Consider the following 82523-nt stretch of genomic DNA (forward strand, 5'->3'; position numbering starts at 1 on the left):
ATCCCGCTTTGCGGAGCTGATGGACGATCCGGGCATCCCGGACCTGGGTGGGAGAGTACTGCCGCGTGCGCTGCGTGGTCGCGCGATCCGGGACGACGAGTCCCTCCGCGTCCCAATGCCGCAGTGTCGACGGGCGCACGCCCAGCGCGGCGGCGAGTTCGGCGACGCTCATCGCATCCGAAGGGCGCACGTCGGCGATCGGCTCGGCGGAGATCACCTCCGCCGCCCGCTTGGCGAGTGCCAGGTCGGTGCGTTCCCGGTCCAGCCGGGCATGTGCCGCGTCGAGCAGAGCCAGTACCTGAGGTACCGGTCCCTCGTGGACGGCGCGAACGATGCGCTTGGCCTCGACGGGGCCGACGCCCGCCGCCAGCGCTCGATAGGCGAGTGCGGAACGCACATGCACCTCGCCGTACCTGCGGTAGCCGGTCGCGGTGCGTATCGCCGTCGGCAGCACACCGTCGCGTTCGAGGTTGCGGATCTGCTGCACGGAGTACCCGACCCGCAGCGCCACATCGGCCGTGCGCATCGTGGAGTTGCGACTTGTCACGCCATTTGCCATGCGTCTCCTGCTCGAAGTCTCCACAAGCACCTTAATGAAACGCTGGAACACATGACCATCGACGAGATCATCGGCTTCGTCTCCGCCCTGGACGGAGTCCTCACCCTCAGCCCCGGCCCTGGCGACGGCTCACCGGAGATCAGCTGGGGCGATACCTTCTTCTACTACTCACCGGACGGGGTGATACCGAAGACGACCCAGCCCTTCGCGACGATCGTGACGAAGAACTATCCCGGCGACGAAAGTTCGGACTTGGACCGCCCAGATGCGTTCCGCGTCAACATCGCCGCCGGGAAAGAAGCCTTCACCCACTGGACCGGCCACACTCCCCGCGAACGATCCACCCCCGACAATCCGAGCGCAACCGATACGGTGATCCCCCACCCGGTCTACGCATCCGCCGCCTGGCTGGCAGTCATCAACCCCGGCCCCCGAACCACCGCCCCCACCCGCACCCTCCTCCGCACCGCCTACGACCTCGCCCGCTCCCGCCACGAACGCCGCCCAGCTCGGTCCTAGCGGACCGCGAGTGGCACATGGTTGCGGTAAAGCGCGAGAGAACTCTCCACCATGTGCCACTCGCGGCGATCGCTACGGGCGTTCAGCTATCCGGTCGCTCGACCGGAACAGGACAACATAACCGATCTTGTCCTATGCGAGAAGTGCTGCGGCACAGAAATCCATCGGTCAGGATCCTACGCGCGGAATCCGGGCCGTTCGCTGTTGACATGGAGCGCGCTCCAGCACCTAGCGTCGGGGCCGACGGATTCGAGTGCAGGAGGTAGCAGGATGGACGACATTTCGACCCGGCAGCTCGGTGGGCTGACCGTTTCCGCGCAGGGCCTGGGGTGCATGGGTATGAGTCACGGCTACGGCGCCGCGGACGACGAGCAGTCGATCGCGACGCTGCACCATGCCCTCGACTTGGGGGTCACCTTGTTGGACACCGCCGACTTCTACGGCGCGGGGCACAACGAGGAGCTGATCGGACGGGCCGTCGCAGGGCGGCGAGACGAGGTGGTGCTCGCCACGAAATTCGGCTTCGCCAACCGATTGGGCGAGCCCACTCACATCCGTGGCGACGCGGCCTACGTGCGACAGGCATGCGAGGCATCGCTGCGCAGGCTGGGCGTCGACCACATCGACCTCTACTACCTGCACCGGGTGGACCCGCAGGTGCCGATCGAGGAGACCGTCGGCGCGATGGCCGAACTGGTACAGGCCGGGAAGGTCCGGCACCTCGGGCTGTCGGAGGCGGGCGCGGACACCATTCGCCGCGCGCACGCGGTGCACCCGATCGCCGCGTTGCAGAGCGAGTGGTCATTGTGGACGCGTGATCTGGAGGCGGAGATCCTCCCGGTCTGCCGTGAACTCGGCATCGGCCTGGTCCCCTTCTCGCCGCTCGGGCGCGGATTCCTGACCGGACGGTACAACTCGGTGGAAGGCCTGGCGGACAACGACGTGCGGCGCAGCCAGCCTCGCTTCGCCGACGGCAATCTCGAACGGAACCTGGCGATCGTCGCCGAGCTGAACGAGCTGGCCGCGGCGAAAGGTGTCACCGCGGGCCAGCTCGCCTTGGCCTGGGTGCAGCACCGGGGCGAGGACGTGGTGCCGATTCCCGGCACCCGACGGCAGCGATACCTGGAGGAGAACCTCGCAGCGCTGACCATCGAACTGTCCGTCGACGACCTCGCCGCCATCGAGGCCGCCGCCCCGACGGAGCAAGTGGCGGGCGACCGCTACGACGCGACGAACCTCACCTTCGTGAACGGCTGAGGCCCGAACCCAGCGCGCCCGGACTCGCCCACCGAGTGATGGCAGGCCCCCGCCACGACGTGGCGAGACCCGCTTCCGTCAACGGCTGAGGCCCGAACCCAGCGCGCCCGGAATCGCCCACCGAGTGATGGCAGGCCCCCGCTACGACGTGGCGAGACCCGCTTCCGTCAACGGCTGGATCCGGGGGCGACTGGGCCGCCATCGTTCGCCGACGGAGTGAGGGCCGAGCACGCGATACGGATTGGCGCGAATCCCTTTTCGTCATCGGCTGAGCCCTAGGGTGACCAGCCGTCCCGCCAAATGATCGCGGCACCTCCGACCTGGCTACCCTCGCTCTCGTATGGCGGAGACCGCCGCCCCCCAGCGCCGCTGACCGGGCTCGCCCGTCGAGTGGTGTCGCCACATGCGTCGTGTCGCCACCTGTTCAGGAAAGCCGAAAGCCGTCATCGACGTCCCGAGCCTCTGGACTCGAGCCCGACGCCTCACAGCCCCGGGGACGATGCCTGGGCCCAGAAGCGCTTCGGGATGCGCCCGGCCAAGCGCGCGGTGTATCCGGCGCGCACCGCGTCCGCCATCGCCGCGGCCATCAACTCGGGGCGCTTCGCCCTGGTGACGGCGGTGGCCAGCAACACCGCGGAGCAGCCGAGTTCCATGGCGAGGGCGGCGTCGCTCGCGGTGCCGATGCCCGCGTCCAGGATGACCGGCACCTTCGCGTCGGCGACGATCATCTCGATGTTGTGCGGGTTGCCGATGCCGAGGCCGGTGCCGATGGGCGCGCCCAGCGGCATCACCGCCACGCAACCCGTCTCCTCCAGACGGCGAGCCAGGACCGGGTCGTCGTTGGTGTAGGGCAACACGACGAAGCCGTCGTCGACGAGTTGTTCCGCGGCGGTGAGCAGTTCGACGGGGTCCGGCAGCAGGGTGCGCTCGTCGGCGACCACCTCGAGTTTCACCCAGTTGGTGTCAAGCGCCTCACGCGCCAGCTGCGCGGTGAGCACCGCCTCGGCCGCGGTGCGACAGCCCGCCGTGTTCGGCAGCGGCGCGATGTCCAGACGTTTCAGCAAGTCGAGCACACCAGTGCCGCCCGCGGCGTCGATGCGCCGCATGGCCACGGTGGTCAACTCGGTGCCGGAGGCGATCAGCGCTTCCTCCAGCACGGCGAGGTTCTCCGCGCCGCCGGTGCCCATGATCAGGCGGGAACCGAACTCCCGGTCCGCGATCCGCAGCGGGGCGTCGGCCCGCGCGGATGCCGTCGCAGCCTCAGCCACCTTGAACCGCCGTCAGCACCTCGATCTGCCAGCCGCGCCCGACCGGTTCGTCCCAGCGCGACTTGGGGAACACGGCTCCGTCCACCGCGAGCGCGACACCCCGGCACGGCAGTCCGAGGCGCTCCAGCAACTCGCGCACGGTGAGCGGCTCGGCGAACTCGTGCTCGTCGCCGTTCACCGTGACACCGATGGGGACGGATGACAGCGTCATCGAATTCCTCCTACAGTCGTCGAAAAGCGTTGCGGGTCGGCTACTTCCGCTTCGGGCAGCATTGCCCCGCCGAGCAGGCTCGCCACCGCGTCCACCGTGAGCGGCAGGGTCAGCATGCCGTTGCGGCCGTGCCCGGTGGCCGCGACGATGCGGTCGGTGAGCCGGCCGATCAGCGGCAGGTTGTCCGGGCTGCCCGGCCGGGAACCGGCGCTCGCTTCGGCGAGTTCGTATTCGCCGATGCCGGGGAACACCGCCTCCGCGTCGGCGATCAGGTCGCGGACGCCAGCGACGGTGACCGCGGTGTCGAAACCCGCCTCGTACTGCGTGGCGCCGACGACGATTCCGTCGGCGCGCGGGACCAGATAGACCGCGCGCCCGTGCACTCTGGCTCGGATCACCCGGCGCGGCGCGGGCGCGACGCCGGGCCGTTGCCGCAGGCGCAGGATCTCGCCCTTGACCGGGCGAACCGGCAGCTCCGGCCACAATGCCGCCGACGCGGCTCCCGCGGCGAGCACGACTTGGTCGTGCGGAAGTTCCGTCAGCGAGTCTACGGACTCGGCGCGAACCACGACGCCGGCCGCCTCGGCGGCTTGCCGCAGCGCGGCGACCAGCTTGCGGTTGTCGATCGCGGGTTCTGCGGGTGCGAGCAGCGCGGCGCGCACCGTCCTGGCCAGGCCGGGTTCCCGCTCACGCACTCCGGCGCGGTCCAGCAGGCGCAGCTCGTGCCCGCGTCCGCCGACCCAATCGGCCACCGTGCGCAGGTCGGCCGCGTCGGCCGCGTCCAGCGCGACGGTCATGGTCTCGTCCGCCACGAAAACCGAGACGCCGGTCGCGTCCGCCAGCCGGGCGGCGAATTCCGGCCAGCGGGCCAGCGACGCGGCGCCGAATTCGAGCACCCGATCCTCGCCGGGCCAGCCTTCCGACAGCGGTGCGAGCATGCCCCCGGCCACCCAGGAGGCCCCGGTGGCGACAGCCGGATCGAACAGGGTGGCCGACCAACCGGCCTCGGCGGCCCGCCAGGCCACGGCGAGCCCGACGGCGCCGCCACCGACGACGGCCAGAGTCCGCATCCGATCCACCTGCCTCCTGTTTCGCATCCCACGGTAGCGCGGCTACGGTCGAAGGCGTGCAACCCTCCCACCCCAATCGACCCGCCTCGCCGCGGGAGCGTCTGACGAACGCGCGGCTGTACCTGTGCACCGACGCTCGCCGGGAGAAGGGCGATCTGGCCAAGTTCGCCGAGGCCGCGTTCGCAGGCGGAGTCGACATCATCCAGCTCAGGGACAAAGGATCACCGGGCGAGGCCGAGTTCGGCCCGCTGGAGGCCAGGGCCGAGCTCGGCGCGCTGGCCGAACTGAAGGCCGCCGCGCGCAGGCACGGCGGGCTGGTCGCGGTGAACGATCGCGCCGACATCGCCCTCGCCGCCACCGCCGACGTGCTGCACCTCGGCCAAGGCGACCTGCCGCCCTGGTACGCGCGCCGAATCCTCGGGCCCGACGTGGTGATCGGACGATCCACGCACAATCGCGCGCAGGCCGGGCTCGCCGCGATCGATGAGCACATCGATTACTTCTGCACCGGCCCCATCTGGGCGACCCCGACCAAACCCGGCAGGCAGGCGGCGGGCCCCGAACTGGTTCGCTCCACCGCGGACGCCCATCCCACCCGGCCCTGGTTCGCGATCGGCGGGATCAACGCCGAGAACCTGGCGCAGGTCCTGGAAGCCGGGGCGAAGCGGGTCGTCGTGGTGCGCGCGATCACCGAGGCACGCGATCCGGAAGCCGCGGCGCGTGAGCTGAAAACGGCGCTACTGGCGAACGCGTGAGCGCCGCGGTCAGGAAAGCACCTGTCCGCGGGTGAACGAAAGCGCGGTCTCCACCGCCGTGTTCCCGTTCGACGCGGGCTCCGCGGCCTGCACGCCCGGCTCGTCGACGATCCTGGCGTAGTCGCCCGGACCGGCCGGATCCGAATGCAACCAAACGAAACCGAGGTCGGCGAGGTCGAGCGTGCGCGGCAGGGCGGCGGCGACGGCTCGATCGTCGCCGAGTTCGGCGAGCAGCACCCGCGCCGGTGCGGCGCGCAGAGTGGGCCAGGACGCGGCGAAACCGGGATGCAGCGGGCGGGCGTCGACGTCGTCCTCGGGAACCCAGGCCAATTCGGTGCTCTCGCGGTTGCCGGTGGTCGGCAGCGTCATCACCGCGTCGGCGACGACCGTGGTGTAGGTCCAGCCGCTCAGGGCCGACGCTGTCACCCGCTCGCCGCGCACCCGGACGTCGGCCGGATCGATGCCCGCCTCTTCCCACGCCTCGCGGACCGCCGCGTGCACGGGCGTCTCGTGACTGTCCCGCGCGCCGCCGGGCAACGCCCAGGTCCCGCCTTGATGACTCCACGGCGCGCGGTGTTGCAGCAGCACCGCCGAACCGCCATCGGCCAGCGGAGCGCGCAGCAGCAGTCCGGCGGCGCCGAAGCGCCCCCAGTGCCGCAATCCGTCCGGGCCACGCGACCAACCGTCACCGTCACCACGCATGTCGTACCCATCCTCGTCCAGCCGCGGGCAGCGCCTCACCGCCGTCTCCTCCCAATCGGGGGTGTTTCACACGCCGCGGCGCCCGTACGACCACAATAAACTCCGCACCAACACGCACGGATCGATCGGATATCCGGTCCAGCCGTCGAGAAATCCGCGTACGCGGCCCAAACTGGGGAGGTGGACATGGCTAGCTCCGAGCCGACGACGGCCGAACTCCGGCCGTCGTCCGCGCCCGAGCCCGCCGGTCGGGACGATCCGGGCGGCCTGAGCGTCGCGGTGGTGCGCGAACGTCTCGACCTGACCAATCTGCGTTCGTTCGCCAATTCCTCACCGGGACGGCTGATCGCGCTCGGGCTGCTGCTCATCGGGTTGTGCCTGGCCGCGGGCTCGATGACCGCCGCGACGGTCGGTGACCGACAGCAGGGCCTGGATGTGTTGCTGCGCGACACCGAACCGGACGCGCATTCCGCGCTCCGGCTCTACACTTCGCTGTCGATCGCCGACGCAGCGGCGAGCACCGCCTTCATCTCCGGCGGGCTGGAGCCGCAGGCGGTGCGGGATCGCTACACGCAGGCACTGGGCGAAGCGTCGGCGGAATTGGTCACCCAATCCGACGCGGCGGCCGATCCGGATGCGCGGCTGCGCACCGGCATAGTCACCGGCCTGCCGGTGTACTCCGGTCTGGTGGAAACCGCACGGACGAACAATCGCAGCGGATATCCGGTCGGCGCCGCGTATTTGAGCGAGGCCTCCAACCAGATGCAGACGACGCTGCTACCGATGGCCGAGGAACTGCATAATCATCGCTCGGCGGCGGTGACCGCCGCGCAGCGCAACCACGTGCGCCCGCCGTGGTCCGCGATCGGCCTGCTGCTGCTCACCCTCGGCGTGCTGGTCTGGGTCCAGCGCGATCTGGCGCGACGCTGGCGGCGGGTGCTCAACCCGGGACTGGTGCTCGCGTCGGCGGCCATGCTGATCCTGCTCGCGTGGACGGTGATCGCGGGCTCGGTGTCGGCGGCGGCGATGATCAGCGCTCGCGACGACGGCGCGGTGCCCTCCTCCCGGTTGACCGAGAGCCGCATCCTGGTGCAGCAGGCCCGGGCCGCGGAGACCTTGAAATTGGTGCGCCGCGACGCGACCGGCGACTACGACCGCACCTACGACGCGGACATCGAACGGCTGGCCGATCTGATCGGCAAGTATCCCGGCTCCGCGCCCGCGGCGAACGAGATGCGCAACGCCGTGCCTGCCCTGGCGCGCTGGCGAGTGGCGCACCAGCGCATGAACGACGCGCTGGCGAAGGGCGATTTCAACAGCGCGGCCGTGGTGGCGACCGGACCCGGCTCGGCGGACGTCACCGTGCAGGTGGAGGCGCTGGACCGTTCGCTGGAGCAAGGCATCGCCGCCACCAGGGACACGCTGCGCGACAGGATCTCCCATGCGGCCCGCACCCTGGACTTCCTGGGCGCGGGCGCGATGGTGCTCGGCATACTGGCGGCAGGCTATGTCGGACTGGGCATCTGGCCCCGGCTTCGGGAGTACCGATGAGATCCGCGCGCGGCATTCTGGTGGCCACCCTCGTCGTAGTGACGCTGGCGAGCGGCTGTGCGAGCGATTCCGGCGCGCCGGTGTCGGGCAAGACGCCGAAGTACACCGATCCCCCGTTGCCTGCCAAGGCCGTTCCGGTGCTCACCGATTCGCCGGTCCCGCCGTCGCCGGGCACGTCGCGGTGTGGAGACCCGACCGCGAGCCTGCGTCCGACCGGAGCGGGCTCGGCCGCGCGCGGCGCGGCGATCGACGCGATCCGGGCGCGCGGCAGGCTGCTCGTCGGATTGGACACCGGCAGCAATCTGTTCAGCTACCGTGACCCGATCTCCGGCGCCATCGTCGGTTTCGACGCCGACATCGCCAGGGAAGTGGCCCGCGATCTGCTCGGCAGCCCGGATCTGATCGAGTTCCGCAGCCTCGGCTCCGCCGAGCGGGAGACGGCGTTGCAGAACCGCACCGTCGACCTGGTCGCCAAGACCATGACGATCAACTGCGAGCGCCGCGAGAAGGTCACGTTCTCCACCGTCTATCTGCGCGCCAACCAGCGGGTGCTCGCGGTGAAGAACTCCGGGATCCGCAGCCTGGCCGATCTGGCGGGCCGACGGGTGTGCATCGTCTCGGGCACCACGTCGCTGGAGCACATGCGCCGCGACCAGCCCGCCGCGACCATCCTCACCGTGCCGAGCTGGGCCGACTGTCTGGTCGTGCTGCAACAGCGCCAGGTCGACGCGGTGAGCACCGACGACGCCGTGCTCGCCGGCCTGGCCGCACAGGACCCGTACACCGAGCTGGTCGGCGGCAGCATCAGCGAGGAGCCGTACGGCATCGGCATCACCAAGGGCAACGACGACCTGGTCCGCTTCGTCAACGGCACACTGGAACGCATCCGCAACGACGGCACCTGGGTCGGGCTTTACCAGAAATATCTCACCGTTCTCGGCCCCGTACCCGCTCCACCCGCCCCTACGTATCAGGACTGACGGGTCGATGAGCACACGGCAGGTCCCCGAGCCCGACCCGGACGAGAACGCCGCGGTAGGGCCCGGCCCGGCCGCTGTGTTCGAGGCTGGATCCAGCGCGGCCGGGCGGCAGCAGAACGCGGCGGCGGCGAAACCGTCGCGTGGAGACCACGCGGACCCGCGACAACTGGGGGCACACGCCACGGGAACGGGGCGGCGCGCGGGTGTGGGCGAGCCGGAAACGGTTGCGGCCGAAGAAATCGAGCACACCACGTATACGCCGATCGGTCGTGCGGCGACCTCGTTCGGCCCAGTCGCGTTGAACCGCGTCGAGGACATTGATCCCCCCGATGAGGCGCAGACCCCACGGAACCCTGCCGTGCGCGACGCCGAGGAATCGGCCTCGTCCACCGACGACACACCGGACCGCACCGGTGCGGAGCGACATGGGCCGCCCACGCGGGACAACCCACCGGACACGGAACGCGAACCATCGCCCGCGGATGCGGAACAGTCGGCGGAAGAGGCGGATTCGGACGCGACCCGATTGCAGGTGAACCGCCAGGAAACGGCATCGAGCGCGGCCGCGTGGCTACGCGACCCCGCCGAAAGACAGGAGACACCGGAACCGGGCGGAACCCAGGGCACGGCGGCGTACGCGGCGACATCGGATCAGACGCGACGCACGGATTCCGAACCCGCGTCGGCTCCGCAGCGCACCTCCGGACGCAGCGTGCGCACCGCACGCACCCGGCCTGCGGTGCGGCGGCTGGGCGCCGGGCTGGTGCCGATCCCGACGGTGACGCCCGCGGATCCCCGCGACGCCGTGCTCACCAACGCGGTCGTCTCCGAAGGCAGGCGATTCTGCTGGCGCTGCGGCAAACCGGTCGGCCGGGCGACGGCGACCCGGCCCGCGACCACGGCGGGCACCTGCGCGACCTGCGAGGCGCCCTTCGACTTCCGCCCCACGCTGTACCCGGGCGACATGGTGGCGGGACAGTACGAGATCCAGGGCTGCATCGCGCACGGCGGACTCGGCTGGATCTATCTGGCGATCGATCGCAATGTCAGCGACCGCTGGGTCGTGCTGAAGGGCCTGCTGCACGCCGGTGACGCCGAAGCGCAGGCGGTCGCCATGGCCGAACGCCAATTCCTCGCCGAGGTGGCGCACCCCAGCATCGTCAAGATCTACAACTTCGTCGAGCACACCGGCGCGGACGGCACACCCGTCGGCTACATCGTCATGGAGTACGTCGGCGGCCGGTCGCTGCGCGACATCCTCGACTCCTACGAACGCCCGAAGCGCATGCCGGTCACCGAGGCGATCGCCTACCTCCTCGAGATCCTGCCCGCGTTGGACTACCTGCACTCGACCGGCCTGACCTACAACGACCTCAAGCCCGACAACGTGATGGTCACCGACGACCAGGTCAAACTGATCGATCTCGGGGCCGTCGCCACCATCGAAGCGTACGGAAACCTTTACGGCACCAGAGGGTTCCAGGCACCGGAGATCGCGCGCACGGGCCCGACCGTCGCCTCCGACGTCTACACCGTGGGGCGCACGCTGGCCGTGCTCACCTTGAACATGCCTTCGGAGCACGGACGGTACCTCGACGGCCTGCCCGACCCCGCCGACCAGCCGGTGCTGGCTCGCTACCAGTGTTTCCATCGTCTGCTGCTGTGCGCCACCGACCCGGACCCGCAACGCCGCTTTCCCTCCGCCCGTGCGATGTCCGCCCAGATGTCGGGCGTGCTGCGGGAGATCCTCGCGCTGGAGACCGAGACCGAACACCCGCAGTTGTCCACCGTCTTCACGCCGCCGCGGTCCAGTTTCGGCACCGAGGAATTGATCAGTCAAACCGACGCCTACACCGACGGCCGCCCCCGCAGCAGCCTGCTCGACGCCCCCGATGTGGTGGCGGCGTTGCCGATTCCGTTGCTGGATCCGGCCGACCCGGCCGCGCCCCTGCTCTCGGCAGCCGTGCATCCCGAGCCCGCCCACGCGCTGGAGGCGCTGCGGCACGCACGTGAGCGAGCCGAAGCCGATCCCGGCAACGCCCCGGAGACGCTCGAGCTGGAACTCACCCTCGCCGAGGCGCGCGTGCGGCTCGATCTGCGCGAATCCGCCACGGTGCTGGACTTGCTGGCGCGGCTGCCCGAACGGGAGTGGCGGGTGAGCTGGTTTCGGGGCATGGCCGAATTGCTCGACCGGGAGTACGAGCGCGCCTTCACCGACTTCGACGAGGTCTTCCGTGTGCTCCCCGGCGAACTCGCCCCTCAGCTGGCGCTCGCCGCAACGGCCGAACTAATACTCCAGCATTGGGATTCGCCGGACCCCGAACAGTGGCGCAGCTATGCCGAGCAGGCTTACGAGACCGTCTGGCGCACCGACCGCACCGTGGTGAGCGCCGCCTTCGGGCTGGCCAGGCAGCTGGCGGCGGACGAGCGGGTGGCCGAGGCCGTGCAGGCGCTGGACGCCGTGCCCGCCGCGTCACGGCATTTCACCACCGCGCGGATGACGGCGGTGCTGCTGATGCTCACCGCCGCGCCGATAGCCGATCTCGACGAGGCCACCCTGCACATCTCGGCGTCTCGGATGCTGAGCCTGCCCGCTGGCGAGAGTCGCGCGGTGCAGATGCGGGTGCTGGTGCTCGGCGCGGCCCTCGCGTGGCTCCAGGCGGGCAACACGCCGAAGCGTCCCGATGCCACACTGTTCGGCGCGCCGTTCACCGAACGCGAACTCCGCGCGGGCGCCGAGACGGGCCTGCGCTCGCTGGCTCGCGGAGCGCCCAACCGCAGGCATCGCTACGCGCTCGTCGACCTGGCCAACCTCATTCGCGCGAAGACCTGGATCTAGCCGTCGACCACGTGCCGCGCGGCGCGGGCGATGGCCAGTTCCTCGTTGGTCGGCACCACGAGCACCGCGACCGGTGCGCCGGGCGGGGAGATACGCCGCGCGGCACGGTTTTCCGCGGTGTTGGCCGCGGGATCCACCTCGATGCCGAACGCGCCGAGACCGGCCAGGGCGTCGGCCCGCACCTGTGGGCTGTTCTCGCCGACTCCTCCGGTGAAGGTGATCGCGTCGACGCCGCCCAGGTCGATCAGGTACGCGCCGAGGTAGCGCCGCAGCCGATGGATGTACACGTCGTAGGCCAGCCGCGCGGCCTCGTCCCCGCCGTCGATGAGACGGCGCAGTTCGCGGAAGTCGTTCACGCCGGACAGGCCCTTGATCCCGGAATCCCGGTTGAGCAGCGTGTCGATCGCATCGATGTCCAGGTGCGCCGACCGCGCCAGATGCGCCACGATGCCGGGATCGAGATCACCGGACCTGGTGCCCATCACCAGGCCTTCCAGCGGCGTGAGGCCCATGCTGGTATCGATCGGACGACCGCCGCGGATGGCCGACGCCGACGCGCCGTTGCCGAGGTGGAAGACGATCTGGTTCAGCTCGGCGGGGTCACGCCCGAGGAAGTCGGCCGCGCAGCCGGACACGTATTCGTGCGAGGTGCCGTGGAAGCCGTACTTCCGAATGCCATGCGCGGCCGCCACTTTGGCGTCGATGGCGTAGGTCTTCGCGGCGGCGGGCAAGCCGTGGAAGAACGCCGTGTCGAACACCGCGACCTGCGGCACGCCCGGCAACAGCGCCCGCGCGCTCTCGATCCCGGCGACGTTGGCCGGATTGTGCAGCGGCGCCAGCGCGGCTAGTTCGCTGATCGCGGCCACCACGTCGTCGTCGATCAGGGTGGGCCGGTAGAACACCTCGCCGCCGTGCACCACCCGGTGCCCGACCGCCCGCACGCCTTCGCGTACCAAGTCGTGGCCCGTCGCGGCGAACGTGTCGAAGATCAGTCGCAGCCCGGCGGCGTGGTCGGCGATCCGCTCGCGGCGCTCGGTGGTCGAGCCGTCGGCGCGATGCTCGATCCCACCTTCGTCCTCGCCGATCCGCTCGACCACGCCCGAGGCCGCGACCACGCCCGAATCCGGGTCCACCAGCTGGTATTTGATGGACGAGGAGCCGGAATTGATCACCAGCACCATGCCCTCGGCCGTCTTGCTCATCACGCCTCCCGTGTCCCGCGGTCGCGTCGCACTCGCTCGGCAACCACGATCACCACGCGCTTGTTCCGCGACGCGCCCGCGCCGCGACGGCGAACGCACCCATCAGCTGTCCTGCGCCTGGATGGCGGTGATCGCCACGGTGTTGACGATGTCGGCCACCAGCGCGCCGCGCGACAGGTCGTTGACCGGCTTGCGCAGACCTTGCAGCACCGGGCCGATCGCGATCGCGCCCGCGCTGCGCTGCACCGCCTTGTAGGTGTTGTTGCCGGTATTGAGGTCGGGAAACACGAACACCGTGGCGCGCCCTGCGACTTCCGAATCGGGCAGCTTGGCGTCGGCGACGGTCGGTTCGATCGCGGCGTCGTATTGGATCGGCCCCTCCACCGGCAACTTCGGTGCGCGCTCGCGCGCCAGCTTCGTCGCGACGCGCACCTTGTCCACGTCCGCCCCGCTACCGGATTCGCCGGTGGAGTACGACAGCATCGCGACCCGGGGCTCGATGCCGAAGCGGTCGGCGGTCGCCGCGGACGAGATCGCGATATCGGCCAGCTGCTCCGCGGTCGGATCCGGCACGACCGCGCAATCGCCGTACGCGAGCACCCGGTCGGCCAGGCACATCAGGAACACGCTGGAGACGGTGGAGACGCCTTCCACCGTTTTGATGATCTCCAGCGACGGGCGGATGGTGTGCGCCGTGGTGTGCGCCGCGCCGGAGACCATGCCGTCGGCGATCCCCTTGTACACCATCATGGTGCCGAAATACGAGATGTCGGCGACGGTTTCGCGGGCGCGCTCCAGCGTGATGCCCTTGTGTTTGCGCAGTTCGGCGTATTCGGCGGCGAACTCGTCCAGGTAGCCGGAGTTGCGTGGGTCGAGCACCTGCGCGGCGGAGATGTCCACCCCGAGTTCGGCGGCGCGGGCGCGCACCGCCGTCTCGTCGCCGAGGATGACCAGATCGGCGATCTTGCGCTGCAACACCCGTCCGGCCGCGCGCAGGATACGGTCGTCGTCGCCCTCCGGCAGCACGATGCGTTTGCGATCGGCTCGCGCGCGCTCGATGAGCTGGTATTCGAACATCTGCGGCGTGACCACCGGACTGTGCGGAACGTCGATGCGCCGCAACAGCTCCGCGGCGTCCACGTGTTCCTCCATCAGAGCCAGAGCGGTGTTCACCTTGCGTGGGTTGCCCGCGGACATGCGGCCGCGGCTGCGGTACGCGGCGCCCGCCGTGTCGTAGGTGCCGAGCTCGGTGGTGAGGATCGGCAACTTGGGTTTCAGGCCGGTCATGAGCCGCGCCACCGCGGGATGCGGCAGCAGGCCGCCGTTCATGATGATGCCCGACAGCGACGGAAAGCCCTCGGCCTCGTGCGCGTTCACGACGCTCAGCAGTACGTCGGACCGATCGCCCGGCGCGATCACCACCACGCCCTCGGTCAGCCGTTCCAGGATGTGCTCGGCGGTCATGCCGCCGACCATGACCTTCAGCGCCTCGCGGTGCAGCAATTCCGGATCACCGCTGTACATCTCGCCGTCGATGGCGGCGCACAGCTCGGCCATGGTGGGGGCGATCAGCAAGGGGACCTCGGGCAGTGTCCAGGACGGGACGTCGAACCCGCCGAGCGCCGCGCTAACCTCGTCCAGCCGCTGCGGGTCGCAGCGATTGGCGATGATGGCGACCAGCTGCGCGTGCTCGTGCGCCAGCTCCGACGCGCACAGTTCGGCCAGCTGCTTCACCTCGTCCGGAGTGCGCCCGGCGCCGCGGACGACCAGTAACACGGGTGCGCCCAGATTGACCGCGATCCTGGCGTTGAAGCGCAACTCGCTTGGGCTGGCCACGTCGGTGTAGTCGCTGCCGACCACCACCACCACATCGCACGCTTTGGCGACCTCGTGGAAGCGCAGCACGATCTCGCTGATCGCCGCGTCCGGATCGGCGTGCACCTGCTCGTAGGTGGTGCCGATCGCCTGCGCGTAGTCGATGTCCGCCGTGCTGTGCTCGAGCAGCAGTTCGAGGATGTAGTCGGGTTCGGTGGTCGAGCGTGTGATCGGCCGGAACACCCCGACCCGCGCGGTCGTCGCGCACAGCGTCTGCAGTACCCCGAGGGCCACCGTCGACTTACCGGTGTCGCCTTCGGGAGAGGCGATGTACACGGCGGATGGAGCGTTGTCGGCCATGTCCCAGAGCTTAGTGAACCAGCGGCAACCGGAACCCGCCGCGCGACGATCGTCACCCACCGGCCAACAGAGCGCAACCGCGGAGTGGACCCGATGGTCACCGCGACGACCGATGCCGGGGCGGCCGCCTCTTCGGCCGCGACTCAGGTCTCGGCCTCGGCCGGACGACGACGCACGTCGGTCGGCACGCAGCCGCACGAGGGTTTGCACCTTGAACGGCGAGTTCGGCGCAGAGGTGGAGCCTGCAGGCGGTCGACGGCAACAGGTGGGAGCGTGTCCCACAGTGACGTCATCGGCCTGCTCGGCGAGGTTCGATACCTGCTGGCGCGAAGCCGCCGAAGCCGATATCCCGGGCCGCTATAGTCCGGGCATGGCTGAGCAATTTCCGGACCGGCAGTGGGGTTCGCGGACCAACCTATTCGCTCGCGCGGCAAGCAGATTCGCGGCCACCAAGCCCGGCTCCCGACTCGTCCGGGCCCTCACGCCGCTGGACCGGGCGGTCCTGGAGCGCACCCACGCCAAGTACACCGTGCTCGGCCCGATCGGCGCGCCGGTCATCCTGCTGACGACGATCGGACGCAAGTCCGGCCAACCGCGCACCCAGCCGTTGCTGTACGTGCACGACGGCGACACGCTCTACGTGATCGGCAGCAACTTCGGCCAGGCGCACCACCCGGCCTGGACCACGAACCTCCTGGCCCACCCCACCGCGACGGTGGCGATCGCGGGCGAACGCATCCGGGTAACCGCCACCCCCGTCGAGACTCCCGACAAAGACGCGATCTTCCAACGCTTCGTCGACATCACCGGCGCCTACGCCGCCTACCGCTCCCGCACCACCCGCGACCTGCGCATCTTCGCCCTCCGCCGGGCGTGACTTCGCGAGTGGCACACCACTGCGGCATCGGCCCGAGAAGACCTCTCCGTGGTGTGCCACTCGTGAACGGTCAGGCCAGAGCGCGGAGGCGGGGGGCCAGGTCGCGCTGGAAGAGGTCGAGGAAGCGGCGCTGGTCGTGGCCGGGGGCGTGGAAGACCAGGTGGTTGAGGCCCGCGTCGATGTAGGGCTTGATCTGGGCGACAGCCTCGTCGGGGTCGCTGGCGACGATCCAGCGCTTGGCGATCTGCTCGATGGGCAGCGCGTCGGCGGCGGCCTCCATCTCGATCGGGTCGGTGATGCTGTGCTTCTGCTCCGGGGTGAGCGACAGCGGAGCCCAGAACCGGGTGTTCTCCCTGGCCAGTTCCGGATCGGTGTCGTAGGAGAGCTTGATCTCGATCATCCGATCGATGTCGTCGACGCTGCGGCCGGTTTTCGCCGCGCCCTCCGCGACGGCGGGCATCAACTTCTCGGTGTAGAGGTCCATCCCCTTGCCCGAGGTGCAGATGAAGCCATCGCCCGCGCGTCCGGCGTACCGCGCGACCAGCGGGCCGCCCGCGGCGACGTAGATCGGGACACCGCCCTTGGGCACGTCGTAGATGGAGGCGCCGACGGTCTTGTAGTACTCGCCGTCGAAGTCGACGCGGTCGCCGGTCCACAGGGCGCGCATCAGGTCGACCGCCTCGCGCAGGCGCGCGAAACGCTCCTTGAACTCCGGCCATTCGCCGGTGTAGCCGGTGGCGATCTCGTTGAGCGCCTCACCGGTGCCGACACCGAGCATCACGCGATCGGGGTACAGGCAACTCATGGTGGCGAATGCCTGCGCGATCACCGCGGGGTTGTAGCGGAACGTCGGGGTGAGCACCGACGTGCCGAGTTGGATGCGCTGGGTGCGCTCACCGACCGCGGCCAGCCAGGCCAGCGAGAAGGGCGCGTGTCCGCCCTTGTGCCGCCAGGGCTGGAAATGGTCGCTCACGGTGGCGCTGTCCAAGCCGTGTTGCTCGGCCAGCACCGCGATCTCGACGAGTTCACGGGGACCGAACTGCTCCGCCGATGCCTTGTATCCGAGCTTGAGTCCGCTCATCTGCACGCTCCTCGCGTTTCGTTTCGCCGCCATCGCGATCCGTCATCGACAGTAGTCAACGCTGCCGCCCTCCGCGCCGACGGCCCGACGCGGATGATCTTCACAGCGGAGAACACCGCGGCGGGGGCGAAATGTTTCTGCGGTGGCCGGCGCGGGGCGATAGCGGATAATGGCCGCGTGAGCGCAGACGACGAGCCGATCCTGTCCTACTTGACCGATATGGACGGCGTGCTGGTGCACGAGGACCATCTGATTCCGGGCGCCGACAAGTTCCTCGCCGAACTGCGCGCCAACGAGACACCGTTCCTGGTGTTGACGAACAATTCGATCCGCACGCCGCGCGATCTGCAGGCGCGACTGCGGCACACCGGGCTCGACATCCCGGAAGAAGCGATCTGGACCTCCGCGCTGGCCACCGCCACCTTCCTGAACGAACAGCGCCCCAACGGCACCGCTTACGTGGTGGGCGAATCCGGCCTCACCACCGCACTGCACGAGATCGGCTACGTGCTGACCGACAGCGACCCGGACTACGTCGTCCTCGGCGAGACCCGCACGTACTCTTTCGAGGCCATCACCACCGCGATCCGGCTGGTCGAGCGAGGCGCCCGTTTCATCGCGACCAACCCCGACCCGACCGGCCCGTCCCGCGATGGCTCGCTGCCCGCGACCGGCTCGGTGGCCGCGCTGATCACGCGCGCCACCGGACGCGACCCGTACTACGTCGGCAAGCCGAACCCGCTGATGATGCGCTCCGCGCTGCGCCGCATCGGCGCACATTCGCAGTCGACGGTGATGATCGGCGACCGGATGGACACCGACGTGATCTCCGGCCTGGAAGCGGGCATGCGCACGATCCTGGTCACCTCGGGCATCTCCACCCGCGCGTCCTTCGAGGCCTACCCCTACCGCCCCACGATGGTGGTGGACTCCGTCGCCGACCTGATCGGGAAGACCGAGTCCCCGTTCGCCGACTGAGCGACACGTCCGGACCTGCGACGAACCACGCCGCCGCTGCCGCCTCTGGGTCTCGTAAGCCCGCCCGGGACCAGGCACTCGTCGATCCGACAACAGCCGCTGCCCAGAGGCTCGGCGCGCGAAGGACTTTCCGCGACCCGCACTTCCGCCTACGACGACGTACGCTGCGGTCGAACGCGATCGTCGTTGGTTGGCGCGGCTAGGCGCCGTCCGTGGTGATCGCGTCGATCGCGGCGGACAGCGTGGTGAGCACCTCGACGGTGCGCGCGAGCTGCTCGCGGCCGAGTTCGTTTACGAGCCGTTCGGCCAGCACTTTGTGTTGCGGGTTGATGCGGTGCACCGCGGCCCGGCCCGCGTCGGTGACCGCGACGAGTTTCGCGCGCCGGTGGGCGGGATTGGGCTGGTATTCGGCGAGCCCTTTATCCACGAGCAGATCCGCGATGCGCTGGACGCTCTGGCGGGTGATGCCCATCTCGCGGGCGATGCCCGCGACGGGTAGCGGCGCACGCAGCACCGCACCGAGCACTTGCCACCAAGCGGCGGTCAGGCCCGCCGGTCGCGCCAGTTCCTCGGCCACGCCGAGGAACTGACCGTTCAAACGGAACGACGTGATCGCCGCCGCGGCGAACAATTCCTGTTCTGGGGTCATGCGTCGCCTCCCGATGCCGGCGATCCGGCCGGATCACCGACGATTCTCGCTCACGCGTGCTGCGCGTCGTATTCCGCCAGCACCGCCCATCCGGCCGGATCGGAGTGCGCGTACAACGCGTACCAGCCATCCAGCACATGCGGCTCGTACACGCCGAGCCTGCCGAGCACCTCACGCGCGAACTCGAACGGCGCGCTCGCCCCGGCGGTGATGACGTCACCGTCGGTGACGGCCGGTTCGTCGACGTAGTGGTGCGCACCCGAATACCCGCTGTAGCGAAGGTATTCGGCGACGTTGCTGGTGTGCTCGCGAGTGTCGAGCAGACCCGCCTTGGCCAAGCCGAATGTCGCACCGCACATCGCGGCGACCGGAACACCGGCGTCCACGAACTCGCGTGCCTTGTGCGCGAACGGATCCAAGTGCGGCCCCTCCCAGGTGTCCGCGCCCGGCAGGATCAACATCGCGCTGTCCGCGGGGGTCAGCTCGGCGAGCACGACATCCGGCACGATGCGCATGCCGCCCATCGTCGTGATCGGCTCCACGGTCAGGCCGACCGTCTTCACCTGCCAGGTTCCCGGTTCCCGGTGCCAGCTCGGCTTGTTGATGTGCGCGGTCGCCGCGCCCACCTCCCAGTCGGCGAGTGTGTCGTAAACGGCCATGTGCACGGTCTTCATCATGACAGTATGCTGTCATATTTGACAGCATACTGTCAATGTGAACGATCGTCTGCACTGCCCGCGAACCGGCAACTACGCTGAACGCATGCGAATTTCGGTGGCGGCGGACGAGCGGGTCGGAGTGGCCGCGGAACTGGTCGACGAACTGGGCAAGCGCGGCCACCAACTCGTGTTGCACGGCGCGCTGTCCGACGAGGAACGCGACGACTGGGCCTGGGCCAGCGAAGCGGCCGCCCGCGATGTCGCCTCCGGCCACGCCGACCAAGCCGTCGTCTGCTGCTGGACCGGCACGGGCGCCTCGATCGCGGCCAACAAGGTCGCAGGTGTCCGCGCCGCACTCTGCGCGGACGCCTCGACCGCGGCGGGCGCCCGCACCTGGAACGACGCCAACGTCCTTGCCCTGAGCCTGCGTTCGACCTCCAGCGCCGAGCTACGGGAGATCCTCGACTCCTGGTTCACCACCGAACCGAGCTCGTCCCCGGACGACCGGGCCAACATCGCCCATCTCACCGACATCGAGCGCACCGCCGATGCCTGACGAAGCCTTCTCCGCGTAACGTGCGGCGTCGACAGCACGAAAGCGGACGCCCTCCCGCCCGCGATGGCGACGAAACCCGGCGATACGGTCGAGGCATGTCCGTGCAGAGCGCCGGTGGCACGTTCGGGAACTACTCGCTCGAACGCTTGCTGGGTCGTGGCGGCATGGGTGAGGTGTGGTTGGCACACGACCCTGAGGGCCGCGCCGTGGCGCTCAAGGTGCTGTCCGCGGCGTATACCGCGGATTCGCTCTATCGGCAGCGCTTCGAGCGGGAGGCGCGGCTGGGCGCTCGGGCGCGCGACCCGCACATCGTGCCCATCCACGCGTTCGGCGAGGTCGACGGCCATCTGTTCTTGGAGATGGCCTACATCGATGGCGTCGACTTGGGCACCCGGCTGCGATCGGGCGCGCTGCCGCCGGATCGGGCCGTCGACGTCATCGCCCAGGCCGCCGAGGCGCTGGACGCCGCGCACGCGGCCGGACTCGTGCACCGCGATGTGAAGCCGGGCAACATCCTTCTGCACACCAGCGGTTTCGTATATCTGATCGATTTCGGTATCGCCCGCGCCGCCGACGGCACCGCGCTCACCGCCACCGGGCTGGTGGTCGGCACGCTGGGGTACATGGCGCCGGAGCGATTCACCGGCACGGTCGATGCCAGGTCGGATGTCTATTCGCTGGCCTGCGTGCTCTACGAGACCCTCACCGGACAACCGCCCTACGGCGCGGGCGATCCGGCACAACAGATGCGGGCGCATCTGATGGCCGAGCCGCCGCGCGCCTCGCGGGCGGCCCACGGCGTCCCGGCCGCACTCGACGACGTCATCGCCCGGGGAATGGCCAAAGAGCCGGACGCACGCTATGGCAGCGCGGGGGAATTCGCCGCGGCGGCGTCGGCCGCTCTCGCCCGGTCCACGGTCGCTCGACCGGCCCCGCCTCTCCCGGCACCGGCTGCCCGCCCGCGAACTCGCGTCATGACCGCCGCCACTGCGGCGCAGCCGACGCCCGAGGTACGTTCACCCGCTCCGACCGGGCAGCTCCATCGTCGGCGAAAGCGCCGATGGATACCCGTCGCCGCAGGGGCGGCGCTCGTCGCCGCGGCGGCGTTGTGGCTGCTGGTAGGCGGCATCGGGTCCGCGCCCGTCGCGGGTCCGACGACCCGCGAAGCCGCTACGCCGACCGATACTCCGCTGCCCCCGACCGGCGGACAACCCGCGAATCCGGGTACTGCCGTGCGCGACGGAAACTTCGCTTTCACCGTGACCGATGTGGGCTCCGGCGGCGGTTCCCGAACCATCGTCACGCTGACGGTCACCAACGTGTCCGACCGCGACCAAGTCCTCGACATCACCGGTCAACGGCTGGTCACCACCGCGGGCCGCTCCGTCGCACCCGACGCGGCGGCCACCGCCGGACTCAACCCGCCCGGCGACGACTTCGCACGCATCGCGCCCGGCCGCGCCGGCACGATCCGGCTGGCCTTCGACCTGCCGGGCAAGAACAAGAACGGCAAGAAGAACGACAAGAAAGACGACGTTCCGAGCCACTTGATCCTGCACGGTGCACCGTCTTCACCCGGCGTCACCATGCCGATGTGACCGATCCCTGCTCAGGCGAGGGCTTGGTCGAGATCCTGGAGCAGGTCTTCCACGTCCTCCAGGCCCACCGAGATGCGGACGACGCCGTCGGACAAACCGATGGTGGCCCGGCCTTCGGGACCCATGGCGCGGTGTGTCGTGGTCGCGGGGTGGGTGATCAGCGACTTGGCGTCACCGAGGTTGTTGGAGATGTCGACGATGCGCAACCGGTTCAGGACTTCGAACGCGCGCTTCTTCGCCTCGTTCTCGGGCGCGTTCAGCTCGAAGGTGACCACGGTGCCGCCGCCGCTCATCTGGCCCGTGGCCAGCGCGTACTGCGGATGCGAATCCAGGAACGGGTATCGCACCCAGCTGACGGCCGGGTTGCTCTCCAGGAAGCGGGCGATCCGCAGCGCGGACTCCGTCGAATGGCGCACCCGCAGCGGCATCGTCTCCAAGCCTTTGAGCAGCGTCCACGCGTTGAACGGGCTCAGCGCGGGGCCGGTGTGGCGCATCAGCGTCTTCACCGGACCGTCGATGTAGTCCGTGGCGCCGAGGATGGCGCCGCCCAGCACGCGGCCTTGCCCATCGATGTGCTTGGTGCCGGAGTAGACCACCACGTCGGCGCCGAGTTCGAAGCCGCGTTGCAGCAGCGGAGTGGCGAACACGTTGTCCAGCACGACCTTCGCGCCTGCCGCGTGCGCCAGCTCGCTCACCCGCTGCACGTCGACCAACGTCTGCATCGGATTGGCGGGCGTCTCGAAGAAGACCGCCTGAGTGGGCACGGACAGCGCCTGTTCCCACTGGTCGAGATCCTCGCCGTCGACGAAGACGGTCTCAACGCCCCAGCGCGGCAGTATCTCGTTGCACACCACGAAGCACGAGCCGAACAGGCTGCGCGCGGCGACGAGCCGGTCGCCGGCGCCCAGCAGCGCGCCCAGCGCGGTGAACACCGCGGCCATGCCGCTCGCGGTCGCGAAGCACGCCTCGGCGCCGTCGAGCAGGCGCATCCGCTCCTCGAACATGGCCACCGTCGGGTTGCCGTAGCGGGAGTAGACGAAATGTTCGACCTCGCCGGTGAACGCGGCCTCGGCGGCCTCCGCGCTCTCGTAGACGAAGCCGGAGGTGAGGTAGAGCGCCTCGGCGGTCTCCTCGAAACCGGAGCGCCGCAGCCCGCCGCGCACGCCGAGCGTCGCGGGGCCGACGCTCTCGGGCAGCGGCTTGTCGAACGCGCCGCCGGTGATCACGACTGCCGCCAGGGCAGTCCGAGGGCACGCCAGCCGGAGCCGCCGCGATGCCCGAATTCGTCGAGCGGGCCTTCGAAGCCCTCCAGCACGTTGTAGGAGGTGCGGTAGCCCGCCGAGGTGGCGGCGATCGCCGCGCCCACCGAACGCTGACCGGAGCGACAGAGGAAGACGACAGGAGCCTCGGGATCATGGCCGTCGAGCGCTTGCTTCAGCTGCTCGACGAACGTCTCGTTGCGCGCCCCCGTGGAATCGACCCACTCGATCAGCACGGTCGGCCGTTCGATCGGGCTCGTGTCGGGGACTCCGACGAATCTCCATTCCGCTTCCGTCCGCACGTCCACCAGGACGGCTTCCGGATTGTCCCGCAGCAACTCCCAAGCCTGCTGAGGGGTGATGTCACCGGCATAACTCATGTGCACCTCCTGCGAATCCGCACTTGCCGCGCCCGGGACCAGGGCGCCGCCAGGTCGTCACCCGGAGCACCCCACCGCGGAGGAGGGTTGCCGACCAGCAATGCCGGGGCTTGACACTGGTTCTCATGACCTTCGACTGAGATTGCACCGACCCGGGTCACCGTGTCAAACGGTGACGCACCCTGCGCGAACGCTCAGGTGCATACCAGCCACTTGTCGCCGGATCTGGCGAGAATCCAGGTCGTCATCTTCTCCTGCCCGTCCACCTTCGTGGTGACGGTCGCCTTGCCCCGGTCGCCGTCCACCATGGGCGGGTCGATTTTCGTGATCTCGACGGGCTTTCCGGCGCCGTCCTGGCCCGCCAGCGGTGAGTGGGCGGCGTCGAAGCCCTGGCACGCGGTGCCGGGCGGCGGCACGGCGTCGCTGCGGTTGGCACCGTCGACGAAGTTTCGGACGGCCGCCGTGATGCGGTCGGCGTCTGTGACATTTTTCTCAGCGGGCGACAGCACACCGCCGAGCACGATCGCGATCAGCACGATCGCCGCGACCACCGCGGCGGCGACGAACGGGACCACCGAGCGTTTATCGGTCTGATCGACCCGGATGATCTCGTCCTCGCCCGCGGTCGGCTGCTGTTCGGTCATGGCTCGATGATCCCTGGTCGGCGCCGGTATCGAGCGCTCGACCCCGGGCAATACACCGGCGCGGCGCCGACCAGGGGCGAGCGGCGGCGATAGACCGCGCGCGAGCGGGTAAGCGGCAATCGTGGCTGTCGATGGCATCCGTCGAGTTCACGCACCGACGCGGGGCGGCGTCGGCCATCCCGATAGAATCGCGGGACGGCGGCCTGCTGTCATAGCGAATCGGCAGCTCTACGCCGCGGCGAACGGAGCACCGTGCAGCCACGAGCCGGCGACGCCGGCGTCCGCACCGGACGGGTGCGACCGAGCCGGTGCGTCAACTTAGCCTAAGCTAAGCCCGACGTCATTAATTGTTTCGACCATAAAGGTGCGCGTAAAGAGATGACCGAACAGAGTGCAGTAGAGGATGGCGGTGTCCGCGAGCCCTCCGTGGTGACGCAGGCTTCCTCCTCCGGGCCTGACGCGCACACCGCGAAGACCCGCCCGCTCCGCATCGCGATCGTGGGCGCCGGACCGGCCGGGATCTACGCCGCCGACGCCTTGATGAAGTCCGATGCCGAGGTGTCGATCGACCTCTACGAGCGCATGCCCGCGCCGTTCGGCCTGATCCGCTACGGCGTCGCGCCCGATCACCCCCGCATCAAGGGCATCATCACGGCCCTGCACAAGGTCCTCGACAAGCCGCAGGTGCGCCTGCTCGGCAACATCGACTACGGCACCGACATCACCCTCGACGACCTGCGGGCCTTCTACGACGCGGTGATCTTCTCCACCGGCGCCAACGCCGACCGCGCCCTGCCGATCCCCGGCATCGACCTCGACGGCTCCTACGGCGCCGCCGACTTCGTCTCCTGGTACGACGGCCACCCCGACGTCCCCCGCACCTGGCCGCTGGAGGCGGAGAAGGTCGCCGTCCTCGGCGTCGGCAACGTCGCCCTCGACGTCGCCCGCGTGCTGGCCAAGACCGGCGACGAACTGCTGCCGACCGAGATTCCGCCGAACGTCTACAAGGGCCTGGTGGCCAACAAGGCCGTCGAGGTGCACGTCTTCGGCCGCCGCGGTCCCGCGCAGGCCAAGTTCACCCCGCTGGAACTGCGCGAGCTCGACCATTCGCCCACGATCGAGGTCATCGTCGACCCCGAGGACATCGACTACGACGAAGGCTCCGAAGCCGCGCGCCGTCACTCCAAGCAGGTCGACATGGTCGCCAACACGCTCGAGCAGTGGGCCATCCGCGACGCGGGCGACCGGCCGCACAAGCTGTTCCTGCACTTCTTCGAATCCCCCGCCGAGATTCTCGGCGAGAACGGCAAGGTCGTCGGCCTGCGCACCGAGCGCACCGAGCTCGACGGCACCGGCAACGTCAAGGGCACCGGCGTGTTCAAGGACTGGGACGTGCAGGCGGTGTACCGCGCCGTCGGCTACCTGTCGCAGAACCTGACCAACCTGCCGTTCGACGACCAGGCCGGCACCGTGCCGAACGAAGCGGGCCGCGTGCTCGTCGACGAGAACGCCGACGGCGCCGCGCGCTACCTGCCCGCGACCTACGTCACCGGCTGGATCAAGCGCGGCCCGGTCGGCCTGATCGGCCACACCAAGGGCGACGCCAACGAGACCATCGCCTGCCTGCTGGACGACGCTCCCGGCTTCACCCCGGCCGAGCGGCCCGACCCCGAGGCCGTCATCGAGTTCCTCGAAGGCAAGGGCATCCCGTTCACCACCTGGGCCGGTTGGTACCGCCTCGACGCGCACGAACGCTCCCTCGGTGAGCCGGAGGGCCGCGAGCGCGTCAAGGTCGTCGAACGCGAGGACATGCTGCGCGCCAGCGAACCCCACAAGGTCTGATCACCCCGCAGTGACCCCCTCCGCCGCCATCGCGACACCCCTGCTGTGGCAGCGGAAAATCCGACCCTGAGGCATTCTGTACAAGTGTTCGATGCCCACCTGCACATTTTCGACCCGCGGTTTCCGCTGGCCGAGAACGAGGGCTACCTGCCCGACCCGTTCACCATTGCCGATTACCGGAAGCGCATGGCGCGCTACGACGTCAGCGGCGGCGCCGTGGTCAGCGGGTCGTTCCAGGGCACGGACCAGACCTACCTGAAGGCCGCCCTCGCCGAACTCGGCGAGGGCTGGGTCGGCGTCACCCGGCTCGATCTCGACGCCTCCGACGAGGAAATCCTCGAACTGGACCGGATCGGTGTGCGCGCACTGCGTTTCAACCTCAAGCGCGCGGCCACCGACATCGCCGGAATGACGTTGCAGGCGCTGCGCGCGTACGAGCTGGCCGGCTGGCATGTCGAGGTCTACATCGACGGCACGATGCTGGCCTCGTTGCAACCGGTCATCTCCAAGCTGCCCGCGCTGTCGGTCGACCATCTGGGCATGTCCGCCGAAGGGCTGCCCTTCCTGCTGGACCTGGTCGACCGCGGAGCCAAGGTCAAGGCGACCGGTTTCGGCCGGGTCGCGATGAACGTCGCCGACACGCTGCGCCGCGTGCACGCGGTGAATCCGGAAGCCCTCATGTTCGGCACCGATCTGCCCGGTACCCGAGCCGGACGTCCGTTCCGGGACTCGGACGTGGATCTGCTCTGCGACGTGGTGGGCACCGACATGCACGCGGTGCTGGAGGACAACGCGCGCGCGTTCTATCGGCTCCCGGCCCGCGAGCGCGTCGTCCGCGAGGAGCCGGCCCCCACGCTGCCGCTGTACCGGCCCGAACCGCCGACTCTCCGGCTGCGCCGCGACGAACTCCCGGGAAGCCGCGCGGGCGACACGATCCCGTTCCCCGCCATCGATAGGTAGCGCTCAGACGGCGAACACACCGGCGAGCCACACACCGGTGGCAAGCAACGCGCCGAAGAGTTCGATCAGGATGGACAGTCCGACGCCCTTCAACGCGTGCACGGTCGCCTGCCACGCCTGCCGGTTGACGTGCAGCCGCTGGAGTTCCCAAAGATAAACGCCGAGAACGAAGCCCACGAACAGGCCGATCACCGGAATCACGAAGAAGCCGATGACGCCGAGTATCGCGCCGAGCAGGACCGCGCGGTTGGACACTCCCGCGTCCTTCATCCTGCGCCCCGGCCAGGTGTATTTGACGACGCCGGAGAGCACCAGCAGCACCGTGCTGATCGCGAAAACCGTCCAGGCCGTGGCGCCCCCGGTGAGAAAGGCCCAGACGGCGATGGCCGCGAAGATCAGGATGACGCCCGGCAGGATCGGCACGACGATGCCGACCAGACCGACCAGAATCGCGAGACCGGCGAGAAGGTTGTACCACCCCTGATCAGACAGCGCTTGCACACGTGCAGCCTAGGACCGGGCGACCGAACGGGCGACTCGTCGTCGAACCCGTCGTCCATCCGTCGTCCGGGTATGCCCCCGGCTCCGGCCCCGGCGTTATTGTCATACTGTCAATACAACCCTCCCGCCGCGTTCGGGAGGACGCGCCGGACCGCCGGTGCGCTGGATCAACGACGAACCGAGGTAGGGCGTGAGCACTCCATCCACCGCCAAGCAGGGCCCGCTCGCGGGCATCAAGGTCATCGAGCTGGCCGGGATCGGTCCCGGTCCGCACGCCGCGCTGCTGCTCGCCGATCTGGGCGCCGACGTGGTGCGGGTGCAGCGTGCGGGCCAGCTGCCGGGCGGGTTCGACCGTCCGCAGCTGCGCGGCCGGACGATCGTCGAGGCCAACCTCAAGGACCCCGCCGACATCGAGAAGGTTCTCGGCCTCGTCGAGAAGGCGGACGTGCTGATCGAAGGCTTCCGCCCCGGCGTCACCGAGCGGCTCGGCATCGGCCCGGACGACGCGCTCGCCCGCAACCCGCGCCTGGTCTACGGACGGATGACCGGCTGGGGCCAGGAAGGCCCGCTGGCCGATCGCGCCGGACACGACATCAACTACATCTCCATCACCGGCGTGCTGCACGCCATCGGCCGCAAGGGCGAACGCCCGGTCCCGCCGCTGAACATGGTTGGCGATTTCGGCGGCGGCTCGATGTTCCTGGTGTTCGGCATCCTCGCCGCGCTGGTCGAGCGGCAGCAGTCCGGCAAGGGCCAGGTGATCGACGCGGCCATGGTCGATGGCGCCCTTGCCCTTTCGCACATGATCTGGGGCATGCGCGGCGCGGGCGCCTGGTCCGATGAGCGTGGCGTGAACCTGCTCGACACCGGAATGTCGTTCTACGACACCTACGAAACCTCCGACGGCAAGTACATGGCGGTCGGTGCGATCGAACCGCAGTTCTACGCCCAGTTGCTCGCCGGACTGGAGATCGAGGCGGACGGCCTGCCCTTCCAGCTCGACCCCGCCGGTCAGGAAACGCTGAAAAAGCTTTTCGCCGAGCGTTTCCGGACCAAGACCCGGGACGAATGGGCCGAGATCTTCGTCGGCACAGACGCGTGCGTCTCTCCCGTGCTGACATTCGACGAGGCGACGCGAAACGAGCACATCGCGGCCCGCGGCTCGCTGCTGGAGCTCGACGACATCACCCAGCACGCCCCCGCGCCGCGATTCTCCCGCACTCCGAACGGGATTCCGACCCCGCCGCCCACCACCGCCACCCCGATCGAGACGGTCTGGGCCGACTGAGCGCCGAGCGGGGTGGCATGGCGCCACTCCGCTTCGCGGCTGATAATTGAAACTTTTAACATACCAACCGGTTCGACAGTTCGGCACCGGGCCTGCCATACTGTCCGCGAGCAGGTGGCTTTCGAGAATCGCGAACCTCGTCCGGTCCGCTCCTTGACCGCTGCTCGAGCTGGAGGCCTCCGCGCCGTGCGAGCTTCTGCACACCGCCCGAGCACGACGAGGGCCAGCCCCGAGGGGTGGCCGGCCGATCGTGCTCGGCGGTGCTCGGAGGGGACATACCGCCTGCGGAGGCTCTCCCCAGCGACGAAATCGCCTCAGTAGCAGGTCAACGGCGTCAACGGGTCGGCGGCGCGTGGCGTGAGCGCCATATAGGCGGACGCGATGGCCTTGACCGCCAAACGCAATTCGGGTTCCTGGTGGGTGAACGGCAGCCGCAGGAACCGTTCGAACGCGCCTTGCACGCCGAATCGTGGCCCGGCGGCGAGTAATACGCCATGGTTGGGAGCCGTGGCCGCCAGCGCCGTGGAAACCGAGGTCGGCAGCTGTGCCCACACCGACATGCCGCCCGCGCCGACGGTGACGCGCCAGTCCGGCAGTTCCTCGGCGAGCGCGTCGAGCAGCGCGGCACGCTGCGAACGCAACTGGTCCCGGCGACGGTCGAGGATCACCTCCGCGTGCTCGAGCAGGTGCACGGTGGCCAACTGGTCCATGACGGGGGTGCCGAGGTCGACCGTGGAGCGGATGCCGAGCAGCTTGGTGATCAGCGCCTGGTTGGTCCGGATCCAGCCGACGCGCAGACCGCCCCAGAACGATTTCGAGGCCGACCCGATGGTCACGATCTCGGATCCTCTGGCGAAAGCGGCGACCGGCGGCGGCGGGTTGTCCGCACCGAGCCCGAGATCCGCCATGGACTCATCGATCACGATGGTCATCCTGGTGTCCCTGGCGATGGCGGTCAGTTCGGCGCGGCCGTCGGCGTCGAGCAGCAGGCCGGTCGGGTTGTTGTAGTCCGGCACCAGATAGGCCAGGCTGGCCGCGGTCTGCCGCGCGGCACTGCGGACGCCGTCGAGATCCCAGCCGCCCGCCGGGTCCTCCGGGCGCAGCGGCACCGGCACCGGCCTGGCGCCGACGTCGCGGATCGCCTCGATGGCGTTCGGGTAGGTCGGGTGGTCGATGAGCACGCGGGCCGCGGGCGCGGTGAGCACGTTCAGCAGCAGGCGCAGGCCGTGCTGAGCGCCGAGGGTGACCAGGATCTGATCGGGCTCGGTCGGCAGCCCGCGCGCGGTGTAGCGGCGGGCGATCGCCTCACGGAGTGCCAGCACACCGACCGGGTCCATGCCGTGCGTGCCGAGGTAGGCGGGAATGCCCTCCAGAGCAGCCGAATACGCGTCCTGCATCTCCAGCGGGGCGGCCATGGCGGCATAGGTCATGTCGACGGTGGGCAGTTCGGGCGAGCCCATCATGGCCAGGATGCTCCGCGCCGGCTTGACGCCGTCGTGCTGCACGTCGCGGGGCAGGGCCACCGTGCTGCGCGAGCCCTGGCGGCTGATCAGGTAGCCGTGCTCGCGCAACAGCGCGTAGGTGGAGGTGATGGTGGTGCGACTGACCCCGAGGGTGCCGGCGAGATCCCGTTCGCTGGGCAAGGCGACACCTAGCGGCGCGCGCCCGTCGTGGATCAGCAGCCGGATTCCTTCGGCGAGCGCCAAGTAGGCCGGGCGGGTGGAGCGCCGCCCGGCCGAATCCGGATCGCCGTCGTGCGCGTGCCGCCAATGGCCCAGATCGCGAGCCAGGCTGCCCGCGCCGATCACTCTTGTCGCCATACGGTCCAGTATCGGCCGATTGGATATTTATTGGCAAGGCCAGTGGCGCGCACCCTGACGGACATGATGCTCGCCACCCTGCTCCTGATCGCCTTGCTCGGCTGCCTGATCTACCGATTCGCGCCGGAACGCGACACGCGCGCCTTTCGCCTCGAACGCTTCCACCCCGCGACACCGATGTCGGACCAGCCCCTCTCGTACTACGACCACCAGCGCCGATACTCCGATCTCGCGGCGATCTACGGCCGTGGCGACGTGCCGGACCCGGAACTGCCCAGTGGCGCGAACCAGCCGGGAGCGGGTCGAGGTCACGGCTCTTCGAAGGCCAGTTCCGGAAAACTGGCCTTCTCATTGCGAACTTGTCGGTCCCGCGGTGCAGACTTGGCTCATGAGTGACGCCACTCGCCTCGCCACCGATCGTCCGGCGACCGAGGCCGCCGAGCCCGTGGCCTCCGGCCCTCCCGCACCGGACCACCCGATCGTGGCGACGCTGTTCGACACCGCGATCGGCTGCTGCGCGATCGCCTGGAGCGAGCGCGGCGTGATCCGATTCCAACTCCCCGAGGCGAGCCCGGCGGCCACCCGCGCGCGCATCACGCGCGGTCGCGCGGGGCACCCGGGCGAGCAGATCCACGAACAGGCGCCCACCGAGGTCGTGGCCGAGGCCATCGCGGGCATCCGCGCCCACCTCGCGGGCGAACTGGACGACCTGCGCTGGATCGCCGTGGATACCAGCGGAATTCCGGAGTTCCACCGCGCCGTCTACGCCGTCACGCGCGCCATCGACCCGGGCCACACCCTCAGCTACGGCCAGGTCGCCGACCGCGTAGGCGCGCCCGGCGCCGCCCAGGCGGTCGGACAAGCATTGGGCCGCAACCCGATTCCCCTGATCATCCCTTGCCACCGCGTACTGGCCGCCGACCACGCTTTGCACGGCTTCTCCGCCCCCGGCGGCATCGACACCAAACAGCGCCTGCTGACCATCGAGCGCACACCTGGATTCGGCGAGCCCACCTTGTTCTGAACGACCATCACCGACCAGCGCGTCCTGCTCTCGGAGTCATGGATACGGCACGCTCGACGAATTCGTGTAGTTCGCCTCGTCCCTACGAGCGAGACATCGGCAGCACCCGCCGATCGGGAACGGAGGCCACGGCACTCGCCTGATGCGCGGCGGCCGCTGCGGCCCGAGGACTGGTCCGGAGTCGGCGGTCCTGCTCCGGAAGGGAGCCCGCGCCATCGCCGCGGTACTTCCCGACGCCGTTTTCCGCGAGATTCTCCGGCTCAGCCATAATCCGAACATCGGGTTGCTCGCCCCGTCGCCGGTTCTTTCCGCACCGGCGCCGATCAGCCCGCCGGGTACTACGCGCGGCTCAGCGCAAGGGATGCGCGCGGAAGAATTCGCACGCGTCCCCGGTGATGTAGCCGTCCTCGCAGCCGAAGTACGTCTGGATGCAGGCGTTCGTCGAGCAGCCGAGTTCGATCAATTTCTGCCTGATCCGGGCGTTGCGCTCCTGCGTCGTCTCGGTCTTCGTCGCCACTGTCGCCGAGGGACGCGCGGAACTGGTGACCGGTTGCGGCTGTCCGTCCGAGCACCCGGCGGCCAAGACCAGACCCGCCGCCGTGGCAGCGATCACCGCGGCCGCTCGCAGCGTCATTTTCCGCTCCCGGACTCTCCGCGCATCAGCGCGCCCAGGGACTCGCGATCGGTGACGTCCATCTTGATGCAGGCCCGGTAGAGATGGCCTTCGACGGTGCGCACCGAGACGGTGAGCCGGTCGGCGATCTGCCGGTTGGACAGGCCCGCGGCGACGAGGTTGGCGATCTCCCGTTCCCGCGCGGTCAAGGGCAAGGGTTGTGCGGCCTGCCGCAGCGCGGGGGTGCTCGCTCCGCCGCAGGCGGCGGCGAGCCGGTTGGCGGTGGCGGCGGACTCCAGCAACTTGCGCCTATCCCCGGCTCGCTCGTGGGCCGAGGCGGCCTGCGCCGCGGCGTCGGCGGCCGACAACAGCGCGCCGATGCGCTCGAATTCGGCGGCGACCGAGTCCAGCCCGGGTCCGTCATGGTCGGCGAGCGCCACCGCGTGCCGAGCCTGCGCCTGTACCAGCCGTCCTTCCACTCGCTCGGCCAGTTCCGCCAGTCGTCCGGAGACGGAATGGTCGCCGAAGCGGGCCGCGGTGTGCAGCGCCATGGCCTCGATGGCGTGCTGATGCGAGCGTGCGGCCGCGTCGGCGGCGCCCACCGCGATGCGGATGGCAGGCGTGACTGTTCCTTCGGCGGCTGCCAGCCAAGCGCGCGCCACTTCCAGCTGCGGTTCGTACACGGCACTGTGCCTGCCGCCCCGTGCGGTGGCGTGCGCGATCGACTCGGAGGCGTCGCCGGCCCGCCCGAGCGCCGAATACGCCTCCGCCAGACGGATTCGCGCGGGGAACATCCACGCGGCCGCGCCCTCCGCGGCCAATGCGGCCAGCGCCTGTTCCAGATTCTCGATGCCGTCCAGGAACCGGCCCTGCGCCACATCGACGGTCCCTTGCAGGATCTTCGACATGCCCCAGGCCAGATACTGGCCCGGCGAGGAGTAGCCGACGAATGCCCCGGCGCAGCGCCGCGCGGCCTCCAGATCGCCGGCGAAGGTCAGGGCGAGCACCTCGGCGTGCGTGGACATGAAGCGGTTGAGCCCGTCGATGTGCGCTTCCACCTCGTGCCCACGGGCCGCGTACTGCCTGGCCGCTTCCCCCTTGCCCATCAACGCCGACGCCAGGCCGCCGCCGAACGACGCCCACCACACCGCCCACGGCGGTGCGCCGTCGGCGGACATCACCGTCTCCGCCTCGGCGATCGCGTCGTCGACCCGGTTCTCGTTGACCAGACTCGCCGACGCCAGGCCGGTGAAGATGGCCGCGATCTTCGGATGCCGCACCTTCGCGCGCACCAGCTTCAGCACCTCGTCGGCGCGATCGGCATCGCCCATGGCCCACAACAGGTTCGCCACCCTGGTGCTGCCCCAGCGCGCCAGCTGCACCTCGTCGAGTTGGTCGGGGTCGAAGCTGGCGAGGGTGCGCTCGGCCTCGATCCGGTGCCCCTGCCACAGCAGGGCGCGCGCCAGCAGGTCGGCGGCCTCCACGCCGCCGCGCCGCTCCACCGCTGCGCGGGCGAAGCGCTCGCCCAGCGGCAGATTCGCCAATCCGATCGCGTCGGCCGCCGCCGCCTCGAACAATTCCAGATCCGCGGATTTATCACTGTCCAGCGCCAATTCGGCCAGGCGGATGCGGTCGGCGGCGGAGTTTATCCGGCGGTCCTTGAGCGACGAATACAACCTGCCGCGCAAACGCCGCGCCGAGGCGATGCCGAGCCTGCGGCGGATCACCTCACCGAACAGCGGGTGGTTGTAGCGCACGATCAGATCTTGGGAATTTTCCACCACCCGGATCACACCGCGCGTTTCGGCGGCTTCCACCGCGTCCTCGCCCGCCAATTCGGCGAGGACGTCGAGATCGATCGGTTCGCAGAAAGTCAGCAGTTCCAGCACCCGCAGCACCGGCTCGGGCAACTGCTCGACGCGGTCCTCCAGCAGCGCGGCCAGCTCCGAGGTCACCGCCGCGCGCCCACGCAGTTGCCACACGCCGTTGACCTGACGCAGCGTGCCCGCCTCCAGCGCACCCTCCACCAAATGCCGCAGGAACAACGCGTTTCCGGCGGAGGACTCCCACATCAGATTGGCGGTGAACCCCTCGAGTTGCCCACCGAGCATCGATTCCACCAGTTCGACGCTCTGGCGCTGGGTGAACGGGCGCAGGTCGATGCGCGTCAGATGGCCGTCTTTCCACAACGAGGTGACCGCGTCCGGCACCGGGACTCCGCTGCGCACGGTGACGACGATGTGGGCGGCTTTGTCGATGGCCAGTTGCAGCAGCAGCGTGGCGGAGAGCTGATCCAGCAGATGCGCGTCGTCGACCCCGATCACCGTGTCCCCGTCGGCGAGCAACGCCTCGCGCGCCGCCGACATGAACGTGACCGGATCGTGCGCCGTATAGACGCCGACCATATGCGCGAACACTCCCAGCGGAATGCTGCGCGCCGACTCGGTGCCCGCCACCCAGCGGACATTGCCGCCGATCGCGGAGGTGGCATGCCGGGCCAGGGTGGTCTTGCCCACCCCCGCGTCACCGGTCAGTACCACGCCGACGTGCCCCGGACCGGTCAGCGCCGCACGGATCGCCTCGAATTCGCTCTCGCGCTCGATCATCGGCCAGTTCCGAGCCATGCTCTAACTGTAGTTCTTCACCGATCATGATCGAAGCCGAGCGAGCACGATAGATGTGGCGAATTTCTGGTGATCTTGCCGAATTTCCGCTGGCCCACGCGGAATTCGAACAGGTTCTAGTCGAGTACGTCGTGCCGGACGATGGTCTGATCCCGGCCGGGACCCACGCCGATGCAAGAAATCCTGGCGCCGGACAGCTCCTCCAAACGCAACACGTACGCCTGGGCGTTGGCAGGCAGCTCCTCGAAGGTGCGCGCGCCGGAAATGTCCTCCCACCAACCGGGCATTTGCTCGAAAATCGGCTTCGCGTGATGGAATTCGGTCTGCGTGGTCGGCATCTGCTCGACTCGCTCGCCGTCGATCTCATAGGCGACGCAGATCGGCACCGTCTCGAGACTGGATAGAACGTCCAGTTTGGTGAGGAAGTAGTCGGTGATGCCGTTGACCCGGGTGGCGTAGCGCGCGATCACCGCGTCGAACCAGCCGCAGCGGCGGGCGCGCCCGGTGGTGACACCGACCTCGCCGCCGGTCTTGGCCAGGTAGGCGCCGAACTCGTCGAACAGCTCGGTCGGGAACGGTCCGGAACCGACCCGGGTGGTGTAGGACTTCAGGATGCCGAGCACCGTGTTGATCTTGTTCGGTCCGATGCCCGCGCCGACCGCCGCGCCGCCCGAGGTCGGGTTCGACGACGTGACGTACGGGTAGGTGCCGTGGTCGACGTCGAGCAGGGTGCCCTGCGAACCCTCCAGCAGCACCGTCTCACCACGCTCGAGCGCGAGGTTCAGCTTCAGCCTGGTGTCGGCGATCCGGTGCTTGAAGCTGTCCGCCTGGGTCAGCACCTCGTCCACCACCTGCTGCGGATCCAGCGCGCGGCGGTTGTAGATCTTGACAAGCACCTGGTTCTTGAACTCGAGCGCCGCCTCGACCTTCTGGGTGAGGATCTTCTCGTCAAGCACGTCCGCGACGCGCACGCCGACGCGCGCCACCTTGTCCTGGTAGCACGGCCCGATCCCGCGGCCGGTGGTGCCGATCTTCTTGTTGCCGAGGAAACGTTCGGTGACCTTATCGATGGCCACGTGGTACGGCATGATCAAGTGCGCGTCGGCCGAGAGCAGCAGCCCGGAGGTGTCGACGCCCCGCTGCTCCAGCCCCGCCAGCTCGTCCAGCAGCACGCCGGGATCCACGACGACACCGTTGCCGATGACATTCGTCACGCCCGGGGTCAGGATGCCGGAGGGGATCAGGTGCAGGGCGAAGTTGTCGCCGTTGGGCAGCACCACGGTGTGACCCGCGTTGTTGCCGCCCTGGTACCGGACCACCCAGTTCACCCGACCACCGAGCAGATCGGTTGCTTTGCCCTTCCCCTCGTCGCCCCACTGGGCGCCGATCAGGACGATTGCCGGCATGGTCGTGTCTCCTACGGTTCGACAGGCAACACTGGTGTGTTGCAGCTACCTGCCGTACTGAGGCGGTGGCCGGAAGCACAGTCTAGCCGACCCGTCCCCGGCGGCATCGCAGCGCATCTCGTCGTAGGCTCGACAACCGTGTGGTCGCGGCCGGGCAGGGCTAAGGTTGCACGGCACGCCGAGCGGCAGCGCGGCGGGCACGGGCGAGCCGCGGCTCGGGTTCGCCCGCCAATGGCGAGGGGCCCGACGGTGTCGGCTCGAACCGAGGAGGGTGTACGGCAGCTTGAGTACCCATGTTCTCCGCTGCGACGGCGCCCCCGTACCCATCGCGCTCGCGGCGCTGCCGACCACCCAGACGGCCGCCATCCCCGATCCCGCCGTGATCGACGAGTTGCTTCCCGTGCTGGCCGCCGACAGCCTGCCGCGCCTGATCGTGCTGGGTGAGGACGCCGCGCTGGCCGCGGTGCTCACCCATCTGATGCGCACCGAGCGCCTGCACGTGGAGATCGGTTACGTGCCGGTCGAGAAGACCTACGCCGCACGCGCCTACCAGACCGGCACCGGCAACGCCGCCGCCAAGCGCGCCATCGGAGGCAGCGCCGTCGAGACGCCACTGGTTCGCGACGACACCGGCAAGGTGCTCGCGGGCCGGGCGGTGATCACCGGCATCGGCGGCGAGCGGCTCGAGGGTGAGGCTTATGTCGACGACACCCTGCTGTTCTCCGGTGACGTGACGGCCATGCTCGTCTCGCCGTGCCTCGAACCGCCCGGGGTGCGGGCGGCCGTGCGGCGAAGGTTCCGCAAACGGCGCTGGGTCGAGGGGCGAGCGGCGCAGCTCGGCACGCCAGGCGCCATCGTGACCAGGGACGGCGTCCGCACCGATCGCCCGGTGCCGCGCTCGAGTTTCTACCGCCATCACGAACCCTGGCTGCTGGTGCGATGAGTTTCCCGACCAACCGCAGAGCGCGTGCGGTCCGGCCGAGCCCGGTGTTCCTGCTCGTGGTGGTCGTGACCGCGGTCGGCGGCGCGCTGGCCTGGGACGCCCCGCTGGACTCCACCAGAGCCAAGGCCGGTGTGTTCGTCCTCGTGGTCTTCGGCTGGGTGGTCTCGCTGTGCCTGCACGAGTTCGCGCACGCGTACTCGGCGTGGCGCGCGGGTGATCGCGAAGTGGAGTTGCGCGGCTATCTGACGCTCAACCCACTGAAGTACAGCCATCCGCTGCTGTCGATCGTGTTGCCGATGGTGTTCATCGCGCTCGGCGGGATCGGCTTGCCCGGCGGCGCGGTCTACGTGCACACGCACAATGTCGCGCCGCGCACGCAGCGGATCATCAGCGGCGCGGGGCCCGCCGTGAACGCGTTGTGCGCGGTGTTGCTGCTGGCGGCCGTCCGGATCTGGGGCAGCTCGGCCACTCATCCCGCGTTCTGGTTCGGCGTCAGTTTCCTTGCCTTCCTGCAGATCACGGCGACTCTGCTGAATCTGATCCCGCTGCCGGGACTGGACGGCTACGGCATCGTCGAGCCGTCGCTGAGCTACCAGACCCGGCGCTCGCTCGACCAGTTCAAGCCGTTCGGCATGTTGATCCTGTTCGCGCTGCTGTTCACGCCCGCGATCAATCAGGTGTTCTTCGACGCGGTGTACGCGCTGTTCGAACTGTCCGGTGTTCCGTCGAATTGGTCGCGCTACGGCGGCTACCTGACTCGGTTCTGGACCTGATCTCCGGCGACTCGCCGTACACGTGGGCGCGGGACCGCCCGGTCGGGTTGCCGGGCGGCCCCGCTTCTTCGCCGCTTCCGATCCGCCCCCCTTCCGGCTGCCACACCCCTTGGCCGGAAGGTCCTTTCGTCCACGTGCGAAGTGGTCGACCGCGATACCCCGCGACTCGCGGTCACATCGCAAAACTACGGCGGGATGACGCGCGGAACCCGAGTAGCGGACTACCCGAAGATCGAACTTCCGGCGCGCCGCACCGGAATCGGACCACGGTGGCAGGCAAGAATGTCCGAATACCGCTGAGTAGTAGGGCTTCAGACCTCGGGCCGCACGTAGGGGTTCTTGACCGTCGGCGGCAGCAGGGCAATCGCCGAGATACGTTGCACGCCGCACACCTGCATCAGGTCTACCAGCGTCGAACGTACCTGCGCGAAGACGACGTGCGCCGAAAGGCCCGCGCCGGTTACCAGTTCCGGGCGCGCGCCCTTCGCGACCGAGCGCAGTACGCGGGCCGCCTCGGCGCGGTCGGGTTGGTCGCCGGGGTCGGCCAGCATCATCCGGCGCACCACGTCGACGGCCTGGCCCAGGCGCTCCACCTCGTCGATCAAACCGGGGTGGAGGATTTCGTCGTCGCGCACCAGAGTCAGCGAGCGCCGCAACAGGACTCGGGTGTTGCGGATGGCGTTGTCCAGCGGATCCGCCGTGGCTCTGATGCGTTCGAGCCGGGGACGGGAGTTCCAGTACAACGGCGAGATCCGGCTGATCTCGCGGCCGCCTTCCAGGGTGGCGCGCAAGGAGTCGATCTGCGGCTGAGTGGCGCGCATCGCGGTGAGCGCGCGGTGCACCTTCTCCGGATCCTGTTCGAGCAGTCCGTCGGCGCATTCGGTGATCGATCTGCCCATCACGGCGAGGATGTCCCCGGCGAGCGTCCGCGCCCTGCGCACGGGATGCAGGGGGATCGCGGCGACCACCACCACGCCGACCAGTCCGCCGACCAAGGCGTCGATCATGCGGGAGAGACCGCCGCCCGCCGAGGGCGGCAGCAACGTGGCGACCAGCACGGCGGAGCCCGCCGCCTGCACGGTGATGACCGGACCGCCGTCCAGGAACACCGCCGCGGCCATGGCGACCGCGACCACCAGCGCGATCTGCCATATGCCGGTGCCCGCGTGGGAGATGAACAGATCGCCGATGCCGATGCCGACCGCAACCCCGACCACCAGTTCCACCGAGCGACGCAGCCGCGCGCCGAAGGAGATGCCCATCGACACCACGGCGGCCGTCGGCGCGAAGAACGGCAGCGCGTGGCCGATGACGTGATGCGCGAGGAACCAGGCCAGCGCGGCGCCGACCGAACACTGGATGATCGGCAGCGCCGACCGGCGCAGCCGCGCCCACGAGGTGCGTAGCCTCGCCATGCCGCTCGCGCGGGCCACGCCGAAGCGGGACATCGGGTCGAACGCACCCGTCACCCGGCCGCTACCTACCATCGAATCGCTACGCGGTGCTCCGATCACTACGACTCAGTCGAGGCCCAGCTCCGCGGCCGCCTGAGGGTCGCAGTCTTCCAGCAGATCGAGGCAGCGAGCGTACTCGTCGGTCTCGCCGATCACCTTGGCGGCGCGGGCCAGCGCGCCGACGCTGCGCAGGAAGCCGCGATTGGGTTCGTGGCTCCACGGCACGGGACCGAAGCCCTTCCAGCCGTTGCGGCGCAGTAGATCGAGGCCGCGGTGGTAGCCGGTGCGGGCGAACGCGTACGCGGCCACGATGTCGTGGTTGACCGCCTCGTCCTGGGCTTCGCCACGAGACAGCGCCGCCTCGGCGAGGTGCGCCCAGGCGATCGAGGCGGCCGGGTGCTCGGCCGCCACCCGCACCGGATCGGCGCCGTCGAGGAGCGCGTCCTCGGCGTCGGAGAGTTCTGGTAGCAATACCGGTTGCGGTCCGAGCAGGTCACCGAACGAGGTCATGCGGTTCATTGTGCACCGCACGACGGTTTGCTCGACAGGCGACCGCCTCGCCTCCTCGCGTCACGGCGTAGGCCGAACACGGAGGTCAGGTGACGGGCCGGCATTCGTTCGGCTCGACGTGGGCTGATGCCGGACCTCGCCGGGCCGCGCCCATTAGGCTGGCCGTCGAGTTCAAACAGTTCCGCTTAGCGAGGGGTGTGCGTGTCCGACCCGAACGACGAGAAGAGCACGGCGCGAGACAGCGCCGGACCGGCCGACGCTGCCGGGGCCGACGCACGCCCCGAGGCCGCCACCGAACGTATCCCCGCCTCGGGCAAAAGCGGTTCCGCTTCGTCGGCTGCCCCCACCGAGCGCATCGCCAAGGCGCAGCGACCGGGTGCGACGCCGTCCGGCGGCGCCGCAGCAGCCGCCTCGGATGCTTCCGCGGCGAGATCGAAGGCCGGCGCGGGCACCGGTAGTCCAGCCCCTGGCGGCCAACCGAAACAGGCTCCCGGTGGCGGTCCGGTCCCCGGGAAGGACGCGAACACAGCCAAGGCGGGCACGAAACCGGCCAACGGTCCAGCGAGCGGTACGAACTCACCGGCTTCCAATGCGAGCGGCTCCGCACCCGCGGGTCCCGCGCCACAGGTTTCGACGCAGTCCGGAGCGTCCGGCGGTCCGAAGACCCCTGGCAACCAGGCGAATGCCACCAACCGGCCCGCAGCCGCGAGCCCCCGAGCGGCCGGGACCCCGGCTGGGTCCAACGCGACCAGTGGGACCAGCGCCGAAAGCACATCTGCCGCCGGTCCCTCGAGCGCGGCGAAGGCCGCTGGGGCGGCGTCAGCAGGCGGTACCGGTAAGCCGAACCCTCCTGCTTCTTCCGCGCCGTCCCCGGCGGGGCAACCAGCCGCGAAACCACCTGCGGGGCAAGTCGCAGCCAGCCGGAACACACCGCCGCCCTCCGGCCCGACCGCATCGAACGCACCCGGCACCAAAGGCACAGCGCCTTCTGGACCGGCGAACACCCCGGCAGGGAAACCCGGCGGCGCACCAGCACCCAATGGCCCGGCCGCATCGAACCCGCCCGGCACCAAAGGCACAGCCCCTTCCGGACCGGCGAACACCCCGGCAGGGAAACCCGGCGGCGCACCAGCACCCAATGGCCCGGCCGCATCGAACGCACCCGGCACCAAAGGCACAGCCCCTTCCGGACCAGCGAACACCCCAGGGAAAATCGGCAGCACACCAACGCCCTCCGCCCCGGCCGCATCGAACACGCCCGGCACCAAAGGCACTGCTCCATCTGGACCGGCGAACACCCCAGGGAAAATCGGCAGCACACCAACGCCCTCCGCCCCGGCCGCATCGAACACGCCCGGCACCAGAGACACAGCTCGTCCCAGACCGGCGAACAGCCCGGCAGGGAAGGTGGGCGGCGCACCGGCACCCTCCGGGCCAGGCACATCCAGCTCACGCCCAGCATCGGGCACCGATGCGGAAACGGCCGCGCCCGAGCGCGAGTCCGCGCCGGAGACCGGCGGTAGCGCCTCGAAGCCTGGTTCCGCTCCGGACCAGTCGCGCACCGTGGTGATCAAACGGGATCAGCTTCCGTCCGGTGCGGCCCCCGCGAGTGGGTCCGCTTCGAAAGACGCACCGGCGCAGCCGGATCGACCAGCGACGGACAAGGCACCCGCCTCCGGCGCGAAGGCAGGACCGGCGGCCGCCTCGAAGAACGCGGCGACGGCCGAGACGACCCCGGGTACGCCGCCCGACACCGCCGGTGCCTCTACTCCGCCCGGTGGCAAGCCTGAGGCCGAGACCACCGCGATCCCGGGGGGCGGCGAATCCGCGACCGTCGTGATACGCAAGCCGTCGGCCGGACCGGCTCCCGCGCCGGAGCGGACCGGCGAATCCACCCCAGCCGAGGCGCAGAACCCGCCCGGTTCGGATGACGTGACGATGGCGATGCCGGTGGTCGGCCTGGACGACGCGAAGACCGTCGCGTTGCCCATCCAGCGCCCCGGCGACGGCGGCAGGCCGGGCACCGATCGCGTGGTCACTCCACCGGCGGGTCCGGTACCGGTCACCAAGCCGCCGAGCACGCCGCGTCCGGCTCCCGGTCCCAAACAGCCCGGCCCGCACGGCCCTGCCGCGCCGCCGCAGCACGGACCCGGCGTCGAGGACACCCGCCCGTCGCCGCAGCGTCCCGGCGGCAGACCGCGACAGGTGGCGACCGCGCCGTCCCCCGCGGACGTCCAGCAGACCGTGCCCGCGCAGTCGATGGGGGGTCCGCGTGCGCCGCAGACCCGGCCCGTCGCGCCGCCGCAACGGATCCCCCCTGCTTCGCAGGCCGCCGGTGCGACCGCCACCGGTCCCACTCGGCCCGATCGACGGCTGATCGTGCTCGGCGCGGCGGCCGTGGCGGTGATCGCGCTCATCGCGGTGATCGTGTCGCTTGTCACGATGTCCGGCGACGACTCCCCCGAGGCTCAGGTGCGCAGCGCCATCACCAGCTACACCGACGCGCTGAAGAGCGGCGATCTGGACGCGCTGCGCTCCACCACCTGCGGTCCGCTGCACGACTTCTATCAGGGCATTCCGAGCGACCAGTTCGCCGGCGTGCACAAATTGTCGATGGAACGCAAGAACATCCCGGTGGTGGACAGCATCGACGCCATCCGCATCACCGACGCCACCGCCATCGCCCAGGCCACGGTGTACACCGAGGCCGACCCGGCGAAGCGGTCCGCACGCACCTTCGACCTGCAGCGCACGGACGACGGATGGAAGGTCTGCGATCCGCCCTCCAGCAGCCAGTAACCACCTGGCGGCGTGATAGCCGCCACGCATCGATGCCGGTCACGCACGTCACACTCACCTGGTCAATGGTCCGGTCCGGCAGTAGCATGGCCGGGATCATGAGCAGGGAGCAGACGATGGCGCGGCCGGATATCGATGTCGTCCCGGTGACGCCGATCGGACAGCGATTCCGGGTGCGTGACCACTACGAGGTCGGCCGGGAGAAGGTCCGGGAATTCGCCCGCGCGGTACAGAACCACCACGCGGCGCACCAGCACGAAGCCGACGCACGCGCGCTCGGGTATCCCGGGCTCATCGCGCCGCCGACCTTCGCCTCGGTGATCGGGATGACCGGGACCAGGGCGCTGCTCGACACGGTGCTCACCGAGTACGACCTCTCCCAGTTCCTGCAGACCGATCAGGTCTTCGAGATCTACCGCCCGATCCTGGCCGGCGACCGGATGCGTAGCGAGATCGTCATCGAATCGATCCGCCAGTTCGGCGACAACGACTTCATCTTGGTGCGCTTCACCCTGAGCAACCAGCACGGCGAGGTCGCCATCGTCGGGTCGACCACGATCGTCGCGCGCCGCGGAGCCGAGGTCGACGACACGCTCGACGACATCGTCGAGAACGTCATGATGCACGGGCGCCCGGTCGAATCCCGGAGTACCGACCCCGCGCACAACGATGTGCTGGTTTCGCTCGGCGTCAGCCCGTTGGTGGAGCCGGTCGAGCACGAGTCCACGCCCGTGCACACGCTGCCCGCCTTCGATGAGCTCGCTCCTGGCGATCAGCTGCCCGACCGTGCGTTCCAGCTGACCCGCGGCGACCTGGCGAACTACGCGGGCGTGTCCGGCGACGCCAATCCGATCCACTTCAGCGACCACGCCGCACAGCTGGCCGGGCTGCCGACGGTGGTCGCGCACGGCATGCTGACCATGGGCTTGGCGGGCGACTATCTCACCTCGTGGCTGGGCGATCCCACCGCGATCCAGAAGTTCAGCGTGCGCTTCTCCGGCTTCGTTCCGGTCGCCGCCGACGCGGCGGGCACGGTGGAGTTCACCGGCCGGATCAAGTCGCTGGACGCCGCCGCGCGCACCGCGACCATCCTGCTCGGCGGCTCGTCCGAGGGTCGCAAGCTGTTCGGTCGCGCGCTGGCCGAGGTCCGGCTCCGCTGACCCGAGCGGCTCACTCGCCGACGACCGAGTGCATCAGGTACACGTTGTAGTCACTCCAGGTCGACATGGTGAAGTACAGATCCGTACCCGAAGACCACGGGTGGATGAAGCCTCCGTACAGCTCCGGATAGCTCAGCGCCGACACCGTCGGCGTGCTCTCCGACCACACGCCCTGCGGTGTGTCCGCCTCGCGTACGACCAGCGCCGCCTTCGTCGTGTCCAGATAGCTCATCTGCCAGACCTCGCGGGCGGCGTCGTAGCGGACCGACAGTTCACCGACAGGACCGTCCACGATCGGCGTGGCCGAGCCGAAGCCACCGACGGGGGTCCAGGCGCCATCCCGCCAATACTGGTAGGCGGTGGTGTTGAGCAGCTGGTCCTCGGGCACCCGAGCCAGGCCCACCGCGCCCAGGCGGGTGTTGGGCGTGCCGAACATGTAGACGTAACCCCCGTGCGGCACCATCGCGCTCACCTGGAAATTCGCCAGCCCGAAGATGTTGTCCCAGCGCGCGTGCGGGTCCTTCGTCCAGGTCTGGCCGTGATCGTCGGAGTAGGCGATGCCGCCGTAGTTGGTGAAGAACGTGCCGGGCAGGCTGTTCCAGGTCCGAATGGACATATAGCTCAGATACTGTCGCTCGCCCAGCGCGAAACCCGAGGTGGGAATGGTGGTGACCTCGACATTGTCGAGTTTGCGGCTGGAGAGCACCTCGGCCGCGTGGCAGCGGTCGTCGGTCACCATGCGGTCGAAGGTCACCCCGTCGGCGAGATCCCGGTCGGTGCTGAAGGCGAGGACGTTGCTGCGCCAATCCAGCCCCATGCCGCCCGGCGGATGGAAGCCGCGCCCGACGGTGTCGCCGAACGCGGTCGCGATCTCGCCCGGTGCGCTCTCCCACATGATGCCGAGGTCGGTGCCGTCCACCTGCCAGCGTTTGTCGGTGCGGTTCACCGAGTTCGCGCCGGTCAGCTTCGCCACCTCGCGAGCTGGGCCGAGCCGCGGCGCGGGGCGAGCCGGTGACTGCGCCGCAGGCTCGATCGGCGGCCGCACCGGCGCGGGTGGTGGGGGCACCTGACCGGGGTCCGGGCCGGGGCCGGGGATCGCGAAGTGGAACGGTTTGGGATTGAGCAGGATTTCGGGGATCCCGAGCTGTCCGGCGAGACTCGGTGGCGCGCCGGGCAGATCGGTGAGATCCGGGCAGGGATTCGCGCAGGGATCCGGCGGGAGCTCCATCCGCGTTCGCTTCGGCGCGGATTCCGGCAGCTGTGGCGGGAGCACGGTGATCACCGGATAGGGAATCGGCACCTCCAGCGTTTTCGGCACCAAAGGCTCGTGGGTCGCCACCGGGTCGGTCGCGCACGGACCCACTCCCGCGAGAGGGCCCGCCGCTTCGGGCGCGGCGGCCGCAGGCCCGTCGGCGTAGACGAGCATTCCCGCGCCGACCACGATCGCACCGACCGCGGCGAGCATTCGCATCGCCATAGCAACCCCTCGAAATCCTTTGCGGACACGAATCTTGCGAGGACGAACCAGCGGAACGACCCTACCCCGTTCGCCTTTCGAAGGCTGTCAGAACGACACGCCTAATAAATAGGACGAAATTGCTTCATTTGCAAGGTGAAACGCCCTGGATTTGCTAGCGTCCATTTCGCGACGACTCCAGTCGGGGAGAGTGGCCGCCCGGAGCGGACTCCGCGCCTAGTTCGAACCCTTTGCCGCCGAGCATGTTCCATCATGCCCGGCCCCGACCAAGAACGGATCACATGAAGAACACACTCCTGCGCGCCGTGCTCGGCATCGGCTCCGCCGGTTTGCTCGCCACCGCCGTTGTCACCCTCGGGTCGCCCGTCGCGGCGGCAGATCCACTCACCGAACTGCTCTGCGGCTCCGGATCCGCCCAGTTCTGCCAACCGCACGCGGCACCGCCGCAAACTCCGCCGCAGCCGAGCAATCCACCGGCCCCGAACAATCCGCCGCCGCCGAACAACCTGCCACCGCAAGCGCCCCTGGGTCCCTACTACAAGAACTGCACGGAGGTCCGCAACGCCGGTAAGGCCCCACTGCGGCGCGGACAGCCGGGCTACGCCCCCCACCTGGACCGGGACAACGACGGAATCGCTTGCGAGTGAGGCGCGCCGGACGCTTCGGGAGCAGGATGGAGACGTGACCAAGTCAGTTCTCCGCGTCGCACCCGCGATCGGGGCGGCGCTGCTGGCGGCCGGAGCGTGCGCGCTCGTGCCGTCGGCGGCGTCCGCCGTCCCGCCCCCGGCCGCCGCGATCGCCGGACCGCACGACGACCATCCGATCCCGCACAACCGGACCGGGCCGAAGGGGGACAGCGAGCGACCCGAAGAACCCGCCGAGCGGTCGCCGAAGATCTACACCGACTGCGACCAGGTGCGCGCCGAGGGCGCCGGGCCGCTGTACCGCGGGCAGCCCGGCTTCAACGCCCAGCTGGACCGGGACGGCGACGGGATCGCCTGCGACTAGTGCAGCGCCTGGAAGGTCAGGATCGTCGCGCCGATCCGGATCAGGTCGCCGTCGGCGAGCAGCACGCCGCTGTCGATCGCGTCGTCGTTGACGTAGACGCCGTTGGCCGAATGCAGATCCTTGATGAGCAGACCGGAGCGACTCGGCATGATGTGCGCGTGGTAGCGGCTGGCCCGAGGGTCCTCCAGCACCAAGTCGTTGTCGGTCATCCGCCCGATACGCAGGCCGCCCTGCGCGATCGCCACCACGCGACCGTCCGGCATCCGCAGCTGACCGCTGCGCACCGCACGCGGCACCTCGGTGACCGTCTCGGTCATCGCCGCGGCCAGGCGCTCGACCTGCCGGAGTTCGACCGTGCTCAGCGGCTCCTGCCGCAGCACGCGCTGCTCCAGGTCGATCAGCGCCGGCCCCGGGTCGATGCCGAGCTCGTCGGCGAGCACGCCGCGCACCTTCCGGCACGCCTCCAGCGCGTCCGCCTGCCGTCCGGACAGATACAGCGCGGTGATCAACTGGCCCCACAGCGGTTCGCGCAACGGGTGCTCGTTGGTCATCGCCACCAGCTCGCCGATCACCGAGGACGCTCGCCCGCAAGCGATCTCGGCGTCGATCCGGGCCGCCGCGGCCAGTAACCGCTCTTCGTCCATGGCGGTGGCGAACCCGTCGGCGAACTGCAATCCGGCCAGATCGGCCAGCGCCCGGCCGCTCCACTCGCGCAGCGCGGAGCCGAACAGCTGCGCCGCCCCGGCGTGATCACCCGCCTCGGCGGCACGGGCGCCCGCCTCCCGGGCCGCTTCGAAACGTCCCAGATCGCACGCGGTCTCGTCGATCTCCAACCGATAGCCCGACGACTCGGTGCGCAGCACCGTCGCCGGGTCCACCCCGGAATTACGCAGCGCCTTGCGGATGTTGGAGACGAAGACCTGCAGGCTGGCGGCATAGGCGTCGGGCGGTTCCTCGTTCCACACCAGATCGGCGAGCGCGGCCGACGACACCGCGCGCCGCCGATTCACCGTGAGCGCGGCGAGCAGAGCTCGCGGTTTGGGCCCGCCGACGGCCACCGGTTCACCACCGACGAGCAGCCGCACGGGCCCGAGCACGCGCACATCCAAACTCATGTGCACCAAGCCCCTGACGGGTGTATCAGGGTCAGGCGCTGATCGAGCGTCCGGCCGAGTGCAGGTCGTTGCACGCCTCCACCACACGCGCCGACATCGACGCCTCGGCCTTCTTCAGGTAGCTGCGCGGGTCGTAGGCCTTCTTGTTGCCCACTTCGCCGTCGATCTTCAGCACGCCGTCGTAGTTGGCGAACATGTGCCCGGCGACCGGCCGGGTGAACGCGTACTGGGTGTCGGTGTCGACGTTCATCTTCACCACGCCGAAGCGCAGCGAGTCCTCGATCTCGGACTTCAGCGAGCCCGAACCGCCGTGGAAGACGAAGTCGAACGGCTGCGCGTCGGCGCCGAGGCCGAGCTTGGCCGCCGCGACGCGCTGGCCCTCGGCGAGCACCTCGGGCTTGAGCACCACGTTGCCCGGCTTGTACACGCCGTGCACGTTGCCGAAGGTGGCCGCGAGCAGGTACTTGCCGTTCTCGCCCGCGCCGAGGGCGTCGATGGTCTTCTGGAAGTCCTCCGGCGAGGTGTAGAGCTTCTCGTTGATCTCGGCCTCGACGCCGTCCTCCTCACCGCCGACGACACCGATCTCGACCTCGAGAATGATGTTCGCGGCGTGGGTGGCCTTCAACAGCTCCTTGGCGATCTCGAGGTTCTCGTCGATCGGAATCGCGGAACCGTCCCACATGTGCGACTGGAACAGCGGGTTCTGGCCGGCGTTGACCCGCTCCTGGGAGATCGCCAGCAGTGGACGGACGAAAGAGTCCAGTTTGTCCTTCGGGCAGTGGTCGGTGTGCAGCGCGATGGTCACGTCGTACCTGGCCGCGACCACGTGCGCGAACTCGGCCAGCGCCACCGCGCCCGTGACCATGTCCTTCACACCCTGGCCGGAGCCGAATTCCGCGCCGCCGGTGGAGAACTGGATGATGCCGTCGCTGCCCGCGTCCGCGAAACCCTTGATGGCCGCGTTGATCGTCTCCGACGACGTGCAGTTGATGGCCGGGAATGCGAAGGAATTGGCTTTGGCCCGACCGAGCATCTCGGCGTAGACCTCCGGAGTCGCGATGGGCACTGTAAGACCTCCGTGTTGTGCGGCAAAGACCTATTTTGTCAGCCTTCACCCTAAGGCAGTGGTGTTTCGCCTGGTATGCAGGGAGGGAGTGCGCAGTTGACCCGCCGGTAATTTTGCGCACAGCACGAGCTTTTTCAGGTGGAGCCGGTACTGTGGGGCCGGTAATTTGCGCTGGCAGCTTCCGACGCGGTGGCAAGCGATGCAGGCCAGCCGTATCGGGACAGGAGGCCACGTGATTCTGCAGGCAGCGACAGAATCGGTGACGAGTAACCTCGCGTTGACCGAGTTGCTCGATCCGATGCACCTGCTCACGGAGACGTGGCTGAAGGACGCGGTGCTGCCGGCCATCCTGGTCATCGTCTTCATCGAGACCGGCTTGCTGTTCCCGATCCTGCCCGGCGATTCGCTGCTGTTCACCGGCGGCCTGCTCGCCGCGCAGCCGAATCCGCCGGTGTCGATCTGGGTGCTGGTGCCCGCCGTCGTCCTGGTCGCGTTCGCGGGAGACCAGTGCGCGTATTGGATCGGCCGGGCGATCGGGCCCGCGCTGTTCCACAAAGAGGACACCCGTTTCTTCAAGAAGCACTACGTGACGCAAACGCACGAGTTCTTCGAAAAGCACGGGCCGAAGACGATCATCCTGGCCCGCTTCGTGCCGATCGTGCGCACCTTCATGCCGGTGCTGGCCGGTGTCTCCAAGATGGACTACCGCAAGTTCGTCGCGTTCGACATCGTCGGCGCGCTGCTGTGGGGCGGCGGTGTCACGGTGCTCGGCTACTTCCTGGGCAACGTCGCGTTCATCCGGGACCACGTCGAGGCGATCTTCTTGCTCATCGTCTTCGTGTCGATCCTGCCCGGCATCAGCGCGGTGGCGAAGAAGCTGCTCGGCCGCAATGCGCAGACGCAAGAGCAGGCCGAGGCGAAGCTGCCCGCCTCGACCAGCGAGTCCACCCGCTGAAGCCGGTGACGACGGAATCGTCGCCCCTAGCCGTGGGCAGTTTCGATCCGCTACTGTCGGCGGGCCCCGCGCTCGTCTGGACGGTGGTGCTGACCTTCGTTTTCCTCGAGTGCGCGGTGATCCTCGGGCTGTTCTTGCCCGGTGACTCGATGCTCATCACCGCGGGCATCGTGATGGCGTCGCACGCCTCGGGTGAGACGCACGTCTGGGCGCTGTCGGTGGGCGCGATGGTCGCGGCCATCGCGGGCAATCAGGTCGGCTACGTCATCGGGCACCGCACCGGACGACACCTGGTGGCCAGGAAGAACGGCAGATACATCAACGTCCGCAACCTGCAACGCGTCGCGGAGCTGCTGCATCGGCACGGCTTCGTCGCGGTGCTGATCGCCCGGTGGATCCCGTGGGTGCGCACCCTGTGCCCCTCGGTGGCAGGCGCCGCGCGGATGGACCACCGCAAGTTCACAGTCGCCAGCACGATCGGCGCGATCGTCTGGGCGCCGGTGCTGTTGCTCATCGGGTACTACGCGGGCAGCTTCCTGCAGCGCGTGCAATGGCTGATGCCGATCGTGATCGGCACGCTGGTGGTGGGCCTGATCATCGGGACGGCGCTCGGCGTGCGGCACTACCGGCAGGAGATGTCGCAGCCCGCCGAGGACTTCGCGCTGGAAACGGCTCCGGGCGCCGTGCTGGAGCCCGAGGGCTGATCCTCGGTCACAGCCCAGCGGCGCTGACCTGGTAGGCCGCCTCCATGAGCAGCCAGCCGGACAACTGCACCGACATGTCGCGTCCCGGCACTTTCGACGAGGTGACCGAGCCGCCGGAGGTGAGGTAACCAGCTCCCGCGCTGCCGCCGGGCAGGCGCGCGGGCTTGCTCCAGTCGTGCCCGAACAGTGGCTCGCCCTCGACTTGCAGCCGGTTCGCCCACGCCGCCTCGGCGGACGCGGTGACGATAGCGGCGGCCGCGCGGCGGTCGGCGATTTGCTGGGCGTCCTCGCCCGGCAGCATCACCGCGACCAGCGCCAGGTATCGGGCCAGGATGCCGTTGAACAGGCCGCCGTCGCCGCCACCACCACCGTCGACCACACCGTCGGTGGTCATGTGTTCCTCGACGGCCGCGAGCAGCCGGTGCACGCGTTCGGTGTGCCTGGGCTCGCCGGTCTGCACGGCGAGTTCGGTTTCCAGGCCGAGCGCCACACCCTGGCAGTAGCTGAACACGGGACGCTCGATCTCGCCGGAGGGTAGGTGAATGCCATCCAGGATCAACCCGGTCTCCGGATCGCGCAGGGTCGCGTCCAGCCAGTCGGACATCTCCTGAGCGCGTTGGACGCGCCCGAGGCGCAACAGCGCGATCGCGGCAGGACCGTTCGCGGGCGCGTTGAAGTAGTCCGAGCCGATGCGCCAGGGCAGGCCGCCGCCGACCTGCGGCTGCCAGCCGTCGTGCAGCTGCTTCTCCAGCGCGACCAGCGCACTGCGCACGTCGGTGCCCTGGGTGCGCTCGGCGCGTTCCAGCGCGATGGCGAGCCAGGCCATGTCGTCGTAGTAGCGGTTGGTCCAGCCGGTGATGTTGCGGATGCGGTGTGAGCGCGCCAGCGCGGCGATTCGCCTGCGGCGCAGCGGAGTCGGCGCCCGATTCGCGGCGTCGGTCGCGCACTCGATCAGATGCGCCTGCCACCAGTAGTGCCACGCGCCGAAGATTCGCTCCCGCTTGGTCGCCGGCCAGCCGACCACACCGAGTTCGGTGCCAGGGAGCGCCCACAGCGCGCGCAGATGCCGGGAGATGATCGACGATTCGGCCATATCGGCCCGTTCGGACCACAGCGTCGCCGGCGCGACGGCCTCCCGGCCCGCCGGTGCCCGGCCGGCCGGCGGACGCGGTGCCGCGGAGCCCGTCTCGGCGTGCTCCACGCTCGGCACCTCGATATCGTCGCTCCGCGAGGTCATGGGTCAATGGTGCCAGGCCAGAACGCATTTATGCGCCCGATTTGTTACGAAAGCGATGTGGAATCGTGCCGGTGGGCTTCCGGGGGCGAAGATCGCCAGCTCAGACGATCGTGCGCGGGTCCGGCACTCACCATGCGGTCGCCGGATCGGCGTGTTGCCGGATCCAGGCGTGCATGGCGATCCCGGCGGCCACACCCGCGTTGATGCTGCGGGTCGAGCCGAACTGCGCGATCGACACCGTCATCACGGCGGCCTGCTTGGCGTGGTCGGTGACACCGGGGCCTTCCTGGCCGAACAGCAGCAGGCACGCGCGCGGCAGCGTGACCGTCTCCAGCGGCACCGAACCCGGCACGTTGTCGACGGCGACCACGGTCAGGCCCGCGCGCTCGCTGAACGCCAGCAGTTCGCCGATGTCAGCGTGGTGGCGGATGTGCTGGTAGCGATCGGTCACCATGGCCCCCCGGCGATTCCAGCGCCGACGCCCGACGATGTGCACGGCCGCGGCGGCGAAGGCGTTCGCCGTGCGGACCACCGTGCCGATGTTCGCGTCGTGCCCGAAATTCTCGATCGCGACGTGGAACGGGTGCCTGCGCCGGTCGATGTCGGCGACGATGGCCTCGCGGCTCCAGTAGCGGTAGGCGTCGACCACGTTGCGGCGGTCGCCACCGGCCAGCAGTTCGGGATCGAGGCGCGGATCATCCGGCGGCGGCTCGGCGTGCTCGCTCGCCCACGGACCGACGCCGTTGGGGTGCTCGCCCCACTCCGTCGGGCCGGGTAGATCCTGCTCCGCCGCGTCCGGCGCTGGGTGACTCACCTTCATGATGCTAATTCCGGGCACCGCGCCCGCGACGCGTGGCTCAGTAGCCGGACGAGCTTCCCGCGAACACGCCGACCAGGGCGAGCACCAACATCAACAGCAGGAACAGCAGGCTCACGCACAGCAGCCCGGTCGCGATGATGCCGCAGATGTATCCCGCGTTGACATTCCCCCGGCCGCCGATGGTTCCACCGGACGCGTCGATCTCGTTGAGCGCCCGCTTGCCCATCACCCACGCGAACGGTCCGATGAACTGACACAGCACGAGACTCAGGATGCCCAGGATCAAGATCGTGGTGGATTGCGGGTGGTCCGGTGCTCCGTAGGCCCCATAGGCTGGATAGCCGTACGGCGGCGGCTGCGGCGGGTAGCTCATCAGCAGGATCGTAGTAGGTGTGGCTGCCTACACCACTTTTTCGGCGGTCGGCTCCATCGACCCCCGGAATCGCCGCGACCACCATGGATTCCATGACCGAGACACACACCGAACCGACCCTCGTGCTCGACGCGCCGGCCAGTGCGCCGGAACCGGAAGAGCATGTCCTTCGATCGGTCCTGCTCGCACCCGTGCGCGCCCGGTTCTGGAAGGAACTCGTCTACGTTCTCACCGTTTTCGTGCTTGGCTGCCTGGCCGTCGCCTACCTGTTCCTCGGCTTCGGCGGCGGGCTGTATCTCGCGATCACCGTCATCGGCCTGCCGGTGCTGGCAGGCGTGCTGCTCGGCGGACGGCTGTGGGGCCGGATCTACCGCGCCCTGGCCAAAGATCTGCTCGGCATCGTCGTCGCGCCGCCCCCGCCGTTCGCACCCGCGTCCGGCCTGATCGGATTCTTCCGCAGCGCCTTCACCGATCGGGCGGCATGGCGAGCGGCATTGTTCCTGCTCGCGCAGGCGGTGCTCGGCGTCGCGGTGGGTTACCTGGTGCTCGTCGCGGTGGCGATGACCATGTTCACCGCGCTCTCCCCGATCCCATGGGCACTGATCCGCCCGACGAATGTCGACGAGAACGGTGTCGAGCACCAGTCGATGGTCCAGTTCGGCGATCTCTACCTCGACAGCTGGCCGAAAGTGCTGGCGTTCGCACTGGTGGGGGTGCTCGGCTGCCTGGCGCTGCCCTGGCTGCTGCGCGGCGTCTGCTGGTTGCACGGGCTGTTGACGATCGCGCTGCTCGGCGCGACGACCCGCGATCGCCGAGTGACCGAGTTGCAGGAGAGCAGGCGCACCGCCGTCGAGGACTCCGCGGCCACGCTGCGCAGACTGGAACGCGACCTGCACGACGGTACTCAGGCCAGACTGGTCACCATCGCGATGGCGCTGGGCCGTGCGGAGGATCGGCTGGCCGCGGGCGGCGATCCCAGCGACCTCATCGCCGAGGCGCGCGCGGGTTCCAAGGAGGCGCTGACCGAACTGCGCGAACTGGTGCGCGGAATCCACCCGCCCGCATTGGAATTGGGGCTCGGACCGGCGCTGGAGACGCTGGCGGCGCGCTGCTCGGTGCCGGTGCAGCTGCGGGTGCATCTGCCCGAACGGCCCACTCCGGCCATCGAAGCGATCGCGTATTTCTCGGTGGCCGAATTGCTGACGAACGTGGTGCGGCACGCGCGGGCCACCAGCGCGTGGGTCTCGGCGCTGCCGGGTGACGGGCGGACGATCGCGGTAACAGTGCGGGACAACGGTACCGGCGGCGTGATGACGCCCGTCGACGGCGCGCTCGGCGCGGGCAGCGGGTTGTCCGGCCTCGCGGCGCGGGCCCGCACCGTGGACGGGACGCTGACCGTGCACAGCCCGGCCGGTGGGCCGACGGTGGTGACGATTCTGCTGCCGCTGGCGGGGTCACGATGAGTGACGGACTACGCCTCGTGATCGCCGAGGACAGCGCCATCCTGCGCGACGGGCTCGCCGGGTTGTTGACCGAACGCGGCCACGAGGTGGTCGCCATGGTCGGCGACGCGACCACTCTCGCCGACGTGGTCGGCACACATAACCCCGACGTCGTCGTGGTGGACGTGCGGATGCCGCCCAGCTACACCGACGAGGGGCTTCTGGCCGCCATCGAATTGCGCCGCAAATACCCGATGACCGGCGTACTGGTGTTCTCCCAGTGGGTCGAGACCCGCTATGCCACGGAATTGCTGGCCGGTGGCGCGAGCGGCGTGGGCTACCTGCTCAAGGACCGGGTCGCCGACGTCCGTGACTTCGTGGACGCGCTGCACCGCGTGGCCACCGGAGGGACCGCGCTCGACCCGGAGGTGGTGAGTCAATTGATGGGCGCCTCACGTCAGCAGGATGCGCTGGCCCGCCTCACCCCGCGCGAACGCGAGGTGCTCGAGCTGATGGCCCAAGGCCTGTCCAACAGCGCCATCGCCGCCGCCCTGACCGTCACCGAGCGGGCGGTGGAAAAGCACATCGGCAATATCTTCCTCAAGCTCGACCTACCGCCCTCTGACACCCACCACCGCAGGGTTCTGGCGGTATTGCGACTCAAGGGCTGACGGCGCTGTGGTTTGTCGGCACGTTATGCCAGACTGGCCCCAACGCGGTATCCGTGCGGGGAGGGGAGGAAGCGATGACCGTCGACGTGAACTGGCCTGATCATCTGCTGACCCTGGAGGACTGGATTGCGCTGCCGGAGGACAGCAGCCGAAATTACGAGCTTGTCGAGGGGGTTCTGGTCGTGTCACCGAAGCCGGTGTCGCAACATCAGCGCGCTGTCTTGCGGCTGGGCCCGCAGTTGGAACCGCAACTGCCCGACACCCACGGCGTGCTGGCCGATACCGAAGTGGTGATCGACGCAGGCTCGGTGCCGACCATCCGAGTTCCGGACATTCTCGTGGTGCCCGAAGCTGGTATCGAGGCCAACCTGCCGCGCTATGATGCGGCCGACGTGCTGCTCGCGGTGGAGATTCTGTCGCCCGGTTCACGACGTACCGATCGAGTGACGAAATTCTTCGAGTACGCCGAGGCGGGTATCGAATACTACTGGCTGATCGACCTCGACAAACCCACAAGCCTTGCCGCCTACCACCTCATCGGCCGCGACTACGAACTCGTCGCCGAACAATCCGGCATCGTGACAGTCGACATTGCCGGAACCCCGATCACAATCGACCTCCCCGCGCTGACCAGCAGCCGAGCGGGCCGATAGCGCTTTCCACCGCCCGTTCCGGGCCTATCCTGGAGGTCTGGCACTCGGGGTGGAGGCTGGTATGGATCACGAGCGGATACTGCGCACGGTGCTCGGGGTGACCGCCGGGTATCTGATCCTGCTGGCGCTGTGGTTGGGGTGGGTGGTGCATCGGACGCCGCCGGGAACCGTGCCGTATCAGATCGTGGCGTTGGTCGGGTTGTTCGGTTCGTGCGTCGGCATCGGGATGATGCTGGCCGGACGGCCGTCCAAGGCGGATCGCCGCTTGTGGCGGCACGGGCTGGAAGGCTGGGCGACCGTCGAGGGCGTGCACCCACTCGAGCGCACCGACCATTACACGGAGCTCACCGAGCTGGATCTGGAACTGACCGTACCGGGCTCCGAGAGTTACCGTGGCACTGTGGTTTTCGACGCCACCCCGGCCGACAAACCCCGGCTCGCGGTCGGCGAGATCCTCTCCATCCGCGTCGACCCGGCGAACCGGGATCGCATCATTCTGGTGCTGTGAGCACCGGCTTCACGTGCGCTTTCGGATCGGCGAGCAGGTACTGCGCGGCCGCGTAGGTCGCCAGGATCACGCCTTCGGCCACCCGCCGGGTCCGCTCGCCGCGCGCGAACAACCGCCGCAGCACGATCAGCCCGTCCGAGACGGTGAACAGCAGCGCTCCGACGCCGAGGCGGCTGCGCGGATCGGTACCGGGAATGTTCACTCCCGCAACGTTTTTCGTGGCGGGCGCCAGCGCAGGGTCCGACGCGAGCACGGCCGCGGTACCCAAGGTGACGCCGTACGCGGTCAGCGGCGCGGCCACCGAAGGGGCCTTCTTCCGCAGCAACCCGGCCGCGCCCAGCCAGGCGGCCACCCGCGGTACGGCCACCCCGGCGGCGGGCCTGCCACCCATCCGCCACCACAGCGCGGAGTATCCGGCCTGCATCACCGCGAACGACGAGGCGCCCGCGATCAGCCTGCGATCGTCGTCCGGATCGATGAGCAGGATGTCGCCGACCGTGGCCGCGCCCAGCGACCCGATCAGCACCGTGCGCTCGGTGGACGGCAGCTCTCTGCCTTCGGTGGCCACGTCCGCCGCGAGCAGCGGCATCAGCAGCGGCTTCGCGATCCACTGCGCCTTCTCCCGCCCGGTGACGGCGCCGAAGACGGTGAGCGCCGCCGCCGCGAGATATCCGGCTCGGAACGGCCGCATGGTCAGAAGCTCGGCTCGGCGGGCGCGGGCGGCAGCGTGACGACTTGTCCCGCGTAACTCAGCCCCGCGCCGAAGCCGAGCAGCAACGCCGTCTGCCCGCCCTTGGCCTTGCCGGTGACCAGCATTTCCTCGATCGCGAGCGGAATGGACGCGGCGGAGGTGTTTCCGGTGTTCTCGATGTCGTTGGCCATCGGGATCTCGTCGGCCAGCCCGAGATTCTTCTTCATCAGCTCGTTGATCCGCGCGTTGGCCTGATGCGGGACGAAGACCTCGATGTCCTCCTTGGCCACGCCGGAGACCTCGAGCGCGGTGGACAGCGCGCGCGGCAGGGTGACCGCGGCCCAGCGGAAGACGCGGGGGCCCTCCATCCGCAGCGACATCCGGCCGACCGGATCCACCGCCGGGTCGAGCCCCTGCATGGCCTGAGCGCGCTGCATGTACTCGAGGAAATCGATGTCCTGCATGATCGCTGCTGCGTTCTCGCCGTCGCTGCCCCACACGGTCGGCGAGATGCCGTTCTCGTCGCTCGGGCCGACCACGACCGCGCCCGCGCCGTCACCGAAGATCATCGCGGTGCCGCGGTCGGTGGGGTCGAGTCCGACGGTCATCGTCTCGGCGCCGATGAGCAGGACGTACTCGGCGGAACCGGATCGGATCATGTCGGCGGCCACGCCGAGGCCGTATCCGAAGCCGCCGCAGCCGGAGGTCAGGTCGAAAGCGGGGACGCCGTTCATGCCGATGTCATAGGCCACCTGCGGCGCGCCGTGCGGGGTGAGGGTCAGCCAGCTGGAGGTGGCCAGGATCACGGCGCCGATCTTCGACCGGTCGACGCCGCTGTTGACGATCGCGCGCTCGCCCGCCGCCGCCGCGATCGACCGGAGCGTCTCGTCACCGCTGATCCAGCGCCGGTTGCGGACGCCGGTGCGCTCGAAGATCCACTCGTCGGTGGAATCCAGGACCTCGCAGACCTCCGCGTTGCTGACCAGGCGTTCGGGTCGGTAAGCGCCGATTCCGAGCATCGCGACGTTCTCGCGGCTCCTGTTGACTGCAATGCTCACCACTGGAGACTCACACGACCCTTCACCTTCGAAGACTTACACCTCGTCCAGGCTATCCCAGGGCGAGATCCTTCAAGCCGAGGATCGACCGGTACTCCAGACCTTCCGCGGCAATCACCTGGTCGGCGCCGGTTTCCCGGTCGACGACGGTGGCGACGCCGACCACGGTAGCGCCCGCAGCGCGCAACGCGCGCACCGCGGTCAGGGGCGAATTGCCGGTCGTCGTGGTGTCCTCCACGACCAGCACCCGCTTGCCCACGACATCGGGGCCTTCGATCTGGCGCTGCATGCCGTGCGACTTCGCGGCCTTGCGCACCACGAAGGCGTCGATCGGGCGGCCGGGCGCGTGCAGCACGGCCAGCGCCACCGGGTCCGCGCCCATGGTCAGGCCGCCGACGGCGTCGAAGTCCCAGTCCGCGACGAGTTCGCGCAGCAGCTTGCCGATCAGCGGGCCCGCGCCGTGGTGCAGCGTCGCGCGGCGCAGGTCGACGTAGTAGTCGGCCTCTTTGCCCGAGGACAGGGTCACCCGGCCGTGCACGACGGCGAGCTCGCGTACCAGCGCGGCCAGCCGGTCCCTGTCGTTGGTAATCACGTCGATCATGTCAAGTCCTTCCGCGTGCGTTGAACAGCCCGCGATTGAGCCGGGCCCCCAGGGTTCGCGGGATCATTCCGGCGACGGTGGTGAGCGCTTTGTACTGCACACCGGGCACGCTGAGCACCCGGCCCTTCTCCAGATCACGCAGTGAGCCGGCGACTACCTGGTCGACGCTCAGCCACAACGCTTTCGGCAGCGAGGACATCTCGATGCCTGCTCGCTGGTGGAATTCCGTGCGGACGAATCCCGGGCACAGGGCTTGGACCCGGACTCCGGTCCCGGCCAATCCGCCTGCCAACCCTTCCGTGAAGGATACGACGTATGCCTTGGACGCCGAGTACGTCGACCCTCGTCCGGGAATCAGGCCTGCCACGCTGGCCACGTTGACGACGCAGCCGTTGGCCGCCGCGATCATCGGCGGCAGCGCGGCCCTGGTGAGCCGCACCACGGAGGTGACGTTGACGTCCAGTTGCGCCTGCAACTGCTCGGGCGGCAATGTCCAGAACTCCCCTGACCGCGCGAAACCGGCGTTGTTCACCAGGAATTCGACGCCGTCGGCCAGCCGCGCCGCGACCCGCTCGCGATCCTCGGCCCCGGCCAGGTCGGCGACGAGCAGCTCCGAGCGGGTACCGAAGCGGTGTTCCATCTCGGTCGCGAGGGCGGTGAGCCGCTGCTCGTCCCTGGCGGCCAGCACCAAGTCGTAGCCGAGGGAGGCCAGCCGGGTCGCGTAACCGCGGCCGATACCCGAGGTCGGTCCGGTGATCAAAGCCACCGGGCGGGTGGCGCCGGGCAGCCGGGGATGCTCGGTCATGACGGCGCGATCGATGGCAGTCGCTCGGGTCCGACCGCGGTGGGCGCGCGGCCGGTCACTTCGGCACGGGTCCCTGGTAGGGGCGGAAGCCGGGATGGAACGGTCCACCGGGCGGGTCGGCGGGCCGCTGCCGCGACTCGGAGTCGGCCCGGCCCTCGGCGCGCTCGTCGCGTTCCTCATGTGACCGAGGTCCGTCGTCCTCGCGCACACGGGCGCGGGTGTTCGGCACGACGGCCAGCGACGGGCGGCGCGCCGGTTCCGATCCCCGCTCCTCGGCTCGCTCGCCGGCGTGGGAGTCGTCATCGGACCGCTCGTCGCCCTCGGCCTCCGGGCGCGGACGGTCGCCCGCGTCGTCCTCGGGGCCCCGGACGTTCTCGCCCCGCTGACGCTCGCGAGGCCGGGAGCGGCCCGGCTCGGGTCCGCCGTCGTCGAAGTGCGGCTCGCTGACCGGTGGCAGCACGTGCAGCAGGCCGGACAGGCGCAGCACCGCGTCGATCGCGCCTTCCCAGTCCTTCGGGGTGGTGCCGACCAGCAGCATGCCCAGCGTCCAGTTGCCCTCGCTCCAGAGCATCTGTACGGAGTCCGGAAGATTCTCGATGAACGCGACCATGCGCTGATCGACCGCGTGCCTGGCGATTTCGGGGTTGGTCGCGAACACCACGCGATCACCGATGGCGCCGAGCAGTTCCAGATCGTGGTCCTTGGGCGGCGCGGCCGTCTTCAGCCGCATGTCCACGTCGATGTCCGAACCGATCTGGCGGCGGACCGCGACCAGCGTCGCGGAGTCCTCCAAGTCGAACAGCACGAACTTCTCGCCCTTGCGGATGCCGGAGACCACGTCGACCGCGGAGAGATAGCCCAGTTTGGTCAGCGCGCCCCGCCGCCACGTGGACGGCAGCGCGGGTTCCACGGACACATAGGTATAGCCCTGCGACTTCGCCCACACCTGTCGCGCGTGACCGGTCCGCTGACGCTGGAGCCGATCGAAATACAGCAGCACGATCGCACCCACGAGCGCGATCGCCGCCAACCCGAACCACATTGCCGTCATCGACGCCTAGCCTAATGGTCCCGGCCGGACATGGTCCGTCATTACCCCCGGCGCTTCGCGCGGGCCGCGCCCGGCGCGGCTCATCGTCCGCCGCCGGGCAGCGAGGTACCGATGATGACCTTCGCCTGGATCGATCCGTCCGCGGCCTTGTCGCCCTGGATCAGCACCAGCTCACCGGTGGCGAGATCGGATACTTTCGTGCCCGACAAGGCGATCACCTGCGTCTTGGCGTCCGTGCGCACCGTGATGGTGTTGCCCATCACCGAACTCACCGTCAGGGTGCCCCCGTCGTTCGCGGTGATGGTGCCCATGGTCGCGCCGAGCCCGTCGGCATCGCCGAGGCCGGGCACGCTGGGCAACCCGCTCGGTGGGGTCGGCTGGGCGTTCCTGGTTCCCGGCGCCGGTCTCGTGGTGACGCGCGTCGTCGGTGCCGCCGCGGTGTCGGCCGAGCCGGAATCGCTTGCGCCCAGCAGCACGCCCGAGACCACCCCGATCGCACCGATGAGCAACACGACGCCGATGCCGAGGGCGATCCACAGACCGGTGTTGCGCCGCGGCGGCTGCGGTGGTGGTCCCTGCGGCACTCCCCCGGCAGGCGGCATCGCGCCGCCGGGCGGCCCCGCCGCACCCGGAGCGGTGTCCGGATAGGCGGCCCACTGGGAGTCGTAGGACGGGAACGCGCGCGTCGCGTTCGTCGGGGGTGGGCCCCAGGATCCGTACTGCTCCGTCGGGGGATATTCCGACGGAGCGCCGGCGCCGTACGCGTCGGGATACGCCGTGGTGTGCGCCGGGCCCCCGTAGCCGGACTTGCCCGGCGGACCCAGGTGCTCGGTCGGTGCATCCTCCGGCCGCTGTCCCCAGGGATCGTTCGGGTTGGTCATGGCTTCCAGGGTAAGCGGCCCCGCACGCGCGGGGCCGCTTGCTCGCTCATCACCTTCCGACGATCAGGCCGTCCCCGTCGGGGCTGACGGCCACCTTGACGCTGTCGCCGTCGGTGACCTCGCCCGCGAGCAACTCCTTGGCGAGGGAGTCGCCGATGGCCTGCTGGATCAGCCTGCGCAACGGACGAGCGCCATAGGAGGGGTCGTAACCGCGCACGGCGAGCCAGAACCGAGCCGAATCGCTGACCTCCAGCTTCAGCCTGCGTTGCGCCAGGCGCTTCTGCAGCTGATCGAGCTGTATGTCGACGATCTGCTCCAACTGCTCCTCGTCGAGCGCGTGGAACATGACCACGTCGTCGAGGCGGTTGAGGAACTCCGGCTTGAAGGCCGAACGCACCGCGTTCATGACGAACTCCTGGTCACCGCCCGCACCCAGGTTCGAGGTGAGGATGAGGATGGTGTTGCGGAAGTCCACCGTGCGGCCTTGGCCGTCGGTGAGCCTGCCCTCGTCGAGCACCTGGAGCAGGATGTCGAACACGTCCGGGTGTGCCTTCTCGATCTCGTCGAACAGCACCACCGTGTAGGGCCTGCGCCGCACCGCCTCGGTGAGCTGACCGCCCTGGTCGTAACCGACGTAGCCGGGCGGGGCGCCGACCAGCCGGGCCACCGAGTGCTTCTCGCTGTACTCGCTCATGTCGATGCGGACCATGGCGCGCTCGTCGTCGAACAGGAAGTCCGCCAACGCTTTCGCCAGCTCCGTCTTGCCGACGCCGGTCGGGCCGACGAACATGAACGAGCCGGTGGGGCGGTTCGGATCGGCGACACCCGCGCGCGCCCGGCGCACCGCGTCGGACACCGCCTGCACCGCCTCGGTCTGACCGACCACGCGGCGACCAAGCTCCTCCTCCATGCGCAGCAGCTTCTGGGTCTCGCCTTCCAGCATCCGGCCCACCGGAATGCCGGTCCACGAGGACACCACCTCGGCGATGTCGTCCGGGCCGACTTCTTCCTTGAGCATCACCTCGCCGTCGCCCGCGGTGGCCGAGGACTGCTCGGCCTGAGCGAGCTGCTTCTCCAGCGCGGGGATCCGGCCGTAGCGCAGTTCGGCCGCCTTGCCCAGATCACCGTCGCGCTCGGCGCGTTCGGATTCGCCGCGCAGCGCTTCCAGTTGCTCCTTGAGCGTGCGCACCTGGTCGATCGCGCTCTTCTCGTTCTGCCAACGGGTGGTCAGCTGATTGAGCTTCTCCCGGTCGTCGGCGAGTTCGGCGCGCAGCTTCTCCAGCCGCTGCTTGGAGGCCTCGTCGGTCTCCTTGGCGAGGGCGACCTCCTCGATCTCCAGGCGGCGCACCGCGCGCTCCACCTCGTCGATCTCCACCGGGCGGGAGTCGATCTCCATGCGCAACCGCGAGGCCGACTCGTCTACCAGGTCGATCGCCTTGTCCGGCAGGAACCGGGAGGTGATGTAGCGGTCCGACAGCGTGGCCGCGGCGACCAGCGCGGAGTCGGTGATGCGCACACCGTGGTGCACCTCGTAGCGATCCTTGATGCCGCGCAGGATGCCGATGGTGTCCTCCACCGACGGCTCGCCGACCAGCACCTGCTGGAAGCGCCGCTCCAGGGCGGCGTCCTTCTCGATGTGCTGGCGGTATTCCTCCAGCGTGGTCGCGCCGACCAGGCGCAGCTCGCCGCGGGCCAGCATCGGCTTGATCATGTTGCCCGCGTCCATCGCCGATTCACCGGTGGCGCCCGCGCCGACGATGGTGTGCAGCTCGTCGATGAACGTGATGATCTGGCCCGCGCTGTTCTTGATGTCCTCGAGCACGGCCTTGAGCCGCTCCTCGAACTCGCCGCGGTACTTCGCGCCCGCGACCATCGCGCCGAGGTCGAGCGCCACGACGGACTTGCCGCGCAGCGACTCCGGGACGTCGCCCGCCACGATGCGCTGGGCGAGCCCCTCGACGATGGCCGTCTTGCCGACACCCGGCTCGCCGATCAGCACCGGGTTGTTCTTGGTGCGACGGCTCAAAACCTGTACCACCCGGCGGATCTCGGTGTCCCGGCCGATGACCGGGTCGAGTTTGCCGTTGCGGGCGGCGTCGGTGAGGTCGGTGGAGTACTTCTCCAGCGCCTGGTAGCTGCCCTCCGGATCGGGGCTGGTCACCCGGGCGCTGCCACGCACCGCGGTGAACGCCGCACGCAGCGCGTCGGCGGTGGCGCCGTACTTGGTGAGCAGCATCGTCACGTCGGAGTCGCCTTGGGCGAGACCGACCATCACGTGCTCGGTGGAGACGTATTCGTCACCGAGTTCGGTGGCCAGGCGCTGCGCCGCGGTGATCGCGGCGAGCGCCTCGCGGCCCAGCTGCGGTGTGGTGGTGGCGCCGGTCGCCTGCGGCAGCCGGTCCACGATGGCCTGTGCCTCGTTGCGCACGACCGCCGGATCCGTTCCGACGGCCTTCAGCAAGGGCGCGGCGATGCCGTCGGTCTGGTCCAGCAACGCCACCAGCAAGTGCGCCGGACGAATCTCCGGGTTGCCCGCGGCGGAGGCCGCCTGCAGGGCGGCGGTCAGTGCGGCCTGGGTCTTGGTGGTGGGATTGAACGAGTCCACGAGTCACCTTCCTACTAGTCGAGTCGATTCGTACGGCGCCGAGCGTGTTCGCCCGGCCGAAGCCGTCGCTTCGTCCCGCTCCGCCTTCGGCTCGGCGCCGTTCCTACCCGTCCAACGTCCGAAAGGTTGAGTCTGTTCCGCTCAAGTTTCAGATTCTTCGCCACGCCGCTCCGATGCCGCCGGATCGTGTCGAACGCTACGCCCCGGCACCGGCGAAAGCGACGCCCCGCGACACCGCCGATGCGATGATTCCGCACGTCGGCGACCTTCGGATGCCTACGATGACCTCGGCCGTCAGTTGTTGCAGCACTCTTCACCCCGACTCGAGGAGCGAATGGATGCGCGCGATCGTGGTACGGAAGTTCGGAGCGACGCCGGAACTGGCCGAGATGCCGATGCCCGAGCCGGGCCCCGGATCCGTGCGGGTCCAACTCCAGGCAGCCGGGGTGAATCCCTTCGACCGGAAGGTGGCCTCCGGCCTCCTGGAAGGCAAACTGCCGCACGACTTTCCGCTGATCCTCGGAGTCGACGGGGCGGGCACGGTCGCCACGATCGGCGCGGGCGTCAGCCGGTTCGCCATCGGCGACCGGGTGGTCGGCAAGTTCCTCACACCGCCGGTGGGCCACGGCAGTTTCGCCGAGTACGCGGTGCTCCCGGAGGGCGGCACGCTGGTGCCGATCCCGCCGGGCGTGACCACCGTCGCCGCCGCCGCGCTGCCGACGGCCGGGGTGACCGCGCAGGACCTCGTGGACGCCACCCACATCCACCCGGGCCAGACCGTGCTGATCGTGGGCGCGACCGGCGGCGTCGGCTCCTTCTTGGTGCAGCTGGCCAATATCGCCGGCGCGCACGTCATCGCCACGGCACGCGGCGACTCCGCCGATCAGATGACCCGCTTGGGCGCGGCCGAGACGGTGGACTACACCGCGGGGCCGGTGCGCGACCAGGTCGCCGCCGCGCATCCGGACGGCATCGACGTGCTGTTCGATCTGGTGAGCCCGCCCGAGGCGCTGGCGGAGCTGACCACGCTGGTCCGCGACGGCGGCACCGTGTACTCCACCATCTTCGCGGCCGACGAGGACGCGCTGCGCGCACGGTCGCTGAAAGGGGGCAACATCGAATCCAAGGGGAAAGCGCCGGAGCTGGCCCGGCTGATCCAGCGCGTCGCCGCCGGTGACGTGGTCGTGCCGATCGACGCGACCGTCCCGCTCGCGGAGGGACCGGCGGTCATCGGAGCGCCCGGCGCACGCGGCAAGACCGTGCTCGCCATCTGAGCGACACCGGCCCGCCACGCCGGGGTCGGGCGTCCCGCGAGATCACCAGGAGGTGTGTGACGAGCACTCGACCGCCCCAATTCGGTCTGTTCCTGATCCCGGAGGCCGACGACTTCCGTAGGCTCGCCGAGCTGAGCGTGTACGCCGACGTGTCCGGGCTCGACCTGATCGGGATCCAGGACCATCCCTACCAGCGCCGTTTCCTGGACACCTGGACGCTGATCACCGCTCTCGTCGCGCGCACCGAGCGGATCACTTACTTCCCCGACGTGGCGAACCTGCCGCTGCGCAACCCCGCGTTGCTCGCGAAGGCGGTGGCCTCGCTCGACATCATCAGCGACGGCAGGATCCAGCTCGGTCTCGGCGCCGGCGCGTTCTGGGACGCCGTCGCCGGGATGGGCGGACCGCGCCGAACCGGCGGCGAGGCGGTACGCGCCCTGGCCGAGGCGATCGCGGTGATCCGCGCGTTGTGGAGCGACGAGCGATCGGTCCGGGTGCCCGGCGCCTTCTACTCCCTGGCGGGCGCGCATCCCGGCCCCCGGCCGCGGCACGAGCCCGGCATCTGGCTCGGTGCGCGCGGACCGCGCATGCTCGAGCTCACCGGACGCGCCGCCGACGGCTGGGTGCCGTCCGCCGCGTGGGCGCCGCCGGAGTTCCTCGCCGAAGCGGGCGAGCGGATCGATGCCGCCGCCGCGGCGGCGGGCCGGGATCCGCTGACGGTGCGGCGGGTGCTGAACGTATCGGGCACCATCACCGCGGACGGGGCCGATCGCGGCTTCCTGGAGGGCCCGCCCCAGCGCTGGGTCGACGACCTGCTCGCCCTGCACCGTGACCAGCGGATCGACGGCTTCGTCTTCTGGCCGACCGAGGGGGAACCGGTCGAGCAGATCCGTCGTTATACCGAGCAGGTCGTGCCTGCGGTGCGTACCGGCGCCGGAACCTGACCGGCCGGAAACGGCATCCTCCGGTCCCGCATCGACGCGGAAATCCGGCCCGGGCCGCCCACGACGGCGGTACCCGACGGGTCAGCGGCATCCGCCGTTTGCCCACCGATTACCGTTTGCCCGGGTCGCACGGCACCAACGGGCGCAGCCGGACGTAGTCCGTCTCCAGCACGGGCATGGCCGCAGCGAAGGCGAAGGTTCGCTTTATACCCACACGACCACGGCATTTTCGGGGATACTTGTCGGCGGGAGACCGCCGGTAACGGGTATGTCCCCGGGCAGAACTGAGGGAAAGGAAGCTCCACGTCGTGGATGCGCGTTCGGCTGCGCTGGTCCGCGCCAATTTTCGTTCGGTGATCGAGTCGCCGAATGGACCCGAGCGGTTGGTCAGTGCGTTCTACGGACATTTGTTCGCCGAGAACCCACGGTTGCGCGAATTGTTCCCACCCGCCATGGAGATGCAGGCCAAACGGATCGCCACGGCCATCCAGTACGTCCTCGATCACCTGGAGGACTGGGACCGCGCGCAGAAGTTCCTGGAGCAACTCGCTCGCGACCATCGCAAGTACGGCGTGGAGGCCGCGCACTACGACATAGCGGGCCGTGCGCTGCTGGCGGCGTTCCGCGTCTACAACGGCGCGGCGTGGAATCGGAGCCTGGAGGAGGGCTGGCGCGACATCACCATCCTGATCTCCGCGTCCATGGCCATCGGCGCCAACTCCGACAAGTCGCAGCCGGTGTGGGAGGCCACCGTGGTCGGCCATCGCCGCGTGCTGGAGGACCTGGCCATCGTGCGCCTGCAGTCCGATGGGCCGGTGCCCTACCAGGCCGGGCAGTACGTGCCGGTCACCATTCCGCAGCGGCCCAAGATGTGGCGCTATTTCTCTCCCGCCATCCCGTCCAACCCGTACGGCGAGATCGAGTTCCACGTGCGCAAGATCCGCGGCGGCTGGGTGAGCCCCGCGATCGTCAACGAGACCAGGGTCGGCGACCGATGGCGGATCGCGGGCCCGCTCGGCGGACTGCACGTCGACCGGGACAGCGGCCGCGACGTGCTCATGATCGGTGCGGGCACCGGCATCGCCCCGCTGCGCGCCCAGCTGATCGAAATGGGCCAGCGCGGCATCAACCCGCGAGTGCACTTCTTCATCGGCGGCCGCTATCCCTGCGACCTGTACGACGTGGAGAACATGTGGCAGCTCTCGCAGAGCAACCCGTGGCTGACCATCGTTCCGGTGTGCGAGCAGAAGACCAACCCGTGGTGGTACCCGCATCCGCCGCAGGACGCACCGTACGGCATGCACCGGCGCCTGATCGGTAACCTTGGCGCCGTGGTCGCGAGCTTCGGCGCGTGGGAAGACCGGCAGATCCAGATCGCCGGCTCGGCCCGGATGATCGCGGACACCCGGCGCGCGCTCATCGCGGTCGGCACGCCGGAGCAGAACATCAGCTGCGACCCTGTGTAAGAAGGAGGCCCCGTTGGGGGATCCGAGCATGCTCGGCAATGGTCATCAGGCGCCGGAGTGGACTTCGACCGTGGTCGGCCATCATCGCCTGCGACACGATCTCGCGGTGATCCGCCTGATCGGAGAGTTCGTGCCGTTCGCCGCCGGACAGTCGGTCGAAGTCCGGGTGCCGCAGCATCCCGGCGTGCGCCGCAGGCTGTCCCCCGCGCTGCCGCCGTCCCTGGACGGCAAACTGGAGTTCCACGTGCGCACGGTGCCTGGCGGCTGGTGCAGCGCCGCGATCGTCGCCGACACCCAGCCGGGCGACGAGTGGCGGATCGGCGCTCCGGCAGGCGGGTTCTGGGTCGACCCCGACGGCGACGAGGTGGTGATGATCGCGGGCGGCACGGGATTGGCGCCCATGCGCGCTCAGATCCTCGAGCTGGCGCGCAAGCCGTCGCCGCCGCCCACCTACCTCTTCGTCGGGGGGCGTTCCCCCCGCGACCTGTACGCCTCGGACATGCTCTACCTGCTGGCCGCCGAATTGCCTTGGCTCACGGTGATTCCGGTGGTGGAGAACCCGGAGGACCCGAGCTGGGTCGACGACTGGTACGAGCAGTCCCGCGTCGACATCGGCTTCGCACCCGACGACCTGCTCTACGGCACCCTCGCCGAAGTCCTCGGCTCCCACGGCGCTTTCCTCGAACACCAGGTACTCGTCTGCGGCTCCCCGGCCATGGTCCAAACCACGGTAGACCGCCTGCTCGAAACCGGAACTCCGCCGGAGCGAATCCAGTTCGAGGGGCTCTGACCGATCAGCAGATCGATACAGCAGCCGTAGTATTGCCACCATCGGATATCCCGAGGCTGCAACAACGGCGAGCCCCTGGGAGCGCGGTCATCACCTGACGCGCCCGGCGCACCGCAACCACGTCTTTCGAGCGAAGCGAGACCGAGCATCCGCCGTTCGCGCCGAAGGCGCGGCCGAACAACACAGCCCGCGAACACCCGGCGCCGCGGGCGCCGGACTAATACAACGGGTCGTGACGGATGTTCTTCGCCAGGGTTCCGGCTGCCATGAGGCGGAACTTGGTGGTCTGCACCATCGAGGGTGAGCCGACGATCTGCACGTCGCGGTCGGACCATGCGCCGAAACTGGCTACGACCTTGCCGATCTGGCCGGTGACGCGAGGTTCCAGGCCCGGCCAGGTGGTGCGCGGCTCCTCCGGTTCCGGGTACCACCAGGGGTTTTCGTCGTGCTCGCTCACCGGCGTGACCGTGAGCCAGCGGTTGGCCATCGCCAGCTTGCTCAGGGTCTCCAGGTCGTAGAGGTCGCAGGGGTGGTGGCCGCCGACGAACAGATGCACCTTCGGATTGGTCCGCCGCATCGCCATCGACATCAGCTGCGCGCGCAGCGGCGCGATTCCGGTGCCGCAGCCGACCATCAGCATCTTGCGTTTGGCGTTGCGCGGAACGCCGAGGCCGCCGAGTGGCGAGCCGAGCAGCCATTGGTCGCCGACGACAGTCTGGCCGACGATGGCCGAGCTGACCCAGCCGCCGAGCACGCTGCGGACGTGGAACTCGATCTCACCGTTGGCATTCGCCGGCACGGCGGGCGAGAGATAGCGCCACATGCGCGGCCGCGACGGAACCTGCACGCTCAAGTACTGGCCCGCGGCATAGCGCATCGGCTGATCCAGTTGCAGCCGGACGACGACCAGGTTGCGCAGCACCTCGCGGCGCTCGATCACCGTGCCGGTCCACACCGACGGCGTGGTCTCCTTCTCCGCCGCGCCGATCATGGTGTCGGAGATGATCTGCAGGCCCTCGTCCCAGGCGCGGTCCACCTCGTCGGTCCACATCTCGGTGCCCGCGAACACCTTCACGGCGTTCTTCAGCGCGGTGGCGACGGCGGCGTAGTGCGCGGGCTGCACGCCGTATTTGCGATGATCCCTGCCGAGCTGAGCCAGGAAGGGCAGCAGCTTGTCGGGCTCCTCCAACCGGTCCAGTGCATAGGAGATCGCCTTGACCAGGCGGTCGCGCTGGGAGTCCATCGCGGCGGGAAAGAAATCGCGGACGTGCGGGTAGTCGGTGAACAAGATCGCGTAGAACGATCTCGCCAGTTTCTCCGGCCCCCCATCCTCCGCAGCAACCGCCTTGAACGTAGTTCTGATCAAAGCGACAGTGCGTGAATCCATTGGTCTCACAACCCCATTTCGCACTCGTTCACGAACCATGCCGGCGAGTGAGGTGCTGCGGGGCCACTCGACAGCAGCCGATGGCAAGGAGTGTAGGCGAGGTTTGCCAGCAACGGAATCTTTCGAAGGAACATACCGCGCTCAATTTCGTCGAAACGAGGATGCCCAGGGCGACACGCCAGAGAAACCGACTGCAAGACCGGGGATTCGGCACAAAATCAGGCGTGTGCACACCGAATTGGTAAGGCCCTCTTGTGGAATTACGTCCCGATTGGTCTGTTCTAGCGACTTCAGGGCAACATGGCGCCCACCCGAGGTAGATCGAATCGCGTAGGCCGAACCGGTTACGTAAACTGATCTATGGTGAAAATGTCCAGTTGATTAGACGACGAAATAGATGGTGCCGCACCACTTCCGCCGAACATGTTCTGGTTTATCTTCAGCAAATCTTTGTGACAATGCCCGCGCACGACGACGGCCCCGGCGCCGGATCGCGATGTGCGACCGAGGCCGGGGCCGTCGTCGTGCCGGTTATCGTCTGCGCTGACCGTCCTCACGACGATGCCGCGGCTGCCAGACGACCAGCGCGGTACTGCGCTGCTGCGGAGCGAGATCCGGACGGTACGCCGCCCGCGTCCGCTCCAGCTCGGCCGACAGTTCCGCGACCTGCTGGCGCAGTTCCTCCACCTGATTGGTCAGTTCGATGATGCGCTTGATGCCCGCCAGGTTGACGCCCTCGTCCTGGGACAGCCGCTGCACCTCGCGCAGCAGCTCCACGTCCCGGGCCGAGTAGCGCCGACCACCGCCCGAAGTACGTTGCGGCGTGACCAGTCCCAGACGGTCATACGTGCGCAGCGTCTGCGCGTGCATGCCGGCCAGCTGGGCCGCGACCGAGATCATGAAGAACTCGGCCCGCGACCCGCCGGACGCGTTCTTCGGTTCGGAGGACATCACGCACCTGCCCATCCTGCACGTGGGTCGAAGCCGCCGGCCCGTTCCGCCTCCTGGTAGCGCTTCAGCGCCTCGACGGCGTCGTTGTCCAGCTTCTGCGGAATCGCGACCTTCACCGTCACCAGTAGGTCGCCCGCGCCGCCGCCGCGCTTGGGCACGCCACGGCCGCGCACCCGCAAGGTGCGGCCGTCGGCGGTACCCGGAGGCACCTTGACGCCGACCCGGCCGTCCAGAGTGGGCACCGAAACCGTTGTACCGAGGACCAATTCACTGTAACTGACCGGCAGAACCAGGGTCAGGTCGTCGCCGTTGCGGCCGAAGACCTTGTCCTGGCTGACGTGGACGGTGACATACAGGTCGCCCGAGGGCGCCCCGCGCAGCCCCGCCTCGCCCTGACCGGCCAGCCGGATCCGTTGACCGTCACCGACTCCGGGAGGAATCCGCACCGTGATGGTGCGCGTGCGGTTCTGGATGCCGCTGCCCTGGCAGTCGAGGCACGGGTCGTCGATGATCGACCCGCTGCCCCGGCACTCGTCGCACGGCTCGCTGAAGCCGAACGCGCCCTGGTTGCGGCTGACGATGCCGGTCCCGTTGCAGATCGGGCAGACTCGCGGACTCGTGCCCGGTTTGGCGCCGCTGCCGTGACACGTCGTGCACGGCGACGGGCTGGTCATCCGCAGCGGGACCGTGACGCCCTGGGCCGCTTCCCGGAAACCGAGCGTCGTCTCGGTCTCCACGTCGGCCCCGCGCCTGGGGCGGCTCGACGACCGCGTGCCGCCCCGGTTGAACAGACCGCCGAGCAGGTCGCCGAGGCCACCGTCGGCGGCACCGGCGGCGCCGCCGAAGATGTCCCCGAGGTTGAACTCCTGCGAGAAGCCGCCACCGGTACCGCCGCCGAAGCCACCGCGACCGTAGCCGCCACCCGCGAAGAGCTTGCGGGTGTCGTCGTACTCCTTGCGCTTGGCCGGATCCGACAGCACGGCGTGCGCCTCGCTGACGGCCTTGAACCGCTCCTCGGCTTTGGTGTCACCGTGGTTGGCGTCCGGATGCAGGTCCCTGGCGAGCTTGCGATAGGCCTTCTTGATCTCGTCCTGCGAGGCGCCGGAGGAAATACCCAGCTCCTTGTAGAAGTCCTTTTCGATCCACTCCCGTTGGCTCACCGAGCATCTCCTCCTCTCGCGTCCTTATTGATCGTTCGCGCCGGCATCAACATCCGATGCCTCTTCAGTAGGTTGAACAGCGTTTTCCGTCAGATCGGCTACGCCGTCGGTTACCCCGACGAGCGCGTGCCGAAGCACCCTATCGCCGAAGCGATAGCCTTTGCGCATCACAATGCCGATCACCGGGTCGTGGCCGGAGCCCTCGTGCTGCACGGCCTCGTGCAGGGTCGGGTCGAAAGGCTCGCCCTCCGAACCGAACTCCTCGAGACCCTGCTTGAGCAGCGCGGCCGACAACTTGTCGGCCACCGACCGCAGCGGACCCGATTCCAGGTCGCCGTGCGCCCGCGCGCGGTCGAGATCGTCGAGCACACCGAGCAACTCGGTGACCACCGACGCCTTGGCGTTGTCGATGACGGCCTTGCGGTCGCGCTCGACCCGGCGCCGGTAGTTGGCGTATTCGGCGGTCAGCCGCTGCAGGTCGGCGGTGCGCTCGGCGAGCTCGCCGCTGATGGTGTCGGCGAGGGCGTCGTCGTTGTCGATGTCCACGCCCTCGTCCACCTGCGGGGCCTGCGCGGCCGCGGCGCCGTTGTCCGCGGCCTGCTGCCTGACGTCACCGGTCTCCGGATCGATCTTCCGGTTGTCGACGAAGGTGATCGGCTCCTTCTCGAAGTTGTCCTCGGTCACTTCTTCTCCGTGTCGACCGGCTCGTCCACGACCTCGGCGTCCACGACCTGGTCATCCGACGCGGCGCTGGTCGCGCCGTCGCCCTGTGCGGCGGCGTCCGCGGCGGAGGCCTCGTAGATGGCCTGGCCGAGCGCCTGCGACTCGGTGGCCAGCTTCTCGACGGCCGCCTTGACCGCGGCGATGTCGGTGCCCTTCAGAGCCTCGTTCGCCTCGGCGATGGCCGCCTCGACCTTGGTCTTGACGTCCGCGGGGACCTTGTCCTCGTTCTCCTTGATGAACTTCTCGGTCTGGTGGACCAGCGACTCGGCCTGGTTGCGGGTCTCCGCCTCCTCGCGACGCGCCTTGTCCTCGGCCGCGTGGGCCTCGGCGTCCTTGACCATCCGATCGATCTCCTCCTTGGACAGGCCGGAGCCGTCCTGGATCTTGATCGTGTTCTCCTTGCCGGTGCCCTTGTCCTTCGCGGTGACGTGCACGATGCCGTTGGCGTCGATGTCGAAGGTGACCTCGATCTGCGGCACGCCGCGCGGGGCGGGCGGGATGCCGGTCAGCTCGAAGGAGCCGAGCAGCTTGTTGTGCGAGGCGATCTCGCGCTCACCCTGGAACACCTGGATCTGCACCGACGGCTGGTTGTCGTCGGCCGTGGTGAAGGTCTCCGAGCGCTTGGTCGGGATGGTGGTGTTGCGCTCGATGAGCTTGGTCATCACGCCGCCCTTGGTCTCGATGCCCAGCGACAGCGGGGTCACGTCGAGCAGCAGGACGTCCTTGACCTCACCCTTGAGCACACCGGCCTGCAGGGCGGCGCCGACGGCGACGACCTCGTCCGGGTTCACGCCCTTGTTGGGCTCCTTGCCACCGGTCAGCTCGCGCACCAGGTCGGTGACGGCCGGCATACGGGTGGAACCGCCGACGAGCACCACGTGGTCGATGTCGGACACCTTGATGCCCGCGTCCTTGATCACGGACTGGAACGGCGCGCGGGTGCGGTCGAGCAGGTCCGAGGTGATCTTCTGGAACTCGGCGCGAGTCAGCTGCTCGTCGAGGAACAGCGGGTTCTTCTCCGCGTCGACGGTGATGTAGGGCAGGTTGATCGAGGTGCTCTGCGAGGAGCTCAGCTCGATCTTGGCCTTCTCGGCGGCCTCACGCAGCCGCTGCATGGCCATCTTGTCCTTGGTCAGGTCGATGCCCGAGCTGGCCTTGAACTTGTCGACCAGCCACTGCACGACCCGCTCGTCCCAGTCGTCACCACCGAGGTGGTTGTCGCCGGAGGTGGCGCGGACCTCGACGACGCCCTCGCCGATTTCCAGCAGCGAGACGTCGAAGGTGCCGCCACCGAGGTCGAAGACCAGGATGGTCTGTTCCTTGTCGCCCTTGTCCAAGCCGTAGGCGAGCGCCGCGGCGGTGGGCTCGTTGACGATGCGCAGGACGTTCAGGCCCGCGATCTGGCCTGCTTCCTTCGTGGCCTGCCGCTGGGCGTCCTCGAAGTAGGCGGGCACGGTGATGACCGCGTCGGTGATCTCCTCACCGAGGTAGGACTCCGCGTCGCGCTTGAGCTTCATCAGCACGCGCGCGCTGATCTCCTGCGGCGTGTACTTCTTGTCGTCGATGTCCACCGACCAGTCGGTGCCGATGTGCCGCTTGACGGAGCGAATGGTGCGGTCGACGTTGGTGACGGCCTGGTTCTTCGCCGGCTGGCCGACCAGTACCTCGCCGTTCTTCGCGAACGCGACGATCGACGGGGTGGTGCGCGATCCTTCCGAGTTGGCGACGACGACCGGCTCACCGCCTTCGAGAACGGCGACGACCGAGTTCGTGGTCCCGAGGTCGATTCCGACCGCACGAGCCATAGTGGTTCCTCCTAATTGACGTACCGATATGTGTAGGTGCCGGGCGAAACCGCCCTCGGCGTCCGCTGCGGGACGCCGCGAGACCTCGCCCCTAGCACCTCACGGAGCACGGCCCCAGCAACACTGAGCGTGGTCGGCTCAATCCTGCCTCGCAGGAGTCTCGGAGTCAACCGAAACTTGAGTCGTACACACTCAATCTTGTCGAAAGGCTCAACGGGCGACTCGCGCGTTTAATTCCCGGACGGCGACGCACATGCGTGACCTGCCACACACTTCCGGCGCGGCGAGGAAGCCAGGAAGGGCAGGAATCAGCGGGAGAGTCCGGGATGAATGCCCGGTTCCAGCCCGTTCGTCGCCGCGAGCCGCTGCAACAGCCGCAACAAGGTGGCGCGGTCGGCCGCGTCGAATTCGCGCAGCAGATCGGACTCGAGTCCGTCGACGACACGTTGAGCCCGGGCCAGCAGATCATGCGCGGCGGGCAGCAGGTAGACGGCGTGCGCCCGGCGGTCGGCCGGATGCTTGCGGCGCTCGACCAGGCCGCGCTTCTCCAGCTCGTCGACCAACCCGACCATCACGTTGCGATGGATGCCCAGCGTCTCGCACAGCTGCTGCTGCGACTGGCCGTCGTGCTCGCGCAGCACGCGCAACGTGCCGAAATGCCTGGGACCGATGCCGAGCGGGGCCAACCCGTCGCTGAAGCGGTACGCGGTGTGGAACCCGAGCTGCCCGAGGAGAAAGGCGACGTGGTCGGACAGCGGCGTCGGATCGGCTTCGGGCACGCCCCGATCATAGCATTAACGCACCTTTTATGATTGCCATGTTGATTGATAATCACTCGAGGTGCATAGTTTGGGAGTCGGTACTTCCCTCCCATCCGAAAGAGGCCCTCATGGAACCCGACCCCACTACTCGTCCCCCTACCGATTCCCGCCGCTGGATCGCGTTCGCGGTCGTGCTCGCCGCGGGATTCATGGACTTGCTCGACGTCACGATCGTCAATGTCGCCGTGCCGAGCATCCAGGCCGATCTGCACGCCGCGTACTCGCAGATCGAATGGATCGTCGCGGCCTACGTGCTCGCCTTCGCCGCCGTGCTGATCACCGGCGGCAGGCTCGGCGACATCTTCGGCCGCAAACGGATCTTCCTGATCGGCATGGCCGGCTTCACGCTCGCCTCGGCGGCCTGCGGCCTGAGCACCGATCCGGCCATGTTGATCGCCGCACGCTTCGTGCAGGGCGCGATGGCCGGGCTCATGGTGCCGCAGATCCTGGCGATCATCCGCGTCACCTTCGCCGACCACGAGCGCGGGCGGGCCATCGCGCTCTACAGCGGCGTCGGCGGGTCCGCCTCCGCGGTCGGTCTCTCGCTCGGCGGCCTGCTGGTGCAGTGGGACCTGTTCGACCTGGTGTGGCGGCCGATCTTCCTGGTCAACGTCCCGGTGGGCATTCTCGCGCTCGGCGCGGCCGCGGCGGTGATGAAGGAGTCCCGCTCGCCCGCCGCGCCGCGCCTGGACGTGGTCGGCATGATCCTGGCCATCGGCGCGGTGCTCCTGCTCGTCTACCCGCTGGCCGAGGGGCGCAGACTCGACTGGCCCGCTTGGACATTCGTCATGATGGCCGCCTCCGCCGCGACCTTCGCGGTGTTCGTCGCGTATGAGCGGTACCGGGCGCGGACGGTCGGCTCACCCCTGATCGACTTGACGCTGTTCCGGTCCCGGCCGTTCGCGATCGGGCTGGGCAGCTGGCTGCTGTTCTGGATCGGACTCGGCGGGTTCTTCCTGGTATGGACGCTGTTCATGCAGGCGGGACTGGGCTGGACGCCGATGCGAGCCGGGCTGACCGCCGTGTTCTTCGCGGTCGGCGCGGGGATCGGCGCCGGAGTCTCGGTGAGCGTGCTCGCGCCGCGGTTCGGCAGGCGGGTGCTGATCGTCGGCGGCCTGGTCAACGCCGCGGGCTTCGGCCTCTACGGCTGGCTGGCCACGCACTACGGCGCGGAGATCGCCTCGTGGCAGATGGTCTTCCCGCTGATCGTCACCGGTGCCGGATTCGGCATGGTGGTCGCGCCGACCATCGACTTACTGCTCGGCCAGGTGCCCGCGCGGGAAGCGGGCTCGGCGTCCGGTCTGCTCAATACCGGGCAGCAACTCGGTACGGCTCTGGGCGTCGCGCTCGTGGGCGTGGTGTTCTTCACCCAGCTCGACCACGATTCGGCACGCGGGGTCGACACGGTCGCGCCGGAGGTTCGCGCCGAACTCGCCGCGGTAGGCGTGCCCGAGCAGGCGCGGGACGAGATCCTCGCGAACTTCCGCGCCTGCGTGCTGGATCGATCCGCGCAGGTCGATCCGACCGTGGTGCCGGACAGCTGCCGGGCCGGCGCGGAGCGGGGCTCCAGCGGCGTCGGTCAGGTGCTCACGACGGCGGGCATGCGGGCGAACGCGGTGAACTTCGCGAATACTTTCGAGCGCACCCTCTGGTACGGCATCGGCGTCCTGGCGCTGGTCTGCCTGGGCTTCCTCGCGCTGCCGCGCAGTGCCAAGCTCGAACACCACGAGATCGATATCGATGCGACGGACCCGCAACCGGTAGGGGTGTGAGCGAGATGGACCTTCTGATCATCGGCCGCAGCAGGAACACCGTGGACGCCGCCGTCGAGCGGGTTCGGGCCGCCGGGTTCTCCGCGCGCGGTGTCACCACCGACGACGAGGCGCTCGCGGCACTCGACACCGGAGAGTTCGCCCATCTGCTGACCGGCGGCGGGGTGGAGAAGAGGTCGCGGCCCGCGCTGAAGGAGGTTGCCGGACGGCACGGTGTCGCCGTGCACGAAGCTCGTCGCCATGGCCGCGACGTCGCCGACTACCTCGAGCAGGAGGTGTACCCGCGGCTGCGCGGCGCTTGACGAAAGCCGCAACCGAAAGCGCCTCGGCCCGTTGCGTCTACGGCCGAGGCAGCCACGGGGTGCGCCCTGCCGCAGTAGGGTGGCGGCGGGGCGCCCCGGCCGAGGCGCCCACCGTGCGCCGTCGATCCGAGGAGTCGCCATGAGGGCCGCCGTCGTCACCGCCGCCGAATTCGAGGTCACGGAACTGCCCACGCCCCGGCCCGGCGCGGGTCAACTGCTGATCGACGTGTCACGCTGCGGTATCTGCGGCTCGGACCTGCATGCCCGCACCCACGCCGACGAACTGGCCGACCTGGCCGCGGCCACGGGCTACGAGCACTTCATGCGTTCGGATCAGAGCGTGGTGCTCGGCCACGAATTCAGCGGCACGGTGGTCGATTACGGGCCGGACTGCCGGAAGAGGTGGAAGACGGGAACGCCGGTGGTATCCCTGCCGATCGTCCGGCACGGCAGGCAACCCCACTTGGTGGGACTGTCGACGGCGGCGCCCGGCGGCTACGCCGAACAGGTGGTGGTCCAGGAATCGATGACCATGCCGGTGCCCAACGGCTTGTCCGCCGAACACGCCGCGTTGACCGAGCCCATGGCCGTGGCCTGGCACGCCGTGCGCCGGGGCCGGGTGGGCAAGGGACAGACCGCGTTCGTCATCGGCTGCGGGCCGATCGGGCTCGCGGTGATCAGCATGCTGAAAACCGCGGGCGTGCGCACCGTGGTGGCCAGCGACTTCTCGCCGCGCCGACGGGAACTGGCGACGGCGTGCGGCGCCGACGTCGTGGTCGAACCGGCGACCGAATCGCCCTGGACGGCCGCCCCGAAGAAGGGGCGGATCAACGGCGTCACCGACATCCTCGGACTCGGATTCGACGCCATGGATCGCCTGCGGCGGGTACCGAACCTGCCGTGGTGGTATGTCTTCCGGCTGGCTCACACGTTGAACGCGGGACCGGCCGGTCCGGTCATCTTCGAATGCGTCGGCGTACCGGGAATCATCGACCAGATCCTCACGGCCGCGCCGCCCCTCTCGCGTGTGGTGGTGGTCGGGGTCTGTATGGAGACCGACCGCTTCCATCCCGCCATGGCGATCAACAAGGAGATCGAGCTGCGGTTCGTCCTCGGCTACGATCCCGGCGAGTTCCGCGACACCTTGCACATGCTCGCCGAGGGAAAGGTCGACCCGAGCCCCTTGATCACCGGGACCGTCGGTCTGGACGGCGTCGCGGACGCCTTCACCGCCCTCGGCAACCCGGAGCGGCACGCGAAGATCCTGATCGACCCGCGCGGTGCGGGCACCGCGCTGATCTGAGCGCGCTCGGTCAGGGCGCGGCGGCGAGAACCTCGTCGGCGATCTTCTCGTCCAGTGTCACCCGCACCAGGGCCGCGGCGAGATCCGCGGTGTGGTGGTTCGGCGCAAGGCGGGCCAGCCGGTCGGGATCCTCCGGCAACTGGACGCGCTTGGCGCCGCGCAGGGCTCGCTCGTCGAAATGGGGCTGGACCCAGGGCCAGGTGTCCTGGACCTCGCGTAGGAAGATGTCGGCGCCGGTGGGGCCGATGCCGTCGAACTCCTGGAGCAGTTCGGCCGCGCGCCGCGGGTCGTTGTCCGCCTTCTTCGCCAGCTCGCGCAGATCACCGTGGTAGCGGTCGAGCACCCGCGTGGCGTTGTGGCCCAGCCTCGTCGCGGTGCTCTCGTCGTAGCGGCGATAGTTTCCCCGCCCCAGCGCGTCGACCAGCTCCTGCCAGTCGGCGTCCGCCACCCGGTGCGGCGTCCGATAGCCGCTGCCGATCAGCTCCCGGGTGGCCCCGATCGCGATCTCGGCGGAGATGCGGGCACTGAGCAGCTGGGAAAGCATGAGCAGCTGGAACAGTGCGGCCGGTTTGTCGTCGAGCGTGATACCCGCTTCCTCGGCATATCCCGTGCCCGCACGGACGAGCAATTCGTGTACGACGTCCTCTTGGCTCATCGTTACCTCCTCTCGCTACCAGGGCGCATACCCGGGCCCACGTCGACTACACCGCCCTACATGGCGTGGATACGACGTCCCCGCAGGTCACCGCGCCGCCGGGGCGATCATTCCGGCAGCACGCTCAGGGTGCCCTCCGCGCTGCGAGCGGCGGTCAGGCAAGCCGTGGCGGTGAACTGGTCGGCGAGCGGGTGACGTGCCCGCGCGCGCCATTTCCGGACCGCGGCCATCGCTTGGGCCCGCTGCGCGGGCAGCGGTGCGTCGATCGGGAGGCCAAGGCGCAGATGGGGTGCGATCCCGGAGCCGCCGATGAGGCGGTGCAGTTCGGCGAGATCGTCCGCGGGCAGCGCCAGCTCGTCGGTGCGCAGGCGGCCGAGCAGGCGCAGCTCGGCGAAACCGTGCACATCCGCGAGCAGGGTGCGCACCCTGGGCAGCAGGCGATCGGCCGGGGTGCCTCGATAGGCGGTCAGCACCCGGGCCAGCGCGGTCAGCGCGGAATGCGCTTTGAGCTGATCGGCGCGCTGACCGAACTGCACGTCGAGCACCGAGCGCAGTTCGTCCACGCCGCTGCGGCTGGTCAATTCGGCGGCCAGCGTGGCCGAATCGCGCACGCCGAGCCGGATCAGCGTGACCGCCATCCGGATGCCGAACAACCCGAACCGCTCGGCCAGCTGCGCGCGCAGTTCCGGCGGCACCGGAAGCGCCACGTCGGCGCGCGCGAAACGGTCCGCCGAGAGCAACGCGGCGCTCAGTTCGTCGACCGGGACCCGCGCCAGCGCCTCGAAAGCCGCGAACTCCTGCTGACGCAGCGTCGCCGCGGCGAACGCGAGCAGGCCTGCGACCGGGATCACCGCCTGGCACAGACCCGTCCGTTCCAATTCCCCGGCGAAACGCGTGGCGACGTCACGCGCCGAGTGCAGCGCATCGATCCGGCCCGCCCCGATCTCGTCGGCCCGCGAGACCACGCCGACGATGCCGAGCGGGCCGGGCGCCCCCGGTCCACCGTTGGCCACGGCGGTTCCTGCGCCCACGCGCTCGAGAAACTGCACGTCTGTCGCGTCCAGCCGGCGCAGCAAGTAGACCACCGCGTCGGCGCCCGGGATGGCGACGCTCTGCTCGGACCGCTCGTCGTCCGCGCCGGGCGTCAGCAGACGCGCGGTGCGCCGCGACACCTCGCGCGACAGCGACGACGTGCCGGGGGTGTCGATGATGGTGGTGTGCGCGAGCGTCGCGGCGGGCCACTCGACTTCGAGATGATCGACGTCGCGCGGAGCCGGGGCGTTCCAGTTGAGCCGCTCCAGGTCGAAGGTCAGCCCGTGCGTCCCGCTGCCACGGCGGACCACGACATGCGCGCGGGCCCCGTCGGGAGCGTACGCCGTCACGCTTGGTGTGGAGCCGTACCGATACCAGGTGACGACCCTGGTGCACTCGGTCGCGTCGGTCGGGGCGATGTCCTGTCCGACAAGCGAATTCAGCAGTGTGGACTTGCCCGCCTTGATCGAACCGGCGAGCGCAACCCGCAGCGGCTGATCCAATCGGCGGGCGCAGTCGGCCAGCAGGGCACGAGGCCGCGGCTCGCCCGCGAGCGCCGCTTGCGCCGCCCCGACCAGCCGATGCGCCTCGGCGACGATTCCCGGCACCGGGCCACCATCACGTCTCACGGGGTTACCGTACCGGCGGGTCCCATCGGTAGTGCGTTCTGCATGGCATCGGCGTATCGGCGCAGTTCGGCGACCACGCGCAGCTGCTGTTCCAGTTGCGCACCGCGTTCGGCGCGGCGGGTGGCGACCATGGACGCCGCTTCCTGCGCGGCCCGCAGCGACTCATCGATCGAGCGCAGGCTGCGTTCGGCGACGCCGGCGTAGTGGTCGCGCAACGCGCGGTGGATCCGGTGCAGTCGATCCTTCGACTCCTTGCCCGCCTGGAACGCCACATCGTCGACGAACCGGCGCACCGCCGCCTTCGCCTCGTTGCGCCGCTTGGCCAGCCTGGCCTGCTTGTCGTCCCGGAAAGCCTTGCCGCCCACGATCAAACCGGCGCCGATCGAGATCGGGTTGAGCATGGCGAGCCCGGCGAAGGTGGTGGCCAGCCCGACCATGAGCACGCCGCCGTAGGAGCCGCGCATGCCGACGAGCAGTTTGCTGCCGAGACCGATGTCGGGTTCCAGATCGGCGAGCGTGCCGGTGATGGCACGGCCGGTGTCGGCGCCTGCGCCGGGGCGCACGTCCGGCAGGTCGACGGCGCCGAGTTCGGAGAAGTGCTCGGCGACGCGCTCGGCGAGTTGAATCGCTCGCGCGTGGGTCCACAGCAGATTGTCGCCGAGCGCGGTATCGACGGTGCCGGTGAGGTGTTCGGCGATACGGTCCCAGTGCCTGCCCGGATCGTGCTCGTCGATCCATTCCTCGGTGGTGCGCGCGAGATTGCGCAGACGGTCGCGCAGGTCGTGGTCGACGTCTCCGGCGAGGTCGGTGATGCCGTCGGCGAGCGTCTGCTGCCAGGCGGCGGTCCTGCGGTGCAGTTCCTCCGCCGCGGAACGGGCGGATTGCAGCTCGCGCACCGCCGCCGCGCCCTGGGCGGGATCGCGGACCGCGACCAGCTCACTGCCCAGAGCCAGCGCGAGATGCTCTGCCGCGGAGCGGATGTCGCGGGCCACGGCGGTGCGGGTGGCGAGCTGATCGCGCGCAACCACTTGGTCGCGCAGGAAGGTGTACAGCACGCCGAAGCCGGATTCGACGCCCAGCTGCGCGTCCTGCAACCGCATCGCGTGACTGCGCAGCAGCGACGACACCGGGATCATCGGCACGTCGAGGCCGGCCCGCGCGAGATGGCCCAGATCGGCCTCGTGCACCTGGCGCCAGTGCGGGTACAGGTCGGTCTTGGTGAGCAGCAGCGCCACCGTCGGGCACAGTTCCCGCACCTGCCGCAGGAACGCCAGCTCGGGCTCGGTGAGTTCGGTCGACGCGTCCGACAGCACCAGGACCGCGTCCGCGGCGGGCACCAGTCCGAGCACGCCCGCCGCGTGAGCGTTGCCGTGCCCGCCGACGCCGGGAGTATCGATCAGCACGATGCCATCGGCCAACAACGCGTTGGGGATCTGGACCTCGAGCCGCACGATCCGACGTCCCTGCGCGAGCGGGGCGCGCTGATCGATCGCACCGATCTCGGCGATCGGCACCGTCACCCTGGTCTCCGCGCCGCTGGAGTCGCCGTGCGCCGCGAGGACCAGCTCCGCGCGCGGCTCCGGACCGTGCGCGAGCAGCATCGGCACCGCGGTTGTGGCGTCGTCGCCCACCGGGCAGATGTCCAGGTTCAGCAGCGCGTTGACGAAACGGCTCTTGCCCTGGTCCAGCTGCCCGGCGACGACGATGCGCCGCCGCGGGTCGCGGACCCGGTCGGCCGCCACTTCGAGGCGGCCGACCAGATCGTTGCGGCCCGCGGCACGGGCCGCCGCGATGGTTTCACCGAGTACCGACAGCAGCGGTACCGCCGGTGGAGTGGCGTTCGGCGCGGGTGTCCCCATCGCGGTATGGACCTCTTTCCGTATTACCGGGCAACTGTCAGTGCAGGAATGTATCGCCACCCAGCTCGGCGCCCGCCGAACCACTCAACTCCGTGCCCGCATGGGTGTCGCCGAACAGGCCTGCGTCGGCATGGCCGCCCGCGGTGCTGTCCAAGCCCGAACCGAAGGCGCTCGACACATCCAGCGAGGACCAGGTGTGCGCGGTCGAGCCGACGCTGCCGCCGAGACCCGCACCCGTGTCAACGGCACCGTGCGCCGCGCCGCCGGCGGAGCCCGCCAGTCCGGCGCCCGCGTCCGCCGCGCCGCTCACGGTCGAGTGCGCCGCACCGCTGAGGCCGCCCGTCGCGTCGAGACCCGTGGAGAGACCGGAAGCCGCGTGCGAACCGGCGCCGATACCGCTGTCCAGACTCGACCCGAGATGCGCTCCCGCGCTGGACGCGCCT

Annotated in this window: 76 protein-coding genes, 1 pseudogene and 1 riboswitch (1 of these 78 running past the window's edge); of the genes and pseudogenes, 34 read left to right on the forward strand and 43 right to left on the reverse strand. The window is 69.3% G+C overall.

Annotated elements, in window-relative coordinates; translation table 11 throughout:
• Positions 1-526 carry the 5' portion of a MerR family transcriptional regulator gene (locus tag ABZ824_RS09515; protein WP_356963474.1) on the reverse strand. Its footprint begins 167 nt before the window's first position, so only the first 526 of its 693 coding nucleotides appear in the window; it begins with the start codon at positions 524-526; its stop codon lies off the left edge, out of view.
• An 84-nt stretch (positions 527-610) separates the two neighbouring features.
• On the opposite strand from ABZ824_RS09515, the gene ABZ824_RS09520 reads away from it, so the two are divergent.
• Both ABZ824_RS09520 and ABZ824_RS09525 read left to right on the forward strand, forming a co-directional pair.
• Positions 611-1078, forward strand: coding sequence for a DUF6194 family protein (locus ABZ824_RS09520; RefSeq protein WP_356962805.1), 468 nt, complete (start codon positions 611-613; stop codon positions 1076-1078).
• A 270-nt stretch (positions 1079-1348) separates the two neighbouring features.
• Positions 1349-2335: an aldo/keto reductase gene (locus tag ABZ824_RS09525; protein ID WP_356962806.1), complete on the forward strand. Its 987-nt coding sequence runs from the start codon at positions 1349-1351 to the stop codon at positions 2333-2335.
• 482 nt (positions 2336-2817) lie between these two features.
• On the opposite strand, the gene ABZ824_RS09530 is transcribed toward ABZ824_RS09525, so the two are convergent.
• Genes ABZ824_RS09530 through thiO form a run of 3 tightly spaced genes read right to left on the reverse strand, consistent with a single transcriptional unit; the run spans position 2818 to position 4884 of the window.
• The gene (locus ABZ824_RS09530; RefSeq protein ID WP_355071586.1) at positions 2818-3603 is read right to left on the reverse strand and encodes a thiazole synthase; all 786 of its coding nucleotides are present in this window, start codon (positions 3601-3603) and stop codon (positions 2818-2820) included.
• Positions 3596-3814: a sulfur carrier protein ThiS gene (gene thiS / locus ABZ824_RS09535; protein WP_355071584.1), complete on the reverse strand. Its 219-nt coding sequence runs from the start codon at positions 3812-3814 to the stop codon at positions 3596-3598. Before thiS ends, ABZ824_RS09530 begins: the two co-directional genes overlap by 8 nt.
• On the reverse strand, positions 3811-4884 hold the full coding sequence (gene thiO, locus ABZ824_RS09540; protein ID WP_356962808.1) for a glycine oxidase ThiO: 1074 nt from the start codon (positions 4882-4884) through the stop codon (positions 3811-3813). Before thiO ends, thiS begins: the two co-directional genes overlap by 4 nt.
• Positions 4885-4940: 56 nt before the next feature.
• On the opposite strand from thiO, the gene thiE reads away from it, so the two are divergent.
• Complete coding sequence (gene thiE, locus ABZ824_RS09545; RefSeq protein ID WP_355071580.1) at positions 4941-5639, forward strand: thiamine phosphate synthase; 699 nt, start codon at positions 4941-4943, stop codon at positions 5637-5639.
• 9 nt (positions 5640-5648) lie between these two features.
• On the opposite strand, the gene ABZ824_RS09550 is transcribed toward thiE, so the two are convergent.
• Positions 5649-6341 carry an NUDIX hydrolase gene (locus tag ABZ824_RS09550; protein ID WP_356963475.1) on the reverse strand — a complete coding sequence of 231 codons (693 nt, stop codon included), beginning with the start codon at positions 6339-6341 and terminating at the stop codon, positions 5649-5651.
• 186 nt (positions 6342-6527) lie between these two features.
• Here ABZ824_RS09550 and ABZ824_RS09555 point away from each other — a divergent pair, with 186 nt between their 5' ends.
• Genes ABZ824_RS09555 through ABZ824_RS09565 form a run of 3 tightly spaced genes read left to right on the forward strand, consistent with a single transcriptional unit; the run spans position 6528 to position 11711 of the window.
• Complete coding sequence (locus ABZ824_RS09555; RefSeq protein WP_355071578.1) at positions 6528-7892, forward strand: hypothetical protein; 1365 nt, start codon at positions 6528-6530, stop codon at positions 7890-7892.
• Positions 7889-8872: a glutamate ABC transporter substrate-binding protein gene (locus ABZ824_RS09560; protein WP_356962809.1), complete on the forward strand. Its 984-nt coding sequence runs from the start codon at positions 7889-7891 to the stop codon at positions 8870-8872. The genes ABZ824_RS09555 and ABZ824_RS09560 overlap by 4 nt, the downstream gene beginning before the upstream one ends.
• 7 nt (positions 8873-8879) lie before the next feature.
• The gene (locus ABZ824_RS09565) at positions 8880-11711 is read left to right on the forward strand and encodes a tetratricopeptide repeat protein (RefSeq protein WP_356962811.1); all 2832 of its coding nucleotides are present in this window, start codon (positions 8880-8882) and stop codon (positions 11709-11711) included.
• Here the strand turns inward: ABZ824_RS09565 and ABZ824_RS09570 are convergent.
• Together ABZ824_RS09570 and pta are read right to left on the reverse strand one after the other, a co-directional pair.
• Positions 11708-12913 (reverse strand): acetate kinase, encoded by a 1206-nt coding sequence (locus ABZ824_RS09570; protein WP_356962812.1) that lies wholly within the window; start codon positions 12911-12913, stop codon positions 11708-11710. The genes ABZ824_RS09565 and ABZ824_RS09570 overlap by 4 nt on opposite strands.
• 102 nt (positions 12914-13015) lie before the next feature.
• Positions 13016-15088, reverse strand: a complete 2073-nt coding sequence (pta, locus tag ABZ824_RS09575) for a phosphate acetyltransferase (protein ID WP_356962813.1) — start codon at positions 15086-15088, stop codon at positions 13016-13018.
• Between the two features lie 370 nt (positions 15089-15458).
• On the opposite strand from pta, the gene ABZ824_RS09580 reads away from it, so the two are divergent.
• Complete coding sequence (locus ABZ824_RS09580; protein WP_355071569.1) at positions 15459-15965, forward strand: nitroreductase/quinone reductase family protein; 507 nt, start codon at positions 15459-15461, stop codon at positions 15963-15965.
• 70 nt (positions 15966-16035) lie between these two features.
• Here the strand turns inward: ABZ824_RS09580 and fgd are convergent, their stop codons facing one another.
• Positions 16036-17046 (reverse strand): glucose-6-phosphate dehydrogenase (coenzyme-F420), encoded by a 1011-nt coding sequence (fgd, locus tag ABZ824_RS09585; RefSeq protein WP_355071568.1) that lies wholly within the window; start codon positions 17044-17046, stop codon positions 16036-16038.
• Between the two features lie 219 nt (positions 17047-17265).
• Between fgd and ABZ824_RS09590 the strand changes: the two genes are divergently transcribed.
• Positions 17266-18024: an HAD-IIA family hydrolase gene (locus ABZ824_RS09590; protein ID WP_355072115.1), complete on the forward strand. Its 759-nt coding sequence runs from the start codon at positions 17266-17268 to the stop codon at positions 18022-18024.
• 199 nt (positions 18025-18223) lie between these two features.
• Here the strand turns inward: ABZ824_RS09590 and ABZ824_RS09595 are convergent, their stop codons facing one another.
• Entirely contained in the window at positions 18224-18673 is a 450-nt protein-coding gene (locus ABZ824_RS09595) for a helix-turn-helix domain-containing protein (RefSeq protein WP_356962815.1), read from the reverse strand.
• 50 nt (positions 18674-18723) lie between these two features.
• Positions 18724-19347 (reverse strand): type 1 glutamine amidotransferase family protein, encoded by a 624-nt coding sequence (locus ABZ824_RS09600; RefSeq protein ID WP_356963476.1) that lies wholly within the window; start codon positions 19345-19347, stop codon positions 18724-18726.
• An 88-nt stretch (positions 19348-19435) separates the two neighbouring features.
• Here ABZ824_RS09600 and ABZ824_RS09605 point away from each other — a divergent pair, with 88 nt between their 5' ends.
• Both ABZ824_RS09605 and ABZ824_RS09610 read left to right on the forward strand, forming a co-directional pair.
• Complete coding sequence (locus tag ABZ824_RS09605) at positions 19436-19888, forward strand: RpiB/LacA/LacB family sugar-phosphate isomerase (RefSeq protein WP_355071565.1); 453 nt, start codon at positions 19436-19438, stop codon at positions 19886-19888.
• Positions 19889-19983: 95 nt separating this feature from the next.
• Positions 19984-21486: a serine/threonine-protein kinase gene (locus ABZ824_RS09610; RefSeq protein WP_356962816.1), complete on the forward strand. Its 1503-nt coding sequence runs from the start codon at positions 19984-19986 to the stop codon at positions 21484-21486.
• An 11-nt stretch (positions 21487-21497) separates the two neighbouring features.
• Here ABZ824_RS09610 and ABZ824_RS09615 read toward each other — a convergent pair whose 3' ends face one another.
• From ABZ824_RS09615 to ABZ824_RS09625, 3 genes are all read right to left on the reverse strand, one after another.
• Complete coding sequence (locus ABZ824_RS09615; protein ID WP_356962817.1) at positions 21498-22712, reverse strand: O-succinylhomoserine sulfhydrylase; 1215 nt, start codon at positions 22710-22712, stop codon at positions 21498-21500.
• Positions 22709-23125, reverse strand: coding sequence for a rhodanese-like domain-containing protein (locus tag ABZ824_RS09620; protein WP_355071560.1), 417 nt, complete (start codon positions 23123-23125; stop codon positions 22709-22711). Before ABZ824_RS09620 ends, ABZ824_RS09615 begins: the two co-directional genes overlap by 4 nt.
• A 14-nt stretch (positions 23126-23139) precedes the next feature.
• A riboswitch (SAM riboswitch) is annotated at positions 23140-23256 on the reverse strand.
• A 63-nt stretch (positions 23257-23319) separates the two neighbouring features.
• Complete coding sequence (locus ABZ824_RS09625; protein WP_356962819.1) at positions 23320-23769, reverse strand: hypothetical protein; 450 nt, start codon at positions 23767-23769, stop codon at positions 23320-23322.
• Between the two features lie 378 nt (positions 23770-24147).
• On the opposite strand from ABZ824_RS09625, the gene ABZ824_RS09630 reads away from it, so the two are divergent.
• Both ABZ824_RS09630 and ABZ824_RS09635 read left to right on the forward strand, forming a co-directional pair.
• Positions 24148-25611 carry an FAD-dependent oxidoreductase gene (locus ABZ824_RS09630; protein ID WP_356962821.1) on the forward strand — a complete coding sequence of 488 codons (1464 nt, stop codon included), beginning with the start codon at positions 24148-24150 and terminating at the stop codon, positions 25609-25611.
• A gap of 84 nt (positions 25612-25695) precedes the next feature.
• Entirely contained in the window at positions 25696-26571 is an 876-nt protein-coding gene (locus tag ABZ824_RS09635; RefSeq protein WP_356962822.1) for an amidohydrolase family protein, read from the forward strand.
• Between the two features lie 3 nt (positions 26572-26574).
• Here the strand turns inward: ABZ824_RS09635 and ABZ824_RS09640 are convergent, their stop codons facing one another.
• A complete protein-coding gene (locus ABZ824_RS09640) occupies positions 26575-27072 on the reverse strand; it encodes a DUF456 domain-containing protein (RefSeq protein ID WP_356962824.1) in 498 nt (165 codons plus the stop codon).
• Positions 27073-27262: 190 nt separating this feature from the next.
• Between ABZ824_RS09640 and ABZ824_RS09645 the strand changes: the two genes are divergently transcribed.
• Positions 27263-28360, forward strand: coding sequence for a CaiB/BaiF CoA-transferase family protein (locus tag ABZ824_RS09645; RefSeq protein WP_355071553.1), 1098 nt, complete (start codon positions 27263-27265; stop codon positions 28358-28360).
• 314 nt (positions 28361-28674) lie between these two features.
• On the opposite strand, the gene ABZ824_RS09650 is transcribed toward ABZ824_RS09645, so the two are convergent.
• Positions 28675-30180, reverse strand: coding sequence for a PLP-dependent aminotransferase family protein (locus ABZ824_RS09650; protein ID WP_355071551.1), 1506 nt, complete (start codon positions 30178-30180; stop codon positions 28675-28677).
• A gap of 63 nt (positions 30181-30243) precedes the next feature.
• On the opposite strand from ABZ824_RS09650, the gene ABZ824_RS09655 reads away from it, so the two are divergent.
• Together ABZ824_RS09655 and ABZ824_RS09660 are read left to right on the forward strand one after the other, a co-directional pair.
• On the forward strand, positions 30244-30576 hold the full coding sequence (locus ABZ824_RS09655; protein ID WP_356962827.1) for a hypothetical protein: 333 nt from the start codon (positions 30244-30246) through the stop codon (positions 30574-30576).
• Between the two features lie 85 nt (positions 30577-30661).
• A complete protein-coding gene (locus ABZ824_RS09660; protein WP_356963477.1) occupies positions 30662-31204 on the forward strand; it encodes a methylated-DNA--[protein]-cysteine S-methyltransferase in 543 nt (180 codons plus the stop codon).
• Positions 31205-31553: 349 nt separating this feature from the next.
• Here the strand turns inward: ABZ824_RS09660 and ABZ824_RS09665 are convergent, their stop codons facing one another.
• The 3 genes from ABZ824_RS09665 to ABZ824_RS09675 form a co-directional block, all read right to left on the reverse strand.
• On the reverse strand, positions 31554-31838 hold the full coding sequence (locus ABZ824_RS09665) for a hypothetical protein (RefSeq protein WP_355071546.1): 285 nt from the start codon (positions 31836-31838) through the stop codon (positions 31554-31556).
• Positions 31835-34441 carry a LuxR C-terminal-related transcriptional regulator gene (locus ABZ824_RS09670; RefSeq protein ID WP_355071544.1) on the reverse strand — a complete coding sequence of 869 codons (2607 nt, stop codon included), beginning with the start codon at positions 34439-34441 and terminating at the stop codon, positions 31835-31837. Before ABZ824_RS09670 ends, ABZ824_RS09665 begins: the two co-directional genes overlap by 4 nt.
• Positions 34442-34557: 116 nt before the next feature.
• Positions 34558-35847, reverse strand: a complete 1290-nt coding sequence (locus ABZ824_RS09675) for an adenylosuccinate synthase (protein ID WP_355071542.1) — start codon at positions 35845-35847, stop codon at positions 34558-34560.
• A gap of 283 nt (positions 35848-36130) precedes the next feature.
• Here ABZ824_RS09675 and ABZ824_RS09680 point away from each other — a divergent pair, with 283 nt between their 5' ends.
• Together ABZ824_RS09680 and ABZ824_RS09685 are read left to right on the forward strand one after the other, a co-directional pair.
• A complete protein-coding gene (locus tag ABZ824_RS09680; RefSeq protein WP_355071541.1) occupies positions 36131-36790 on the forward strand; it encodes a hypothetical protein in 660 nt (219 codons plus the stop codon).
• Positions 36787-37563, forward strand: a complete 777-nt coding sequence (locus ABZ824_RS09685; protein WP_356962829.1) for a site-2 protease family protein — start codon at positions 36787-36789, stop codon at positions 37561-37563. Before ABZ824_RS09680 ends, ABZ824_RS09685 begins: the two co-directional genes overlap by 4 nt.
• Positions 37564-37874: 311 nt before the next feature.
• Here the strand turns inward: ABZ824_RS09685 and ABZ824_RS09690 are convergent, their stop codons facing one another.
• Together ABZ824_RS09690 and ABZ824_RS09695 are read right to left on the reverse strand one after the other, a co-directional pair.
• Positions 37875-39011: an FUSC family protein gene (locus ABZ824_RS09690; protein WP_355072111.1), complete on the reverse strand. Its 1137-nt coding sequence runs from the start codon at positions 39009-39011 to the stop codon at positions 37875-37877.
• A gap of 72 nt (positions 39012-39083) precedes the next feature.
• The gene (locus ABZ824_RS09695) at positions 39084-39527 is read right to left on the reverse strand and encodes a DUF3151 domain-containing protein (protein WP_355071537.1); all 444 of its coding nucleotides are present in this window, start codon (positions 39525-39527) and stop codon (positions 39084-39086) included.
• A 1563-nt stretch (positions 39528-41090) separates the two neighbouring features.
• Between ABZ824_RS09695 and ABZ824_RS09700 the strand changes: the two genes are divergently transcribed.
• Positions 41091-42326, forward strand: a complete 1236-nt coding sequence (locus tag ABZ824_RS09700) for a hypothetical protein (protein ID WP_356962830.1) — start codon at positions 41091-41093, stop codon at positions 42324-42326.
• A 98-nt stretch (positions 42327-42424) separates the two neighbouring features.
• Positions 42425-43486, forward strand: coding sequence for a fused (3R)-hydroxyacyl-ACP dehydratase subunits HadA/HadB (locus ABZ824_RS09705; protein ID WP_356962832.1), 1062 nt, complete (start codon positions 42425-42427; stop codon positions 43484-43486).
• Positions 43487-43496: 10 nt separating this feature from the next.
• Here the strand turns inward: ABZ824_RS09705 and ABZ824_RS09710 are convergent, their stop codons facing one another.
• Complete coding sequence (locus ABZ824_RS09710; RefSeq protein WP_356962834.1) at positions 43497-44963, reverse strand: DUF4185 domain-containing protein; 1467 nt, start codon at positions 44961-44963, stop codon at positions 43497-43499.
• Between the two features lie 281 nt (positions 44964-45244).
• Here ABZ824_RS09710 and ABZ824_RS09715 point away from each other — a divergent pair, with 281 nt between their 5' ends.
• Both ABZ824_RS09715 and ABZ824_RS09720 read left to right on the forward strand, forming a co-directional pair.
• Positions 45245-45610, forward strand: coding sequence for an excalibur calcium-binding domain-containing protein (locus ABZ824_RS09715; protein ID WP_356962836.1), 366 nt, complete (start codon positions 45245-45247; stop codon positions 45608-45610).
• Positions 45611-45644: 34 nt separating this feature from the next.
• Positions 45645-45971 carry an excalibur calcium-binding domain-containing protein gene (locus ABZ824_RS09720; protein WP_356962838.1) on the forward strand — a complete coding sequence of 109 codons (327 nt, stop codon included), beginning with the start codon at positions 45645-45647 and terminating at the stop codon, positions 45969-45971.
• Here the strand turns inward: ABZ824_RS09720 and ABZ824_RS09725 are convergent.
• Positions 45968-47086, reverse strand: coding sequence for a BTAD domain-containing putative transcriptional regulator (locus ABZ824_RS09725; RefSeq protein WP_355071526.1), 1119 nt, complete (start codon positions 47084-47086; stop codon positions 45968-45970). The genes ABZ824_RS09720 and ABZ824_RS09725 overlap by 4 nt on opposite strands.
• A 31-nt stretch (positions 47087-47117) precedes the next feature.
• A complete protein-coding gene (gene fbaA / locus ABZ824_RS09730) occupies positions 47118-48152 on the reverse strand; it encodes a class II fructose-bisphosphate aldolase (protein ID WP_355071525.1) in 1035 nt (344 codons plus the stop codon).
• 298 nt (positions 48153-48450) lie between these two features.
• Here fbaA and ABZ824_RS09735 point away from each other — a divergent pair, with 298 nt between their 5' ends.
• Both ABZ824_RS09735 and ABZ824_RS09740 read left to right on the forward strand, forming a co-directional pair.
• Positions 48451-49107, forward strand: a complete 657-nt coding sequence (locus ABZ824_RS09735; protein ID WP_356963478.1) for a VTT domain-containing protein — start codon at positions 48451-48453, stop codon at positions 49105-49107.
• 5 nt (positions 49108-49112) lie between these two features.
• Positions 49113-49811 (forward strand): DedA family protein, encoded by a 699-nt coding sequence (locus ABZ824_RS09740; protein WP_356962840.1) that lies wholly within the window; start codon positions 49113-49115, stop codon positions 49809-49811.
• A 7-nt stretch (positions 49812-49818) separates the two neighbouring features.
• Here ABZ824_RS09740 and ABZ824_RS09745 read toward each other — a convergent pair whose 3' ends face one another.
• The 3 genes from ABZ824_RS09745 to ABZ824_RS09755 form a co-directional block, all read right to left on the reverse strand.
• Positions 49819-50904, reverse strand: coding sequence for a glycoside hydrolase family 76 protein (locus ABZ824_RS09745; RefSeq protein ID WP_355072107.1), 1086 nt, complete (start codon positions 50902-50904; stop codon positions 49819-49821).
• A 271-nt stretch (positions 50905-51175) separates the two neighbouring features.
• Positions 51176-51868, reverse strand: a complete 693-nt coding sequence (locus ABZ824_RS09750) for a TrmH family RNA methyltransferase (RefSeq protein ID WP_355071522.1) — start codon at positions 51866-51868, stop codon at positions 51176-51178.
• A 37-nt stretch (positions 51869-51905) separates the two neighbouring features.
• Positions 51906-52241 carry a DUF4190 domain-containing protein gene (locus ABZ824_RS09755; RefSeq protein WP_356962841.1) on the reverse strand — a complete coding sequence of 112 codons (336 nt, stop codon included), beginning with the start codon at positions 52239-52241 and terminating at the stop codon, positions 51906-51908.
• A 92-nt stretch (positions 52242-52333) separates the two neighbouring features.
• Between ABZ824_RS09755 and ABZ824_RS09760 the strand changes: the two genes are divergently transcribed.
• The 4 genes from ABZ824_RS09760 to ABZ824_RS09775 all read left to right on the forward strand — a co-directional run bounded on the left by ABZ824_RS09760 (position 52334) and on the right by ABZ824_RS09775 (position 55515).
• The gene (locus ABZ824_RS09760; RefSeq protein ID WP_356962843.1) at positions 52334-53704 is read left to right on the forward strand and encodes a sensor domain-containing protein; all 1371 of its coding nucleotides are present in this window, start codon (positions 52334-52336) and stop codon (positions 53702-53704) included.
• The gene (locus tag ABZ824_RS09765; RefSeq protein WP_355071518.1) at positions 53701-54354 is read left to right on the forward strand and encodes a response regulator transcription factor; all 654 of its coding nucleotides are present in this window, start codon (positions 53701-53703) and stop codon (positions 54352-54354) included. Before ABZ824_RS09760 ends, ABZ824_RS09765 begins: the two co-directional genes overlap by 4 nt.
• Positions 54355-54428: 74 nt before the next feature.
• Positions 54429-55007 (forward strand): Uma2 family endonuclease, encoded by a 579-nt coding sequence (locus ABZ824_RS09770; RefSeq protein ID WP_356962844.1) that lies wholly within the window; start codon positions 54429-54431, stop codon positions 55005-55007.
• A 61-nt stretch (positions 55008-55068) separates the two neighbouring features.
• A complete protein-coding gene (locus ABZ824_RS09775; protein ID WP_355071515.1) occupies positions 55069-55515 on the forward strand; it encodes a hypothetical protein in 447 nt (148 codons plus the stop codon).
• Here the strand turns inward: ABZ824_RS09775 and ABZ824_RS09780 are convergent.
• The 7 genes from ABZ824_RS09780 to clpB all read right to left on the reverse strand — a co-directional run bounded on the left by ABZ824_RS09780 (position 55499) and on the right by clpB (position 63207).
• A complete protein-coding gene (locus ABZ824_RS09780; protein ID WP_356962845.1) occupies positions 55499-56206 on the reverse strand; it encodes a lysoplasmalogenase in 708 nt (235 codons plus the stop codon). The two genes, ABZ824_RS09775 and ABZ824_RS09780, sit on opposite strands and share 17 nt — an antisense overlap.
• 2 nt (positions 56207-56208) lie before the next feature.
• Entirely contained in the window at positions 56209-57267 is a 1059-nt protein-coding gene (locus tag ABZ824_RS09785) for a beta-ketoacyl-ACP synthase 3 (RefSeq protein WP_355071511.1), read from the reverse strand.
• A 49-nt stretch (positions 57268-57316) separates the two neighbouring features.
• Positions 57317-57865: an orotate phosphoribosyltransferase gene (pyrE, locus tag ABZ824_RS09790; RefSeq protein WP_355071509.1), complete on the reverse strand. Its 549-nt coding sequence runs from the start codon at positions 57863-57865 to the stop codon at positions 57317-57319.
• Between the two features lies 1 nt (position 57866).
• On the reverse strand, positions 57867-58670 hold the full coding sequence (locus tag ABZ824_RS09795) for an SDR family NAD(P)-dependent oxidoreductase (RefSeq protein WP_356962847.1): 804 nt from the start codon (positions 58668-58670) through the stop codon (positions 57867-57869).
• 55 nt (positions 58671-58725) lie between these two features.
• The gene (locus tag ABZ824_RS09800; RefSeq protein WP_356962849.1) at positions 58726-59721 is read right to left on the reverse strand and encodes a hypothetical protein; all 996 of its coding nucleotides are present in this window, start codon (positions 59719-59721) and stop codon (positions 58726-58728) included.
• 80 nt (positions 59722-59801) lie between these two features.
• Complete coding sequence (locus ABZ824_RS09805; RefSeq protein ID WP_355071506.1) at positions 59802-60602, reverse strand: DUF5666 domain-containing protein; 801 nt, start codon at positions 60600-60602, stop codon at positions 59802-59804.
• Positions 60603-60651: 49 nt separating this feature from the next.
• A complete protein-coding gene (clpB, locus tag ABZ824_RS09810; RefSeq protein WP_356962850.1) occupies positions 60652-63207 on the reverse strand; it encodes an ATP-dependent chaperone ClpB in 2556 nt (851 codons plus the stop codon).
• 338 nt (positions 63208-63545) lie between these two features.
• Here clpB and ABZ824_RS09815 point away from each other — a divergent pair, with 338 nt between their 5' ends.
• The 4 genes from ABZ824_RS09815 to ABZ824_RS09830 all read left to right on the forward strand — a co-directional run bounded on the left by ABZ824_RS09815 (position 63546) and on the right by ABZ824_RS09830 (position 67681).
• On the forward strand, positions 63546-64481 hold the full coding sequence (locus tag ABZ824_RS09815) for an NADP-dependent oxidoreductase (protein WP_356962851.1): 936 nt from the start codon (positions 63546-63548) through the stop codon (positions 64479-64481).
• 56 nt (positions 64482-64537) lie between these two features.
• The gene (locus tag ABZ824_RS09820; protein WP_356962852.1) at positions 64538-65425 is read left to right on the forward strand and encodes an LLM class flavin-dependent oxidoreductase; all 888 of its coding nucleotides are present in this window, start codon (positions 64538-64540) and stop codon (positions 65423-65425) included.
• A 308-nt stretch (positions 65426-65733) separates the two neighbouring features.
• Complete coding sequence (locus ABZ824_RS09825; protein ID WP_039802769.1) at positions 65734-66891, forward strand: FAD-binding oxidoreductase; 1158 nt, start codon at positions 65734-65736, stop codon at positions 66889-66891.
• Positions 66892-66919: 28 nt separating this feature from the next.
• Positions 66920-67681: an FAD-binding oxidoreductase gene (locus ABZ824_RS09830; RefSeq protein WP_355072103.1), complete on the forward strand. Its 762-nt coding sequence runs from the start codon at positions 66920-66922 to the stop codon at positions 67679-67681.
• A gap of 217 nt (positions 67682-67898) precedes the next feature.
• Here ABZ824_RS09830 and ABZ824_RS09835 read toward each other — a convergent pair whose 3' ends face one another.
• From ABZ824_RS09835 to ABZ824_RS09860, 6 genes are all read right to left on the reverse strand, one after another.
• Complete coding sequence (locus ABZ824_RS09835) at positions 67899-69068, reverse strand: FAD-binding oxidoreductase (protein ID WP_355071500.1); 1170 nt, start codon at positions 69066-69068, stop codon at positions 67899-67901.
• A gap of 531 nt (positions 69069-69599) precedes the next feature.
• Positions 69600-70019: a helix-turn-helix transcriptional regulator gene (locus ABZ824_RS09840; protein ID WP_355071498.1), complete on the reverse strand. Its 420-nt coding sequence runs from the start codon at positions 70017-70019 to the stop codon at positions 69600-69602.
• Positions 70019-71179 (reverse strand): molecular chaperone DnaJ, encoded by a 1161-nt coding sequence (gene dnaJ, locus ABZ824_RS09845; protein ID WP_356962854.1) that lies wholly within the window; start codon positions 71177-71179, stop codon positions 70019-70021. Before dnaJ ends, ABZ824_RS09840 begins: the two co-directional genes overlap by 1 nt.
• A gap of 24 nt (positions 71180-71203) precedes the next feature.
• Positions 71204-71863 (reverse strand): nucleotide exchange factor GrpE, encoded by a 660-nt coding sequence (gene grpE / locus ABZ824_RS09850; protein ID WP_356962856.1) that lies wholly within the window; start codon positions 71861-71863, stop codon positions 71204-71206.
• Positions 71860-73707, reverse strand: coding sequence for a molecular chaperone DnaK (dnaK, locus tag ABZ824_RS09855; RefSeq protein ID WP_355071493.1), 1848 nt, complete (start codon positions 73705-73707; stop codon positions 71860-71862). The genes grpE and dnaK overlap by 4 nt, the downstream gene beginning before the upstream one ends.
• A gap of 308 nt (positions 73708-74015) precedes the next feature.
• The gene (locus ABZ824_RS09860; protein WP_356962857.1) at positions 74016-74486 is read right to left on the reverse strand and encodes a MarR family transcriptional regulator; all 471 of its coding nucleotides are present in this window, start codon (positions 74484-74486) and stop codon (positions 74016-74018) included.
• A 110-nt stretch (positions 74487-74596) separates the two neighbouring features.
• Here ABZ824_RS09860 and ABZ824_RS09865 point away from each other — a divergent pair, with 110 nt between their 5' ends.
• The 3 genes from ABZ824_RS09865 (at position 74597) to ABZ824_RS09875 (ending at position 77905) form a co-directional block, all read left to right on the forward strand.
• Positions 74597-76300, forward strand: a complete 1704-nt coding sequence (locus ABZ824_RS09865; protein WP_356962859.1) for an MFS transporter — start codon at positions 74597-74599, stop codon at positions 76298-76300.
• 5 nt (positions 76301-76305) lie between these two features.
• Positions 76306-76602 (forward strand): hypothetical protein, encoded by a 297-nt coding sequence (locus tag ABZ824_RS09870; protein ID WP_356962860.1) that lies wholly within the window; start codon positions 76306-76308, stop codon positions 76600-76602.
• 139 nt (positions 76603-76741) lie between these two features.
• Positions 76742-77905 carry a zinc-binding dehydrogenase gene (locus ABZ824_RS09875; RefSeq protein ID WP_356962862.1) on the forward strand — a complete coding sequence of 388 codons (1164 nt, stop codon included), beginning with the start codon at positions 76742-76744 and terminating at the stop codon, positions 77903-77905.
• 10 nt (positions 77906-77915) lie between these two features.
• Here the strand turns inward: ABZ824_RS09875 and ABZ824_RS09880 are convergent, their stop codons facing one another.
• The 4 genes and pseudogenes from ABZ824_RS09880 to ABZ824_RS09895 all read right to left on the reverse strand — a co-directional run.
• Complete coding sequence (locus ABZ824_RS09880; RefSeq protein WP_355071483.1) at positions 77916-78560, reverse strand: endonuclease; 645 nt, start codon at positions 78558-78560, stop codon at positions 77916-77918.
• Positions 78561-78667: 107 nt separating this feature from the next.
• On the reverse strand, positions 78668-80221 hold the full coding sequence (locus tag ABZ824_RS09885; protein WP_356962864.1) for a dynamin family protein: 1554 nt from the start codon (positions 80219-80221) through the stop codon (positions 78668-78670).
• The gene (locus ABZ824_RS09890; RefSeq protein WP_356962865.1) at positions 80218-82080 is read right to left on the reverse strand and encodes a dynamin family protein; all 1863 of its coding nucleotides are present in this window, start codon (positions 82078-82080) and stop codon (positions 80218-80220) included. Before ABZ824_RS09890 ends, ABZ824_RS09885 begins: the two co-directional genes overlap by 4 nt.
• 37 nt (positions 82081-82117) lie before the next feature.
• Positions 82118-82523: pseudogene (locus ABZ824_RS09895) on the reverse strand (hypothetical protein); the annotation flags it as partial.

It is taken from the genome of Nocardia sp. NPDC047038 (assembly GCF_040644075.1).
Taxonomy (GTDB): Bacteria; Actinomycetota; Actinomycetes; order Mycobacteriales; family Mycobacteriaceae; genus Nocardia; species Nocardia sichangensis.

What these genes read in the sequence shown, in the direction of transcription:
- ABZ824_RS09520 (WP_356962805.1), top strand. Translation starts at nt 611, where the DNA reads ATGACCATCGACGAGATCATCGGCTTCGTCTCCGCCCTGGACGGAGTC.
- ABZ824_RS09525 (WP_356962806.1), top strand. Translation starts at nt 1,349, where the DNA reads ATGGACGACATTTCGACCCGGCAGCTCGGTGGGCTGACCGTTTCCGCG.
- thiS (WP_355071584.1), bottom strand. Translation starts at nt 3,814, where the DNA reads ATGACGCTGTCATCCGTCCCCATCGGTGTCACGGTGAACGGCGACGAG.
- thiO (WP_356962808.1), bottom strand. Translation starts at nt 4,884, where the DNA reads ATGCGGACTCTGGCCGTCGTCGGTGGCGGCGCCGTCGGGCTCGCCGTG.
- ABZ824_RS09550 (WP_356963475.1), bottom strand. Translation starts at nt 6,341, where the DNA reads ATGCGTGGTGACGGTGACGGTTGGTCGCGTGGCCCGGACGGATTGCGG.
- ABZ824_RS09555 (WP_355071578.1), top strand. Translation starts at nt 6,528, where the DNA reads ATGGCTAGCTCCGAGCCGACGACGGCCGAACTCCGGCCGTCGTCCGCG.
- ABZ824_RS09560 (WP_356962809.1), top strand. Translation starts at nt 7,889, where the DNA reads ATGAGATCCGCGCGCGGCATTCTGGTGGCCACCCTCGTCGTAGTGACG.
- ABZ824_RS09565 (WP_356962811.1), top strand. Translation starts at nt 8,880, where the DNA reads ATGAGCACACGGCAGGTCCCCGAGCCCGACCCGGACGAGAACGCCGCG.
- ABZ824_RS09570 (WP_356962812.1), bottom strand. Translation starts at nt 12,913, where the DNA reads ATGAGCAAGACGGCCGAGGGCATGGTGCTGGTGATCAATTCCGGCTCC.
- pta (WP_356962813.1), bottom strand. Translation starts at nt 15,088, where the DNA reads ATGGCCGACAACGCTCCATCCGCCGTGTACATCGCCTCTCCCGAAGGC.
- ABZ824_RS09580 (WP_355071569.1), top strand. Translation starts at nt 15,459, where the DNA reads ATGGCTGAGCAATTTCCGGACCGGCAGTGGGGTTCGCGGACCAACCTA.
- fgd (WP_355071568.1), bottom strand. Translation starts at nt 17,046, where the DNA reads ATGAGCGGACTCAAGCTCGGATACAAGGCATCGGCGGAGCAGTTCGGT.
- ABZ824_RS09590 (WP_355072115.1), top strand. Translation starts at nt 17,266, where the DNA reads ATGGACGGCGTGCTGGTGCACGAGGACCATCTGATTCCGGGCGCCGAC.
- ABZ824_RS09595 (WP_356962815.1), bottom strand. Translation starts at nt 18,673, where the DNA reads ATGACCCCAGAACAGGAATTGTTCGCCGCGGCGGCGATCACGTCGTTC.
- ABZ824_RS09600 (WP_356963476.1), bottom strand. Translation starts at nt 19,347, where the DNA reads ATGAAGACCGTGCACATGGCCGTTTACGACACACTCGCCGACTGGGAG.
- ABZ824_RS09605 (WP_355071565.1), top strand. Translation starts at nt 19,436, where the DNA reads ATGCGAATTTCGGTGGCGGCGGACGAGCGGGTCGGAGTGGCCGCGGAA.
- ABZ824_RS09610 (WP_356962816.1), top strand. Translation starts at nt 19,984, where the DNA reads ATGTCCGTGCAGAGCGCCGGTGGCACGTTCGGGAACTACTCGCTCGAA.
- ABZ824_RS09620 (WP_355071560.1), bottom strand. Translation starts at nt 23,125, where the DNA reads ATGAGTTATGCCGGTGACATCACCCCTCAGCAGGCTTGGGAGTTGCTG.
- ABZ824_RS09625 (WP_356962819.1), bottom strand. Translation starts at nt 23,769, where the DNA reads ATGACCGAACAGCAGCCGACCGCGGGCGAGGACGAGATCATCCGGGTC.
- ABZ824_RS09630 (WP_356962821.1), top strand. Translation starts at nt 24,148, where the DNA reads ATGACCGAACAGAGTGCAGTAGAGGATGGCGGTGTCCGCGAGCCCTCC.
- ABZ824_RS09650 (WP_355071551.1), bottom strand. Translation starts at nt 30,180, where the DNA reads ATGGCGACAAGAGTGATCGGCGCGGGCAGCCTGGCTCGCGATCTGGGC.
- ABZ824_RS09655 (WP_356962827.1), top strand. Translation starts at nt 30,244, where the DNA reads ATGATGCTCGCCACCCTGCTCCTGATCGCCTTGCTCGGCTGCCTGATC.
- ABZ824_RS09665 (WP_355071546.1), bottom strand. Translation starts at nt 31,838, where the DNA reads ATGACGCTGCGAGCGGCCGCGGTGATCGCTGCCACGGCGGCGGGTCTG.
- ABZ824_RS09670 (WP_355071544.1), bottom strand. Translation starts at nt 34,441, where the DNA reads ATGGCTCGGAACTGGCCGATGATCGAGCGCGAGAGCGAATTCGAGGCG.
- ABZ824_RS09675 (WP_355071542.1), bottom strand. Translation starts at nt 35,847, where the DNA reads ATGCCGGCAATCGTCCTGATCGGCGCCCAGTGGGGCGACGAGGGGAAG.
- ABZ824_RS09685 (WP_356962829.1), top strand. Translation starts at nt 36,787, where the DNA reads ATGAGTTTCCCGACCAACCGCAGAGCGCGTGCGGTCCGGCCGAGCCCG.
- ABZ824_RS09690 (WP_355072111.1), bottom strand. Translation starts at nt 39,011, where the DNA reads ATGTCCCGCTTCGGCGTGGCCCGCGCGAGCGGCATGGCGAGGCTACGC.
- ABZ824_RS09695 (WP_355071537.1), bottom strand. Translation starts at nt 39,527, where the DNA reads ATGACCTCGTTCGGTGACCTGCTCGGACCGCAACCGGTATTGCTACCA.
- ABZ824_RS09705 (WP_356962832.1), top strand. Translation starts at nt 42,425, where the DNA reads ATGAGCAGGGAGCAGACGATGGCGCGGCCGGATATCGATGTCGTCCCG.
- ABZ824_RS09710 (WP_356962834.1), bottom strand. Translation starts at nt 44,963, where the DNA reads ATGGCGATGCGAATGCTCGCCGCGGTCGGTGCGATCGTGGTCGGCGCG.
- ABZ824_RS09715 (WP_356962836.1), top strand. Translation starts at nt 45,245, where the DNA reads ATGAAGAACACACTCCTGCGCGCCGTGCTCGGCATCGGCTCCGCCGGT.
- ABZ824_RS09725 (WP_355071526.1), bottom strand. Translation starts at nt 47,086, where the DNA reads ATGAGTTTGGATGTGCGCGTGCTCGGGCCCGTGCGGCTGCTCGTCGGT.
- ABZ824_RS09735 (WP_356963478.1), top strand. Translation starts at nt 48,451, where the DNA reads ATGCACCTGCTCACGGAGACGTGGCTGAAGGACGCGGTGCTGCCGGCC.
- ABZ824_RS09745 (WP_355072107.1), bottom strand. Translation starts at nt 50,904, where the DNA reads ATGGCCGAATCGTCGATCATCTCCCGGCATCTGCGCGCGCTGTGGGCG.
- ABZ824_RS09750 (WP_355071522.1), bottom strand. Translation starts at nt 51,868, where the DNA reads ATGAAGGTGAGTCACCCAGCGCCGGACGCGGCGGAGCAGGATCTACCC.
- ABZ824_RS09755 (WP_356962841.1), bottom strand. Translation starts at nt 52,241, where the DNA reads ATGAGCTACCCGCCGCAGCCGCCGCCGTACGGCTATCCAGCCTATGGG.
- ABZ824_RS09760 (WP_356962843.1), top strand. Translation starts at nt 52,334, where the DNA reads ATGACCGAGACACACACCGAACCGACCCTCGTGCTCGACGCGCCGGCC.
- ABZ824_RS09765 (WP_355071518.1), top strand. Translation starts at nt 53,701, where the DNA reads ATGAGTGACGGACTACGCCTCGTGATCGCCGAGGACAGCGCCATCCTG.
- ABZ824_RS09770 (WP_356962844.1), top strand. Translation starts at nt 54,429, where the DNA reads ATGACCGTCGACGTGAACTGGCCTGATCATCTGCTGACCCTGGAGGAC.
- ABZ824_RS09775 (WP_355071515.1), top strand. Translation starts at nt 55,069, where the DNA reads ATGGATCACGAGCGGATACTGCGCACGGTGCTCGGGGTGACCGCCGGG.
- ABZ824_RS09780 (WP_356962845.1), bottom strand. Translation starts at nt 56,206, where the DNA reads ATGCGGCCGTTCCGAGCCGGATATCTCGCGGCGGCGGCGCTCACCGTC.
- pyrE (WP_355071509.1), bottom strand. Translation starts at nt 57,865, where the DNA reads ATGATCGACGTGATTACCAACGACAGGGACCGGCTGGCCGCGCTGGTA.
- ABZ824_RS09795 (WP_356962847.1), bottom strand. Translation starts at nt 58,670, where the DNA reads ATGACCGAGCATCCCCGGCTGCCCGGCGCCACCCGCCCGGTGGCTTTG.
- ABZ824_RS09800 (WP_356962849.1), bottom strand. Translation starts at nt 59,721, where the DNA reads ATGACGGCAATGTGGTTCGGGTTGGCGGCGATCGCGCTCGTGGGTGCG.
- ABZ824_RS09805 (WP_355071506.1), bottom strand. Translation starts at nt 60,602, where the DNA reads ATGACCAACCCGAACGATCCCTGGGGACAGCGGCCGGAGGATGCACCG.
- ABZ824_RS09815 (WP_356962851.1), top strand. Translation starts at nt 63,546, where the DNA reads ATGCGCGCGATCGTGGTACGGAAGTTCGGAGCGACGCCGGAACTGGCC.
- ABZ824_RS09830 (WP_355072103.1), top strand. Translation starts at nt 66,920, where the DNA reads ATGCTCGGCAATGGTCATCAGGCGCCGGAGTGGACTTCGACCGTGGTC.
- ABZ824_RS09835 (WP_355071500.1), bottom strand. Translation starts at nt 69,068, where the DNA reads ATGGATTCACGCACTGTCGCTTTGATCAGAACTACGTTCAAGGCGGTT.
- ABZ824_RS09840 (WP_355071498.1), bottom strand. Translation starts at nt 70,019, where the DNA reads ATGTCCTCCGAACCGAAGAACGCGTCCGGCGGGTCGCGGGCCGAGTTC.
- dnaK (WP_355071493.1), bottom strand. Translation starts at nt 73,707, where the DNA reads ATGGCTCGTGCGGTCGGAATCGACCTCGGGACCACGAACTCGGTCGTC.
- ABZ824_RS09865 (WP_356962859.1), top strand. Translation starts at nt 74,597, where the DNA reads ATGGAACCCGACCCCACTACTCGTCCCCCTACCGATTCCCGCCGCTGG.
- ABZ824_RS09870 (WP_356962860.1), top strand. Translation starts at nt 76,306, where the DNA reads ATGGACCTTCTGATCATCGGCCGCAGCAGGAACACCGTGGACGCCGCC.
- ABZ824_RS09875 (WP_356962862.1), top strand. Translation starts at nt 76,742, where the DNA reads ATGAGGGCCGCCGTCGTCACCGCCGCCGAATTCGAGGTCACGGAACTG.
- ABZ824_RS09880 (WP_355071483.1), bottom strand. Translation starts at nt 78,560, where the DNA reads ATGAGCCAAGAGGACGTCGTACACGAATTGCTCGTCCGTGCGGGCACG.
- ABZ824_RS09890 (WP_356962865.1), bottom strand. Translation starts at nt 82,080, where the DNA reads ATGGGGACACCCGCGCCGAACGCCACTCCACCGGCGGTACCGCTGCTG.